Here is a 110,231-nt window from a genome sequence, read left to right as displayed (position 1 = left end):
CGCGGCGTGCTGCTGCACGGCCGGTTCGACATCAGCAGCCCCCTGGAGACGGCCTGGCTGCTCGCCGAGCGCTGGCCGGACGCCACGCTGACGGTCGTCGAGGACTCCGGCCACACCGGCAGCGACACGATGCGGACCCTGATCCGCGAGGCCCTCGACTCGTTCGTCTGACCGGCGTTCAGCGCAGCCGGGCGGCGAAGTCCCGGAACCGGGACACCGCGTCGCCCCGGACCGCGGCGCCGTGGCCGAAGACCGCGACCTGGAAGTCGAGCTCGGCGAGGCGGGCGGCGCTGCGCACCGCAAGGGCCTGGTCGGCGTTGGTCAGCCGCGGCGCCGCCCGGACCCGGCCGAACATCGCGCTCGCCGCATCGCCGGCGAACAGGACCCCGCCGGCGCGGTCGAGCAGGAACGACACGTGTCCCGGCGTGTGCCCGGGCGTGTGCACGGCGGTGATGCCGGGGACCCCGGTCGGGCCGTCCCCGTCGAGGACCAGGTCGACCGGCGCGGGGTCGGCCTTCAGTATCCGCGCCGACAGTCGCGTCATCCAGTGGTGCACGGGCGGCGCCTGCTCGCCGGTGATGACCGGCACGTCCTGCCGGTGCGCGACGACCCGCGCCCCGGTCCGCTGCCGCAGGTCGGCGAGCGAGCCGGTGTGGTCGGGGTGCTGGTGCGTGGTCAGGATGGTGTGCAGGTCGGCGAGGTCGTGCCCGGTCGCCCGGACCGCGAGCGCCAGCCGGCCGGCCCGGCGCGGCAGCCCGGTGTCGATGAGCACCAGGCCGTCGCCGGCCTCGACGAGGTGCGCGTGCACGTAACCGAACCGCAGCTCCCACACGCCGTCCACGATCCGCCGCACGCTGGCCCCTTCCGTCGGCCCCCAGCTTGCGCGACCGCCGGCACCGCCCGCCACGCGACGGTGGAAATTCACTCCGGGCCCCGGATTCCGCCGGGGCCCCGGAGCGCTGGTCAGCCGAGGTAACGGCCCCACGGGCCGGTGATGGCCAGGGTGATGCCGGGGACCTGGATGTTGACGAACAGGACCTTGCCGTCGGGGGAGAACGTCGGGCCGGTGAACTCGGAGTAGGTCGGGGCGCCGTTGGAGGTGCCGTTGCTGAGCATGTTGCGGGCGATGGCGTAGGTCGGGCCGCCGGGGACGGAGCTCAGCACGTGCGAGGCGCGGACGCCGTCCTCGGCGAGGACGAGGGTGCCCCACGGGGTGACCGTGACGTTGTCGGGCCCGTCGAAGGTCATGTCGGCGTACTTCGGCGCCGGGCCCTCGCCCTCGGCGGCGGAGTTGTGCGGGAAGTACGTGACGAGCGTGATGGTCTGGTCGGAGTAGTCGTAGAACCACACCATGCCGTCGTGCTTCGTCGCGTCGGCGGGCAGGTCGTTGGCGCCGAAGGCGAAGCTGTTGACGATGTAGCAGCCCTTGCGGGTGCTCCACACGCCCTCGAACTTCTTGCCCCGGGTGACGGTGCCGTCGGCGAACTGGGTGCGGACCGGCTTGGTGGTCGCGTCGCGGTCCGGCACCTCGAGCCAGGTCACCTTGAACGGGCGGCCGATCTGGGCGGAGGTGAGGTACGCGACGTCGGGCAGGATGCTGCCGTCGTCGAGGCGGATCTGCATCGCCTCGAGCTTGCCGGCGTCGTCGGCCAGCGAGTTGGCGATGCCCGCGCCGAGGCGCTTGCCGTCGGTCGAGCGCCAGCGGTAGAACAGGCCGTTGGGGCTGCTGGCGTCCTCGGACAGGTAGACGTGCTTGAGGTCCGGGTCGACGGCGAGGGCCTCGTGGTCGTACCGGCCGAACGCCTTGATCGCCTTGGGCAGCTGCTTCTTGGACTCGGCCGGGAAGACCTCGAAGACGTAGCCGTGGGCCTTCTCGTAGGTGCCGGTCTGGCCGCCGGCGGTCCAGGTGGCGCCGGCGTTGGCGGTGGTCTCCTCGCAGGTCAGCCAGGTGCCCCACGGGGTCACGCCGCCCGCGCAGTTGCGCAGCGTGCCGGAGATGCCGACCCACTCGCCGGTGCGCCGGCCCTGCCCGTCGGTGGTGATGACCGTGCAGCCGCCCGCGTTCGGGGCGCCCGGGTCGTACACGGTGCCCTCGATGTGCGGCACGCCGTACACGATCGTGTGCGGGTTGAGCTCGTGGTTCTGGATGATCGTGAGCTTGTTGTGGCCGTCGGCGACGACACCCGTGCCGTCGTGGTAACCGGGCGTCTTGCCCTGGTTGCCGGACATCTCCGTGCTGCCCTCGCGGGTGACGATCGTGTAGGAGAAGCCCTCGGGCAGCGCGAGGATGCCGTTCGGGTCGTCCTTCAGCGGCGGGAACGGGCGCCCGCCGGAGGACGGCCGGTGCTCCTCGTGCGCGAGGGCGGGCTCGGCGAGGGTCGGCAGGGCACCGGCGACGGTCAGGCCGACGCCCGCCGCGGCCGTACCACTGAGAACTTGACGGCGAGAAACAGTCACGCTGGCACGCTCCAAAGAAGTCTGCTTGATTCCTTCGCAGCCTCGGAGACGCCGGTGAACCGTGGGGAAATACAAGGCGAACGATGCGCGTCGCCGACCCGCACAGCGTGCGGTCAGTCCCACCAGAAGTGCCAGGCGGGCGCGCCGACGAGGCCCGCCGCGTATCCCTGCAGATCGTCGTCGGCCCATGCGGTGTCGGGGCAGAACGCGACGTGCTCCGCGGCGACCGTCAATGCCTCGTCCACCGTGGACGGTGGCGCGGCGACGCTCAGGAACAGCTCGGCGAAGCCGACCCCGACGACCCGGACCCCGAAGCGCTCCTCCCAGCTGCGCAGGACCGCGCTGATGTGGGCGGTGTCGTCGGTGTGGTTGGCGGGGCCGTCCCAGCCGACGACGGTGAGCGCGTCGGCGCCGCGGCCGGCGGCGACCAGGCCGAGCCGCCACGGCCGGCGAGACGCGACGAGCGCGGCCGCCTCCCGGTCGGCGGTCGCGTCGGCGTCGGCTGGGTCGACGCCCGCCGCGGGTGCCAGCCCCGGCCACGGGCCGCGTTCGTCGCCGGTCTCCGCCCACCACTTCGGCAGCAGCGCCGCCGGGTCGTGGTCCGCGGGGTCGGACATGTCGTCGGGGACGAGCTCGCCCTCGATCCACGGCCGGCACGGGTCGCCGTCGAGGTGCGTCAGCAGCAGGGGCCACAGGCCGGTGGCGGGGTGCGCGGCGCGCAGCTCCTCCCACAGCCCCGGCGGCGGGGACGTCTTGCTCAGCCAGAGCACCGCCGGCTCGTCGTCGTCGAGGTCGGGCCGGATGGTCTTGCCCGGGGGCAGCGGCACGGTGAGGGCCTTGACCCGGGCGGGCAGCGTCAGACGCTTCACGGACACCCGCACGACCGTATCCGATCGGCGCCGGGTGGGACAGCCGCCGGGCGCCGTGTCCATCGACGAACTCGGCCACTCCGGCGGGCCTTCAACGAGGTGCAGCGGTCCCCGGCCGTCCGTGGCGGGCCGCCCGCCGGGTCGGCCGATCCTGTCGCGGGCGGCCCGTCTCGGTCGGCGGGCCGCCCACGGGGTCAGCCGATCACCCTGTCCCGGCCGGCGAGGACGGCGAAGCCGCCCATCACTGCGATCAGTGCGCACATCGTCGCCAAGGGCAACGTCCACGAGCCGCTCGCGTCGCGCAGCGCGCCGATGAGGACGGGGCCGCACGCGGCCAGGAGGTAGCCGACCGACTGCGCCATCCCCGACAGTGCCGCGGCCTGGCGGTGGTCGACGGCACGCAGGCTGAACAGCGACAGGCACAGCACGAGCGACAGGCCCGCACCGAGGCCGGCGCTCACCAGCCACACGACGGACAGGCCGGGCGCGAGCAGCAGCCCGCCCACCCCGAGCAGGATCATCCCGGCGCACAGCAGCGCGACGAGCCGCTGATCGGGCAGGCGGCGCATGAGGTGCGGGGCGGCGAGGTTCGCCACGACCGCGGCGATCAGGTACACGAACAGGTGCCAGCCGGCCGTCGTCGCGCTGACCCCGTGGTCCTGCTCGATGCTCGGCAGCCAGGCGACCATCACGTAGAAGACCAGCGACTGCAGGCCCATGAACAGCGTCACCTGCCAGCCGATCGGGCTGCGCCACGGCGAGCGGTGCGCGGCCGCCGCGCCGGTGCCGCCGTCGGGGCCCGCCGGACGGGTGCGCAGCCGGGGCAGCCAGACCGCGGCGGCGATGACCGTGAGCCCGACCCAGCAGCCGAGCGCGATCCGCCAGCCGGCGTCTGCCTGGCCGGCGATGGGCACGGCGACGCCGGACGCGATGGCCGCGACGATGCTCTGCGTCGCGGAGTAGCCGCCGGACAGCTGCGCGACCCGGTCCGGGAAGTCGCGCTTGACCAGGCTGGGCAGCAGCACGTTGAAGAACGCGATCGCCGCGCCGATGGCGACCGTGCCGGCCCAGATCCCGCCGGCGACCGGCACCGACCGCAGCACGATGCCGGCGGCGAGCACCGCGAGGCCCAGGCCGAGGGTGCGCTCCAGCCCGAGCCGCCGCGCCACCAGCGGCGCGACCGGCGAGAAGCCCGCGAACGCGAGCAGCGGCAGCGCGGTCAGCACACCGGCGGCGGTCGCGGTCAGGCCGAGGTCGGCTCGCACGTCGTCGAGCACCGGCCCGACCGACGTCAGCGCCGCCCGCAGGTTGGTGGCGATCAGCAGGATGCCGACCACGAGCAGCCCGGTGCGGGCCCGCACGGGCGCGAGGGTGGCGGTCACGACGCGCTCCCGCGCAGGATGTCGCGGCCCTCGGCGACCAGCGCGACGCTGCACGCCTCGGCGGCGTCGGGGTCACCGGCCTCGATCGCGTCGACCAGGTGGTGGTGCAGGTCGTGCACGGCGCTGTCGTGGTCCAGCCCGGCGCTGTCACTGATCGTCTGCGTGATGACGGGGCTCAGGTGCTGGTAGAGCTCAGCGAGCAGCGGGTTGCCGCCGGCGATGACGACCGCGCGGTGGAACGCGAAGTCGGCCTCGACGAATCCCGCCAGGTCGCCGGTCCGGGCGGCGTCCCGCCGGTCGAGCAGCTCGCGCAGGTGGGCGACGTCCTCGGCGGTGGCGTGCAGCGCGGCCCGGCGCGACCCGCGGTGCTCCAGCAGCGCCCGCACCTCGAAGGCGTCGTCGGGGTCGGCCTCCGCGACCCGCCGGCCGAGGGACACCTGCAGCTCGCTGTCGGCGCGCACGTAGGTGCCGTCGCCGGGACGCGCTTCGAGGAGTCCGAGGTGTACGAGCGCGCTCAACGCCTCCCGGACGGTGTTGCGACTGACGCCGAGCTGCTCGGTGAGCCGGTGCTCGGGCGGGATCCGGGAGCCGACCGGCCAGTCACCGGCCGCGATCAGCTGCTTGAACTGACCGGCGACCTGCGTGGCGAGGGGCACGGCCCGTTGCGGGCTCGACAGCACTCCGACCTCCAAATGTAGGACATTTGGATGGTAGGACAGATCGAACGTTTACGCGAGCCTGCGGACCACCCACCAGACGGCCAGGCCGAGCGCCGCGGCGGCCAGCCCGGCGAAGATGCCCGACTCGATGAGCTGGAACGTCCAGAAGCGTTCGATCGGCTGGTACGTGTCGGCCCACTCGTACCCGAGACCGCCGAGGCACACGTCGGTCGCGGCACGGTCGGCCTGCGCCGCGCACGCCGCGGGCACCTCCGACAGCGGGCTCAGGACGCCGGCGGCGTTCACGGTGTCGTGCCCCAGCACCCAGTCGCCCTTGCCGGCCCGCGGGTCGGCGGCGCCGAACGCGTACCGGGACCGCAGCGGCGCCATGAAGTGCTCCCGCCACACCCGCACGAGCAGGGTCGTCACCAGGTACGTGACCAGGGTGACCGCCATCGCGGGGACGGTCCGGCGCAGGAGCGCCCCGGCCGCGGCGCCGACGGCGAACGCGAAGACGGCATACGCGATGGGGACGATGCCCCGGAAGTCGAACACGTTGGGGTCGAGCCGGCCGTACATGACGGTGCCCTGCACCCGGATCCGCTCGATCGGCTCGAACCACCACGTCATCAGCTCGGTGAAGGCCGCGGCGACGGCGGCGGCGCCGGCCAGGTGCAGCCCGAGCCGCGCGGCGAGCCACCGGCCGCGCCCGTGCGACTGCGTCCACACCAGGCGGTGCGTGCCCTGCTCCAGCTCCCGGGCGATGAGTGGCCCGCCCCAGAAGACCCCGATGAGCATCGGCACGACGTTGAGCAGTTTGACCGCGGTGGTCACCGCGTCGAACCGCAGGTCGAACGCCTGCACGAGGTCGCCGCAGTCCCCGCCGCCGGCGAGGCACGCGCCGAGCCCGGAGTCGTGCATGAACCCGGTCATCGCCCGCCGCGTCAGCACCGCGAACACGGCGACGGCGGCGAGCAGCAGCGCGGAGGACAGGATGTTGGGCCGGGCCAGCCGCCACGCGAGTCTCGTCATGCCGCCACCGCCGTCATGTAGGCCAGCGCCAGCTCCTCGAGGGAGACCGGTCGCACCGTCCAGACCCGCTCGTCGATCGGCCCGTGGGCGCGCACGATGAGGCTGGCCTGGCGGTCGGTGTAGTCGGCCTGCACGGCGGTGTGCGCCGCGGTCAGCGCCGGTGCCGCGGCCCGCGGGCCGGTGACCATCCGGTGCTGCGCCAGCAGCGTCTCGGTGTCGTCGGCGAGCTGGACGTGCGAGGTGCTCAGCAGCACCAGGAACTCGCAGGTCCGCTCGACGTCGGCGAGCAGGTGCGAGGACAGCACGACGGTCACGCCGGACTCGGCGACCTCCGCCATCAGTGTCCGCAGGAAGTCGCGCCGGGCGATCGGGTCGAGGTCGGCGACCGGCTCGTCGAGCAGCAGCAGCCGGGGCCGCTTGCCCAGCGCGACCGCGAGGGCGAGCTGCGAGCGCTGCCCGCCGGAGAGCCGGCCGACCTTCTGCCCGGGCGGGATGCCGATGCGCTCGATCCGCTCTGTCGCCGCCCGCGGGTCCCAGCCCGGGTTGAGCCAGGCGCCCATGCGCAGCGTCTCGGCGACGGTCAGATTGCGGTACAGCGGCTTGTCCTGCGCGACGAACCCGACCTCGGCGACCGTGCCCGGCGAGCGCGGCGGGCGGCCCAGGATCCGCACCGACCCCTCGGTCGGGCGGAGCAGGCCGACGGCCAGGCTCAGCAGCGTGGTCTTGCCGGCGCCGTTGGGGCCGACGAGGCCGATCACCTGACCGGCGGGCAGCGACAGCGTACAGTCGCGCAGCGCCCACTTCCGCCCGTAGCAGCGGCCGAGCCCCTCAGCTTCCAGTGCGGGTGTCATGCAGTCCCTCCGTGTCGTGCCGCATCACCGCGCGGTACATGGCTTCGATGTCGTCGTCGACCAGCCCGGCCTGCCTGGCCGCGCGCACCCAGTCGGCGAGGCGCTGCTGCAGCTCGGCCTGCTCCGCCTGCTCGGCCCGGTCCTTCGGGCCGAGCGTCGTGCGGACGAACGTGCCGAGCCCCTGCCGGACCACCAGCAGGCCTTCGCGCTCCAGCTCGCGGTAGGCCTTCAGGACCGTGTTGGGGTTGATCGCGAGCTTCGCCACGACCTCTTTCGCGGTCGGCAGCTTGTCCCCGGGCTCCAGCAGCCCCAGCCGCAGCGCGTGCCGCACCTGCTGCGCCAGCTGCAAGTAGGTGGCGACGCCGGACCGGTCGTCGAGCTGGAAGTCGATCACCAGAGCCTCAATCCACTAAGTGCTTAGTACAATGATGGTCGTGGCGGAGCGAAGGTGTCAAGGACGCACGACTGCCCCGGCGCCAACCGGCGCCGGGGCAGTCGCTGAGTGGGGTTACTTGGCCGGCTTGACCGGCTTGGCCGACGGGATCTCCTCGCTGCCGGCCCGGGGGCCCTCCCGCGGCGGGGCCACGGTGGTGCAGGTCAGCGGCGTGTCGATGGGCACCAGGCGCTCGACCGAGCCGGGGGAGCCGCCCGTGACCTCCAGCTGGGCGGGGGATAGGTACCCGATGAACAGCTGCTTGCCGGGCGGCAGGGCCGAGGCGTCGAAGACGAACGTCGCGTCGGCGCCCGGCAGGGGCCGCACGACGTCCGTGACGCCGGGGCCGGTGCCGTGCACCAGCGTCAGGTCGTCGCCCGGGCCGGCGCAGAACTCGCCGACCTTGACGACCACCGGGAAGCCGGCCTGCCGCAGGGCCGCCTCCAGGCCGGCGGGGTCCGCGAACCACTGTTGCTTGGTCCAGGTCACCTGGACCGTGCCGTCGGCCCGGGAGTCGACGGTGTAGGCGACCGTCCGGACGTGCACCTCGCCGGCCGCGTTCACACCGGGTGCCGTGGCCGGGGGTCCCGCCGGGGGGTTGGCGAGGCTCGCCACGCCGAGCGCGACGCCGGCCACCGCCACGGTGCCGGCGGCGACGGTCGCCAGCCGGCGGCGGTTGCGGCGGGCCCGGCCGGTGCTCACGATGTCCTCGACGGGCGTGCCCATCGTGACCGCGTCGAGCGAGCCCCGCAGGGTGTCGAGGACGTCGGTGTCGTGGTCGTTCATGACTGCTCCTGACTGTTCATGACTGCTCCTGGCTGTGGTTGACGACGAGATGGCCGCGCAGCGTCGCGATCGCCCGGGACAGGTGCGCGGTGACGGTGCCCGGGGCCATGCCCAGGGCCTTGGCGGTGGCGGCGGTGTCGAGGTCGAGGAAGACCCGGAACGCGATGACCTCCCGCTGCCGGGGCGGCAGGGCACGCAGCAGCCGCAGCAGCGCCGGGTCGAGGCCGCCGCCGGGCTCGCCGGTGCCGTCGGCGGTGTCCACGGGCCCGTCGCCGAGGTCGACCTCGCGGCGGTGCCGGCGCCACCACGACACCCGCAGGTTGAGCGCGGTGCGCACCACCCAGGCCCGCGGCGCCGGATGCCGCCGCACCTTGTGCCACGACATCCACGCCCGGGTGAACGCCTCGGCCACCAGGTCCTCGGCGACCTGGCGGTCCGCGACGCCGGCGAGCACGGCCCGCAGGCACCGGTCGCGCTCCGACCGGTAGAACTCGGTGAACTCCATGTGCCCCACGCCTCATGAACGCTTCAGGGCCCGGAATCACTTACCCGGGTTTCGCGAGGCCGTCGGTGACGGCGCCGGCGCGGACCGCTCGGCGTCGCCCGGCGCCGGTCGCGGACCAGTTCAGCGCCTGCTGGCCGCCATGAGCAGCTCGACCAGGTCGATGGCGGCCTCGACCGACCAGACGACGCTGAACGCGGCCAGCGCGGCGGGCAGCAGGCTCAGCAGCCCCGCGGCGGGCCAGGTGCGCGGGGTCAGCAGCAGCGACACCCGGCGCGGCACGATGCCCTGGGGGATCGCGACGTGCAGCACCGACCAGCCCGATCCGGCCGGGGTCGCGCCGGCACCGGAGGTCGCCAGCGCGGCCGCGCCGATGGCGTGCGCGACGGTGCGCCGGCTGCCCACCTCGACGGCGGCGTGCTCGTCGGCGGCCCGCTCGAGGAGGTAGTCGACGTGCTTCGCGACCCACCACAGCGCCGGGTGCGCGGCGGCGGCCGTGCCCGCCAGGCGGGCCAGCAGGTGGTGCCGGCCGGCGAGGTGCGCCTGCTCGTGCGCGAGCAGCGCGTCGAACTGCCGGTCGGTCAGCAGCGACCGCATCCCGGTGGTGACCACGACGTAACCGGGCCGGCCGGGGACCGCGAACGCCTTCGCCTCCGCGTCGGGCAGCACGACGAGCGCCGTGCCGTCGCCGGCGGACCGGCCGAGCGCGAGGACGTCGCGGTGGTGGCGCCAGCGGCGGGTTACGGAGACGACGACGGCGGCCAGCAGCGCGACGCTGAGCCACGGCGCCCACGGCTCCGCGGCGGTGTCGGCCATGACGACCGTCGCCGACCAGCCGAACACGCCGGCGACGGCCGGCACCTGGGCGAGCGCCTTCAGCGCGAACAGCAGCAGGTTGACGGTGCTGGCGGCGGCGACCACGGCCGCGGACCAGGCGACGGCACGGGCCGCGCCGGCGGGCGGGAGCCGGTCGGCGAGCAGGCGCACGACGAGCAGGATCAGCGGCGGCACCACGAGCACCGACCACACGAAATGATCGAACATGTGCCTCCCCCCGCGCGGTGAGTCCGTGCCCCTCGCACTCTAACCAGATCGGTCAGCGACGACCGACCACGGCTCGATAGAGTCGTCGCGATGAGTACACCACCGCCTCCGGGAGACCGCCGGCGCCGGCCCGGACAGCTCGAGGCGCAGGTGATCACGGTCCTCGGCGCCGCCGCCGGGCCGCTCACCCCGGGCGAGGTCCGCGACCTGCTCGATCCCGCCGGCGCGCTGTCGTACAGCGCCGTGGTGACCACCCTGACCCGGCTGCACGAGAAGGGCTCCGTCACCAGGCACCGCGACGGCCGGGCGTTCCGCTATGGGGCGCTCCGCGACGCGGCCGGGCTGGTCGCGGAGCGGATGAGCCGCCTGCTCGCCGAGGAGCCCGACCGGGCGACGGTGCTGCGCCGGTTCGTCGGCACCCTCGACGACCGCGACGAGCAGACCCTCCGCGCGCTGCTGCGGGAGCACCCCGAGGCGTGACCTCTGCTAACTTCTACGTCGTGTAGAAGTTCGGCGGGAGGTGCCTGGCATTGGTGCTCGACGACGTGCTGCTCGCCCTGCTGGGCGGCCGTGACAGCAGCGCGTGGGAGCTCATGCGGCGCCACGACGAGATCTTCGGCAGCGCCCGGCGGATGGACATCGTCCGCGTGATGGCGTCGGTGACGCGGCTGGAGCGGGCCGGCTTCCTGCGGGTCGACACCGCCGTCCCGGCCCGCATGGCCAGCAGCAACCGGCGCACCTGCTCGCTCACCGCCGCCGGGCGGCAGCGCCAGCGGACCTGGCTGTGCGCCCTGCCGCCGGACGTCAGCATCGAGGACGTGTACGTGCGGGGCATGCTCGCCGTTGAGTCCGCCGACGAGGCGACCTTCGACATGTTCATCCGCAGTGGGCTCGCCGTCACCCGCGCCCGCATGCACGCGCTCGCCGACGACGTGGCCGGCGCGGCCGCCGTGACCCGCGCGAAGGCGGCGTTCGAGCGGGAGACCGTCCGCGCCCTCGCACTGTGGCTGCACCAGCTGCCCGACCACCGCCTGCCGCGCTCCGTCGCGGGCTGACCTACCTCCGGCCGCCTGGCTGTGGGCCGCCTTGCTCCGGCGGTCGGACCGGTCCGCCGCGGGCTGGCGGGGGGCGGCCGGTGCGGGCCGGGTAACGTCCATCGGGTCGGGCATCCTGCGAACCCCACGGACGGAGCGGCCCATGGCTCGCCATCGTGGCCGGATCGGCCCGTTCCCCAGGTGGACCGTCGCCGTGGCTGCCGTGGTGCTCGTCGCGGCCGGGGCGGCGCTGTGGTTCGTCGCGGCCGGTCGCGGTACACCGGCATCCGACGCACGCACACCCGCTGGTGCCGGCACGCATGCCCCGGTGTCGCCGTCCGCCTCGCCGAGCGGTGACTGTGCCGCCGCGTTGGTCGCCAAGCTCACCCTGGAGCAGCAGGTCGGTCAGCTCCTCATGATCGGCACACCGATCGGGACGCCGCTCAACGCCGTCCAGGCGATTCAGCGGTACCAGTTGGGCGGCATCTTCCTGGCCGGCCGCAGCACGGCGTCGGCGGCGTCGCTGCGCCAGTCGATCGAGCAGCTGCAGGCGGCCGCGGCCAAGTCGGGGCTCGGCCTGCAGATCGGCGTCGACCAGGAGGGCGGGCAGGTCCAGACGCTGAAGGGCGCCGACTTCCCGGCCATCCCGTCCGCGGTCAACCAGGCCAAACAGGACGACGCGACGCTGAAGGCCAACACCGCCGAGTGGGTCGGCCGGCTCAAGGCCATCGGCGTCACCATCGACCTGGCTCCGGTCGCGGACGTCGTCCCGGCCTCCGTCGGCAAGGCCAACCCCCCGATCGGCGGCTTCGACCGCCAGTACGGCGCGACCCCCGAACCCGCCGCCGCCGACGTCGCCACCGTCGTGACCGCGATGCAGGGCGCCGGCGTGCTCGCCACGCTCAAGCACTTCCCGGGCCTCGGCCGCGTCCGCGTCAACACCGACACCTCCACCGGCGCCCGCGACGACGTCACCACCGCCGACGACCCGGCCCTGCAGCCCTTCACCAGCGGCATCGCGGCCGGCTCGGCGGCGGTCATGATCTCCTCGGCGACGTACCCGAAGCTCGACCCGGCCAACATCGCCGCGTTCTCCGAGCCGATCGTCACCGGCCTGCTGCGCCAGAAGCTCGGCTTCGACGGCCTCGTGCTCTCCGACGACCTCGGCGCCGCCACCGCGGTCGCCTCGGTCCCGCTCGGCCAGCGCGCCGTCCGCTTCATCAAGGCCGGCGGCGACATGGCCCTGTCGGTGAAGCTGTCCGACGCCGGCCCGTGGACCGAGGCGCTCGTGACCGCCGCGAAGGGTGACCCCGCGTTCGCCGCCCGGGTGACCGAGTCCGCGACCCGGGTGGTCCGCGCCAAGCTCCGCGCCGGGCTGGCCCGCTGCGGCACCTGAACCGCGGCGGACCCGGCTACAGTCGCGATCATGCCGGCCACCTTCCCCTCGCACGCCGCCGCCGTCCTGCCGCTGAAGCTGTGGCGGCCCGCGTGGTTCGACGGGGTCGCCCTGGTCATCGGCTCGGCCGCGCCCGACCTGCCGTACGCGATGCACTGCCGCCCGCCGTTCACCAAGGGCCACACGTGGTGGGGTGTGCTGGCGTCCGTGCCCGTCACGACCGCGGCGACCCTGCTGGTGCGCCGGGCGGCACCGGAGGTCGCCGCGCACCTGCCGGGCCTCGGCCCGTTCGCCGTCCGTGACTACGGCGCCCTCGCCCGGGCCCGGCACCCGTGGTGGGTCACGGCCGGCTCGGCACTCATCGGCGCCGCCAGCCACGTCGCGTGGGACCACCTGACCCACGACACGGTGACCGGCACCAGGGTCGGTCTGCCGCGCCTGGCCCGGGAGGTGCTGCCGGGGGTGCCGGCGTGGGTGCCGCTGCACCTGGCCTCCAGCGCGGTTGGTGCGGCGGCGTGGCTCGCCATGTCGGCGAGGCTGGGCCGCACCCGCAGGATCGCCGCGTGGCACGGCCCGGCGCCGCACGTCCAGCGGCGACCCGGGGCGTTCTGGGGCACCGCGGCGGCGGTCGGAGCGGCAGGCGCTGCGGCAGCCGCGCTCGCACCGCAGCCCCGCCGCCGGTACGTGCGCTTCCTGCCAGCCGTGCCTCAACCAGCGGTGGTCTCCGCGCGCCTGCTCGGCGTGACCGCCGCCGCCCTCATGACCGCCGCCGCCGTGCACCGCGCGATCACGGCAAGGCGACACCCGGCTGCTGAGGTCTGCTGACCGCCACCGCCGTCACGCCCGGCGGCGCTCAGCACTGCCCCACGCCGAGTGGTGTGCCTGTTCGCCGTGTTCGCTGACCGCCGCCGCTGTCGCCGACCGCCGACCCAGCACAACTGCCCGCCTGGTCTATCCGCTCGGTCTGCCCCTCAATGCGCCCCCGACGCAGAAGACGCAGCCGTGGCGCCGGCGTATCGACCGGGACAGGCTCGCCCTCCACGCGGGCAGTACAGCAGGCTCTGACCGAGCGTGCCACCAGCCGCGAGGGCGTCGAGGTTGGGCGCGTTCGCCGCCACGACGTCGGCCCGGTTGAGCCCGTCCATGCCGACGACGAGAAGCGGCCACCTCGACGGCCGGGCGCTCGCGACGCCGGCCCCCTTGCCTGATCTCCAGTATTCGCCCGAGTTCGCAGGCCGGGACCCGTTGATCGACAGGAGCCTGTGGCTGTCCCGACGACCAGAAGTTCCTGTTGATCTGGCGTCCCGGCATGTGAACAGCGGCGCAACGAAGCGATCTGACCACCGAACGAGCATCGATTTTTGTCCGGCGTTGTTTGTCCGACGGCTGCCGCACTACCGGTCAAAGCGCCCAGAGCTCACGGTCAACTCGGACATCACCAAGGCTCACCATGGCCGGGGCTGCGATGCCGCAGACATCACAGCCCCGTGATAGTCCCGATCATCGGTCTGGAGGACTCATGAGAACAAAGGAAGGGCGACCCGTGCGCACAAGATCCCGAGCGTTGTTCCGAGCGTTGGGCGTCGCGGCCGCAGTACTCACCGTGGCTGGATCGGTGCTGGTGGGAAACCCGGCGTCGGCCGCAACCGGCGGAACGGGTTACAGCTCCTGCGTGAGGACCAGCACCACCAACACGTATTCGACGTACGCGACGGCAGACAATCAGTCCAACCGGGTCTCGGCGACATCCACCAGGGTGGTCCTTGATGTCTACGGCACGGGCAGGACATTCGACTGCGGACCGGGTGGCCGATCCCAAACCGTCCCCTCGCTGAAAGTGCAAACCACGTATGTCGTCGAGGGATCGGACATCAACTGCACCATCGGCGGCGGCACGGATGGGAACGTGACGTTCAGCTGCACGCCGAGCAAGACGTCCGCCACCATCACGGACACCTACACCTGCTCCAACGTCAGCTACTGCCAGATGTCCGACATCGGCGTGGTGTTCACCGCCGCCGGTAGTGGCCGCATTGACAAGATCGACACCACTGTCAAGGTGACCATCAGCGGGCCGTCGGGGCAGTCCAGCGCCACCTCCTACGTCACCGCCTTCAAGCGATGACACGGAAGGGGTTTGCGATGAGCCTGCGCCGGTTCTTCTCGGCGGTGACCGCGACCATTGTGCTCGTCAGTGGTATCGCCGCCTTCTCCCCGGCGGCCAACGCCGCCGATCCCTTTGCCTGCGAGATCCACATCGGAGGCACGTCAGAGTCCTACGAGATCGTCAAGGGATACGGGAGCATCGGATCCGGCTGTGTCGGCTGGACGGTCAACGTCCGCATCCAAAGAAGTCGAGCATGGCCCATTTTGTGGGAGACCATGAAGTCCGCTCGAATTACCGGGCCTGGTTACGACCAGTACGTCTACTACAACTGCGCCGGCACCGGGACCCATGACTTCCGGACAAGCGTCTGGGCCGAGCGGAATAATCCGTGGGGCCAGAAGGAAAAGACATCGGCCGTTCTGTACGAAGTAGTGTGCTAGCCCCGCGCCTTCATTGAGCATGGTTCGGGGACTGCGAAAGTGTCCCCTGACATGGGGCGACAGGACCGGTCGAGGGTCTTGCCCATCCCGCCACAGGGGGCACTTTCAAGGTGAACGCGTCCGAAGATCGTCAGCCCATCGCGGGGCCGCCGCGACCAACCGAGCCCTGACCTGCGGCGACACCGCCCGGCGACCTCGGTGCCCACCATGCCCGGGGAGACCACGTTGACGGTGATGCCGTAGGGCCCAACTCGCCGGCGGACTCGTCAGGGCATCGGCTCCACCCATGGGGTGCGCCAGGCGGGCGGGTCGAACGGATCCGCGAAGTACTGGGTCTCGTGGGTGACCTTGCCGTCACGGAACTCCATGATGCTGACGGTGAACGCCGGTGTCCCGTCGTAGTCGATCACGTACTCGGTGATCCACAGATCCCCGCCGCCGAGAACGCGGCGGATGGTGAAGCCGAGCTTGGCCGGGTGGTGCGAGCGGAGCGCCTGCAGGTTGCGACGGCCATGGATACGCTCGCCTGACTGGGGATAGTCGACCACGACGTCGTCGTGATAGATCTCGTGCTCGGCGTCCTGGTCCCCGGTGGCGGACGCCGCCCAGTGCCGGTCAAGTGCCGCCCGGATCTCCTGATCCCCCATTGACGTCACCTTCGACCATCACGAGTGCCGCGTGAGACGCCGGACCGGCATCTCAGCCCCGTCATCACCACCGTAACCGCGCCGGCACGTCGTCCCGGAACCGTAACCCGGCTCGTGGGGCACAACGCTGTCCAGGATCGCCGGGTGGACGTGGTCGGTGCCATCGAAGCCGCTGCCTGCACCGCCCAGGTTCCGCGCGGAGAAGCCCCGACCGCGCCACTGTCGGCACCGAACACGTCCTCGCGGTCCTCGACATCGCTTCGGTGAGCAAAGCTCGCCTGCCACGTCACCCTCGACTCACCCCGACCACGCCGGTTCCGCCGCGCCCGGAGCCGTGCGTGCGGCCGTCCGGAGCGATCGCGGCGCCGAAGTGCTCTCCGGTCCGCGTCCGCCCTGCCGATTCCTGGGACTTCACGCCGGACCGCGCGATCTGCGGGCCAGGCCCGGCGGATCGGCAGGTGCGTCGGTGCCGGTGGCCCGCCGAGGAACTGCGTCCAGATGTGCTCGCGCCAGTCGGTGATTTTCTGCTCGTCACGTTCCACCGCGCGGCGCGCCGGGCGCTGAGCGCTGAACCCGAGCCGGTGCAGCAGGTTCCACACCGACGACGGATAGCGGTAGACCACCCCGAGCCGGCGGCGGATCACGGTGGCCACCCTGGCCAGGGTCCAGCCACCCGGAACCCACACGCCTGCGGCCCGGCGATGAGCACCTCGACCAGCTCTGCCTGCTGTCCCGGCGAAAGTCACGCCGGGAAACCGGCGGCCGTCGCATCCGTAACGCGTCCACCCCGCCGGTCAGCCACCGCTGCCGCCACCTGAACACCGCCTGCGGCGTCACCCCCAACCGGCGAGCGATCTGCGCCTGCGGCACTTCCCGCTCGAACAACTCCGCAGCGACCAGCCGCCGCCGCTCGGCCTGCTCACGCTCAGCCTTCGCCACCGCGTTCGCCATACCTCAAGAGTCCACCCAACCCGGCCCCAGCCGGATCATGAAACCTCCGCGGTCGGCGCGGTCTAATCGCTTCGTCTGGTTGCCTGGCTCACGCTAAGACGTTGGCCAATGCCACGAGATGCTCCATTTGGGCATTGACGTTGCGCGATCAACCTACAAATCAGAGATCATTTTGTGGGTGGATCGCGCAGCCTCGATGGGACAAAGGGTGCGAGCGCTGACATTGATCAACGTCTGTGAGACGAGGGGCGGGTGGGAGGGGAGGGGAGGGGACGCCAGTTGATCCGGCGGCGCTCAAGTGACCGTGTGGGCGAGGCGCGATCAGGGGTTGTGATGAGGGTGGTGGGTGCGGGGTTGGGCGTTGCGGTGATGGAGGGGCGGCAGTGTGGGCGAGGCGGGACTGCGTGGTGGCGCCGGCGGAGTGGTTGCCGGGAGAGGGGCCAGGCGGGGTCAGGGGCTGAGGCGGTGGGTGAGGGCGGTGTGGCGGCCGCTGCCGACGGTGCGGACCGCGGCGGCGAGAGCGCGGCGTGAGCCGACCAGCACGACGAGGCGCTTGGCGCGGGTGACGGCGGTGTAGAGCAGGTTGCGTTGCAGCATCATCCAGGCGCTCGTGGTCAGCGGGATCACCACGGCGGGGTACTCGGAGCCCTGGGAGCGGTGGATGGTCATCGCGTACGCGTGCTGCAGCTCGTCGAGCTCGTCGAAGTCGTAGTCGATGGACTCGTCCTCGTCGGTGCGGACGGTGAGGGTCTGCTCGTCGGGGTCGAGGGCGGTGACGACGCCGAGGGTGCCGTTGAAGACGCCGGCCTGGCCCTTCTCGTAGTTGTTGCGGATCTGCGTGACCTTGTCGCCGACGCGGAACACCCGGCCGCCGGCGCGGCGCTCCGGCTGCCCGTCGCGGGACGGGGTGAGGCGCTCCTGCAGCAGGGCGTTGAGCGCGCCGGCGCCCGCCGGGCCGCGGTGCATCGGGGCGAGCACCTGCACGTCGCGGCGCGGGTCGAGGCCGAACTTCGCCGGGATCCGGTGGTGCACCACGTCGACGGTGAGCTGCGCCGCAGCCTCGGTGTCGTCGCATGGGAAGAGGAAGAAGTCCCGCATGCCCTGCACGACCGGCGGCAGGCCGGCGTTGATCCGGTGCGCGTTGGTGACGACGCCGGAGTCGGCGGCCTGCCGGAAGACCTGCGTGAGGCGTACCCGCGGGACGGCCTCCGCATCGAGGACGTCGCGCAGCACCGCGCCGGCGCCGACGGACGGCAGCTGGTCGACGTCGCCGACGAGGAGCAGGTGCGCGCCGGGCGGCACCGCCTTGACCAGCTTGTTGGCGAGGATGAGGTCGAGCATGGACACCTCGTCCACGACGAGGAGGTCGACGTCGAGGGGGTTGTCCCGGTCGAAGCTCGCGTCGCCGCCGGGCTGGAGCTTCAGCAGCCGGTGTACGGTCGCGGCGGGCTGCCCGGTCAGCTCGGACAGGCGTTTGGCGGCCCGCCCGGTCGGGGCGACCAGCAGGATCTTCGCCTTCTTCGCGGCGGCGAGCTCGACGACCGACCGGACGGTGAAGCTCTTGCCGCAGCCCGGGCCGCCGGTGAGCACCGCGACCTTCGAGGTGAGCGCCAGCCGGACCGCCTGCTCCTGCTCGGGTGCCAGGTCGGCGCCGGTGCGCGAGCGAAGCCAGGCGAGCGCGCGGGTCCAGTCGATGCCGTGGAAGTGCGGCATCCGGTCGCCCCGCCCCCGCAGCAGGGTCAGCAGCGCGTTGGCCAGGGACTGCTCCGCGCGGTGGAACGGCACCAGGTACACGGCCGGCCCGTCGTTGCCGGGGACCGTCTCGCGCACCACCCCTTCCTCCGTGACGAGCTCGTCGAGGCAGCGGGTGGCGAGGTCCGCGGGCACGTCGAGGATCTTGGTGGCGTCGGCGACCAGCTGCGCGGCGGGCAGGAAGCAGTGCCCGTTGTCGGTGGCCTCGGAGAGGGTGTACTGGAGACCCGCCTTCACCCGCTCCGGGCTGTCGTGCGGGATGCCGACGGCCTGGGCGATCGCGTCGGCGGTCTTGAACCCGATGCCCCACACGTCGGTGGCCAGCCGGTAGGGCTCGGTCTTCACCACGTCGATGGACTTGTCGCCGTACTGCTTGTAGACGCGCACCGCGATCGACGTCGACACGCCGACGCCCTGGAGGAAGACCATCACCTCCTTGATGACCTTCTGCTCCTGCCACGCCGCGGTGATCTTCGCGGTGCGCTTCGGTCCCAGGCCGGGCACCTCGACGAGGCGCTCGGGGTGCTCCTCGATGACGGTGAGCGTGTCGAGGCCGAAGTGCTCGACGATGCGTTCGGCGAACACCGGGCCGATCCCCTTGATGAGCCCGGAGCCGAGGTACCGGCGGATGCCCTGGATCGTGGCGGGCAGCACGGTGGTGTAGGAGACGACCTCGAACTGCCGCCCGTACTGCGGATGTGACGACCACCAGCCCCGCATCCGCAGGCTCTCGCCGGGCTGCGCCCCGAGCAGGGCCCCGACGACGGTCAGCAGGTCGGTGCCGCGCCCGGTGGCGACGCGGGCGACCGTGTAGCCGGTCTCCTCGTTCGCGTACGTGAGCCGCTCGAGGACCGCTTCGAGCACCTGCGGCGCCGGGCGGGAGGCGGCAGGTGGCGGCACGCGCACCATGGTGCCCCGGCCGCCACCGTCCTGGCAATCCGGCTCAGCGGGGCAGGCGGCGCGCCACGTAGACGACGTTCACCGCGTACCGATCGGTGCCGGGCAGCACGCTCGCCGCCGAGTCGACGCCCCGCGCGATCCGGTCGAGCCCGCGCCGCTCGTACCAACCCTGGGTCAGCATCGAGAAGCCGCGCCGCTCCACGGTCTCGAACCCGTGCCTGGCCAGCAACCGGTCGACGTCGTCGTGCGACAGCTCGGCGAACCACCGCTGCCCCCGCAGCCGGTGCGCCCGCAGGTGCCGCAGCGAGTTGGCGTTGCCGTGGTTCTCGATGACGAGCAGCCCGGCGCCGGGGTCGGGCAGGGCCTTGGCCGCGAACGCGAGGGCCCGGTCGCGGACGGTGTCGTCGACGTTGAGCAGCAGCCGGAACATGGTGACGAGCGTGGGTCCGTCCGCCGGTGCGGGCTGCGGCACGGGGCCGTCGGCCGGGATCGCGTGCAGCCGCGCCCGGGTGCCGACCTCGGCGGCCTTGGCGAGCATGTCGGTGGACGTGTCGTAGCCGTGAGCCTCCCGGACGAGTCCGTGCAGGCTGCGGATCGCCCGGCCGGTGCCGCAGGCGAAGTCGTGCTGGACCGGTCGCTGGTCCGGTCGCTGGTTCGGGAACGACCGCCGGACGAGGGCCCGCAGGTACGCCCGCTGCCGCTCGTTGATCCGCGACGCGTAGCTGCCGGGTGCGTAGGTGACGTGCTCGTACTTGTCGACCGCGCCGGTGTGCTGGAACACCCGCGCGTAGTTCGTGTCCAAAGCTGATCCCCGTTCAGTTGTGCCGCCCTACCCAGGCCAACCGCGCCATGACAGATCGGATACGGCTAGCTACGGTCCGCAGTCTTTCGAGACCTACGCTGAGGGTATATACGCGGCGTATACTCTCGGCGTATGGTGATCGGCATGAGCGTTCCCCTCACGCTGCTCGGGCTCCTGGAGCGCGAGCCCAGCCACGGTTATGACCTCAAGCGCGACTACGACACCTTCTTCGGCCGCGGCAAGCCGCTGTCGTTCGGGCAGGTCTACGCGACCCTCGGCCGCCTCGCCCGCGACGGCAAGGTCGTCATCAGCGACGTCGAGCCGGGGGAGGGGCCCGACCGGAAGCGGTACGTCATCACCGACGCCGGCGCCACCGAGGTCGACGCGTGGCTCGCCGAGCCCGTCGAGCCCGAGCCGCACCTGCAGACGGTGCTGTTCGCCAAGGTCGTGCTGTCGCTGATGCTGGGCCGCTCCGCCGAGGACTACCTGGACATGCAGCGCAGCGCCCACCTGCGCCGCATGCAGCAGCTGACCGAGATCAAGCGCGCCGGCAACCTCGTCGACGCGATGCTCGCCGACCACGGCCTGTACCACCTCGAGGCCGACCTGCACTGGATCGAGACGACGGTGGCTCGTCTCGACGCACTCACGAAAGAGGTCCGTCGATGATTGAGGCCAGGGACGTCCGGTTGTCGTTCGGGCAGACGCCGGCGCTGCGCGGCGCCACCCTCACCGTCGAGGAGGGCGAGATCGTCGCCGTGATGGGCCCCAGCGGCTCCGGCAAGTCGACGCTGCTGCACTGCCTCGCCGGCATCCTGGTCCCCGACGAGGGCGAGATCCACTTCGACGGCGCCCGCATCGACCGGCTCGACGAGACCCGCCGCAGCACCCTGCGCCGCGACCGGTTCGGATTCGTGTTCCAGTTCGGCCAGCTCGTGCCGGAGCTGACCGCCGAGGACAATATCGCCCTGCCGCTGCTGCTCGGCGGCGCCCGCCGCGCCGACGCCGTCGCGCAGGCCCGGCCCTGGTTCGCCCGGCTCGGCCTGGACGGCCTCGAGCAGCGCCGCTCCGGCGAGCTGTCCGGCGGCCAGGCGCAGCGCATCGCCCTCGCCCGGGCGCTGGTCGCCAAGCCCCGCGTCCTGTTCGCCGACGAGCCGACGGGCTCCCTCGACTCGCTCACCGGAGAGCAGGTCATGGACCTCATGGTCGACTCCGCCCGGGCGCAGGGCACGACCGTCGTGCTCGTCACCCACGAGGCCCGTGTCGCGGCGTACGCCGACCGCCAGGTCGTCGTCCGCGACGGCCGCGTCCACGCCCTCGCCAGGAGCGCGTCGTGATCCGGTTCGGGCTGCGCCTCACCCTCGCGAGCGGCCGCGAGGCCGCGATCAGGCTCGCCGTCATGGCTGGCGCGGTCGCGCTCGGCGTGTGGCTGCTGCTGAGCACCCTCGCCGGCGTCAACGCGGTCGACGGGCAGGTCACCAGGCTGGCCGCCCTCGGCGCGCACACCCCGTCCGACGGCGGCCCGCTGTGGTGGGCCGAGCGGAACGGCGAGTACCACGACGGGCAGAGCATCACCAGGATCGACGTCGCCGCGCTCGCCGCCGGTGCGCCCGTTCCCCGGGGGCTGCCACGCTTGCCGGGGCCGGGGGAGTACTTCGTCTCGCCGGCTCTCGCCGACCTGATCGACGCGACCCCCGCAGACCAGCTAGGCGACCGTTTCCCGGGCCGCCGGGCGGGGTTCATCGGCGACGCCGCGCTGCCCTCGCCCGACACGCTCAGCATCGTCGTCGGCGGCACCCCGGAGTTCGTCTCGCAGCTGTACGGCGCGCGCCGCGTCAGCGCGTTCCCCACCGATGCGATGGGTGTGCCCGTCGCCGCGCTCGACCTGATCCTGTCCGTCGTCGCCGGCGGGCTGCTCTTCCCGGTGCTCATCTTCATCGGCACCGCGACCCGTCTCAGCGCCGCCCGGCGGGAGCAGCGCTTCGCCGCGATGCGCCTCATCGGCGGCACACCCAGGCAGATCTCCGTCGTCGCCGCCGTCGAGTCGACCGTCGCGGCGCTGCTCGGCACCGCCGCCGGGTTCGCGCTGTACCTCGCGCTGCGCGAGCAGGTCGCCGGGATCCCGTTCACCGGCCTGCCGTTCCAGCCCGACGACGTGACCCTCGGCCCGCTGATGGCCGTGGCGGTCGCGGTCGGTGTGCCCGTCGCCGCCGCGGTCGCCGCCCGGGTGGCGCTGCGCCGGGTCCGCATCTCCCCGCTCGGCGTCGTGCGGCGTGTGACGCCGAAGCCGCCCCGCTGGTTCCGCCTGCTCCCGCTGCTGCTCGGCATCGGCGAGCTCGCGTTCTTCATCGGCCGGGTGCCGGACAGCTCCAACAAGCAGGTCGCGGTCTTCCTGCCCGGGCTGCTGCTCATCATGGTCGGCCTGGTGATCGCCGGGCCGTGGCTGACGATGGTCGGCGCCCGGGTGCTCGCCCGCCGGGCGCAGCGGCCCGCGACCCTCATCGCCGCCCGTCGCCTGAGCGACAACCCGTCGGCGGCCTTCCGGGCGATCAGCGGCGTCGTCATCGGCCTCTTCGTCACCACCACGTCCGTCGGCATCATCCACACCCTGACCGAGGAGCGCGGCCGGCACGTCGACGCGCTCTCCGCCGCCACGCTGGTCACGATGTTCGAACGTGGACCGCAGAGCATCCCAGCGCCGGTCATCGCCTCCCTGATGGCCCAGCCCGGGGTCCGTTCCGTCACGGTCGTGCGGGGCAACCCCGAGCGCGACGGCGACTACGCCGGCTTGGCCCTGTGCGCCGACCTCGCCCGGGCGCCCGAATACGGCCGCTGCGCCGATGGGGCGACGGTCGCCTGGGTCCACGAGGACCTGCTGGGGTGGCGCACCACGCACGGCGCCGGCATCGTCTGGCCGGCGGCACCGTTGACCGAGGCGCAGCTGGCCGAGCTGCCCGTGGAGGCAGTCGTCACCGGCACCGACGGCGCCACGGCCACCCTGGAGCGCGCCCGCACCACGCTGGAGCGCGCGTTCCCCGACCTGCGGATCCAGCCGATCACCGAACGGGACCGCGCCGAGGACCAGAACTCGCAGCTCGCCGGCTTCGAGCAGCTCGCGGCGGTCATCATCTTCGCGAGCCTGCCGATCGCCGGGTGCAGCCTCGCGGTCGCCGTCATCGCCGGTCTCACCGATCGCAAACGGCCCTTCAGCCTGCTGCGGCTCACGGGTGTACCGCTGGCGGTGCTGCGACGGGTCGTCGCCCTGGAGAGCGCGGTGCCGTTGCTGGCCGCCGCCGCCCTCGCGATCGGGGCCGGGCTGCTGGGCGCGCAACTGTTCCTGAAGGCGCAGATGGACTACACGCTGCACCCGCCGTCACCGACCTACGCCGCGATCGTCGCCGGTGCGCTGCTGATGTCCCTGGCCATCATCGCCGCGACGTTCCCGCTGCTGCGGCGCATCACCGGCCCGGAGACCGCCCGGAGCGAGTGAGCCCCTTGTCGCCGCGCCGCCCGCAGGCTGACGGCAGGCGTCGATCTACGATGTCCCGATGGCGTTCTACCTTCCGCTGGGCTCCGGCCGGTTCGCTTCGACAGCACACACGCGGGGGCCGTGGGACGCGGGATCGCAGCACGCCGGGCCGCCGGCGGCGCTGCTCGGCCGGGCGGTGGAGCAGATTGCGCCGCCCGGCATGCGGGTCGCCCGGCTGACCTTCGAGATCGCCAAACCGGTCCCCATCGCGGAACTGTCCGTGGAGGCGCGGATCGTCCGGCAGGGGCGCAGTGTCGCGCTCGTCGAGGCGGCGATCGAGCCGTTCATGCGCTGCACCGCGCTGCTGATCCGCGCGGGGGCGGACGTGGTGCCCGCCGCGGTCCCGCCCCCGACCGTCCACCTCGACGGCGCCACCGTCAAGCCGCTCTACCCGACGACCCACGACGTCGGCTACCACACGGCGATGGACTTCCGCTTCTCCGAGGGCTCGTTCCTGGAACGCGGCCCGGCGACCGCCTGGCTGCGCATGAACGAGTCCCTTGTGGACGGTGAGGAGCCCAGCCCGCTGACCCGCGTCCTGGTCGCCGCCGACTCGGGCAACGGGATCAGCAACGAGCTGGAGCTGCGCAGCTTCCTCTTCGTCAACGCCGACCTGACCGTACATCTGCTGCGGCACCCGATCGGGGAGTGGGTGTGCCTGCGCTCGGCCACCTCCATCGACCCCGCCGGCATCGGCCTCGCCGACACCGCCCTGCACGACCAGCACGGCCCCATCGGCCGATCGGTCCAGAGCCTTTTTGTCGCACCCCGCCGGTAGGGTGATTCTCGTACAGGTGATCGAATATTGGCGTATGGTGATCGCATGGTGGACAGTGGACTCAGTGACCGGCAGCAGCGCGTTCTGACCGTGATCCGCGGCTGGGTCGAGGAGCACGGCTATCCACCCACGGTGCGCGAGATCGGCGCGGCCGTCGGCCTGGTCTCGACGTCGTCGGTGTCGCACCATCTCAAGTCGCTGGAGCGCCTCGGTTATCTGCGCCGCGACGGCCGCTGGCCCCGGGCGATGGACGCCAGGGAGGGCGTGCGCGCTGAGTCGGGCGACGCTCAGTCTGGCGCTGGCTCCGGTGCCGCGGGCGGGGTCGGGCCGGGTGCCGACGGCGACGGCCGCGCTGGGGCGGGCCGTGGTGCCGGTGGCGCTGACGTCCGGCTCGGTCCTTGGGCCGGGCTCGCGGGTGACGTGCGGTTCGGTGCTCGTGGTGATGACGGGGCCAGGGGCCGCCGCAGTGGTAGTGGCGCTGACGTTCGGCTCGGGCCCTGGGCCGGGGTGGCGGATGACCTCCGATCCGGGATCCGGAGCGACAATCGTGCCGAGGGCGGCCAAGTTGACGACGTGACCGACGTCCGGACTGGGAGCCAGATCCGGGCCAGATCCGGCGGGCGGGCCGGTGCCCACGGCGGGTCGGGCACCATCCATCGTGACGCCGGGGTCAGCGTGCCGGTGCTCGGTGCGATCGCCGCCGGTCAGCCGATCCTCGCCGAGGAGCAGGCCGACGACGAGCTGACCCTGCCGTCCTCGCTCGTCGGCCACGGCAGCCTGTTCGCCCTCCGGGTCAAGGGCGACTCGATGATCGAGGCCGCCATCTGCGACGGCGACTTCGTCGTGGTCCGCCGCCAGCCGGTCGCCGACAACGGGGACATCGTCGCCGCGATGATCGACGGCGAGGCCACCGTCAAGGTCTACCGCCGCCGCGACGACGGTCATGTCGACCTCATGCCCCGCAACCCTGCGTACGACATCATCCCGGGCGACGAGGCCACCATCCTCGGCCGCGTCGTCAGCGTGCTGCGCCGCCTCTGACCCCTCCGCCACCGCCGCCGTCCGGCCCGTGTCCGCGGGCCGGCGTCCGCGGCCCGTGCCGGTGGGCGGCGTCGTCCAGGGCGTGTCCTGGCTGGACCGTGTCCGCACGTGTCCGCCGGGACCTGCCGTGGGCCCGCGCCCGCCGACAGTGCCGCGGGTCGTGTCCGCAGGTCGGTGCCGCGCCGCGTTGCCGGGTGGTGTTCCATGCCCCGCCGCCCGCCGCCCGCCGCCCGCCGTCCGCCGTCCGCCGTCCGCCGCGGGTCGTGGGTCGTGGGTCGTGGGTCGTGTTCGCAGGGTCGGTGCCCGGGCCGCGTTGCCAGGCGGTGTTCCTTGCCCGTGTCCGCAGGGTGTGGTCTGGGTTGTGTTCCCGGGCTGCGTCGGCAGACAGTGCTGTCCGGGCGGTGTTCCCGGGCAGTGTCCGCAGGGAGCGCTGTCCGGTTGTGTTCCCGTGGTCGGGTCCGCTGGGCGCTGTCTGGGTTGAGATGTCGGGCGTGTCCGCTGGGGCGTGGGCTGGTGGGCGGCGGTGGTTGTGTGGCGGTGGGGTGGGCAGAAGGGGCGGGTGGAGCTGGAGTTCGGCGAGGCGGGGCTGTCGGGTGTGGTCGACCTGATGGTGCGGGTGGTTGAGGCGGCCGGCGCGGTGGTCATCTTCGTCGGGGCGGTGGTGGCGTTCGCGCGGTTCGTGGTGGTGGCCGTGCGGACTCGGCGGGTCGAGGGGTTCACGCAGGTCAGGCTGGGGCTGGGGAGGTTTCTGGCGTTGGGGCTGGAGTTTCAGCTCGCCGGGGACATCCTGCGGACGGCGATCGCTCCGACGCTGCGGGAGATCGGGGAGCTTGCCGCCGTCGCGGCGATCCGGACGGGGCTGAACTACTTCCTCGGCCGCGAGATCAAGGAGGAGCGGGAGGAACTCGCCCGGGGGAAGGACGCGGCCACGCCGTGATGCGGGTGCTGGTGGAGTACGCGGCGCTGGGGTGCGTCGCGGCGGGGGTGGTTGCGGGGTGGGTGACGTTCGCGCTCGGGCGGGACCTGCGGGGCGCGCTGGGGGTGGCGCTGGACTTCTGGCTCGCGGGCGGGATGCTGCGGCTCTCCGTCGGGACGGACTGGCAGCCGCTCGCGGCCGCGGCGGCGATCCTCGTGGTCCGGAAGCTGCTCGTGGCGTCGGTGGGCCGGTCCCGGGGTCGTTTGCGGAAGTGCAAAGAAGGGTAGCTATAACAGCGTTAACCAGGTATGTCCACGTTTGGAGGGACTCGTGTCGACCGACGCGATCGTTGTGCTCAAAGAGGACCACAAGACCGTCAAGCGGCTCTTCAAGGAGTTCCAGTCGGTGGGGGACGCGGCGAAGCGGCGCAAGGCCGAGATCGTCGGCAAGATCCTGGAGGAGCTGACCGTCCACACGTACCTCGAGAACGAGGTCATGTACCCGGAGGTCCGCAAGCTGCTGCCGGACGTCGAGGACGACGTGCTGGAGTCGTACGAGGAGCATCACGTCGCGGACGTGCTGTGCTTCGAGCTCGCCACGATGAGCCCGGACGACGAGCACTTCGACGCGAAGGTGACGGTGCTCATCGAGAGCGTGACGCACCACATCGACGAGGAGGAGCAGGAGTGGTTCCCGAAGGTCCGGGCGGGCCTCGGTCGCAACCAGCTGCAGGAGATCGGCGCCCGCATGGAGGAGCTTCGGCCCAGCGCGCCGAAGAAGCCGACCCAGCCGAAGGCGCTGAAGAAGGCGCTCGACGCGATGACCGCCTGACGGCGAAGACACCCCCGCGCCCCGCACCGGCCCGAGGTCGGCAGCGGGGCGCGTGCCGTCTCAGGAGGCCGGCACCAAACCTCACGAGGCCGGCACCGAACTTCAGGACGCCGGCATCAGGGCGGGCAACCTCGGCAGGAGCAGCAGCGCGAGCGCGGCGGTGGCGACGGTGACGGTGCTGGCGAGGACGGCCGGCGTGGTGAGGCCGGCGGCCTGGGCGAGCGCCGGGCCGGCGACCGCGCCGATCAGCGTGGCGAGGGCCTCGCCGCTGAGGAAGACGGCGCTCACCCGGCCGAGGACGGCGTTGGGGAGGGTGCGCTGCACCGTGGTCTGTGGCACCGCCCAGGTCATCGAGCCGGAGACGCCGATGCCGACGGCGGCGGGCAGCGCGACGGGCAGGCCGTCGGCGGTGAACAGCGCGAGGAATCCGGCGGCGGTGCAGAGCAGGCTCAGCGCGTACAGGTGCCGCGGCTGGACCCGGTCGACCAGCAGCCTGATGAGCGGGGCGCCGAGCAGGAAGCCGGCCCCGAGCGCCGAGACGACCAGGCCGGCCTGGCGGGGGCCGCCGAGCTCGGTGACGCCGAGCGGGACGAGCAGGGCGCTGAGGGAGCCGTTGGCGAGGGTGAAGAGCGTGCTGACGACCAGCAGCCACCGGGTCATCCGGTCGCCGCGGATGGTGCGCAGGCCGTGCCGCAGCTCCTCGCGGATCGCCGCGACCGTCGTCCGGGATGCCCGCGCGCCGGGGTGGCGGGTGGTGAGGAAGATGGCCACGGCCGAGCACAGGTAGGTGGCGACGTCCGCCCAGATGAGCACGGGGAAGCCGTAGGCCAGGAGCAGGACGGCGCCGAGCGGGGCGCCGACGAGCCGGACGACGCCATCGGTGCCGGCGGTGAGCGCGTTGGCGCTGCTGAGGCGGGTGCCGGTGCCGACGACGGCGGGCGTGTACGCCTGTGCGGCCGGGCGGAACAGGACCGAGCCGGTGCTCTCGGCGGCGAGGGCGGCGTAGACGATCCACACGGTGCCGGGGGAGTCGGCGAGGAGCATCGTGGCGACCGCCGCGGCGCGGACCACGTCGGTGGTGAGCATGACCCGGCGGCGGTCCCAGCGGTCGCTGAGCACCCCGGCGAGCGGCCCGAGCAGCAGCACCGGCAGGTACTCCGCGGCGAGGGTGAGACCGGTGGCCATGAGCGAGCCGGTGATCTGCAGGACGTGCGCGGGGACGGCGACGGTCAGCAGCCAGCTGCCGAGCAGGCTGACGAACCGGCCCGTCCACAGCAGCCTGAAGTCCCGCACCCGCAGCGCCTCGGGCATCCCGGGCAGCTTCGGCATCCGTCGATCCTTGCACGGGCACGGTGTTTCGGCGGACCCGTGCCGGGCATGGGACCCGCATGCGTGTGCTGGCCAGGCTGGAGAACGCCCGTTGGCTCGACCGGATCGGTGACGCCGTCCGGCGGGTCGTGCTCGCCACCGTGGGCAAGGGGCAGGTCGGCGAGGCACTGCACGGGCGGCAGCTGGGGCATCCGGCGCACCCGGCGATGGTGCAGCTCCCGGTCGGCGCGTGGATGAGCGCGGCCGTGCTCGACCTGCTGCCCGGCACCGAGCCCGCCGCGACCGCGCTGCTCGTCGCCGGCACCGCCGGGACGCTGCCGTCGGTCGCGACCGGCGCCGCCGACTTCGGCACCCTGTCGCGGGAGCAGCGCCGGGTCGCGCTGGTGCACGCGGCCGCGAACACCGTCGCGGTCGGCCTGTTCACCGCGTCGATCGTGGCGCGACTGCGCGGCGACCACCGGCGGGGGCGGGCGCTGTCGTTCGCGGGGCTGGGCGTCGCCGGGACGAGCGCGTATCTCGGCGGGCACCTGGCGTTCGCCCAGGCGGCCGGGGTCAACCACGCGGCTGCGGCGTTGCCTCGTGTACCGCGGGACTGGCAAACCGTCGACTCCGTCGACAGCTTCGCGGACCGGAAGGTCGGCACGAGGGCGTTCGGCGACACGACCGTGCTCGTGTACCGGGAGAGCGACCGCTTCAGCGTGATGGTGGGCGAGTGCGCGCACCGGGGCGGCCCGTTGACCGATGGTCGCACCGTCGACGTCGACGGGCAGGTGTGCGTCCAGTGCCCGTGGCACGGCAGCGTGTTCGCGCTCGCCGACGGGCACGCCGTGCACGGGCCGGCGGGCTCCGACCAGGTCCTGCTGCGCACCCGGGTCCGCGGCGGCCTGCTGGAGGCGACCCGGCCGTAAACGGAGGCGGCACTTCGACAGGGGGAGCACGGCATGCGCATCGTCATCGTCGGCGCCACCGGCAACGCCGGGACCGCGCTGCTGCGCCGCCTGCACCAGGACGGCACGCACGACCTCGCCGGCGTGGCCCGCCGGCTGCCGGGGCCGGCTGCTGGCGCACCGTACACCGGCGTCGACTGGTACCAGTGCGACGTCGGCGCGAAGGGCGCCACCCACCGGCTCGAGCCGGTGTTCGCCAACGCCGACGCGGTCGTGCACCTCGCCTGGCAGATCCAGCCGAGCCACGACCGCCAGGTGCTGCGCCGCACCAACGTCGACGGCAGCCGGGCCGTCATCGGCGCCGCCGTCCGGGCGGGCGTGCCGGCGCTCGTCGTCGCCTCGTCCGTCGGCGTCTACGCGCCCGGGCCGAAGGACCGCCTCGTCGGCGAGGACTGGCCGAAGACCGGGGTGGCGGCATCGTCGTACAGCCGGGACAAGGTCGTCGTCGAAGGCATGCTCGACACCGTCGAGCGCACCGACCCGTGGCTGCGGATCGTGCGGGTGCGGCCCGGCCTGATCTTCCAGCGGGACGCCGGCACCGAGATCGCCCGGTACTTCCTCGGCCCGCTCGCACCGACCCGCCTGCTGCGCTTCGGCCGGCTGCCGATCGTGCCGGACAACCCGCGGCTGCGGCTGCAGGCGGTCCACGCCGACGACGTCGCCGACGCGTACGCGCGGGCGCTCACCTCGGACGTGCGCGGCGCGTTCAACCTCGCGACGGACCCGGTCCTGACCCCGCGGGTCGCCGCCGAGCACTTCCACGGCCGGACGGTGCCGGTGCCGGGCGTGCTGCTGCGGGGCGGCGCCGCGCTCTCCTGGTGGCTGCGCCTGCAACCCGTCGACGCGGGCTGGGTGCAGCTGGCGTTGAGCGCGCCGCTGATGTCGAGCGAGCGGGCCACCACCGAGCTCGGCTGGCACCCGTCGGTCGACGCGGTCGCGGCGCTGCGCGAGCTCGTCGACGGCATGGCGGCCAGGGCGCACACGAAGAGCCCGCCGATGTCCGCCGGCCGCCTGCTTCCTGGTCGCACCGGCGGCCTGCTCCGGGGCCGGCTGCCGGGGACCGGCAACCCGTACTGAACCGGCGGGAACCACCGACGGCGACGAGCCGTCAGAACGGCATGAGGAGCAGCAGGCAGGTCATGGGGGCGGTGCTCGGACTTCTGGTGGTGGCGGCGGGCTGCGCCCGGCAGGTGCCGCCGGATCTCGTGGCGGGGGCGCCCGCCACGACGCAAGCAGGGACACCGGCAGGCGACATCGCGGTGCAGGTGCTGCGGCGGTATCTCGGCACGCCGTCGGAGAACTCGTTCCCCGAGCGGGCGTTCCCGACGGTGTACGTCATGGACCACACGTTCGGCGACGCCGCCGACCCGAGCGGGAAGCAGGCCGGCGGCGCGCCGATCCCGGCCGCGACGCAGCAGCGGATCGCCGAGGCGCTGGCGCCGGCGACGAAGGTCGTGTTCGTCGCCGACCGCGAGACCGTGCTCGAGCACAAGGAGAGCTGCGCGCGGGTCAAGGACGACGCGATCCTGATCACGCTGGGCCCGCCGGTCGGGGACGCGCGACGGGTGACGGTCGGCGTCAACGGGTTCGTCGCCTGCCTCGGCGCGACCTGGCTGACCTACGTCGTGCAGTACCAGAGCGGCGACGGCTGGCAGGTCACCGGGACGACCGGGTCGATGTCCATCGCCTGAGGCGCGAGCCGTCAGACGCGGAACTGGCCGGCCAGCGACTGCAGCTCGGAGGCGAGCCGGGCCAGGTCGTGGGTGGCGGTGCGGACATCCGTCACGCCGCGGCTGGTCTCGTTGGCGGCGACGGCGATGCTGCTGATGTTGCTCGCGATGACGCCGGCGCCCTCGGCCGCCTCGGTGATGTTGCGGCCGATCTCGGCGGTGGTGCTGGTCTGCTGCTCGACGGCGGTGGCGATCGTCTGCTGGTAGCTGTTGACCTGGTCGATCACCTCGGCGATCGCGGCGATCGCCGAGGTGGCGTCGGTGACGCCGCCCTGGATGGCCTGGATGCGGCCGGCGATGTCACCGGTCGCCCGCGCCGTCTCCTCCGCGAGGTCCTTGACCTCGGCGGCGACCACGGCGAAGCCCTTGCCCGCCGCGCCCGCGCGGGCCGCCTCGATCGTGGCGTTCAGGGCGAGGAGGTTGGTCTGCTCGGCGATCGCGGTGATGACCTTCAGCACGGCGTTGATCTCGTTGGAGGCGGCGCCGAGCGCGTTGACGGTGCCGGTGGCGGCGCGGGCGGAGTCGACGGCGGTGCTGGAGACACTCGCGGCCTGGCCGGCGTTGCTGGCGATCTCGCGGACCGACATGTTCATCTGCTCCGCGCCGGCCGCGACGGTCTGCACGTTGTGCGACACCTCCTCCGCGGACCCGGCGACGAGGTCGGACTGGGTGCCCGCCTCCACGGCCGCGGCCGCGATCTGCTGGGTCGTCGCGGACAGTTCCTCGGCGCTGGCGGCCACCGCGCGGGAGTGCTCGGAGATTGCGGTGACCACGCCGCGGGTGCGTTCGTTGGCGCGGTTGAGCCCGGTGGCCATCTCGCCGAACTCGTCGCGGCCGCGCACGACGGCCGTGCGGGTGAGGTCGCCGTCGGCCACCGCGGCGAGGACCGACGCGACGGCCCGCAGCGGCGGCAGGATCGACGAGCGCAGCAGCCACAGGCTGGCGGCGGTCAGCGCCAGGGCGAGGGCGCTGATGGTGAGGATCCACCGGCGGGCCGTCGCTCCGGCGTCGTCGAGCCGCTCGTTGCTGCGCCGCGCCTGCGCCCGTGCCTCCGCGACCGCGTCGTCGCCGGCCTTGGCGATCCGGGTGAAGAGGTCGATCTCGGCCCCGAGGATGAGCTTGTCCGCCGCGGCGCGGTCCTGCGCGGTGCCCGACCGGTAGAGCGCGACGATCTGCTGGTCGACCTTCATGAAGTCGGCGAACGTCTGACGCATCAGGGTGATCTGTTCGTTGATGATGGCGTCGGTACGCCACGCGTCGAGCGAACCGAGCTCCCGCTCGAACGCGGCCGCCGAATCCAGGAACGCCTTGCGGCTGCCGGACGAGTCGGTGGCGGCGGCGGGGCCCTCGCGGGCGACGTCGAACGCGTAGGCCGTCTGCCAGCCGTTGAGGTCCGCGCTGCGGAACTTGACCTGCAGCGCCGCGCCGACCGCCCGCTGGGCGTCGGCGGCCGCGGCGGCCTTGTCCCGCTGGCTCAGTGTGACGATGTAGCCGAGCGTGGCGACGCCGAGCACCAGCACCATCGTGACCACGCCGCTGGCGAGGAGCCGCGTTCCCACCCGGATGTCCCGGAACCCACTCACATCACGGCAGATCGGCACCGAACTCCGACACTTCAGACATACCCGTCGGTAACTTCCGGTTCGGACTAGGCTGGCCCGGTCACCGACTCGAAGGGATCACCGCGATGGCGAAGGTCATCTCCACGTTGTTCATCTCGGCCGACGGCGTGGCTGAGATCGACCCCGACTGGCACTTCCCGTACTTCGACGACAACATGGGCCGCTGCGTCGGCGAGGACTACGACACCTCCGACGTGCTGCTGATCGGCCGCGAGACCTACGACAGCTTCGCCGGGGCGTGGCCCGAGCGGGAGGCCGCGGGCGGCGAGGACGCCGGGTTCGCCAAGCAGCTCGGCGACGTGCGCAAGGTGGTCGTGTCGCGGCAGCCGCTGGAGTTCACGTGGCGCAACTCCGAGCTGATCGCCGGCGACCTCGTCGAGGCCGTCACGGCGCTCAAGGCCGACCCCGGCGTCAAGGGCATCCTCATTCCGGGCTCGATCTCGGTGGTGCAGCAGCTGCTCGCCGCCGGTCTGGTCGACGAGGTGCGCCTGCTGGTGCACCCGGTGGCGGCGCGCAAGGGCCGCCGGCTGTTCGACGAGGGTGACGCCCCGTACCACCTGAAGGTGACGGCGACGGAGGTCTTCCCGACGGGCGTGATCCGGGTGATCTACGCGCCCGGCGAGCCGCCGGCGAAGGCCGGCTACGACGACGTCAAGAACCAGGTGCCCGCCAGCGAGTAGCCCCCCGAGCAGCCCCGGGGGCGCCGGTGCCGTCGCGGCGCCGGCGCCCTCGGGTGGCGGCGAGCGTTCGGTGCAAGCCGGGCCGCCACCGGGTCGCGCAGACTGCCCGGCATGAGCGATGACTTCACTCCCGCGCTCGGCCGCCTGGCGCCGACGAGGTTCTACGATCCGGTGGTCGCACTGACCCGCGAGCGACGCTGGCGGTCGTCCGTCGTCATGTACGCGTCGCCCCGGCCCGGCGAGACCGTCGTCGACGTCGGTTGCGGGACCGGCTCCCTCGCGCTGCTCCTCGCCCGCGCCGAGCCCCGCGCCACGATCGTCGGCGTCGACCCCGACCCGTCCGTCCTGGCCGCCGCCGAACGCAAAGCCACCGCCGAACGCAAAGCCGCCGCCGAACGGCCGGGTGCGACAGTGCGGTGGGAGCGAGGGATGGGCGACGGGCTGGTGTCGTTGCTGGGCACCGGATCCGTCGACACGGCCGTGTCCAGTCTCGTGCTCCACCAGTGCCCGGTCCCGGTCAAGCGGGCGATCCTCGCGTCCATGCACGCGGTGCTGCGCCCCGGCGGCCGGCTGGTCGTCGCCGACTACGGGTTGCAGCGCACGAGGCTGATGCGTCTGGCGTTCCGGACCGTACAGCTCGCCGACGGCAGGGCCGACACGCAGCCCAACGCCGACGGCGTCCTGCCCGAGCTGATCGCCGGTGCCGGGTTCGGCGACGTCCGCGAGGCGGAGGTCGTGCCCACGGTCACCGGGTCGATCTCGCTCTACGTCGCGCGCCGCCCCTGACGGGGCACCGGACCGGCGAGGGCGGCGACGGCGACGGCGGGGGTCAGGCCGATCATCTCGCGCATCCGGCGGGTCAGGTGGGCCTGGTCGGTGAAGCCCGCCTCGGCTGCCGCGTCGGCCGGTGACCGGCCCCGCTGCAGCGCCTCCGCCGCCCGCCGCAGCCGCGCCCACCCGCGCCAGCGGGCCAGCGGCATGCCCAGCTGCGCCTGGGCGAGGGCGCGCAGCCGCTGCGGGGAGAGGCCCACCGCGTCGGCCAGGTCGGCCATCGGCGGCGCGTCGCCGCGCAGCGTCTCCATGACCCGCAGCAGCCGCGGGTCGATCCCGCCGGCCGGGCACACGCTCGCCGGGCCGAGATCGCCCTCGCTCATGGCGTGCAGCTCGGCCGCGTGCGCGATGCCTCCACCGTACCGCCGCCGCAACCGACCGGCGAAGACGCACTGCGGCTCGACGAAGAACGTGACGAGGTGCGCCGTCGCGAGCATCCTGTGCCGCACCATCGGGGCCACCACCAGCACCGCACCCCGGTGCTCGGTGCCGTCGGCGTCCACCATCCGCACCTCGCCGCGCGCGGCGATCGCCACCTGAAACGCGGCGTGGCGGTGCGGGGCGCTGTCCGCCGCGGGTCCCCGGTACACCGCGTACCCGTCGCCGACGCTGAACCGTGCGCTGGTGTCCATGCACCGATCCTGCACTGCCGTGCGATGGGACGCGGGGCCGCCAGTGGGTATGCGGGAGGTATGAGCGACGAGAAGACGGACGAGAACGCCACGATGGGCACCACCGGCACGCCCGGCACCGCGGGCGCCGAGGCGATCGACGACCCGGACCGCCCGAACGCGTCGGCCGTGGGGGCGCGCACGACGCTCGGCCCGGGCGGGCAGGCGGACGCGCCGGGGCTGCCGTTCGACCGCAAGCCCGACTCCAGCGACCCGGTCCACTCCGCGCAGACCGCGACCGAACGCGGCGAGGGCGGCAGCTGAGCCGGCGCCCCCTAGAGCCTGACGACGGCCATGTCCCACTGGAAGCCGGCCTCGTCGGACCACGACGCGACGACGGTGCCGCGGGGGACCTTGAACGGGCCGGTGCCGTTGAAGACCATGCCGGCGGTGCCGTCGGCGCAGCACCAGCGCAGGTGGGCGAGCAGCTCGTCGTCGACGCCGGCCTCGGCCAGGGCGGCCTCCCACTCCTCGTCGGCGTCGAACTCGAACTCGAACAGGTCCTCGGGTCCGTCGCCGACCTGGGTGGCGACGCGCATCGCGTCGAAGAGCGTGCCGTCGGAGGCGAGCCGCACGTACGCGACGCGCCAGTCCTCCGCAGGGGGCAGCTGGAGGTCCTTGAGGTCACTGCCCTCCAGCAATCCATCCGCCGATGGAATGTCGAACAGTGAACCGGCCGCGTCGACCCGCAGCGGCCCTTCGTCGTTCATCGCCAGGTGCTGGTGCACCAGGACGGTGTCGCCGCGCAGGGCCGCGGGGTCGAGCCACGCGGGCAGCCGGTCGAGGCCGGTCTCACCGAGGAAGTTGCCCCACGCGAAGGTGGCGTAGGTCGCGTCCTGCGGGTGGTCGGACAGCGGGGCGCCGAGCAGCGCCTCGAACGCGGGGGTGAGCCTGGCACGCCATTCGTCGGACATGCCGGTTGATCTTAGTGAGTGGTCTTCGCCCAGACATCGACGGGCGGCGTCGCGGTCACCGGCTCGGCCGGCATGATGATCCACAGGATCGGGTAGATCAGGATCTGGCTGCCCGGGATCAGCAGCAGGATCAGGATGAACAGCAGCCGCGCCGGCCAGGGGTCGATGCCGAAGCGCCGCCCGAGCCCGGCGCACACGCCGCCGAGCACGCGGCCCTGCGCCGGCCGGACCAGGCCCTGTTGTCGCATCGACTGGTGCACGCTTTCCATCGTCTCGCTCCTTCGTCGCGTGATCGCGTTGTTCCTCAAGCGTGCGCCGCCGGGACCCTGGACGGCATCAGGGATCGGCCCCGGTCGCCCCCTGAGACCCGGCCGTGGGACCGACAAGGGAAGCGGGCGGTGGCAGACTGCCGTCATGGCGGAGATCGTGGAGCTGCTGTCGTCGCCGTCGCACCGGTACGTGGGGCGCCCCGCCGACGGTCCGCTGCCGGCATCCGCCGGTGAGCTGGTCGGCGAGATCCGGATCCGGGCCGGGCTGGGGGTCGTCGGCGACCGGTACTTCGGCAGGCCGGCGCACCGGGAGGCGAGCGTCACCGTCATCGCGCGGGAGTCGCTGCCCGACGGGGCGGGGCTGACGCAGGTGCGGCGCAACATCATGGTCGCCGGGATCGCCGTCGACGAGCTCGTCGGCGCGGAGCTGACCCTCGACAGCGGCGACGGGCCGGTCCGGCTGCGGGTGCGGCGGGCCGCGCACCCGTGCGCCTGGATGGACGCGACCATCGGGCCGGGCGCGTGGAAGGCGTTGCGGGGCAAGGGCGGCGTGCGCTGCGAGCCGCTCGACGACGGGGTCCTGCGGGTCGGCCCGGTGGCCTTCACCGTGTCGCGCTGAGCTCCCGCCGGATCGCGTCGAACAGCGGCGACTCCCGCAGCTGCCGCCAGGGCAGGAAGAGCGGCTCGGGGAGGTCGTCGAGGTCGTGCCAGGCGAGGCTCACGCACTTGTCGGGCTCGAGGATCGCCGGCTCGCCCGCGAGATGGTCGGCGAGCATCCAGACGGTGACGTAGTGCCGGTCCTCGTCGGCGAAGACGTCGTTGGTGACGGCGCCGAACCGGACGTTGGTGATCTGGACGCCGGTCTCCTCGAGGACCTCGCGGACCGCGGTGTCCTCGAACGATTCGCCGAACTCGAGGTGCCCGCCCGGCACCGACCACGTGCCGGCGCCGTGCGCGCCGCGGCGGCGCCCCATGAGGAACCTGCCGCCGCGGCACACGAAGACCGCGATCCCCACCCTGACCACGGCAGGGAGCCTACTCGAGCTCGTCCAGGTCGGCCGGGTCGAGCGTGATGCCGGCGGCGGCGACGTTCTCCTCGAGGTGCGCGAGCCGGGACGTGCCGGGAATCGGCAGCACGACGGGGGAGCGGTGCAGCAGCCAGGCCAGGGCGACCTGCGTCCGGGTCGCGCCGAGCCGCGCGGCGACCCGGCTGACGGCGTCCCCGCTGGTGTCGGAGCCCCTGCTCAGGGGCGCCACCGGCAGCCACGGCAGGAACGCGATGCCGTGCCGCTCGCAGTGCTCCAGCACCGGCTCGGAGGCGCGGTCGGTGAGGTTGTAGCGGTTCTGCACGCTGGCGATCGGCATGATCCGCGACGCCTCGACGAGCTGCTCGACGGTCACCTCCGACAGTCCGACGTGCCGGACCTTCCCCTCGTCGCGCAGCCGCCGCAGCGCCCCGATCTGGTCCGCGAGGGGCACCTTGGGGTCGACGCGGTGGAGCTGGTACAGGTCGATGCGGTCGACCTTCAGTCGCCGCAGGCTCAGCTCGGCCTGCTGGCGCAGGTACTCGGGCCTCCCGAGCGGGATCCACTCCCGGCCGAGGTTGACCTGCCCGCCCTTGGTGGCGACGACGACGCCGTCCCGGTAGGGGCGCAGCGCCTCGGCGACGAGCTCCTCGTTGGCGCCCAGGTCGTAGGAGTCGGCGGTGTCGACGAGCGTGACGCCGAGCTCGACGGCCCGGCGGGCGACGGTCAGGGCGGTCTCCCGTTCCGGTGTCGCGGGCCGGCCGGTGAGCCGCATCGCGCCGAACCCGAGCCGGTGGACCTTCATGTCGCCGCCGATGGCAAAGGTTGTCTCCATGCGGTTCACCCTGCTGCCCGCGACTGGTAAGGACAAGTGAAAGGTTCTTCAGATAATCGCGTAGCATCGCTACGGTGTTGAACCTGGAGCGCCTCCGCGTGCTGCACACCATCTGGACGACCGGCTCGGTCGGCGGGGCCGCCGCCGCGCTGCACGTGACCACGTCGGCCGTGTCGCAGCAGATGGCCCGCCTGGAGCGGGAGGTCGGCCAGCGCCTCGTCGAGCGGCAGGGCCGCGGCATCCGGGTCACCGAGGCCGGCGCCGTCCTCGCCCGCAGCGCCGCCGACGTGCTCAACCTGGTCGAGCGGGTCGAGGCGGGCCTCGCCGAGCACCGCGGCGTCGTCGCCGGGCCGCTCGCCGTCGCCGCGTTCGCGACCGCGGCCCGGGGGCTGCTGCCCGGCGTCCTGGCCGAGCTGACCGGCCGCTTCCCCGACCTGGACGTGTCGCTGTCGGAGCGGGAGCCCGACGCGGCGGTCGCCGCGCTGCGCCGCGGCCACCTGGACGTCGCCGTCGTGCAGGACTGGTCCGACGACGTCCTCGGCGTCCCGGACGGCCTGTCCCGCCGGCATCTGCTGGACGACCCGTTCGACGTGGCGCTGCCCGCCGGGCACCCCCTCGCGGGGCGGTCGGCGGTCGCCGTCACCGACCTGGCCGGCGACGACTGGATCGGCTGGAGCACGGGCCAGATCTGCCATGACTGGCTCGCCGCCACCCTGCGCCGGCACGGCGCCCAGGCCCGGATCCGGCACACCGCGTCGGAGCACTCGACGCAGCTGGCGCTCGTCGCCGCCGGTCTCGGCGCGGCCGTGATCCCGCGGCTCGGCCGCGACCCCGTGCCGGCGGGGGTCCGGCTGGTGCCGATCGACCCCCAGCCGGCCAGGCGGGTGTTCGCCCTGTGGCGGGACAGCGCCGCCGCCCGCCCGGCCGTCGCCGCCGCCGTCGATGTCCTTGCCGCCCACGCCGCGGCCATGGACACGGATCGCTCATGGGTGGCAGGCCATGGGGGCTCCACCTGATCGTCGCCTGGCTCGCCCTGGCGCCGCGCCGGACCGGCCAGGCCTTCAGCCTGCTGGTGTCCGGGGTGGTGTCGATCGTGGTTGGCGGTGGTGCGGGGGCGTACCTCGCCGCGGAGCGTTAGTCTGCCCGCCATGAGAGCGACGGGTCTGGTGGCGGCCGTGGTGAGCGCGGGGTTGTTGGCGTGGCCCGCTCCGGTGCTCGGTGCGGCGCCTCCCGCGGTGGTGCCCTGCCCCTACGCCTCGATCCCCACCATCCCGCCGACGCCGCCGTCACCCGTGCTGGACCCCGCGGCCCAGGCCGTCGGCGGGGACCAGCTCGGCACGACCGGGCTGGCCGTGGCGGCCGGGACGGCGGCGCCGCCGACGCTGTCGGCCATGTCGTGGATCGTCGCCGACCTCGACACCGGCGAGGTCCTCGGCGCGTGCGCGCCGCACCTGCGCCGCCGGCCGGCGAGCGTGCAGAAGCTGCTGCTCGCCGCGACCGCCCTGCCGAAGCTGGACCCCGCGCAGGTCGTCGAGGCGACTGCCGAGGACCTCGACCTGCCCAAGGACAGCTCCGCCGTCGGCATGATCGTGGGCGGGAAGTACCCGGTGTCGACGCTGTGGCTCGGGCTGCTGCTGCAGTCCGGCAACGACACCGCCAACGCCCTCGCCCGCGTCGCCGGTGGGGAGGGCGGGGTGGCCGCCACGATCGACGCGATGAACGCCGAGGCGCGCCGGCTCGGCGCCGACGACACCCACGCCGTCACCCCGTCCGGGCTCGACGCCCCCGACCAGCTCACCAGCGCCTACGACCTGGCCCTCATCGCCCGCGCCGACTTCGCCCGGCCGGACTTCATCACGTACGACACCACCCTCGCCTACCAGTGGCCCGCGCAGCCGCCGAAGGACCCGAAGGGCTTCCAGATCCAGAACGAGAACAAGCTCCTCACCAGCTACCAGGGCGCGATCGGCGGCAAGACCGGCTTCACCGACGAGGCCCGGCACACGTACGTCGGCGCCGCCCAGCGCAACGGGCGGCGGCTCGTCGTCACCGTCATGGGCGCCGAGATCGTGCCCGCCCGCGCGTGGAAGCAGGGCACGATGCTGCTCGACTGGGGGTTCGCCCTGCCGACCGGGACGTCCGTCGGGCACCTCGTCACCCCGGAGGAGGCGGCCAAGCTGCACGCCGCCCCGCCGTCCGCCGCCGCGGCCGCGACGGCGGTCGCCCAGCCCGCGACCGGAAAGACCGGCGGCTACTCGATCTGGCCCACGATCCTCGCCGTCGGCGCGGTGGCGCTGACCGCCGGCGTGGTGGGTGTCGTGATGCTTATCCGGCGCCGCCGCACGGCATAGGATCGGTCATGCCGTTCGCGCCACCGGAGAACAGGATCGGGCTCGGGCTCGCCGCCGTGGGGCGGCCCGGGTACATCAACCTCGGCCGGGAGCGGGATCTGCCCGCGGACCGGTCGGTCGAGGCGCTGCGGGCCCGCAGCCACGAGCTGCTCGACGCCGCGTACGCCGCCGGGGTCCGGTATTTCGACGTGGCCCGCTCCTACGGGCTGGCGGAGGAGTTCCTCGCCGGCTGGCTGCCCGGGAAGGCGGGCGCCGTCGCCGGGTCGAAGTGGGGCTACACGTACACGGCCGGATGGCGGGTCGACGCGCCCGTGCACGAGTCGAAGGACCACTCCGTCGCCACGTTCGACCGGCAGGTCGCCGAGACCCTGGACCTGTTCGGGGACCGGCTCGACCTGTACCAGATCCACTCCGTGACACCGGAGAGCACCGCGCTCACCGACGCCACCCTGCACCGGCGGCTCGCGGACCTCGCCGCCACCGGCGTCACCGTCGGGCTGTCCACCAGCGGGCCGTGCCAGGCCGACGCGATCCGGGCCGCGCTGCGCGTCGAGGTGGGCGGCGAGCCGCTGTTCCGCACCGTGCAGGCGACGTGGAACCCGCTGGAGCCGTCCGCCGGGCCGGCCCTCGCCGAGGCGCACGCGGACGGCCGCACCGTCATCGTCAAGGAGTCCCTGGCGAACGGGCGGCTCGCCGGCTGCGACGCGGCCGCCGTCGCCGCGGCGCTGCGCCAGCCGTGGGCGGGCGTGGTGCTGTCCGGCGCGGCCACGACCGCGCAGCTCGCCGCCAACCTGCGCGCCCTGGACGTCGACGACCCCGACCCGCTCCCGCCCGCCGAGACCCCCGCGGACTACTGGGCCCACCGAGCATCCCTGACATGGTCATGAGGGCGCCCGGGCGGGCGTGACCGGCGCTACCGTGTCGTGATCCAGACGGAGTGCGGCGGCGGGAGTGCATGACGCTCGATGCTGTTGCGCGTGCCGACCATCCGCCTCGCCCGCGCCGCGGGCGCTCTGCTGATCATCGCCGTGCTCGTCGGTGCCGCCCCCGCCGCCGCGGAGCCGGCTCCCGGGCCCGACTGCCCCGAGACCCGGGCGCAGCTCGCCGGGCAGCACATCACCACCACCGAGGGCCTGCCCGACCTCACCTGCGCCGACCTGCACGGCGCCGTCCTCGACGGCCTCGACCTGGGCCAGGAGGACCTGTCCGGCATCGACGCCCACGGCGCCTCGTTCCGCGGCACGGACCTGGTGCAGGCCACGCTGACCGGCGCCAACCTGCGCGGCGCCCGGTTCGACGACGCCGACCTCACCCAGGCGCACCTGGACCGCGTCGACGCCCGTGACGCGTCGTTCGACGACGCCGACCTCGGCCAGGCGCACCTGGATCTCGTCGATGCCCGCGACGCGTCGTTCGCCGGCGCCGACCTCGGCCAGGCCGACCTGCCGAAGGCGGACCTGCGCGGTGCCGACTTCACCGGCGCGTCACTCACCCAGGCGGACCTCGGCGGCGCGGACCTGCGGGGCGCCCGCACGCTCTTCGCCGAGGCGATCCAGGCCGACGCGTCCGACGCGAAGGTGGACATCCTCGACCCGCGCACCTTCCAGGCCGCGCTGCTGGCGATCCTCGTCGGCCTGGTGCTGCTGGTGAAGTCGCTGATCGACATGCTCAGGGGGCTCACGCCGGGCGACAAGCCGCTCAGCCGGGGCCTGAAGCGCCTGGCCGTCTATGCGGTGGCCGGCCTGATGGTCTGGCTCCCCGCCGGGATGATGCTGCCGCTGATGTTCGTCTCGGTCCTGTACCCGTGGCTCGTCGGCGCCCTCCTCGTCTACCTCTCGGGTGCCGTGCGCGGCTACCGTCCCGCCCGGCACAACGCTGCCCCGGACCCGTCGAACCTCAGCATCAACTTCGGGACGGCCCGCTGACGTCGCCCTCCTCGAAGTGGCGGATGAGGTCGCCGACGCTGCGCAGCCAGCCGCGGACGCGGCCGCTCCATTCCTCGCTGCCGAGCAGGACGACGGCCTCACCGCCGAGGAACGACAGGCCGATGAGCCCGGCGACGTCGCCCGGGCGCATCGGCCCGAGCGACCCGAACCGCTGCTCGGCCTCCGTCGACACCTGCACCAGCACGGCGAACCACGCCTCCAGCATCGCGGTCACCCGCGCCGCCACCTGCGGGTCGGACCAGCCGGCCGCGATCATCTCCTGCAGCACCCGCACGTAACCGGAGGCGAGGTCGTCGTCGAGGAAGTCGCACGCCTGCTCGTAGCGCTTCCAGAGGGGGGTCTCGGCGCCGTACATGCGGACCTGACGCGCCACGAGCTGCTGATTCTCATGGTCGAGCAGGGCGAGGATGACGCCCTGCTTCCCGCCGAAGTGGTAGTGGATCTGGCTGAGCGGCACCCCGGCCCGCTCGGCGACCCGGCGGGTGGACAGCGCGGCGTATCCGTCCGCGAGCAGGCACGTCCTCGCCGCCTCGATGATGCGGCCCTGCGTGTTCAAACCGTCCCCAATCGATGCGTGCTTGTTCGGTCGGTCGACCGAATGCTACCTTGCTGATTGTCGGTCGGTCGACCGAACAAGGGAGGTGGCACCATGATTCGCAAGATCTCGGTGGTCGGCTACGGCGCGGCGGCCTACCTGGTCTTCGTCGCCGCGCTGCTCTACGCGATCGGGTTCCTGGCCGGCGTCGGCGTGCCCAAGGGCATCGACGACGGCACCGCCGGCCCGGCCTGGCGGGCGCTGCTCGTCGACTCGGCGCTGCTGACGCTGTTCGCCGTCCAGCACAGCGTCATGGCCCGCCCGTGGTTCAAGCGCTGGTGGACCCGCTTCGTCCCGGCCGCGATCGAGCGCAGCACCTTCGTCCTCGCCTCGACCGCGGTGCTGGTCCTGCTGTTCTGGCAGTGGCAGCCGCTGCCCGCCACCGTCTGGTCCGTCGGCCCGGCCTGGGCCCGCGGCGTCCTCTGGGCGGGCTACGCGCTCGGCTGGGCGATCCTGGTGTTCAGCACGTTCGCCGTCGGCCACTTCGACCTCTTCGGCCTGCGCCAGGTGCTGGCCCGCGCCCGTGACCGGCACTACGCCGAGCCGGGCCTCCGCGAGCCGCTCGTCTACCGGCTCGTCCGGCACCCGCTCATGGTCGGCTTCCTGATCGCGTTCTGGGCGGCGCCGGACCTGAGCGTCGGGCGCCTGGTCTTCGCCCTGGCGTCGACCGGCTACATCATGGTGGGTGTCCGCCTGGAGGAGCGCGACCTGCGCGTCCAGCTCGGCGAACCCTACGAGGACTACCTGCGCCGGGTGCCGCGCTTCGTGCCCCGTCCGGTGCGCTGAGGGAAGGGTACGGGCGATGCGGGCGCGACAGGCCGACGCCGAGGGGTTCGTCGAGCACGACGGCGTCAAGATTCACTATGAGGTGCACGGTGCCGGCGGCCCGACGATCCTGCTGCTGCCGACGTGGACGCTGGTGCACAAGCGGGTCTGGAAGCTGCAGGTGCCGTATCTGGCCCGGCACTTCCGCGTCGTCACGTACGACGGGCCCGGCAACGGGCGGTCCGACCGGCCGGTGACCCCGCGGGCGTACGGGCAGGCGGCGCAGGTCGCCTACGCGCTCGCCGTGCTCGACGCGACCGGCACGGACCAGGCCGTCGTCGTCGGGCTGTCCCGCGCGGTCAACTGGGCGCTGGAACTCGCCGCCGAGCATCCCGGGCGGGTGCACGGCACGGTCGCGATCGGCGCCTCGATCGCGCTCACGCCGCTCTCGCAGGCCCGCGCGGCCTCCGGCGGGCTGGACGACCGGACCGCGCCCGACCTGCCACCGTCGGCGGTGCCCCGGCTCGGCGCCGACCCGGCGAACCACTGGCGCAAGTACAACCGACGGTACTGGCGGTCGCGGTACGAGGACTTCGCCTGGTTCTTCATGGGGCAGTGCTTCAGCGAGCCGCACTCCACGAAGCAGGTCGAGGACGGCGTCGCCTGGGCCCTCGAAACCACCGGGGCCGTGCTCGACGTCGAGAGCCAGGCCGACCGGCCCGGGCGCGAGGAGATCGAGGACTGGTGCGGCCGGCTGCGCGGCCCGGTGCTGGTGCTGCACGGCAGCGACGACCGCGTCGCCCCGCCGGCCCGCGGCGAGGCGCTCGCCGACCTCACCGGCGGCGACCTGGTGGTCATCGACGGCGGCGGCCACATCCCGCTCGCCCGCGACCCCGTCCAGGTCAACCTGCTGGTGCGCGGGTTCGCCGAGCGGTTCCGCCCGGCGGCGCCGGTCCGCCGCGCCTGGGGCCGCTGGCAGTCCCGGCCCCGGCGGGTGCTCTACCTGTCCTCGCCGATCGGTCTCGGTCACGCCCGGCGCGACCTCGCCATCGCCGCGAAGCTGCGCGAGCTGCGGCCCGGCGTCGAGATCGACTGGCTCACCCAGGACCCCGTGACCCGGATGCTCGCCGACGCGGGCGAGCGCGTCCACCCCGCGAGCCGCTTCCTGGTCAACGAGTCCGCGCACGTGGAGAGCGAGTCCGGCGAGCACGACCTGCACTGTTTCGAGGCGCTGCGCAGGATGGACGAGATCCTCGTCGCCAACTTCATGGTGTTCCACGACCTGCTGGAGGCGGAGCGCTACGACCTCGTCGTCGGCGACGAGGCGTGGGACGTCGACCACTTCCTGCACGAGAACCCCGAGCTGAAGCGTTCGGCGTACGCGTGGCTCACCGACTTCGTCGGCTTCCTGCCGATGCCGTCCGGCGGCGAGCGCGAGGCCCTCGTCGCCGCCGACTACAACGCCGAGATGATCGGCCACATCGACCGGTACCCGCGCCTGCGCGACCGGTCCATCTTCGTCGGCGACCCCGACGACGTCATCGACGAGCCGTTCGGGCCCGGGCTGCCCCGCATCAGGGACTGGACCACGGAGCACTACGACTTCGCCGGCTACGTCGCCGGTACGGCGACCGACGAGGAGCGGAGCGCGTTGCGGGCGTCGCTCGGGTACCGGCCCGGCGAGCGGGTCTGCGTGGTCACCGTCGGCGGGTCCGGGGTCGGCGGGCACCTGCTCCGGCTCGTCGCCGCGGCGTTCCCGGAGGCGGCCAGGCGGGTGCCGGGCCTGCGGATGATCCTGGTGGCCGGCCCCCGCATCGACCCGGCCACGGTGGCGGCCCCGCCGGGGCTGGACGTCCTGCCGTACGTGCCGGGGCTGGACCGGCACCTCGCCGCGTGCGACCTGGCGGTGGTGCAGGGCGGGCTCACGACGTGCATGGAGCTGACGGCGGCGGGGCGGCCGTTCATCTACGTGCCGCTGCGCAACCACTTCGAGCAGCAGTTCCACGTCACGCACCGGCTCCGCCGGCACGGCGCCGGGCGGCGGATGGACTACGACACCCTCACCCCCGACTCGCTCGCGGCGGCGATCGCGGAGGAGATCGACCGCCCGGTCGCCTACCGCGCCGTGCCGGCCGACGGCGCCGCCCGCGCCGCCGCCCTGCTCGCCGAGCTCTTCTGACCCGGTGTGCGGCGCCTGTCAGGATGTGCGGATGAATCCTCTGCGCTTGATCGAGACGTCGCCGGGCAAGTACTCGCTGCTGCTGAACGCCGGGAGCACCCAGGTCGACACCGCCGTCGAGTCCCTGGGGCACGAACCGCACGGCTACTTCTGGGAGGCGATCGCGCGGTTGCTGGTGAGCGTCGAGGCGCCGGACCTGGGCGGGCGGTTCTCCTACGACCCGGAGGCCGGCATGTTCTGCGCGTACGGGACCGACCGGGGCGCGCTCGAGGCCCTGTCGAAGCTGCTGACCCCCGTCGTCACGGACGTCGAGCAGGCCAGGAAGGCGGTCGCCCTGGCCGTGGCGAAGGGGGTCGACCTCGACGACTGAAGGCCGGGCGAAAAAGTTCCGGGGCGGATGTCGAAAGCGCGGCGAGCCGTTCGACGCGTCTGTAGCGGCACGGTGAGCGTGCCGGCGACAGAGGAGACCGACATGTCGTTCCAGGCGTACCTCGACAACATCGAGACCAAGACCGGCAAGACCCCGCGGGAGCTGCTCGGGCTTGCAGCGGCGCGGGGGCTGGACACGCCCGGGGTCAAGGCCGGCGCGATCGTCGACTGGCTGAAGGCGGACTTCGACCTCGGGCGCGGCCACGCGATGGCGCTCGTCCACGTGATCAAGAACGGCCCGAAGATCCCCGGCAAGCACGTGGGCACGACCGGCACCCACCGCGACGGCAGCGACACCCTGTGGCTGGACGGCAAGGCCACCCGCCCAGCATGAACCGGCGGACCGGCGAATTCGATCAATCTTCGAGTTGATCAGCGAATCTCGATAGATCCGGCATTGACGGTAGTACAAAGGTCACTGATTGCAATATGGTGGCCTGACGTGTCGCGCACCCCGGCGACCGGGGAAAACGCCGCATTCGTCATTGAAACGCGTCTTCTTGCACATGGTGAAAAGCGCAGATTCGAGCCACCGTCAATCAGCTGCGTCACATCGGAGGAGCCGTGCACCGCGTCCGTCGGATCTTCACATTGTTATCGGCAGCAGGCCTGCTCGCGCCGGCATTCGTCGGCGTGCCCGCCGGCGCGGCCGCCGCGGAGACCGTCACCTCCGGCGCCTACACCGCGGTGATCAGGCGCACGAGCTACGGCGTGCCGCACGTGCTGGCCACCAGCGTCGGCGGCGCCGCGTTCGGGCAGGGCTGGGCCTACGCCGAGGACCGGTTCTGCGACCTCGCCGACCAGGTCGTCAAGGTCCGCAGCGAGCGGTCGCGGTGGTTCGGCCCCGGGCCCGACGGCGCCAACCTGGCGACCGACTTCGCGTACCAGTCGCTGGGCCTCGTCGACCGCGCCCGGGAGCAGCTCACCAGGCTGCAGCCCGAGGAGCGCGACGTGCTCAACGGCTACGTGCGCGGCTTCAACGCGTTCCTGGCCGCCGCCGGCCCCGCCAGGGTGCCCGGCTGGTGCGCCGGCCAGCCGTGGATCGCGCCGATCTCCGCGGTCGACGTCCTCGCGTACCAGCGCGACATCGCGCTGCTGGCCAGCGGCGGCGCGCTGCTCGCCCCGATCGCCTCGGCCACCCCGCCGGGCAGCGCGAGCGCCGCGCTCGCGATCGCGCCGGAGGTCACCACCGACGGGCTGGCCGCGCTGCGGCAGCAGAAGGCCCTGTCCAGCAACGGCTGGGCGCTGGGCGCGGACAAGACCCAGACCGGGCGGGGCATGCTGGTCGGCAACCCGCACTTCCCGTGGGAGGGCGAGCTCAAGTTCTGGGAGTCGCAGCTGACCGTCCCCGGGAGTCTCAACGTGTACGGCGCGAGCCTCGGCGGCATCCCCGGGGTGCAGATCGGCTTCACCGACAAGGTCGCGTGGACGCACACGGTCGCGGAGGGGTCGCGCTTCACCTTCTACTCCGTCGACCTCGTCCCCGGCTCGCCGACCACGTACCTCGTGGACGGGCGGCCCGAGGCGATGACGTCGAAGCAGGTGACGATCCGGGTCAACCAGGGCGGCGCGCTGCAGACCGTCACCCGCACCATGTGGTTCACCCGGTACGGGCCGGTGCTGGACCTGTCGGCGATCGACCCCGCGTTCGGGTGGACGGCGACGACGGCGTACACATACCGCGACGCCAACATCGACAACGACCGGCTGCTGCGGGTGTGGATGAACATGGCCCGCGCCACCGACGTCGCCGGCCTGCGCGCGTCGATCGGCCGCGACCAGGGCATCCCGTGGGTGAACACGGTCGCGACCGACTCTGCCGGCAACGCCTGGTACACCGACTCGTCGCCGACGCCGAACCTGTCCGTGGCGTCGCTGACGGAGATGGCGAACCACCCGCTCGGCGCGCTGAACGGCAGCGACAGCGCCAACGCGTGGGTCGTGCAGCCCGGGGCGCGCTCGCCGGGGCTGATCCCGTTCGCCCAGCAGCCGCAGCTGCAGCGGCGCGACTACGTCTTCAACTCCAACGACAGCCACTGGGTGCCGAACCAGAACGCCTTCCTGACCGGCTTCTCGCCGTTGCAGGGCTCGGAGGGCACGCCGCTGTCGGCGCGGTCGCGGCAGAACCTGCGGCTCATCAACGGCACGGCCCGCTTCGACCTCGCCGGCCTCGGCACCGCCATCCTCTCCGGCGACTCGCTGACGGCCGCGGAGCTCGCCGGGTACACGGTGGCGTCCTGCCGCGCGCAGGGCACCCGGCCCGTGAACGTGGACGGCACGCCGGTCGACATCAGTGCCGGTTGCGCCGCGCTTGCCGCCTGGGACCGGCTGTTCGACCTGCCGAGCCGCGGCGCGGTGCTGTGGCGGGAGACGATCGGCGCGGTCCTTGCCGAGCACCCCGACGCGCTCACGACCGCGGGTCCCCTGTTCGGCGTGGCGTTCAACCCCGCGGACCCCGGCCGCACCCCGCGCGGCGCACCGGCCGACCCGGCGCCGCTGCTGACGGGGCTCGCCCGCGCGATGCTGCGGATGCGCGCCGTCGGCCTGCCGCTGAACGTGCAGCTGCAGTCCGTCCAGTACACCGTGAAGGCCGGCCAGCGGATCCCGGTGCCCGGCTCGACGGAGAACGTCGGCATCGCCAACATGGCGCAGTACGAACCGTTCCCGGGCTCGTCCCGTGAGCCGTTCATGAACCCGGGCACGTTCGCCGAGGGCAGCGACCTCACCGACCGCGGGTACGTCGTGAACTACGGCACCAGCTTCCTGCTGACGCTCGCGTACACGTCCTCCGGCCCGTCGGCGCGCTGCGTCCTCACCTACAGCGAGTCCACCGACCCGAGCTCGCCCAACCACACCGACCAGACGCTGCTGTTCCGCAACAAGCAGCTGCGCGACTGCCGCTACTCGGAGGCGTCGATCGCCGCCGACCCGAAGCTCTCCGTCAGGACAGTGCGGGGGTGATCGCGGCGACCCGGGCCGCCGCCGACCGTCGCAGCCATGCGACCGCGTCGGCGGCGGCCGGGTTCGCGCCGAACGCCGCCGCCAGGGCGACGTACTGCTCCGGCGGCAGCGGCACCCCGTCGCGGCTGGTGATGCGGCGCGGCGACGGTGTGCGTGTCGCCGCTCCGAGTCCATCCGGCAATTCTGCCAGCGCCCCGGGCGAGGAGACGGACCACCTGGAGCTCACCCCGCAGCCGGCGGATCCGTCGGTACGGTGGGAACGGTGACCACAGGAGGACCGGTGATCCTCGGTTTCGACGGCTCCGCGGCCGCACGGCAGGCGGTGCGCGACGCGGCGGCCCTGCTCGGCCCGCAACCGGCGCTCGTCGTCACGGTGTGGGAGGCCGGGCGGCGCTTCGAACCCCTGACGCTGCCCGTGCCGGGCTTCGAGCTCCCACCGGCCGCACTGGACCTGCGCAGCGCCGCCGAGATGGACGAGGCCGCGTACGAGTCGGCGAAGCAGACCGCCCGGCAGGGCGCGCAGCTCGCCCGGGAGGCCGGCTTCACCACCGCCACCGCGCTCGCCGTCGCCGACGACCTGACCCCCGCCGACACCCTGCTGCGCGTGGCCCGGGAGCACGACAGCCCCGGCATCGTGGTCGGCGCGCACGGGCACCGCAAGCTCAGCGAGCTGCTGCTGGGCAGCACCTCCGACACCCTCGTGCACAAGTCCGACCGCCCGGTCGTCGTGGTCCGCGCCCGGGCCAGGGACCATTCCGGCACCCCGGAGACGACCGCTTCGGGCTGACCCGGTCCGGATCACCCGGTGCGGGTGGACGGGTGCCAGACTTGGTGCATGGGTCTGTACACAGTGGCGGAGGCGCGGGCGGCGCTCGGCCGGCTGCGGCCACTGCTCGACGAGCTCGTCGCCGTGCGGGCGGACGCTGCGGAGCTGGCGGCGGCGCTCGCACCCGGCGGCGCCGCGACGGCGCTGGGTGGGCTGCCGGAGTGGAAGGCCAGGTCCGCCAGGTTCGACGAGCTGGTCACCGAGGTGCAGCAGAGCGGGGCGCACCTCAAGGGCGTGGCGCCGCTGCTGCTCGACTTCCCGGCCGAGCTCGACGGCATGCCGGTGCTGCTGTGCTGGCTGGAGGGCGACCGCGACCTCGCCTGGTATCACCGCGCCGACCTCGGCTTCGCCGGCCGCCGCCGGCTCGACTGAGCCAGGTCTACCGGGCCGGGATCGCGCGGTCGGCGACGACCTCGTAGACCATGTCGGTGGTGATGGAGCCGACGCGGGCGAGCTCGGAGGTGATGCGGGCGAGGTCCGGCATGTCGGCGGCGACGATCTCGGCGACGTAGCACGCCTCGCCGGTCACGCGGACGCAGCGCACGATCTGCGGCTCGCGGTCCAGGACGGCGGCGACCTTGTCGTACAGGGCGCCGTGCACCTTCATGCGCACGACCGCGCGCAGCGGCAGGCCGCAGGCGACCGGGTCGACCCTGGCCGTGTAGCCGGTGATGACGCCCCGCTCCTCCAGGCCGCGCAGGCGGGCCCGCGTCGCGGACACGCCCAGGTGGATCGCGGCCGCGAGGGACGTCAGCGACGCGCGGGCGTCCCGCTGCACCGCCGCGAGCAGCTGCCGGTCCACCTCGTCGAGCCCGGGTGCGGTCATCGCGGCAGGCTACCGCAGATCCTGCGGCGAACCGCCCGCGATGCCGCACAAACGGCCTCCACCCGGTGGGTGGCGGGCCGTAGCGTCGAGGTGTGCCTGAAACCTCGTTCGTCTATGTCGACGTGTTCGCCTCGGCCCCGCTCACCGGCGCGCCGCTCACCCTCGTGACCGACGCCGACGGGCTCACCGACCCCCAGATGCGGGCGATCGCCCGCGAGTTCAACCAATCGGAGACCACGTTCGTCCAGTCGCCCACGCGGCCGGGGGCGACGCGGCGGCTGCGGTCCTTCACGCCGACTGGGGAGGAGGTGTACGGCGCCGGCCACAACGCCCTCGGCGCCTGGCTGTGGCTCGCCGGCCCGGGCGGCCTGGACGGCGGTGGCGACTTCACGCAGGAGATCGGCGAGGACGTGCTGCCCGTCCACGTGCGGCACGACGACGGGCGGGTGGTGGTGACCATGGAACAGTCGCCGCCCGTCTTCGGCGCCGTCGTCAGCGACCGGGCCGGGCTGGCCGCCGCCCTCGGGCTGCGCGAGGAGGACCTCGTCGCCGACCGGCCCGCCCAGGTGGTCTCCACCGGCGCGGGGCACCTGCTCGTGCCGGTGCGCGACCGCGCCGCCGTGGACCGGGCCGCGCCCGACGACGCCCGGCTCACCGCCGCGCTTCGGCAGGTCGGGGGTGAGGGCTGCTATCTGTACACCGGCGACACCGTCGACAAGGACGCCACGGCCTACGCGAGATTCTTCAACCCGGCCATGGGCATCGCGGAGGACCCGGCGACCGGGACCGCCGCCGGCCCCCTCGCCGCGCTGCTGGCGGCCGGTGAGCCCGGCGGCCAGGGAGAGGTCACCGTCATCGTCGAGCAGGGGCACTCGATGGGCCGGCCCAGCCGGATCACCGTGACCGTCGCCGGTCCGCGGGTGCGCGTGAGCGGCTCCGGCCTGGTCGTCGCCCGCGGCACCATGACCCTGCCGGAGGCGTCGTGACCCCGGACGACGAGCGGTTCCTGCGCCGGGCGATCGCGATCGCCGTCGAGGCCCGCGCGGCGGGTGAGGCGCCCTTCGGGTCGCTGCTCGTCGCCGGCGGCCGGGTCCTCGCCGAGGAGCACAACACGGTCCTGTCCGACGACGACATCAGCGCCCACCCGGAGCTGAAGCTGGCCCGCTGGGCCGCGCGCCACCTGACCGCCGAGGACGCCGCCGCCACCACGATGTACACCAGCTGCCAGCCCTGCGGCATGTGCACCGGCGGCATCGACCGCTCCGGCCTCGGCCGGGTCGTGTACGCCCTGTCCGCCGGGCAGCTCGACGCGCTGAAGCCCGCCGGCGGCTCTCCGCGGGTCCCTCAGGAGGGGCCGGCCCTGCTCGACGCGGCCCGGGCGGCGGTCGAGGGCTACTACACCGCGTGACCGGGGTGGCCTGGGAGCGGGTGTACGGCTGCGACGGCACCTCCGAGCACGTCCCCGCCCTGCTGGAGGCGTTGACGGCGGCCGAGCCGGCGACCCGTGCCCGGGCCCGGAACGAGCTGTCCGCGCACCTGTACCACCAGGGCACCCGGTGGCAGGCCAGCGCCGTCGTCGTGCCGTTCCTGGTCGCGCTCGCCGACGACCCGGCGACCCCGGACCGGGCCGACCTCCTGTGGATGCTAAGGAAGGTGGCGATCGGCGACCACCGCGACGACGCCCTGCCGTTCGACGCGCGCGCCGCCTACCCGGCGGCGGACGCGGTCACCGACGAGCAGCTGCTGCGGCTCAACCTGTGGCTCACCGGCGACGAGGCCGGTGACGACGAGGCCGGCGACGCGGGAGCCGACCGCTGGGCCCGGGACGCCTACGACGCCCTCGCCGCCCACGCCGGGACCGTCACCGGCTGGGTGGGTGACGCGGATCCGGCGGTCGCGGAGCTGGCCGCCGGGCTCCTGGCGTGGCTCCCGCCCACCCCGTCGGGGGTGGCGGCGCTGCTGGGGACGGCGAGCGCCGCGGCCAACCTGACCCTCGCCCACCTGCCGGTCGACGACCCGGCCGTCGACACGCACCTCCGGGGGCGGCTCGACCATCCGGATCGGCAGGTGGCGCTGACGGCGGCGATCGCGCTGGCGTACCGGCACCGCGCCGCCACCCCGGAGCCCGCCCTGACGATGATCGCCGTCGCCGCCGACCCGGACGGGCCGCTCCCGCCTGACGTGCCCGGCTGGGACGACCGGGCGCTGCGCGGCTTCGTGGCCCTCGCCCTCGCCCGCATCGGCTGGTGACGCCCGGCCCGGCCGTCAGCGGTTGGGTGGGTCGGGCAGCGGGTCGCCCTGGCGGACCAGGCCGCTCTGGTACGCGAGGACCACCAGCTGCGCCCGGTCCCGGACGTTCAGCTTCGTCATCGCCCGGTTGACGTGCGTCTTGGCGGTCAGCGGCGACACGAAGAGGCGCTCGGCGATGTCGTCGTTGGACAGGCCGTGCGCGACGAGGACGAGGACCTCGCGCTCCCGGTCGGTGAGCAGGTCCAGCGCCGGCAGCGCCCCGTCGGCGTCCGGCCGGAGGCTGGTCAGGAAGCGGCTCACCAGCCCGCGGGTCGCCCGCGGCGACAGCAGCTGCTCGCCGCCCGCCACCACCCGGATCGCGTGCAGCAGGTCGGCGGGGGCGACGCCCTTGCCGAGGAACCCGCTGGCGCCCGCCTGCAGCGCGAGGACCACGTTGTCGTCGGTCTCGAACGTGGTGAGCACGAGGATCCGCACGCCGGCCAGGTTGTCGTCGGCGCCGATGCGGCGGGTCGCCTCGAGGCCGTCCATGCGCGGCATGCGGATGTCCATGAGGACGACGTCGGCGCGGGCGGTGCGGGCCAGGTCCACGGCCTCCCGCCCGTCGGCCGCCTCGCCGACGACCTCGAAGCCGGGCTCCGAGTCGATGATCATCTTGAAGCCGGCGCGGATCAGCGCCTGGTCGTCCGCGAGCAGCACCCGGATCGTCACGCGTGCTCCGCCGGCAGGACCGCGTGGATCCGGAACACCATCGTCATGCGTGCTCCGCCGGCAGGACCGCGTGGACCCGGAACACCGAGGCGCCGACCGGGCACGCGGTCACGCTCCCACCGGCGGCCGCGGCGCGCTCGCGCATGCCGAGCAGCCCGTAGCCGGCGCCCTTCTGCGCGGCCGCCCGCATCCGGTTGCTGACCTGGAGGACCACGTCGTCCGGGGTGTACTCGACGAGGAGCTGCGCCGAGCCGTCACCGTAGCGGTGGGCGTTGGTCAGGGCCTCCTGCACGATGCGGTACGCCGCGAGATCCACCATCGCGGGCAGCTCCCGCGCCTCCCCGACCTGCCGGAGCCGCACCGGGAACCCGGTCGTCTCCAGCGTGGCGAGCAGCTCCGGCAGCCGCGCGAGGCCGGGGGCGGGCTCGGTGGTCTCGCGCTCGTCGGCGCCGCGCAGCACCCCGACCACCGACTGGATCTCCTTCAGCACCGTGTCGGACGCCTCGCGGATGTGGTTCAGGACCGGGCCCACCTGGTCCGGCCGGCGCTGCAGGACGTGCGCGGCGGCGCCCGCCTGCACGCTGATGACCGCGATGTGGTGCGCGACGACGTCGTGCAGCTCCCTGGCGATCCGCAGCCGCTCGTCCATGACGCGGCGCCGGGCCTCGTCCTCCTGGGTCTGCTCCGCCCGGCGGGCGCGCTCCTCGACCTCGGCGACGTACGCGCGGTGGGTGCGCGCCGCGTCGCCGACCGCGGCCGCCATGAAGATCCACGCGAAGATGCCGAGCGTCTCGCCCCGCCACCAGTCCTCGGCGGCGACGATGAGGCCCGTCAGGTACACGAACCCGGACGCGGCGAGCGCGCACACCCAGCCCTTGCGACGGTCGGTGTGCGCCGCGATCGAGTACGTGATGACGCCGAGCGCCACGATCAGCCCCGGGTTGCTGACGCCCTGCAGGATCGCGCCGATGGTCGCGGACGTGGCGATGCCGAGCGCCGCCAGGGGCCGCAGCCGGCGGATGAGGACGGCGACGAACGCCACGCCCGCGACGATCACGTCGCCGTTGGTGGCCCGGTCGTCGGCGGCGGCGCGCAGCACGGCGAACGCCAGCACGAGGGCGAGCAGCATGTCCAGCAGCAGTGGCCTGCCCGCCGCGTATCTCCACACCCTGGTGAGCGCGGTCTCGCTGGCGTCCATGCTCTGCACCGTACGCGGCCTTTCGCGACGGCGGCGTCGTCTGGCCGCAGTAGCCACCACCCGGGCGGCTACCACGCCCGTGGTAGCCCGGTGTCTGCGTCGGGACGACGCTTTCCGGGCCGCCGCCCGGGACCGTGGTCGGCATGGCAACCTACCTGTACCGGCTCGGGAAGCTGAGCTTCCGCCGCCGGAAGCTCGTCCTCGTGCTCTGGCTGGCGCTGATCGCGGCCCTCGGCGCCGGCGCGGCGACCCTGTCGGGACCGACGGCCGGCTCGTTCGAGATCCCGGGCACGCAGGCGCAGGAGGCGCAGGACCTGCTCGCGCAGCGCTTTCCGCAGGCCGGGGCGGGCGGCGCGCAGGCGCGGGTGGTGTTCGCCGCGCCGGCCGGCCAGAAGCTCACCGATCCCGGCAACGCCGCCGCCGTCGAGCGGACCGTCACCGCGCTGAAGGCCGGCGGGCGGGTCGCCGGCGTCTCCGACCCGCTGCAAGGGACCGTCAACCAGGCCGGGACCGTCGCCTACGCGCAGGTGACCTACACCGTGCAGCCGATCGGCCTGACGGACGACGACCGGGCGGCGCTCGTGGACGCGACCCGCGCCGGGCGCGACGCGGGCCTGACCGTCGAGATCGGCGGCGACGCCCTGCAGGCGCCGGCGGAGCAGGGCATCGGCGAGGTGATCGGCCTGCTCATCGCCGCGCTCGTCCTGCTGATCACCCTCGGGTCGCTGGTCGCGGCCGGCCTGCCGCTGCTGACCGCGCTGCTCGGCGTGGGCGCCGCGATGGCCGGCATCCAGATCGTGACCGGCTTCGTGGACCTCAGCAGCACCACGCCGACCCTCGCGCTGATGCTCGGCATCGCGGTCGCCATCGACTACGCGCTGTTCATCGTCTCGCGGTTCCGCCACGAGGTCGCGCTCGGCCGGTCGCCCGCCGAGGCGGCGGGGCGGGCCGTGGGCACCGCCGGGTCCGCCGTCACGTTCGCCGGGCTGACGGTCGTCATCGCCCTGGCCGCCCTCGCCGTCGTGAACATCCCGGTCCTGACCCAGATGGGGCTCGCCGCGTCCGGTGCGGTCATCGTCGCGGTGCTCATCGCCCTCACCCTGCTGCCGGCGCTGCTCGGCTTCGCGGGCGACCGGGTGGCCAAGGGCCGCGTCGCCGCCCGCAGGCACGGCAACGGCAACGGCACCATGGGCCGCCGCTGGGCGGCACTCGTCACCCGGCGGCCGGTCCTGACGCTCGTCGCCGCGGTCCTCGGCCTCGGGATCGTCGCCATGCCCGTCCTCGACATGCGCCTCGGCCTGCCCGGCGACAACATGGCCGGCCCCACCACGACCCAGCGCAAGGCCTACGACCTGCTCACCGAGGGCTTCGGCCCCGGCTTCAACGGCCCGCTGCTGGTCGTCGTCGACGCCGCCGCCAGCCCCGACCCGCAGGCCGCCGCGACCGCCGCCGCCGCGCGCATCGCGGAGCTGCCCGGCGTCGTCACCGTCAGCCCGCCGGCGCTCAACCCGGCCGGCGACACGGCGATCCTGCAGGTGATCCCCGCGACCGCGCCCGACGCGGCACAGACCACCGACCTCGTGCACGCCATCCGGGCGATGCCGCCGTCCGGCGGTGCCGCGCTCGCCGTCACCGGCACCACCGCCGTCAACATCGACATCTCGGCGAAGATGGGGTCGGCGCTCGGGCCGTACCTGGCGGTGATCGTGGTGCTCGCGTTCCTGCTGCTGACGCTGCTGTTCCGCTCGGTGCTCGTGCCGCTGAAGGCGATCGTCGGGTTCCTGCTGAGCGTCGCCGCCACGTTCGGCGCCGTCGTCGCCGTGTTCCAGTGGGGCTGGCTCGCCGACCTCATCGGCGTCGAGCAGACCGGCCCGATCGTCAGCCTGCTCCCCGTCATCCTCATCGGGATCGTGTTCGGCCTCGCCATGGACTACGAGGTGTTCCTCGTCAGCCGCATGCGGGAGGAGCACGTGCACGGCGCCGCGCCCAAGGACGCCGTCGTCAACGGGTTCAGCCACGGCGCCCGGGTCGTCACCGCCGCCGCGATCATCATGATCAGCGTGTTCTCCGGCTTCATCCTGTCGCCCGAGGCCATGATCAAGTCGATCGGGTTCGCGCTCGCCGCGGCCATCCTCTTCGACGCGTTCGTGGTGCGGATGACCCTCGTCCCGGCGGTCATGACGCTCCTGGGCCGCCGCGCCTGGGCGCTGCCGCGCTGGCTCGACCGCCTCCTGCCCGACGTCGACGTCGAGGGCACCCGGCTGCACGGCGAGGAGCCGCCGGCGGTCGAGCCGGAGCTCGTCAGCGCTGGAACTGCCGCTCGATGAGGTCGAGCAGCGCCGCGTGGGTCCGCTGATCCGCGGCGGCGACGAGGCCGCCGGCCCCGGTGTGCAGCGGCTGCCCCCGCAGCCCGGTCACCACGCAGCCGGCGGCCTCGCACAGCGCGATCCCGGCCGCGAAGTGGACGCTGTCGCGCAGGTCGCCGTCGGTCACGTACGCCGCCCGCCGGCCCGCGGCGACCCACGCGACGGCGAGGGTGCTCGACACGACCCGCGGCCGGAACAGCTCGCCGAACCCCGGATCCGCGAGGAGCCGCGCCGGGTGGAAGGCGGGACCGTTCGGGAACGGCGGGTCGAGGTTCACGTCGACAAGAGCGGACCGCGGCGTCGGTACGAGGTCCGCCTCCACCCCGTCGCGGCGCACCCGGGCCACCCCGGCGGCCGCCGAGAACGTCTCCCGGGCGAACGGGTCCATGGACACGGCCACGGTGGTGCCCGCGGGCGTGCGCAGCGCCACGTTGACGGCCACGAGCATCGCGCCGGCCGCGTAGTTGAGCGTGCCGCACAGGGGGTCGACGAGCCACGTACGGTCGCCGCCGCCGATGCGGCCGGACTCCTCGCCGTGCACGGCGTCGCCGGGCCGGGCGGCCCGCAGCACCGCCAGGATCGCCCGCTCCGCCTCGATGTCGGCCTCGGTGGCGAAGTCGCCGCCGCCCTTCGCGAACCGGTCCAGGCGGGTCCCGAAGCGCGAACGGACCACCGCCGCGCCCGCTTCGGCGGCGGCGATGGCCAGTTCGAGATCGTCTGTCGTCACGCCCCGACGATAGCCGGGGACTTCTCCTCGATCGGCGTCCTCCCGCGACCGCGCAGGGCGATCCCGGCGGCGCAGAGCACGGTCACCGCGAGGACGCCGGCGGCGAGCAGCGTCCTGCCGTCCGGGTCGAGCAGCGGCTGGCCGCGCAGCGCCTGCCAGGTGAGCAGGGCGATGAGGCCGCCGTACCCGAGCGCCGCCGCCCGCACGAGCCCCCGCGCGACCCGCTGCTCCCCGAGCACCGAGGACAGCCGACCCCGCGCGGCCTGCTGCTCGCCGGGCACCGACGACGGCCGGCGCCGGGCGGCCGCGGCGAGCAGGAGCGCCAGCAGCGGCAGGGCCTGCAGGGCGTGGATGCCGGCGAAGTGCGCGACGCGCAGGTCGCCGCCGGTCGTCGACCAGCCGGTGACGGGCATCGCCGGGCCGCCGTCGGCGACGCCGACGCTGTGCGCGCCGATGATGCCGACCGTCTCGCCCCGGTCCAGGGCCGCGTCCTGCTCGGCGGTCGGCTGCGTCATGAGGAACGCGACCAGCATCCCGGCGAGCGACAGCGTGAAACCGAGCCGGGCCGCGGACTTCAGCACCGGGTCGCCGCCGCGCTGGAAGGCGACCACGATCGCGACGACGAGGCTGGCCGTCCACAGCACCACGACCAGGTTGCCCATGAGCGACCACACGGTCTCGTCGAACGGGGTGGAGTTGTTGAAGTGGCTGGGCCGGCCCCGGACCCCTTGCAGCACGATCAGGGCCATCTCGACGGTGGCGGCGACGGCGACGACCGTCCCGGCCCACCAGCCGGTGCGCCGGCCACGCCGGGCGGCCCGGAGCAGCCACGCCAGGGTCACCGCGTACACACCCATGGAAACGGCGAACTTGAACGGCTTGAGCCAGGTGGGGCTGCCGACGACCAGCCGGTCGTCGACGAAGATCCCGACGAGGGACACGAGGGCGAGGACACCCATCGCCGCCGCGAACCACAGCAGCGGACGGTGCCATCGGACGGGCTGCGGACCGGTCATGGTGGACTCCACGAAGAGGGCTGATGATGCGTCCACGGTCCCAATCCGGGGGTGCCCCGCACATGCCCGCCGACCCCCTCATTCCGCGTCCCGCCTCCCTCAGGCGCCGTGGTGGGGCTGTCCCTACCAACGTCAGGTGAGCGTGCCCGCGACGAAGGCGAACGCGGCCGGGACGACGGTGCTCCAGTACCCGAAGTTGTGCCTGCCGCCGGTGTACGAGCCGGCGACGGGCGCCTCGGGCAGCTGCCGGTGCAGCGCACGGACGTCGGGGTGGAGCGGGTCGTCGCGGCCGCACCAGAGGCCGACGGGCGTCCCGCGCAACCGGTCGCGGCCGGCGAACACGGCGTCCCCGGGCGCGACGGCCGGCGAGAACGCGGCGACCGCGCGCACGAACCCGGGAAACGCCTCGGCGAGCAGCAGCGCCCCGGCCCCGCCCATCGACCAGCCCCACACCGCGATCCGCGTCGTGTCGAACCCCCGCTCGGCGCACCACCGCGGCACCTCGTCGTGCACCATCCGCTGCGGGTCGTCACCCCCCGAAGGCCGCCAGCCGAGGCGGTCACCGGTCGCGCCCGCCAGCACGAACGGCGGCGCGCCCCCTGCGACGGCCGCGGTCAGAAACCGGCCGAGACCCATGGCCGGGAAGTCCCGGACCGTCTTCGACCCGCCGTGCAGGACCAGGCACACGGGCAGCCCGCGCCCGTCGCCGTGCCCGGCGGGCACGCCCGTGTAGACGTCGACGCTCCTGCCCCGCGCGGCCGACACCCGCCGCTCCAGCCGCTCGTCGCCGACGGGCGCGTCTGGCACGACCGGCTTGTCCCCGCCGCCCGCTCCGAGCAGCCGCCCCAGGTCACCGAACCCGACGCGGGCCGCGGACGGCAGCCCGCCACCCGACCGCACGTCGACGAACCGCACCCCACCGGCCGCCACCGCCGCGGCGACGCCGATCCCGGCCACCCCGGCGAGCACAACCCGTCGCCGCATCCGGCCCTCCGTCACTGTCGCCCTGCCGGGTTCAACGACGGACGGGCCGATCAGTGGTAGAAGCCGACGATGCCCTTCTGCTCAGCGGCGGCGCCGGCGGTCCAGGCGGCGACCGCGCGCACCTCGTCCGTCGTGCCGGACTTCAGCGGCTCGGCGGCGGCGGCGACCTCGGCGGCGGTCCAGTAGCCGATGGACGGGAAGTCGTCCGGCGACGGGAAGCTGACCGGCGCGCCGCGGAAGATGAGGTCCGACATGCTGATCGCGGCGCCGGTCGCCTTCATGGCCGGGTCGACCGTACTGTCCAGATAGGACGACGGGCACGGGTAGAACTGCGAGTTGTCCAGGAACCGGCCGGAGAACTCGACCATGTACTTGAAGCCGTAGCCGTACAGGTGGCCGGGCAGTGTCTTGTCGCCGCCCATGACGAGGTGCTCGATCGCGGTGAAGACCGACGGCGCGCCGCGGTCGTTGGAGCAGTCGAGGTCGTCGTTGAGCCGGGCGATGTCGGTGCGGAACCTGCCGCAGATCGCCCGCCGTGCCTGGTTGTCGCCGCTGCCGCACAGGGCGGCCAGCCTGTCGATGTCGACCCGGTAGGCCATCACGCCGTACCCCATGGAATCTCCCTCTGTCCGTTACGTCGTCGGGTCCGGCGAGCGCGGACAAGCGGGAAGCCGGGCGCGGAGCCGCCGGAGACGGGCATGACTCCGGCGACTCCGCTGCACACAGCTTGACAGCAATCGTGGAATGCTGGGGGGCGTGCCGATCATCGGGTTCCTGCACACGGCCGACGTCCACGTCGCGACGTTCCGCACGCTCCTCGCCGGCGCCGCACCCGACGCGCGGGGGCTGCACGTCGTGGACGCGGCGCTGCTGGAGGACGCGCGGGCCGGTGCCGACGTGGGGGAGCGGGTCGCGGCGCGCCTGCGGAGCCTCGCGGCGGACGGCGCGGACGTCATCGTCTGCACCTGCTCCACGATCGGCGGGCTCGCCGAGACCGTCGACGCCGGCGTGCCGGTGCTGCGGGTCGACCGGCCGATGGCCGAGGCGGCGGTCGCCGGGGGAGGCCGGGTCGCGGTCGTCGCCGCGCTCGCCTCGACCCTCGCGCCCACGACCGCCCTGTTGCGCGAGTGCGCGGCGCTGGCCGGTGTGACCGTCGAGATCGTCGAGGCGCCGTGCCTTGACGCGTGGGCGCTGTTCGAGTCGGGGGACCTCGACGCGTACGTCCGACGGGTCGCCGGGCACGTCCGGACCGTCGCCGCGACCGCCGACGTGGTCGTCCTCGCCCAGGCGAGCATGGCCCCGGCCGCCGACCTCGTGCCGGACCTGCCGGTGCTCAGCAGCCCCAGGACCGCCGTCGCCCGCGCCGTCGCCGTCACCCCGACCTGACCTCCGGGGAAGATCCGCCGGGCGTATACCGTGGACGGGTGACGGCAGAGCGACCCGCCCGGCGGGCACCACAGGCACACACGGGCCGGGTGGTCCGCACCGAGCGGCTCACCCCGAACATGCACCGCGTCGTGCTCGGTGGCGAGGGTCTCGACAGGTTCGACGCCGGGCAGTACACCGACCACTACGTGAAGCTGATGTTCCCGCCCGCGGGCGTCGTCTACCCGAGCCCGTTCGACCTCGCCGCGATCCGCGAGCAACTGCCCCGCGAGCAGTGGCCCGTCACCCGCACGTACACGGTGCGCGACTGGGACCCAGTGACGCGCCAGTTGACCCTGGACTTCGTCATCCACGGCGACACCGGTCTCGCCGCCCAGTGGGCGGTCGCCGCCCACCCCGGCGACGAGGTGTCCTTCGGCGGCCCCGGCGGCAAGTACGCGCCCGACCCGGCCGCCGGCTGGCACCTCCTCGCCGGCGACGAGAGCGCCCTGCCGGCCATCGCCGCGGCCCTGGAGCGCCTTGCCCCGGACGCCGTCGTGGAGGCGTTCGTCGAGGTCGCCGACGCCCGCGAGGAGCAGAAGATCCCCGGCGTCACCTGGCTGCGCCGCGGCGACCGGCCCGTCGGCGCGGCGCTCGTCGAGGCCGTCACGGCCGCCGAGTGGCGCGGCGACGACGTGCACGCGTTCGTCCACGGCGAGGCCGGCTTCGTCAAGGAGCTCCGCCGCTACCTGCGCCTCGACCGCCGGGTGCCCATGGAGCGGCTGTCGATCTCCGGGTACTGGCGCCTCGGCCACGACGAGGACGGCTGGCAGGCCTCCAAGCGCGACTGGAACACCCAGGTCGAGGCGGAGCAGGAAGGCGACCGGCAGCAGTGACCCTGCTGCTGAAGCTGCTGCTCGCCCCGCTCCTCGTCGTCGCCTCGTCCCTCGCCGGCCGCCGCTGGGGCGCCCCCGTCGCTGGCACCCTGGTCGCGCTGCCGATCGTCGCCGGCCCGATCCTGCTCGTCACCTGCCTCGAGCAGGGCCCCCGGTTCGGGGCCCGGGCCGCGTCGTCGGCGCTGCTCGGCCTGGTGTCCCTCGCGGCGTTCACGGTCGTCTTCGCCTGGTGCTCGCGGCGGACCGGCTGGGTCGGCTCCCTCGCCGCCGCATGGCTCGCGACGCTCGCCCTGGACCTGGCCCTCGCCCGCCTGACCGTTCCTCCGTTCGCGGGTTTCGCCATCGTGCTGGCGGCGGCCTGGCTCGCCCTCCGCGTCTTCCCGGCGGCCCCGGCCTCGTCCGCGGAGCAGTCGCCGTCCTGGCCCTGGTGGGACCTGCCGGGGCGGGCCCTCGCGACCGCGGCCCTGGTCGTCACCGTCACCACCGCCGCCGACACGGTCGGCCCGTCGTTCACCGGCGTCCTCGCCCCGTTCCCGATCGCCACCAGCGTCGTCGCCGCCTTCGTCCTCGCCCAGCAGGGCACCGACGGCGCGGTCCAGACCCTGCGCGGCGTCCCCCGCGGCCTGCTCGGCTTCGCCGTCTTCTGCCTGCTCGTCGCCGTCCTCGTCGAGCACCTCGGCACCCCGGCCACGTTCGCCGTCGCGCTCGCCGCGACCCTGGCGGTGCAGCTCGCCTGGCGATGGGCCCTGTCCCGCCGCGCCGAGCCCGCCCTGGCTTCGGGCTGACATGCTCTCCGCCCGCGCCAAGCGGTTCCTGGCCGAGCACGCCACCCGGCACCCTCCGATGCCGGAAGGGGCGATCCGGGCCGCCGCGGGGGACCTGCCCGGCGACGCCGTCGAGGCGCTCGTGCGGTTCGAGGCGAGCTACGGCGGCCTGTGGTACCGGGTCATCGGCGGCAACCCGATGGAGCACGGCCTCGACGGCGAGGTCGAGGTCCACGACACACCTCTGGGCCCCGCGTTCACCGGCATCCTGGACGGCGCCTGGACCTGGCCCGTCGACGTGCTCCTCGACGGCCGCACCGCGCTGGACCTGGGGAGCTGGCCGTTCCGCGTCATCGACCGCTCCGTCGAGCAGCGCATCGAGAAGCACGCGCTGCTGGTCGAGGTCAAGGGATGGCCGCACCGCACGTACACCTGCCGGACGCCGCCACGCGTCGCACCGGTCGCGGACGAGCGGCTGCTGCCGCCCGCGGTGCCCGAGGCGAGCGGCCCGGCCGACCTGTGGTGGCGCGACGACGACACCGCCGTCGAGGCGACCCTGCACGCCTGGGGCGGCGGGCAGGACCTGTGGACGGTCCGGCACTTCGGCCGGGTGCTGCACCTGGCGCACCACGCGGACCCCATCGTCTACGCGGCGATGGGCCACGAGACGGTCCCCGCCACCTGGTGCATCCTGTGCTCCGAACCCGTCGCTCCGGAACGGATGTGCCCGCCGCCGCCGGCCTCGCCTCAAACCTCCGGCGGCAGGCTCAGGAGGCGCGCAGGCGGGTGACGAAGCCGATCCGGCCCCCGCGGGGATCCGCTCGGCGGTGACGACCCGCCGGCCCGGCCGCTGCCCGTGTCGCGCAGCGCTTCGGTGCACGACACCAGCTCCAGCGGCTGGATCAGCTCCGGGGCGGCGACGAACGTGCCACCGCCCCGGTAGGCGCGCAGGCGGCCCTCACGGCCGTCGTGAGGGCCCCGCGGGCAGGGATTACGCGATGCGCAGGTCGTCGATCGCCCAGTACCAGTTGTTGTTGGCGTCGTAGTAGCGGAACTTGACGACCATCCGGGTCGCCCCGGCCGGGACCGTCACGGGCAGCGACTCGACCTTCGCCCGCGCGTCGGCGCTGTAGCGCTTGACGAGCACGTCGGCGCCGCCGTTGAACGACACGAGGACGTCGGCCTTCTGGGCGCCCTCCTGCCGGTAGTGCGTCACGTAGTTGAGCCGGACCGTGCTGCCGGCGGTCACGGTGTAGGACGGGGACAGCAGCGTCGAGTCGAAGCTGGTGCCGCCGGCCTTGTCGTTGAACTCGTCGGAGTCGGCGACGGCGAAGACGCCGCGGGTGCGCAGCGCGTTCTCCCGCTCCTGGCCGCTCTGCGCCCGGCTCCAGAACTCGTCGGTGGTGAAGCTCCAGCCGCGCCACTCGGTGACCCCGCCGGACGGCATGCGGCTGCGGTCGACCGACCAGCCCGCGGGCGCGGTCGGCGTCCAGCCCTTGAGCGTCGCCGGGATGCCGGTCTCGTCGACCCGCGTCTGCAGTGACGGCGCGAGGGTGTCGAACGCGTCGGTGGACCGCACGGAGACGGGCTTGCCGTCCAGGGCGGCGCTCACGCCGAAGTGGCCGAGCGCGGTCGAGGCGACGTCGGCGAGGCGGGTGTCGACCGGCCGCGCGCCGGCCGCGACGCCGGTGCCCTTGGCGAGGACGAACGTGCGGCGCTCGTCGATGCCGCAGCCGCCGTGGCCGCCGCCGGGGTTCGCGTGGCCGTGGTCGGTGGTGACGACGACCAGCCAGTCCTCGCCGCTGTACGTGGGGCGCGCCGCGATCGCCGCGAGCAGCTGGCCGAGCTGCTGGTCCTGCTTCTCGATCGCGGTCCGGTACGCGGTGCCGGTGCCGCTGGCGTGCGCGACGACGTCGGTGTTGCCCAGGTAGACGAAGGACGCGTCAGGGTTCTCGTTGCGCAGCCGGTTGACCGCGTCGGAGGTGATCTTCGCGTCGGCGCTGACGTAGCCCTCGGCGTCGCCGTCGAACGTGACGCGGGTGTCGATCGCGGTGCCGAACGTGCCCTGCGTGTGCAGCACCGCCCAGTCGACCGCCGAGTAGGTGCGGTAGGCCGGGTTCGCGCTCTCCAGGCGGGTGAGGAAGTCCGGGTAGGTCCCGTACTGCTTGCCGGCGAACGTGTTGTCCTTCACGCCGTGCTTGTCGGGGAACACGCCGGTCGCGATCGTCGACCAGCCGGGCCCGCTGGAGGAGGCGGCGACGCCCGGGCAGTACACGAGGCTCTCGCCGAGGGTGCCGCCGGCGGCGAGGGCGTCGAGGTTGGGCGCGTTCGCGGCCACGACGGCCGCCCAGTTGAGCCCGTCCATGCCGACCACCAGCAGCTTCTTGACGGGCGCGGCCGCGTGCGCGGGCGTTGCGGTGGTGACGAGCGCGGCGCCGGTGAGCGCCAGGCCGGTGGCGAGGGCGCCGGCCACGATCGATCGTTGCATCGAAAACCTCCGAGTCGGGGTCGCGTCGCAACGCATCGAAATCAATCAGGATGAACAGCGTCCCCCCGCAAGGCGGGCTCCTGGATAACAGGTCCGGACCAATTCGCGTTTTCGGCAGGTGTACGAGCTGCCGCCACGCCGGCCGCTTCGCCGGATGCGACGGGGAGCGGCTCCGCGGGCCGCGGCGGAGCCGTCGCGGTCGCGGGATTCGGCTTGGTGGGGGTCGCGTTCGCGGCGTGCGGCTTGTCGGGGGTCGCGGTCGCGGGGTGCGGCTTCGCGGGGCGCAGCAGGGCTGTCGCGGTCGCTGGGTGCGGCTTCGCGGGGCGCAGGAGGGCTGTCGCGGTCGCGGCGGCGGTGAGGTACAGCAGGGCCTGGCCGTTCAGCAGCGGCACGACGCCGAGCCGGTCGGCGAGCAGGCCGGCGGCGAGCATGCCGGCGCCGCTGCTGCCCTCGAAGACCGCGCCGAACACCCCGAACACCTTGCCCCGGGCGCCGTCGGGGGTCTCCTGCTGCAACAGGCTCACCAGCCCGGTGATCATGACGACGCCGGGCGCGCCGACCAGGATGAACAGCGCGACGTACACCGGCAGGGCCGTCGTCACGAGCGGCCCGTTCCACACCGCCAGCGACAGCAGCCCGAAGGCGCCGGCGCCGGCGGCGATCAGCGTGCCGGGCGCCGGCGAGCGGCGGGCCACGGCGAGCAGCAGGCCCAGCGTGATCGCGCCGATCGCCTGGACCCCGCGCAGCAGGCCGGTCTCGGCCGCGCCGCCGCCCAGCTCGCGGGCGACCCACACGACGAACAGCACGACGAAGACGCCCTGCGCGGTGCCGCAGAGCGCGGCGACCCCCAGCGCGGACCAGACCCGGCGCCCGCCGAGGCCGCCGCCACCCGGGGTTTGCGGATCCGCGGCCTCGCGTGCCCCGCCGGCGACGCCCGCGATCAGCAGGCCGGCCGCGAGGAACGTGACCAGGTCCACCGCCACGATCACGGGCAATCCGCTGACCGCCAGGAGCAGGCCGCCCAGCGGGCCGCCCACCAGCCGGCCCGCGTTCTGGCCGAAGCCGAGCAGGGCGTTGGCCGGCACCAGCTCCGCGGCGGGGATCAGGGTCGGCAGCAGCGCGTTCCTGGCCGGGCCGAACACCGCGAGCGCGGCCGCCTCGACGGCGATCACCGCGTAGAGGATCGGCAGGTCGCCCCGGTCGTGGACGAACAGGAGCGGCAGCAGCGCGGCCGCCTGGACCGTCACGACCGTGACCAGCAGCCGGCGGCGGTCCCACCGGTCGGCGAGGTGCCCGGCGACGGGGCCGAGCAGGACCGCGGGTGCCAGCTCGATCAGGAACGCGAACGACGTCTGCAGGGACGAGCCGGTCAGCTGGTACACGAGAATCGGCAGCGCGACCAGCAGCAGCCAGTCGCCCGAGTCGGAGATCAGGCCGGCGAGCCAGAGCCGCCGGAAGTCACGGTGTCGCAGCGGCCGCATCGGGCCCCTCCTCGTCGTCGCGCATGAGCGGAAAGCCGTGGAAGCCCAGGTGGGCCATCTGGGCGCCGTCCGGGTCGTCGTCGCGGGTCGCGGCGATGAACGGGCGGATCAGCGCGTCGATCTGGTCGCCGAGGACCCGCAGCTCGTCCGGGGTGACCTTCAGCGTGTAGAGCCCGTAGTGGTCGGCATCCCGCCACCGTGCCGGGGCGTTGTCGCGGCGGGCCAGCCAGTCGCGCACGAGGCGCTGGTCGCGCTGGACGCTGAGGGCGGCGATGGTGGCCGCCTGCCGGCCCTCCGGGGAGTCCGCGTCGGCGTCCGGCTGCACGGAGAAGCCGGTGACCAGGGCCCGCCAGGGCCGCTCGCGTCCGTCCCGCTCGCTCGTGTCGTCCGGCGCGACGAGGCCCGCCTTGGCGAGGGTGCGCAGGTGGTAGCTGCAGTTGGACGGGGTGTCGCCGACCGCCCGCGCGCACTGCGACGCCGTCGCCGGGCCGGTGGCGATGAGGTGGCTCAGCAGCTCGTAGCGCACCGGGTGGGCCAGGGTCCGCAGCTCCTCCGGCTCGCTGAGCGTCCGCCGCGCTTCTCTGCCCACCGTGTCCTCCAACTCCTTCAACTCTGAAAGTGACTTTCAGAATGCCACAGGTCGACGCGATGTGAAAGAGTCTTTCAGACCTCAGATCCAGCCGGTCTCGGTCGCGATGCGTATCGCGTCGACGCGGTTGCGGGCGTGCAGCTTCGTCGCGGCGGACATCAGGAGGTCACGGACCGTGCCGACCGACAGCACGAGCGTCGCGGCGACGGCGGGCGGCAGCGGCGGCACTGCACCGGGCGCGTCGAGCCGGACGCCGGCGGTCATGAGCACCGGACTCGGCGTCATGGACTTCGTGCTGTTCCTCCTCCTGACCGTCCTGCTCTGCGGCTGGCTCGACCAGTCGCCGACCACGGAACGTCCGGCCGCCGGCTCGAAGACCCGCGTCGCGATGATGGCCCCGAAACTTCGCCCCTGGCGCCGACAAATCAGGCCCGAAGCTGGCCGCATCTGCGAGCAGGCTGTGCCGTAGCGGGCAGGGATGCCCGAAGCCGACGACCGAGGAGTGCGTGCGATGGGCAACGAGATCACCCCGTTCCGGATCCACGTCGACGAGGCGGAGCTGGACGACCTGCGCCGGCGGCTCGCCGGGGTCCGCTGGCCGGCGCAGGTGCCGGGGGTGGGCTGGGAGCGGGGCGTGCCGGTCGAGCACCTGCGGGAGCTCGTGGACCAGTGGACGAAGTTCGACTGGCGCGCGGTCGAGGAGCAGATCAACCGGCACCCGCAGTACACCACCCGCATCGACGACCAGGACATCCACTTCCTGCACGTCAGGTCACCTCACGACGGCGCGCTGCCGGTGCTGCTGGCGCACGGCTGGCCCGGTTCGTTCGCCGAGTTCCTCCAGGTCATCGAGCCGCTGACCAACCCCGCCGACCCGGCCGACGCGTTTCACCTGGTGATTCCGTCGCACCCCAACTTCGGCTTCACCGGGCCGGCCGGGGCCGGCTGGGACGCCCGGCGGATCGCTACCGCGTACGCGGAGCTGATGGCCCGGCTCGGCTACGACCGTTACGGCGCGCAGGGCGGCGACTTCGGCGCGTTCATCGCCCCCGACCTCGGCCGCGTCGCACCCGAGCACGTCGTCGGCGTGCACGTCAACGCCGCGACGGCCGGCTTCATCCCGTTCGGCGGCCTGCCCGAGGGCACCGTGCTCACCGACGCCGAGCAGGCGCGCCTCGACCGGATGCAGCGCTTCCTCGACTCCGGGAACGGCTACTTCCAGATCCAGGCCAGCAAGCCGCACACGCTCGGCTTCGGCCTCGCCGACTCACCCGTCGGGCAGCTCGCCTGGATCGGCGAGAAGTTCCACGACTGGGCCCACCCGGCCGGCTCGATCGACGCCGAGCACGTGCTGACCCACGCGACCCTCTACTGGCTCACCAACACCGGTGCGTCGTCGGCGCAGATGTACTACGAGTCGATGCACACCCACAACTGGCCGACCCCTTCCACGGTGCCGACCGGCGTGGCGAACTTCGCCGAGGACATCGCGATCCGCCAGTTCGCGTCGCAGCTGAACAACATCACCCACTGGGCCGAGTACGACCGCGGCGGCCACTTCGCGGCCCTCGAAGTGCCCGACCTGTTCGTCGACGAGGTCCGCGCCTTCTTCCGCACCGTGCGCTGACCGGGCCCGCGGCTGCCCTAGCTGCGGCCGCCCCGGCCGCTGTCGCCCCGGTCCCGCCGTCCGAATCGCTGCCATTGCCGCGGGCAGTCAATTCAGGCGCCTCGTCGCGGGACCGGGTCGACACCGATCACGCCCCCCCACTGTCCACAGTGGAGAACAGGTGCTCGTGGCGACGGGCTCGCCGCTGAGTCTGCCTGCCGCCTCAGCCGCGCACGTTGACCACCGGCACGGTGTCCAGCGTGATGCCGAACGTGTCGCGGTACACCGCCAGCACCTCGGCATCGTCCTCCAGAACGCGCTCCGTCCGTCCACCACCGCCACCGTGATCACCATTCCCGCCGACGGGAGCGGTCGTGGTGATCAGGGTGCGCCCACTGAGCGTGACCCGGCCGGTGTCCGTCACGACCGAGCAGGTCAGCTGCCGCGTGAAGTGCGACGCCGGCGACGTCCGGTGCCACCAGCTCAGCGGCGTGAAGTCGCTCAGCTCGTACGGCCGCTGATCCAGCAGGTACTCCCACCCTCCGTCACCGCGGACCGCCAGGTCAGGCCCGTCGGGCAGCACCTCGAAGACGCCCGCCGGGTCGGCCTGCGGACCGGCGACGTCCATTCGCAACGGGTGCTGGGCGAACCTGCCGAACCCGACATCCACCAGATACGGCGCGTCCAGCTGCACCCGCAGCGCCATGTGATCCAACGGCACCCCGAACCGCTCACCCGTCCACACCCGGCACGAGTGCAACGTCACCTCGTACCCGAGCGACGCCAGCAACGCCGCGAACGCACCGTTGAGCTCGTAGCAGAACCCGCCGCGCCGCCGGTCGACGACCTTCGCGACGAGCGCGGCGGGCTCCAGCACGATCTCTTCTCCGAGGTGCACGCTCAGGTTCTCGAACGGCACCGCCATCAGGTGCGCCCGCTGCAACACCCGCAGCGCGGCCAGGTCGGCGACGGCTGGCCGTGCCACGCCGATCCTCTGCAGGTAGGAGTCCATCGCGCCAGCCTACGTCGCCGTCACGCCACCCTGATCCGCCACAGCGCGAGCGCGGCGAGCAGGAGCGCCGCCGTCACGTACAGCAGCGACTCCAGCCACTGGAAGCGCCAGTAGCGTTCACCAGGGTGATAGGCGACCTCGACATGCAGGTCCAGGGCGGCGAGGCACTGCGCCATGACGTCGAACTGCCCCGACAGGCAGCCGTTGTACCGATCGAGCCCGACCACCTCGCCGTCCGCGGTCAGCAGCCGGCTGTTCGACACGATCCAGGTGTTCGGCGCGCTGAGCCCCTCGACGTCCGCGTCCTGACCGAGGAAGCTCAGGTTTCGGATGGCCTCCGCGGACATGACCTGCGACCCGTGCACCGGTGCCGCGAGGTGCGGCCGTGCCCCGATCGGCATCGCGATCTGCACCGCCGCGAACAGCAGCGCCGTCAACGCCATCGCCGGCACCGTGCGCCGCAGTAGCAGCCCGCACAGCGCACCCAGCATGACGCCGCAGCAGGTGTACGCGACCGGCACCAGGTTGCGCGTGCCGAACATGACCGCGTCGAACCGATCCGCGGCGACCGCGTCGTAGGGACTCGACGCCCACGTCAACAGCAGGCTGAACACCCCGGTCACCGCCGCCGCCGCGACGCACACCACGCCCAGGCGCACGACCAGCCAACGGCGACGGGTCACACTCTGGTTCCAGACGAGCCGATGCGTGCCCGACTCCAATTCCCGGGCGACGAGCGGCGCCCCCCAGAACATGCCGAGCAACGCAGGCGTCACGACCAGCAACGCGTCCACGAGATACAGCCGTCCCTCGAACCGCGACTGAAACTCCCGCAACGCCGATCCACACGCATCCCCGCACCCCGCGACAGCGTCGTGATGCCCGTCGCGGATCTGCACCCCGAGCACGATCAGATACACGGCGAGCACTGCGACCGCACCCCCCGTCACCAGCAGCTGCGCACGCAGCTGCCGCCACGCGAGCCACGTCATCGCGCACCGCCGTGCGGATCGGTGGGACGGAGCTGTCGCTCTGCGAGCCGCGTCATTTGCGCACGGCCCTGCGGGTCGGTGGGACGGAGCTGTCGGTCTGCGAGCCGCGTCAATTGGGCACCGCCGTGCGGGTCGGTGGGACGGAGCTGTCGGTCTGCGAGCCGCGTCAATTGGGCACCGCCGTGCGGGTCGGTGGGACGGAGCTGTCGCTCTGCGAGCCGCGTCATTTGCGCACGGCCCTGCGGGTCGGTGGGACGGAGCTGTCGCTCTGCGAGCCGCGTCATTTGCGCACGGCCCTGCGGGTCGGTGGGACGGAGCTGTCGCTCTGCGAGCCGCGTCAATTGGGCACCGCCCTGCGGATCGGCGAGACAGAGCTGCCACCCTGCGAGCCGCGTCATCGCGCACCGTCCCGCAGGTAGGCGAGCACGAGCTCCTCCAGCCGCACAGGCCCCGCGGCCGATGCTCCCTCTGCTCGCGCGCCGTGGAGACCATCACCGGCGGGCAGCGGTCCACGCACGACCGCGCCATGCACCACGTCAGCGCCCGGCGGTGGTGCAGGCGCCCTGTGGTGAGCGTCCAGGAGCGCGGTGACATCGCCCGCCAACTGCACCCTGCCGCCCGCGAGGACGATCAGGTGGTCGCAGACCCGCTCGACGTCCGACAGCAGGTGCGACGACAAGATCGCGGTCGCACCGAGCTCCGTCACCGACTCGATCAGCGTCCGCAGGAACCCCTCCCTCGCGAGCGGGTCGAGCGCCGCGACGGGCTCGTCGAGGATGAGCAGCTCAGGTCGCTTCGCGGCCGCGACGGTCAACGCCAGCTGGGCCCGCTGCCCGCCGGACAGACGGCCAGCGCGCTGCTTCGGGTCGAGGCCGAGCGCCCCCACGCGCCGCTGCGCGAACGCGGCGTCCCAGCCCGGGTTGAGACGCGCCCCGAGGCGCAGATGCTCGGCGACGGTCAAGGTCGCATAGACAGGCGTGTCCTGGGCGACGAACCCGACCCGGTCCAGCCGCGTCCCGGGCCGAGCCCCGAGCACCTGGACGGCCCCCGACGTGGGCGCGATCAGCCCGCAGGCCAGCTGCAACAGCGTCGACTTGCCGGCGCCATTTGGCCCGACGAGCCCGACGACCCGCCCCGGCGGCACCCGCAGCGTGCAGTCGGCGAGGGCGGTCCGTCGCCCGTAGCGTCGCGTGAGGCCCTCGGTCTCCAGGGCCGGCGGTGGTGCTGAAGTGAACATGCGCCAATCGTCGTCACGCCGCGGCGGCGGCACATCAGTCCGAGGACGGGTCCGCAGAACCCTACTTTTGACCGGTACGGCCCGCCCGTGACACTCCTAGGCTGGTCCCGTGAAGCTCGCGGGGAACATCGGTCTCGCCGCCGCGCTCGCCATCGTGGTGGCCGGCACGGCGGTTGCCATCGCGGCCAGTTGGGGCGGCGCATACTTCCTGCCAGGCGCGCTCGCCGGCACGCTGGCCGGCGTCGCTGCGCTGCTGCGGCACCGTGGCAGGCTGCGGGCGGCGGTGGCCGGCCTGACGGTCGCGGCCGTTGCCGTGTCCGCCGCGCCGATCGCCGGGCTGCCCGCGGAGCCAGGTCCCGCCGTGTCCCTGGCGCTCGCGGTGCTGGTGGGCTCCGTGACCCGCGTTGGGCCGTTGCGGGTCGCTGCCTGGATCGCCGCGGCGAGTCTCGCCGTCATCGCCGTGGGCGCGTTCGCCCACCCCGGGGAGTCCGGCGCGTTCGCAGTGACCATGTTCGGCGCGCTCGCGTGGGCCGCCGGCCTGCTCATCGGGGTCGGGCTGCGACTGCTCGACGCGCGCCGGCTCGCGGCCGTGGATGCGGTCCGCCGCGACGAACGGCTCACCATCGCCCGGGAGCTGCACGACGTCGTCGCCCACTACGTCACGGGCATCGTCGTGCAGGCCCAGGCGGCACAGTTGATGGCCCGACGGGACCCGGTGAAGGCGGGGAAGACGTTCGTCGACATCGAGGCCGCCGGCGCCGAGGCGCTCGCCGCGGTCCGCCGGGTGGTCGGAGTGCTCCGCGACGATGCAGGCGACGGAGCGGGCGGCTGGGACGTGTCGGCGGGGCAGGAGCGGATCGCCGACCTCGTCTGGCGGTTCGAGCGGACCGGTCCACCGGTCCACCTCGAGCTGCCGGCGGACGAGGATCAGTGGCCGGTCGAGGTGGCCGGCGCGGTCCACCGGGTCGTGCAGGAATCACTGACCAACGTGGCCCGTCACGCCGCCCGCGCGCGCTCGGTCACCGTCGCACTGTCCGAGTCAGAAGGGACGGTGATGGTCCGCGTCGCCGACGACGGCGAGGGCGCCCCACCACCGGTCCACAGTGGATACGGAATCGTCGGCATGCGTGAGCGGGTCGAGGCCCTCGGCGGCACGCTCTCCGCGGGTCCTGCTCCCGGCGGGGGATGGCAGGTGCAGGGCACCCTCCCGCTGCCCGGCCATGCAGTGGCATTGCTGCACAGGCCGTCGCCCGCGTCATCGTCAGGACCGCCGTCGTCCGGATCGTCGTCCGTGTCATCGTCAGGGTCGCCGTCGTCCGGATCGTCGTCCGTGTCATCGTCAGGGTCGGCGTCGTCTGGGACGTCGTCCGCGTCGCCGCCAGGATTGCCATCGCCTGGAGCGCCGTCTGGGTCGTCGCCGGGCGCGCCGGCGGGTGAGTCGTCAGGGTTGTCTGAGCGGCCTGTTGAGTCGTCAGGTGTCGTGCCGCCAGGGTCGTTGGGTGAGTCGCCGTCCGGGCCGTCGGTTGGGTCGTCCGACGGGTTGTCGTCCGGGCCGTCGGGTGGGGCGTCGCCGGGTTCGTTGCCAGGGTCACGATGACGATTCGGGTGTTGATCGCTGACGATCAGGCGTTGATCCGGAGCGGCCTGCGGTTCATCCTTGAGGACCAGCCGGATATCGAAGTCATTGCGGAGGCCGCTGATGGGCTCACCGCGATTGACGTGGCTCGTCGGTTGCGGCCTGATGTGTCGCTTGTGGACGTTCGGATGCCTGGTGCCGATGGACTGGAGGTGACCAGGGCGCTTGCCGGGCCGGGCGTCGCGGACCCGTTGCGGGTCATTGTGGTGACCACGTTTGACATCGACGAGTACGTGTACGGGGCCCTGCGTGGTGGAGCTACCGGGTTCCTGCTGAAGGATGCCGGGCCGGCGTTGCTTGTTGAGGCGGTTCGGGCGGCGCATGCCGGTGATGCGCTCATCTCGCCGTCGGTGACGGTGCGGCTGTTGCGGCGGATGGCGGTGCCGGCGGCGACGGGCAGCGCGAAGCCGTTGACGGATCGGGAGACGGATGTGGTGCGTTCGATCGCCCGCGGGCGCACGAATCTGGAGGTCGCCAGTGAGCTGTTCATCTCGCTGAGCACCGTCAAGAGTCACGTGTCAGGAATCCAGTCCAAGCTGGGCCTGCGCAACCGGGTCGAGATCGCTGCTTGGGCGTGGGAGCACGGCGTCGTCACCGGTTCCGGAGGAGGCTGAGAGGTCGACGGTGGCTGATCGGCAGACGAGGCAGCGCGCACCGCGACGGGCGGTGATGGACTGGCAGGCGGCGGCGTGCGTGCCGACGGAGGTGACGGACTGGCAGGCAGCGGCGTGCGTGCCGATGGTGATGATGGGGCGGCGGTGGGCGCCGTTGGATGTGGGCGTGGGCGGGGCAGTTCCGTGGTGACGGTGGCGGATCGGCGGGCGGCGAGGGGGTGGCGTGCGTGTGGAAGGGCAGTGACGGACCAGCAGGCAGGGGCGTGGGCGCCGAGGGGGGCGTGGTCAGCGGTCGGCGATGACGAGGCGGTAGCCGCCGTCGAAGTCGGGTTGTGACAGGAGGTGGTGGTAGCGGGTGTGCCAGGTGCCGGAGGTGAGGTCGGCGGCGAGGCGGTTGAGGCCCGGTTGCAGGGTGACGGGGTCGATCTGGGACAGCATGGACATGCCGGCGCGGACGAGGGGGTTCAAGTAGGCGTCGGGGCGGCGCCAGAAGGCCACGCCGAAGCCGTCGCTGCAGTCGTGGGGGACGTGGACCGGTTCGATGCGGGTGCCGCCGAGGAGGGCGGCGAGGTGCGCGGGTGGGACGGCGCGGGTGTCGTCGAGGGCGGCGGCTTCGGGCAGGTAGTCCTTGACGAGCCAGAACTCGCGGGTCACGGACTGGTCCCAGGTGAGGATGACGACGCGGCGGCGGGCGGTGCGGCGCAGCTCGGCGAGGCCGGTGGTGAGGTCGGTCCAGTGGTGCACGGTGAGCACGGCCATGACGGCGTCGACGGCGTTGTCGGCGACGGGGAGCGCCTCCGCGCGTGCCTGGACGACGGGGGCGGAGCCGGGTGGGCGTTGGTCGATCATGACCTGGCTGGGTTCCACGGCGAGGACGGTCTGCGGCGGCTCGTAGGCGCCGGTGCCCGCGCCCACGTTCAGCACCGACTGGGCATCGCCGAGGGCGGCGGCGATGCGGGCGCCGATGCGGGGGTCGGGGCGGCGGGTCGCGGTGTACGTGGTGCCGATGCTGTCGTAGACCGTCATCTCCGCAGTATGCAAGACGTGCGGGTGGCCGACTGCCGGCGAAGTGCGGCGGGACGTCAGGAACGGCCGTCGGTAGGATCGGCTGCCGTGTCGACGGTGCGGCGGGCTGAGGTGCTCATCGTGCTGTCCGCAGTGCGGGACGTCGAGGGGTTCGAGCTGGAGCTTGCCGCCCGTACGCTCGCCGCGGGCTGGGGTGGTGACGTCCGGCAGTTGCTGGAGGCGACCGCTGGCATCGTGGCGTTGCGGGAAGGTGCTGACGGCGTCGATCCGGTCACGCTCGCGGGGCGGTTTCCGCAGCTCGGGTACCTCCTTGCCGTCGAGCGGGCGCTGGCGGAGCGGGGCGTTGGTGTGCTGTGCCGGGAGGTGGAGCAGCCGCCGCTCGACCTGCGTGGGCAGCTGGTGATCGACCTGGCCAGGGCGGTCGGGGCGCACCCGATGGCACGTGGGTTCGTCGTCGAGTGGAGCAGCGGGCGCGGCTGGTCGACGGTGATCGACACGCTGCCGCAGGAAGACCGGGGAACAGCGCAGCGGTGTTGGCACTGGTTCGACGGGGTGCTGCCCGAGCCGGAAGAGGTGGCGGAACGGATCGTACGGCACCTTGACGGGGATCTGGCGGTGCCGGGGCGGGAAGCGTGGCGGTACAGCGGACGGCAGCTGCTCGACGGGCTCGGCGCGTATCCGGTAACGGCAGGGGTCGACGGGGTGCCGACCGTGTGCCGCAGCGACGCCGAATGGCGGCTGGAGCATTTCGGGCGGCGGTTGCTCTGGTACGAGCCGCCGCCCCTCCCACGCGTCGGCGACGAGCTCCAGGTCCCGGGGGTGCCGGGCGAGCGGCGGACCGTGGTGGCGGTGCTGCCGCAGCGGGCTGGTGACGAGGACCTGTACTGGGTGCGGCTCGCGGGGCATGACTTCCCGATCAGCTGGGACGCCGTCTGGCAGTACGTGACGGATTGAAGTTGCACCAGTACTGAGCGTTAGCGGCGTCTTGGGTTGGAAAGGGGTACGTGAGACAACGCCGCCAACATTGGAGGTCAATGCCATGCGTGCCGCACTCATCCGGCTCTGTGCCCTGCCCGCCGCCGTCGCGCTCGCCGCCACCGGGGCCGCGGCCCCGGCGTCCGCCGCGGGGGGACGGGTCTCGGCGCAGGACCGGGCGTTCGTCGCGGAGGCCGGGCACGGGGGCGCGTTCGAGGTCGCCGCCGGCCGGATGGCCGCGCAGCAGGCGCACGACAAGGGGGTGCGCGCCTTCGGCAACCGGATGGTCGCGGACCATACGAAGGCGGGCGCGGAGCTGACCGCGCTGGGGAAGGAGCTGGGCCTGGAGGTGCCGGACGCGCCGAGCGAGGAGCAGGACGCGATCCTGACGCTGTTCGGGACGACGACCGGGCCGGTGTTCGACTGCTCGTACGCGCCGGTCGAGTACTTCGACCACGTGGCGGCGATCGGGGCGTTCGAGAAGGAGGCGGACCAGGGGCGCAACGCGAAGCTGAAGACGTTCGCGCGGAAGGCGCTGCCGCTGCTGCGCGAGCACCAGACGATGATCGCCGACACGCTCGCCGACGTCCGGTGTACCGCGCCCGTGCCGCTGCCGACGCCCATCCCGATCCCCGGCGACTGAGGCCCGGATCAGCGGGCGACTGCGGCGCGGATTTGAGCGCGGCTGCGGCGCGGATCTGAGTGTGACTGCGGCGGAATCAGAGGCTGAAGTAGGCGCCAGGGGAGACGCCGAACGCCTGGCGGAACGCGGCGATGAACGCGCTCGGCGAGCGGTAGCCGACCCGTCGCGCCACCACCGCGACCGGCGTGCCGGTGGCGAGCAGGGACAGGGCCGCGCGGAGCCGGACGTTGGTGCGCCAGCGGCCGAAGCTCATCCCCGTGCCGTCGGTGAACAGCCGCGCCAGGGTCCGGGCGCTCGCGCCGGCGTGCCGGGCCCAGCCGTCGAGGTCGCGCCCGTCGGAAGGGCGGGCGGCGACCGCCTCGGCGACCAGGAGCGCCCGCGGGTCGGCGGGCATCGGCACGTCGATCGTCGCGACCCCGGCCGGCTGGAGGAGATCCAGCAGCACCGCCTCCGCCCGCCGCCGCGCGGCCGCAGAGGACCGCACAGGCCCAGCGAAAGCGGCATCCAAAGCAGAAGCCGAAGCGGCAGCAGGAAGTGGCGGGAACGTCGCGAGGTGCGCGGCCAGCTCCCGCAGCAACGGCGTGACCACGACGACGGTCGGGGTGTGGAAGCCGCGCGGGGCCCGGTCCACGTAGACGGCCCGGGCCACCGCCGGCCCACCTTCCAGGGCGTGCGGCGTGCCCGCCGGGATCCACAGCGCCCGCGTCGCCGGCAGCACCCAGACCCCGCCGGGCGCGGTGACGCTGACGACGCCCTTCGCCGCCCACGTCAGCTGGTGCGTCGCGTGGCGGTGCACGGGGAACCTGGTGCCCGCCGTGAGCTGGAAGTCCCGCGCGACGATCACCGGATGGCCGGAACTCGACATCGGTTGGCAGTGTAGCGGCGGGCGGCCATCGTACCGTCGCAACCATGAACGGCATCCACAACGTCCTGTGCCGCTCCGCCCGCTGGGGCAGGACCGTCGAGCGCCGGCTGCTGCCGTGGGCGCTCAACGGTGTCCCCCTGCGCGGCCGGGTGCTGGAGATCGGGCCGGGGTTCGGCGCGACGACCCGCGTCCTGGCGCGTGCCTGTGCGGACCTGACCGCCGTGGAGATCGACCCGCGGCACGTGGCGCGGCTGCGGGCGACGTTCGGCAACGTCGTGCGGGGCGACGGGACGGACCTGCCGTTCCCGGACGGCAGCTTCGACACCGTGGTGTGCTTCACGATGCTGCACCACGTGCCGTCGCGTGAGCTGCAGGACCGGCTGTTCGCCGAGGCGTGCCGGGTGCTGACGGCGGGCGGTGTGTTCGCCGGCAGCGACAGCCTCGTGAGCCGTCGCTTCCGGCTGCTGCACCTCGGCGACGTCATGGTGCCCGTCGACCCCGCGACCCTCCCGGAAAGGCTGCGCCGGGCCGGTTTTCCCGACCCGGCCGTCAGCACCGGCGGCCCCTCCCTGCGATTCCGTGCCGCGAAGCACCCATGAATCCAACAGTCAGAGGCGTTGCCACAGGGCCGGCACGTTCGGCGGCTCCCAGCCGGGCTGCGCGGTGTGCCCCTGCAGGCAGCGGTACGCCACCCCGGCGTAGGTGACCTGGGCGCCGGCGGCGTACACCTGACCGGCGGCCCACGTGCCACCAGGGGTCGACGGAGGCGTGGTGGGAGGCGTGGTCGGCGGGGTGGTCGGCGGCACGCCCGGCACGTCCAGCACGAAGTCGAACGTCGCCTCCCGGCCGCCGCTGACGGACCGGACGGTCATCAGCAGCCGCGGGTCGTAGAGGCTGTCGGTCGAGTTGCGCGGCTCGCCCGGGAAGTACAGCTGCGTGGTGAGGATCGGCTGGCCGGGCGCCTGCACCTTCACGTGGATGTGCCGCGTCCGTCCCGGGTAAAGCCCCGGCACGATCGTGGTGAGGCTGAACGCCCCCTGCCCGTTGGTGTACTGGTGGCCGCGCAGCCGGTATCCCGCGTTGTCGTACGCGCCGGCGTTGTCCGCCTGCCAGAAATCCAACAACGCGTTGGCGACGGGGCTGCACGACGTACCGAAGACGTAGCCGGACACCGTGAGCCGGGTGCCGGGCAGGCCGGTCGCGATTGCGGTCCGCTGCGGCGAGTTGGGCTTGAAGTAGGGGCCTTCCATCTGCGGCGGCGTCTCGTCGTCGCCGTCGTCGCACATCGGCGTCGGTGCCAGGCTCACCTGGTCGGTGTCCCGGGCGAGCGCGGGCACCCCCGCGAGCAGGATCGGCACCGGCGCGGCGACGAGCGCGGCGCGCAGCAGCTGCTTGCGGGTCAGAGCGGGTCCGCCCGGACGGTTCTCGTCCAGGGCGGCGTCGTCGTCGTGCTGGCCTGTCATTGCCGGCTCCTCGGTTCGCTGGTCGGCCCGCTCGTAACGGGCCCGACCGCGACACTAGGCAAGGCAATCGGCACTGGTCGATGGACGTAACACCGCGATCATGGTGCATTTGCAGCAGCGAACGGCGGCGTGCGGGCGGCGGCACCGCCGACGGCACCCTCGTCCAGCTGTGGGAGTGCAACGGCAGCGCCGCGCAGGTGTGGTCGGCGCGCTGAGCACCAAGCGCAACGGCCCGCCCGACGAGGGCGGGCCGTTGCGCTCAAAACCATCAGGCGCCGAGCGTGACGTGGAAGAGCTTCTCGTTGCTGTTGTTCGGGATGCTGTCCTTGTCGCCGGTGGTGCTGGTGGTCAGCCACAGGCCGCCGTCCGGCGCCGGTTCGACGGTGCGGAGCCGGCCGTACGCGCCGTTGAAGTACGCCTGCACGTTCGTCAGCGAGGTGCCGCTGATGACCGCGCGGTACATGCGGGTGCCGCGCTCGCAGGCGATGTACAGCACGTCACGGACGATCGCGATGCCGGAGCAGGAGCCCTCCGCCGTCGGGTACGTGCGCTTCGGCGCGATGAACCCGGCGGTGCCGCACGTGCCGCTGGTGCCCTCGCACGCCGGCCAGCCGTAGTTGCCGCCCTTCTGGATGAGGTTGGTCTCGTCCATGATCGCGTTGCCGAACTCCTGCTCCCACAGCCGTCCCTGCGAGTCGAACGCGAGCCCCTGGGGGTTGCGGTGCCCGTAGCTCCAGACGTAGTTGCCGAACGGGTTGTCCGACGGCACGGTGCCGTCCGGGTTGAGCCGCAGCACCTTGCCGTTGAGGCTGTTGAGGTTCTGCGCGTTGTCGCCGTTCTGCGCGTCGCCGGTGCTGGCGTAGAGCTTGCCGTCGGGGCCGAACCGCAGCCGGCCGCCGTCGTGGAACTTGTTGCGCAGGATGCCGCTGAGCAGGACCTGCTCGCTGCCGGTGTTCAGGGTGCCGTTCTCGTACCTGATCCGCACGATCCGGTTGTCCGACGGCGAGGTGTGCATGATGTACAGCCAGTGGTCGCTCGCGTGGTTGGCCGAGATCGCGAGTCCGAGCAGGCCGCCCTCGCCGTCGGTGTTCTGCACGTTCGGCACCGTGCCGATGCTGTTCTTCGCGCCGGTGGCGGGGTTGAGGTGGACGATGTCGTGCGCGTCGCGCCGGGTGTAGAGGATCGTGCCGTCCGGCAGCGTGACGAGGCCCCACGGGATGTCGGTGTCGGTGCCGATCTGCGTGACGGCGCAGACCGAGCCGCCGCACGCGGCGCCCGTGGTGACGGTGGCGGTGTTGCTGCGAGGCGACACGTTGCCCTGCGCGTCGCGGGCGACGACCTGGTAGGCGTAGGCCCGGTTGGCGGCCAGGGCGCTGTCGATGAACGTGGTCGCGGGGGTGGTGGTGCCGGTCCCCGTGATCGTGCCGACCTTCGCGTTGTCGCGGTAGACGTCGTACGCGCGGACCTGGATGTTGTCGGTGGCGGCGGTCCACCGCAGGGTCACGGTCGTGCCGGACGCGGATCCGGTGAGCCCGGTCGGCGCGGTCGGCGGCGTGGTGTCGGCCTGGCACTGCGGCGGCGTGATCGGCACCGTGGTGCTGGCCTGCGAGACGTTGCCGGCGGCGTCGCGGGCGTTGACGTACAGGCCCCAGGTGACCCCGGGCACGACGGTGAGGTCGGTGGACAGCGTGGTCACCGACTTCATCAGCTGGCCGTCGTGGAAGACGTCGTAGAACGCGACGCCCACGTTGTCGGTGGACGCGTTCCAGGAGAACGTGACGGCGTCGCAGACGAGGTTGCTGACCCGGGGGTTGCCGGGCACCGTCGGCGGCTGCGAGTCACCGGCCGCGGTCGTCCACCGCTGGTTGCTCTGCCCGTTGCAGGTCCACAGGGCGACCGGCGTGCTGTTGGCGGTGGCGGCGCCGGTCACGTCGAGGCACAGGCCCGACTCGACGCCGGTGATGGTGCCGTTGGTGTTGATCCGCCACTTCTGGTTGGCGCCGCCGTTGCAGGTGTAGATCTGCGCGGTCGCCGGGGCGGTGGTGTCGTGCCCGGCGACGTCCAGGCACTTGGGGGAGTCGTACACCCGCAGCTCCCCGGCGGCGGTGAAGGTCCACGCCTGGTTGGCCTGGCCGTTGCAGTCGTAGATGTTGACGAGGGCCTTGTCCGCCTGCGACTGGCCGACGACGTCGAGGCAGCGGCCGGAGGCGGCGCTGACGACGGTCGAGCCGGTCGCCGCCTCGGCCGGTGCCCGGACCGCGACGGTGACGACGGTGATCACGCCCGCGGCGGCGATCCCCGCCGCCAGCAGCCGTTTCGGGATGCGCATCATGCCTCCAATGCATTGATCAGTGCAAAGTGCGACAACTCCGATCGAAGAGCAAAAATAGGCGTGTGTCAACGTTGTCAGTACAGCTCGGGGCAGCATTTAAGGCGTATTTCAGGCCCCCCTCAAGTGGGCCTTCCGTGGACCCGGACGGCCGCCGGCCGATACCGTCGACATCATGGCCACCTACTCGGGACCCGCGACGCTGGTCCTCACCACCGGGGCGCGGGTCACCGGCATGGCGTCGCTGAACACCAACAACCGCGGCGCACCCGGCGGCTGGAGCGGCACGTTCCGCCCCAATGAGGTCAGCACGGAGGTGCGCGACGCGACCGGCGGGCAGATCGAGCTGCCGTACGAGCAGGTCGGCACGGTCGCCGTCACCGGCGTGCGGCGCCTCCTGGCGACCCAGGTGCTGATGTCGCTGACCGGCAGCGGGCCGGCCCCGTTCTGATCAGAAGCGGTCAGGCGCCCATCAGGTCGTTGAATCGGGTGGTGAACCCGACCTCGTCGGGGCGCTGCGTGTCGCGACGCTCCGCCGCCCGCCGCACGAGGATCTCGACCTCGTCGGTGGCGAGGACCGCCATGGTCTCGTCCAGGTAGTCCCGCAGCGGCATCGCCCGGGGATCGGTCAGGTTCACGTCCATGAGGTGGGTCTGCGTGTAGGGCGGCGCGATCTCCAGCACCGACACCGGGGTGTCGCGCAGGCGGTACCGCAGCGACAGCGTGTAGGAGTGCAGGGCCGCCTTCGTCGCCGAGTACAGCGTCGAGGAGGCGAGTGGCGCGTAGCCGAGCATCGAGCTGACGTTGACGATGGTCGCCGACGGCAGCGACCGCAGGTGCGTGACGAACGCCGAGTTGAGCCGGATCGGGCCGAGCAGGTTCGTGGCGACGATCGCGGTCAGCGCCGCGTCGTCGATCGGCTCGGCCGGGTCGTCGCCGAACATGATGCCGGCGTTGTTGACCACCACGTTGAGGTCCGGATACGTGGCGATCAGCTGCGGCACGACGACGGCGATCGACGCCGGGTCCGACACGTCGAGCCGCACCCACCGCATGCCGGGGTTGGCGGCGGCGACCTCCTCCAGGGCGGCGACGCGCCGGCCGGCGACGATGACCGTGTTGCCGCGCCGGTGCAGCTCCTCCGCGAGCCCACGGCCGATGCCGCTGCCGCCGCCGGTGATGAGGACGGTGTTGCCGGTGAGCTTCATGCGACTCCGTTCGCGTGCTTGCGCACGTACGCCTCGAAGGTGGTGGGCGGGCGGCCGAGCAGCCAGGTGAGCACGTTGGGGTTGCCGACGAAGTCGTGGCTGCTGTACCGCTCGGTGATGGAGCGCAGCACCCGCAGCTGGTGGGTCACCTCGCGCGGGTCCGCGTCGCCGACCCAAGCCTTCAGGTAGGTGTCGGCGTCGATCCGGCGCACCTCGACGGGCCGCCCGAGGACCCGGGAGATGATCTCGCCGAGCTCGTGCGCGGTGTACCGGCCGGGCCCGGCCAGCTCATAGGTGGCGCCGTAGTGGCGCGCACCGTCGGCGAGGACGGTGCGCGCCACGTCGGTGACGTCGTCGAGGTCCACCATGGACTGGCGGCGCTCCAGGGACCACGACAGCTCGAACACGCCGCGGGAGAAGACGGGCTTGAGCTTCAGCGGCAGCATGTAGTTGGCCGGCTGGAGGATGGTGAACTCCAGCCCCGAGGACAGCAGGTGCTCCTCGACGTCGCGCTTGATCTCGTGCTGGACGAGGTCGGTGGTGATGGCGTGCAGCACCGAGCTGAAGACGAAGTGCCGCACGCCGGCGGCGCGGGCCGCGTCGACGACGGTGCGGCCCATCTCGCGTTCCCGCGGGTGCAGGGTCGGGCCGATGTGGTAGACCTGCTGCGCGCCGTGCACGGCCCGGGCCGCGACGGCCGGGTCGCTGACGTCGCCGACGACCACGTCCGGCACCCCCATCTGGTGCAGTCGCCGGGCCGACTCGACGCTCCGCACGCACGCGCGGACCGGCAGCTTCGCGTCGAGCAGCTTGGGAATCAGCAGCCGCCCCTGGTTGCCGTTGGCGGCGGTGACCACGATCATGTCGTTGCCTTTCCGTCAGGGGGCGGTCAGCGGACCCGCGTGCCGCCGATCCACACGCCGCGGATGTCGCGGGTCGCGGCGATGTCGGCGGACGGGTCGCCGCCGACGAGCAGCAGGTCGGCGCGGCGGCCGGGGGCGATCACGCCGCGGTCGGCCAGGCCGAAGGTGTCCGCGGCGGCCGACGTGGCGCCGCGCAGCGCCTCGGCCGGGGTGAGGCCGGCGTCCACCAGCCGCCGCAGCTCCTCGTGGATCGACTCGCCGTAGGGCACCTGGCAGGGCGTCTTGACGTTGTCGTTGCTGTCGGTGCCGACGAGCACCGTCATGCCCGCCTTCCGGAACGTCGACACGGTCGCGGTGGCATGCTCGTACCGCATCCGCATCCCCGGCATCAGGGTGCCCAGCACCCGCATGATGAGCTTGCCGCCGATGTTGCGCACGACGCCGTCCATCATGGTCAGCGTCGGCACGATGACGACCCGGCGCCGGGCGAGCAGCGCCTCGAACGCGGCGTCCAGCTCGCTGGTCAGCGCCGTGTGCGTGACGATGTCGGCGCCGGCCCGGACGGCGACGGTGAGCGTGTCGGCGCTGACCACGTGCGCGATGGTCAGCAGCCCGGTGGCGTGCGCCGCCTCCACGACAGCGGCGACGGTCTCGGGGCTCAGCGCCTTCGTGCCGGGGATCTTCGGGTCCTCGACCGCGATCTTGATGTAGTCGGCGCCCTCGGCGACCCGGTCCGCGACGAACCGGGTCGCGTCCTGCGGCCCCGTCACGGTGCTGGACGGCCCGAACCCCATGTGCTTCACGAAGTGCGAGCCGGGCGCGTTGGCGAGGTTGCCGGCGATGCGGACGTCCGGCAGGCCCGGCAGGCCCTTGAGCCTGCCGGGGATGCCCGCGTCCCAGCACCCCATGTCGAGCGCGGTGGTGACGCCCCACCGGGCGGCCGCCTCCAGGTGCGCGACCTCGGTGACGTGGACGTGCGTGTCGATGAGCCCGGGCAGCAGCGCGGCCCCCCGGGCGTCGATCGTTTCCGCGGCCGCCGTGCCCGGTGGTGCGATGAGACCGTTCGCGATCACGACCGTGGCGGGGTCCCCCAGGCGTGACCCGTCGAACACCCGGGCGTTCAGCAGAGCAGTGCTCAACTGGGGTCCTTGGCCACGCTGACCTCCAGGGCGAACGCGAGCTGGCTCAGCTGCAGGGCCGCGCCGGCGTTGTGGAAGTCGACGCAGTGCCCGGCGTTGCGCACGAGCCGCCCGTCGACGACCGGTGCGGACGTGAACGACGCGGCGTAGTCGGCGGCCTGGGCGGCGTCGGTGATCCACAGCGCGTCGAACTCGCCCTGCCGGGCGTGCACGGGCACGGTGACCTGGGCGTTGACCTCGCGTACCCGGGAGATCCAGCCGTTGTTGATGTCGATCAGCTCGGCCCGCGGCACGGACGTGTCGGAGCTGTGGCTCAGCTCGGGCATCGTCGTGTCGTGCGTCCAGGCCGGGCCGAACATGACGCTGTCCTTCATCGGGCCGGGCAGGTCGATCATCAGGATGTCGGGCAGCGCGTCGAACGCCATCCGCGGGCCGTCGGGCACCTGCAGCAGGCAGCCGGAGACCGCGATGCCGAGCAGCGGCCAGCTCGGCTGCCCGGCGGCGATGGCGGTGGTGACGGCGCCGCCGATGGAGTGGCCGATGACGAACACGCCGGCGTGGCCCTCGCCGTGCCGCTGCCACAGCTCGCCGATGACCCGGTCGAGGGCCTTCGCGTTGGCGAGGATGATCGACTCGCCGGGCTCCACGTGGGTGCTGCCGAGGTAGCCCGGGCGGTCGAGGGCGATGACCGGGATCCCGAGCGCGGCGGCCCGCTCCAGCAGCGAGTACCCGGGGATGTCGAAGTACTCGGAGGTGTACGTGCCGCCGTGGATCGCGATGACGAGCGGCACCTGCGCGGCCGCGGCCGGCGTCTGCGGGGTGTTCCGGCGGCCCGTGACCGTCAGGCCGTCGGCGCTGGTGTGGGTGAAGGGAGTGGCGGTGGGTGTCATGGTTGGTGTCTCCATTCTCCGCGGATCGCCTCGTCGACGATCCGCTCGGCCTCGGCGTCCGGGACCGGACGGCCGATCCATGCGATGTGCTGGTCGGGGCGCACCAGCACCAGTCGTCCGCTGAAGAACGCGTCCAGTCCGAGCGAGGGGTCGTCGAGCACGGCCAGGGGGATGCCGTGCCGCTCGGCGTGGCGGATGAACACGGCGGCGTGCCAGGCCGGGCCGATGATGGTGAGCTCGGGCCCGAGCCGGTCGAACAGGGACTGCCCGTCGGGCAGCCAGGTGTGGGGGAGCCGGTTGCCCGGGGCGGCCACCGGCAGGTAGTCGGATCCGTTGGTGGTCTGCACGTCGGCGTACTCGGTGTAGCCGACGCCGAGCACCAGGCCGTCGCTGTGGAACTCGGTGCGCTTCGCCGCCTGGATGACCGCGGCGGCCTCCTCGGTGGTGCCACCGCTGGTCAGGCCGGCCGCGGCGGAGAGGACCGCCGGCCCGCTCTTGCCGTTCTCCGCGGCGGCCGCGACGAACCGCTGCGCGACCGGGCGGCGCTCGGCCTCGTAGCTGTCCAGAAGCGCCTCCGGCGCCCACCCGTTGATGACGGCGGCGAGCTTCCAGCCGAGGTTGACCGCGTCGCCGATGCCGGTGTTGTACCCGTGGCCGCCCCACGGCGGGTTCTGGTGCGCGGCGTCGCCGGCGACGAACAGCCGCCCGCGGCGGAACCTGTCGGCGATCAGCGTCCGTGCCCACCACGGGTCGGTCGCGATCACCTTGATCGGCAGCTCCCGGCCGAGCAGCCGGTGCACGAGCGCGGTGGCGTCGACCTCGCCGGTGTGGTCGTCGTCCTCGTCCTCGTCCGGGCGGACCGTGGCGATCGCCCACCAGGTGCCGTCGAGGTCGAGGCGGCCGACGAGCCCGGGTGCGGCGGCGTCGAGCACCCAGTACTGGACGGCGTTGCCGTGCGGGATCAGGTCGCCGAGCTCGGCGCACTCGAACGTGATGCTGACGTTCGGGCGGGGGAGGCTGGACCCCTCGTACACCGCGCCCATCGCGGTGCGGACGGCGCTGCGCGGCCCGTCGGCGCCGACGACGTAGTCGGCCTCGACGGTCGACGTGGTGCCGTCCGCGTCCTCGATCGTCACGACCACTGTGCTGCCGCGCTCGTCGAACGCGACGGCCCGCCGGCCCAGCAGGAGCGTCGCGTGGCTCTCCGGGCGGCCGAGGGCGTCGCGCATCGCCTGCTCGACGATCGGCTGCGCCACCTGCTGGCCCGGCTCGGCAGCGACGTCGGTGCCGGCGAGGGCGAGCCCGAGCGTGCCGGTCAGCCTGGTCACCTCGCGGCCGGTGACCGACATGCAGAAGACGATGTCCTTGGACCACTCGACGTGCAGCGGGGCGCGCTGCCGGACGGTGTCGGCGAGGCCCCACCGGCGGAACAGCTCCATCGTGCGCGCCGACGTCGTTTTCGCGCGGGGGCGCAGGTAGGAGACGTGTTCCCGCGGCTCGACGACCACCGACGCGACGCCGTGATGGTCCAGCTCCATCGCCGTGGCCAGCCCGACCGGCCCGCCGCCGACGACCAGCACGCTGGTCCTCAGGTGCCCGCTCATGCGTTCACGGGGGAGGAGACGGCCAGCTCCTGGAGGTAGTCCTCCACGGTGCGGGGTGCGCGGCCGAGGACCCGTTCGACGTCGGGCGTCACGAACTCCGACTGCCCATCGCGGAACAGCTGGTACATCTCCTGGAAGTGCTCGGCCTCCCACAGCGCGGTGCCCCGCTCCAGCAGCGAGGCGCGCACGTCGGCAGGGGTGATGTCGACGGTCTCGGCGCCGAGCAGGCCGGCGATCTCGCGGTACGTGACCGCACGCCCGCCGGTGAGCACGACGGTCTGCCCGGTCCAGCGGTCCTCGGTGAGCAGCTCCGCGCAGACGTCGCCGACGTCGCGGGTGTCGACCAGGCTGATGCCGGCGTCGCCGATGGCGTTGGGGATGCGCCCGGTCGCGCGCACGGCCGGCATCATGATGGTGCCGATCAGCGTCTGCATGTAGCCGTTGGGGCGCACGATCGTGAACGGCTGCCCGCTGTTGACGAGCACCTGCTCGATCTCCCAGTGCTGGCGGCAGGTGTACGGGCCGTCGGGGTTGATCGCGGTGCTGGTGCCGGACAGCTTGACGATCCGCACCGGCAGGCGGCGCAGCGCGCGGATGATGCGCAGCTGAAGGTCGGCCATGTCGTGGTCGTGGCCGCTGAGCAGGAAGACCGCGTCGACGCCGGCGGCGGCGGTCACGACCGTGTCGTCGTCGCCGGGGTCGCCCTCGACGACCTGGCAGCCGGGCGGCAGGACCGTGGCGGCGCGGGCGGCGTCGCGGGTGAGGACGCGCACGACGTCGTCGCCGCGGCGCAGCAGGGCCCTGGCGACGTGCGGGCCGACGTTGCCGGTCGCGCCGATGAGCAGGACGGCCATCAGTCGAACACCGTTACCTTCGCGTCGGCCGGGATGTCGTCGTTGACCCGGTCGGTGTCGTCCGCGCGGCGCCACAGCTCGTAGCCGTTCTCCCGGCAGATCTTGCCGTCGCGCATCTGGAAGGCGTGGATCAGCCGCATGCTGCACCGGGTCCCGGGCGGGAACGGGCAGTTGCGGAACCCGTCGGTCTTCACCGTGATCTCGAAGATGCTGTCGTCGAACACCCACTCCTCGGTCGCGAACCGGTAGAGGTTGGTGATCCTGTGGACGTGCATGGCGTCGAAGATCTTCAGGTATTCGGCCTTGACCTCGGCCTTGTCCTTGAGCAGGAGGCCGCGGGCGGGGACCTCCCAGATGATGTCGTCGGTGTAGACCGCGATGGCGAGGTCGATGCCCTCGGGGTTCTCGTTGTGGAAGTGCTGGTCCACGGTCGCGTTGTTCCGGGCGATGATCGCCTCGCGGATCAGCTCGGGGGACCCGGCGTCCATCTCTACAGACATGGGGCAACTCCATCCTGTGGCGGCGCTAGGATATACGTTTGACTCCAGACGTTCGCACACGATCCGTTCTCGCACAACCAGCGTAGGCGGAGTTCCTCGCATCGCGTGGCCAGTGCTGCAGCTTCCGCCGTTCGGGCGAGATCCGGAAGGTCTTGTGCTGGCTCCGGCAGCGTGTCAGGCTAGAAAATATATTCTAGCGTCCGCCCCCTGCTGGGCGCGTGCACTCCTTTGCAAGAAACGGAGCCACCCATGTCTGCCCAGACCGAGGCCGAGAAGCGGGAAGCGATCATCGCGTTGAACAACGCGACCGTGGACGAGCACTTCCACAACGAGAACCCGGAGAGCATCGACCAGGCGATCGCGGTCTACACCGACGACATCGTCTGGGAGGTCCCCGCCCGCGGCCTCGTCCACCGGGACAAGGAGACGGTCAAGGCCGAGTACCTGCAGATCTTCGCGGCGATGCGCGTCCACAAGATCACCAACCTGCACCGGTTCGCGACCGAGGAGTGGGTCTTCGACGACAGCATCTTCGAGCTGACGATCACGCAGGAAGGCTTCCGCAACTGTCCGTTCCCGCCCGGGACCCGGTGCAGCATGAGGCTGATCCACGCGTTCCAGATGCGCGACGGCAAGATCTGCCGGGAGAACGGCTACGAGATCTGGCGCCGCGCGGACGACACCGACCGCGTCAACGACGACATCCACGCCGACGCCGTCGTCACGGTGTTCGACTGATGCGGCTCGCCAACGTCGCCGGCCGCCTCGTCAGCCAGGAGGGCGCCGACCTGGTCGACGTCGCGTCCGCCAGCGGCGGCCGGTTCGGCCCCGACCCGCACGACGTCCTCGACCACTGGGACGAGTTCCTGGCCTGGGCCGACACCCGCCCGCCGGCCGGTCCGCCGCTGCCCCCGCCGCCGGACGCGGGCCCGCCGGTGCCGCGGCCGTCGCAGGTGTTCGGCGTCGGGCTCAACTACGCCGACCACGCCGGCGAGTCCGGCATGGTGCTGCCGTCGCAGCCGATGGTCTTCCCCAAGTTCAGCTCCTGCATCACCGGCCCCGGCGCCGTCGACCTGCCGTCTTCGACGGTGGACTGGGAGGTGGAGCTGGTCGTGGTGATCGGCCGCCCCGCCCGGCACGTCGCCGAGGCGGACGCATGGTCGTACATCGCCGGACTGACGATCGGGCAGGACCTCAGCGACCGGACGCTGCAGTTCGCCGGCGGCACGCCGCCGCAGTTCGGCCTGGGCAAGTCGCTGCCCGGCTTCGGGCCCATCGGCCCGTGGCTGGTGACCCCCGGCGAGCTCGGCGACCCCGACGACCTGGAGATCGGCTGCCGCCGCAACGGCGACGAGGTCCAGCACTCGCGCACCAGGCACCTCATCTTCACCGTACCCGCGCTGGTGGCGTTCCTGTCGTCGCACCTGCCGCTGCGCCCCGGCGACCTCATCTTCACCGGGACCCCGGCCGGCGTCGGCTTCGGCCGCGACCCGGCCGTCTACCTGCGCCCCGGCGACGAACTCGTCAGCACCATCGAGGGCCTCGGCTCGCTCGTCACCCGCGTCACCGGGAGCGCCTCGTGACCGCCGGCTGCACACCCTGCGAGATGGAGGCCCTCGAGGACGCCGCGGTGGTCTTCCGCGACGACCTCTGGGCGTGCGAGGTGCTCGACGGCTTCGACGTCCCCGGCTGGTTCGTGCTGCGGGTCCGCCGCCACGCCCTGCGGATCGGCGGCCTGAGCGACGCGGAACTGGCCACGTACGGCCGCCGCGCCCGCGACCTCTCCGCCGCCGTCAGCGAGGTGACCGGCGCCCCGGCCACCTACCTGCTCACCTTCGGCGAGGCGAACCCGCACTTCCACACCCTCGTCGCCGCCCGCGGCGACGAGGTCCCGCCGGAGCGCCGGCTGGGGGGCATCATGCAGCAGCGCACCGACCGGCTGGACCGACCCGCCGCGCTGGCCCTCGTCCCGGCGATGGCTGAGGCGTACGCACGGCACGCGGCCCGCTAAACACCACGAAGACCGCCGGCCGGGGCGCCCCGCGCGCCGCAGCGACGCCCTGGCCGGCCCTCGGACCCGATGCACGGACGTGTCCCGTCCGGGGTCGGGTCCTTTGCCGTCCCTGCGGTGTCAGGAGGTTGGGGGAAGAGCGGCCATCCACTCGAGGCAGGCGAGCTCGTGCTCGGCGAGGTGCTCGTTGACGGCGAGCTTCAGCTCGGCGGGGGAGCCGGTGCGGGCGGCGTCGATCAGGAGGCGGTGGGCGATCTCCCGGCGGCGGCGCTCCTCGCGGTCGATCTGGTAGGTCTCGTAGACGACGCGGGTGTAGCGGTCGCAGGCGTGCCACAGCTGCTCCAGCAGGCGCAGGTCCCACTCGGTGAGGGCGGGGCGGAGCAGCGCGAGGTGGAACTGCTTGTGGATCTCCCAGGACTCGTCGGCGTCGAGCTCGTAGTGGGTGAACGCCTTGAGCAGGCGCTCGGCCTCGTCCAGGTCGGCGGGGGTCAGGCCGATGCAGGCGCGGGCGGCCAGGTCGCACTCGATGAGCTTGCGCAGCCGGTAGATCGAGCGGAGCTCGTCGCGGTCGAGCGGGTTGACGATCGCGCTGCGGCCGGGGCGCAGGGTGATGAGCCCCTGGGTCTCCAGGCGCCGGAGGGCCTCGCGGACGGGGATGTGGCTCACCCCGAGCTGCACGCTCAGGTCGGCGATCGAGAAGCTCGAGCCGGCCTTCAGTGTGCCGTTGAGGACGCCGCGCCTGATCTCGGCGGTCACCCGGTCCACGGCGGAGTTCGGCCCGGCGACGGACCGCAGTCCGACCCGGCCGGCTGACTTCTCGAGCGACGCCTCAGACACCACGAATATACGGTAGCGCATCCGCGTGCGTTTCGGTGTGTTGCCTGGATCGCCTTGCCACGCAGGGGAGTCGTACACCTGCGACGGCGACTACAGGAGACTCTTGCGTCTATCATATATTCCAACCTACTGTGGCATCATGACCAGCATCCTCCACACACCGGTGGTGCCCGTGACGGATCAGGCCGAGCCCGACGCCCTGCAGCAGGTCCAGGACCGGGTGCTGTGGCTGTCCACGGCCATGGTCCACCATGCCAACCGGGTCCGGCCCAACCCGAGCGGGCTCAAGGTCGGCGGGCACCAGGCGTCGTGCGCGTCGATGGTGTCGATCATGACGTCGCTGTGGTTCGAGCAGCTGCGGCCGGGAGACCGGGTGTCGGTCAAGCCGCACGCGTCGCCGGTCCTGCACGCCGTCAACTACCTGCTCGGCGAGCTGGACGAGTCCTACCTGCCACGGCTGCGGGAGTTCGGCGGGCTGCAGTCCTACCCGAGCCGCGCGAAGGACCCCGACCCCGTCGACTACTCGACCGGCTCGGTCGGCATCGGCGCGACCGCACCGATCTGGGGCGCGATCGCCAGGCGGTTCGTCGACGCGCAGACCGACGCGAGGACCGGCGGCGGCCGGCAGTACTCACTCGTCGGCGACGCCGAGCTCGACGAGGGCGCCGTGTGGGAGGCGATGCTCGACGCGTCCGTCGCAGAGCTCGGCGAGGTCGTCTGGATCGTCGACCTCAACCGGCAGTCCCTGGACCGGGTCGTGCCGCACATCGCCGCCGGCCGGCTGGAGCAGATGTTCGCCGCCGCCGGCTGGCAGGTCATCACGGTGAAGTTCGGCCGGCTCCTGGAAGAGCTGTTCACCCGGCCGGGCGGCGCGGAGCTCAAGCGCCGGATCATCGACATGCCCAACCCGGAGTACCAGCGGCTGCTGCGCTGCGGCGCCGACGAGCTGCGGGCCCGGCTCCCCGGGACCGACCCGAAGGTCGCCGCGCTGGTCGCGGACCTCGACGACGACACCCTGACGAAGGCGATCCGCAACCTCGGCGGCCACGACCTCGACGCGCTGCGAGCCGCCTTCGCGCAGATCGACGACACCCGCCCGACGGTCGTCATCGCGTACACCATCAAGGGCTACGGCCTGCCCACCCAGGGCCACCCGCAGAACCACTCCTCGCTGCTGACCGTCGAGCAGTACGAGCAGCTCGCCGCCGGCCTGGGCATGGACGCCGGTCGGCCGTGGGTGCGGTTCGCCGCCGACTCCGCCGCGGGCAGGCTGTGCCGCGACACGGCGGACCGGCTGCGGCGCGAGACCCCGGCGGCCGTGGCGCCGCCCGCCATCCCCACCGATATCGGCCGGACGCCGTCCGGCACGTCCACCACGCAGGCCGCGCTCGGCCGGGCGCTGCTCGACCTGACCCGCGAGGCGCCCGAGGCGGCCCGCCGGGTGGTCACCGTCAGCCCCGACGTCAGCTCCAGCACCAACCTCGCCGGCTGGCTCAACAAGGTCGGCGTGTGGTCGCCGACGGAGCGGCACAACTGGTTCGCCGACGACAGCGAGACCACCATGCACTGGCGGGAGCGCCCCACCGGCCAGCACATGGAGCTGGGCATCGCCGAGGTCAACCTGGTGGGTCTCATCGGCGAGCTCGGCGCCACCTGGAGCCGCTGGGGCCAGCCCCTGTTCCCGATCGGGGTGCTGTACGACCCGTTCGTCGAGCGGGCCCTCGAACCCTGGTCCTACGGCATCTACGCCGGCGGCCAGTCGATCCTCGTCGGCACCCCGTCCGGGGTGAGCCTCGCGGCCGAGGGCGGCGCGCACCAGTCGATCAAGACGCCGTCGATCGGCCTGGAGCAGCCCGGCTGCGTCAGCTTCGAGCCGGCGTTCGCGATCGAGGTCGAGTGGACGCTGTTCGACGCGATCTCCCGCCTCGGCCGGCCCGACGGCAGCTCCTCCTACCTGCGGCTGTCGACCCGCCCGGTCAACCAGGCCCTGGCCGCGGTCCCCACCGACCCGGCCGCCCGCGAGCGGCGCCGCCGCCAGGTCCTGGCCGGGGCGTACACGCTGCGCGCCGCGACGGGAGCGACCCCGGCGGTCACGCTCGTCGGGATGGGCGCGATGGTCACCGAGACCCTGGCGGCCGCGGACCGGCTCGCTGGCCTCGGCGTCGACGCCGAGGTCATCTGCGTGACCAGCCCCGGCCGCCTGTTCGAGGCGGTCCAGGCGCGCCGCGGGCAGGGCGACGGGCCGTCGTGGATCCTCGACCAGGTGTTTCCCGAGCACCGGGCCGCGCCGATGGTGACGGTCCTCGACGGGCACCCGCACACACTCGCGTTCCTGGCCACGGTCAACCGGGTGCGGACGCTGTCGCTGGGCGTGTCACGGTTCGGCCAGGCCGGCGGCCTGGAGGACGTCTACCGCTACCACGGCATCGACACGGACTCCGTCGTCCGGGCCGCGCTGGACCTGACCGGCTGAGCGGTCAGTGCCGGTGCACGGCGTCCGGGTGCCTCGGGTCGCCGGGGTGCTCGTAACCGGGCGACAACCGCACCAGCGCGGCGCAACGCTCCTCGAGCCACCGCGCGAACCGCCGCTCGGCGTCCTCCGCGCCGAGCCGGGCGGCGAGCGCGTCACGCACCTGCGCGAAATCCAACGGGAAGAGGTCCCGGTTGCGGTCGTAGTACGCCGCCGTATCCGCCTCGGTGGCGGGCACCGGCGGCGCCACGACCGCGCGGAGCGACCGTGCGAGGGGATGGGCCGCGACGACCGCCGCGGTCACGCCGCCGGACCGCAAGGCCTCCGCGAGCGTCACCTGCCGGGGCGCGTCGCCGGAGGCCGCTGTCAGCCCGAGCGCGTGCGCCTCGTGGGCGACGACCGCCTCCACGGTCAGCACCTGCACCAGCCAGCGGCGGAGGTTGCGGCCCTCCGCGGTGGCCGGGTCGGGGAGCCGCGCCGCGTAAGGCCCCTGGCGCATCGCCGCGAGCCGCGCGTCGACCGCGGCGACGTCGAGCGGCCTGCCGGCCACCCAGGCGACGGCGGTCATGGCAGCACCGTGACGGTGACCGGCGCCGTGTAGTGCAGCTCGCCGGCGTGGGCGACCTTGCACAGCGCCCACCAGGTGCCCGGGTCATGCCCGTCCGGGACCGTGACCGGGATCCGCAGCGTCGTCCGCCCACTCAGGTCCACCCGGCGCGAGGGTGCCGGGAACACGTCCCAGGTGTGCCACGGGCTGATGAGCTGCACGTCGACGACGATCGGCCCGGCGGCGTCGGTTTCGAGCGAGAGCTCCAGCTGGCTGGACTGCCCGGGGCGCAGTCGCAACGGGCCGGGGTCGCTCCAGGCGGCCGTCACGGTTTCGGGTCCGTCGACGCCGACGAGCAGCCGCACGAAGTCCTCGACACCGTGCGAGGTGCTGGCGCGCAGCCAGTACACCCCCTGCCGAATATCCAACGGAGGATGGATTACGACCTGGTGCCGGACGAATTCGCCCGGCGGAAGGTCGAACGCGAACCCGCCCGGCTCCGCCCCGAACCCCGGCGGCACCTCGAGCGAGACGGTGCCGGCAGCGCGGTCGCGGGCCAGATCCGACGCCACGGTCACCGTCACGGCCACCGCCCCGCCGCCGCTCACGACATCAGTGGCGGGTGTGACGGCAGCAGCCAGCGCATCGGAAGCCGCCGACGTGACAGGAGCTGCGGACATGGCGGGCACGGCGAGGGTTGCCGGAGGTGCCGGCGCTTCGGGCGTTGTGGGAATTGCGGTCGCGTCGAAAGTCGCGGGCACGGCGCGCATGGCGGGAGATGTCGGAGTCGCGGGAGTTGCGGCTGTGTCAGGCGCGTCGGGTGCGGCGGCCGCCTCAGGCACGTGGGGCGGGGCGGTTGTGGTGGGCGCGTCGGGTGCGGCGGCCGCGTCAGGCACGTGCGGCGGGGCGGTTGTGGTGGGCGCGTCAGGCACGTGGGGCGGGGCGGTTGTGGTGGGCGCGTCAGGCACGTGGGGCGGGGCGGTTGTGGTGGGCGCGTCGGGTGCGGCGGCCGCCTCAGGCACGTGCGGCGGGGCGGTTGTGGTGGGCGGGGCGGTCGGCGTGGGGGTGATGGTGGCGACGGGTGGGTCGAGGTGGACTGTCACCGGGAGGTTGCCGGTCGGGGCTGGGCCGGTGTTGTGCAGCCAGTACTTCGCGTAGGCGGGGGCGGCCGGCGCCGGGGCCGGGGCGATGGGGTCTGTGTCGGCCGTGAACTGCGCGATGCTTGCACCGTCCAGCGACAGCAGCACCGCGCCGTCGCGCACGGGCAGCGGGGCGGCGGGTGATTCCAGGAGGTTGGTCGAGTGGGCGGCCGCCACCGGGGTCCACAGGGCGAGCCGGACGTCGGTGGGGGAGCCGGACGCCTCGTAGAGGCGCACCGTGACGTTGTTGACCGTGGCTGGGGGGATTCCAATGGCGAGTGGATTTCCTGAAGGCTTGAGCGCGGTGACGACGATGTCGCCGGCGGATGAGACGGTCAGGTAGCTTGCGGACTCCGCGGAGGAGCCGGGGACCACGCGGGCGTGCAGTGGGTGGTTCACCTCGTGGCCGTGCCGCACCAGGGCGGTGGCCCGCCAGTCGCCGGGGCCGGCGACAAGGGCGGCGTCGAAGGTGTGGGTCCAGTGCTGCTGCTGGAATGTCGAGCCGTCGGGGGCGGTGCGGCGCGGCGGGTCGATCCACACCCCGGACGGCCAGCCGGTGCAGGAGCGCAGCAGCGACAGGTGCAGCGCGCCGGTGGTGTCGACGGCGAAGCCGGGGATGCCGCGGTTGACGATGGCGACGGTCCGGTCGTCGAGATCGGGGTCGGGCATGACGGTCAACGGCTGCGTCACCGGCACGGTCCCGGTGGCGGCGAGGTCGTCGCACAGCGCCTCGACCGCGCCGGCGCCGATGACGATGAGCACCGGCAGGTCCAGGACGCCGGTGAGGTCCGCGTTGGGCACCCACACGTCCGTCAGCGGCCGAGCCGCGGGCACCAGCACCCGGGCGCGGCCCGCGGCGGCGAGCTGCCGGTCGACCTCGCCGGCGTACGAGGGGTCCGCGGCGGCGAGGACGGCCTCCGTGAACGCGGTCCGGCCGACGCTGATCCGCACGTCCGGCAGGTTGGAGTCGACGGCGAGCCGCCCGTAGCGCGGGCCGCCGGGCCGGGACGTCGTGGCGGTGACCCCGCGCCGCACCAGCGCGACGGCGAGGTCCCGCACGTCCTGCGCGGCAACGATCTCGGCGATCCCGATCGCTCTGGTGTGCCGGCGTACGCCGGACAGGTCGTGCACGTCGACGCGGGCGGTGCTGGAGACGGCGAACCAGTGCTGCGCCGGGTTGTCGAGGGTCCACGGCGCCTGCCCGCTGTCGACCTCGACGAGCCCGAAGCCGCGGCCGACGACGGCGTTGCCGACCTCGCTGACGGGCAGCCCGCCGGGGACGTCCACCGGCCAGCACAGCCGGACGAGGTGGTCCTCGCCGGTGAAGTCGTCGACCCGGGTGGCGAGGCCGAGGCGCTCGTCGCCGTGCCAGAGGGTCAGGGTCTGCGTGAACCGCAGCGGGCCGGCCGCGCCGGTGACGGTGATCCGCTCGCCGAGCGGGCCGTGCTCGACCAGGACGCCGGTGGCGGGCTCCCGGGCGGAGCCGTGGGTGGCGGGGCCCTTCGGCAGCAGGTGCCAGGGCCCTTCGTGGAAGCGGGGGTGGGCGGAGTACTCGTCGTAGACGAGCAGCTCGTTGCCGACCCGGCCGGGCCGCAGCAGCTCGCGGCCGGTGCGCAGGTCGACGAGGCTCGACACGCAGCCGCCGCGGGCCGGGTCGACCGTGAGGCGGTAGACGTCGTTGGCGATGACCGGCTCGCCCCCGGTCGCAGTCCAGCCGAAGGCCGGGGCGGGGGCCGGGGCGGAGGAGAGCGCCAGGGGGAAGGCGCGGTAGCCCAGCGACGGCACCTCGGTGGCGCGGAAGACCACGTCGACCGAGGCGACGGTGCCGTCCTCGTGGTGGCGCGGGTGCTCCAGCTGGACGGGCAGGTCGCCGACCGTGAGGCCGGTCGTGCCGGGGCGGGGCAGGTCGACGCGGACCCGGACCAGGTCGGTGCGGGGCCAGGCCGACGGGTTGAAGACGACCACGGACCGGTCCGGCCCTCCGCCGGGTCGCGGGCCGAGCCGGTCCAGCGCCCCGTCCAGCACGGACCCCGCCAGGTCGTGCGCCTCCCGCCAGCCGGTCAGCAGGTCCAGGTACACCTGGTCGGACTCGCTGCCGGTGATGGCGTCGTGGTGGGCGCCGTACACGAGCTGCCGCCACGCCTTGTCGACCTCGGCGTGCGGGAACTGCGCGCCGTGCAGCGCGGCGGCGACGGTCGCGAAGAGCTCCGCGTCGACCAGCAGCGCCTCGACGTGCCGCTGCGCCTGCTTGGTGTCGATGAACGACACGTCCTTGCCGGTGTAGACCGGGTTCATGTCGCGGGTCTGCGGCGCGGCCGGGACACCGTCGGCGGCCAGCTGCGCGCGGACCGCGGCGAAGAACTCGCGGGGCAGCCCGCACACGAAGCGGGGCCAGGCGTAGCGGGAATTCCACTCGCGATGGATTTCCGTCACCCACTTCGCCGGTGGCGTGTAGTCGGTGCCGACGGGCAGCAGCACGTTGCGGGTCGCGGCGACCTTCTTCAGCAGCAGGAACAGCTCGTAGACGCTCTGCTGCGCGCCGGCGAGGGTCGGCTGGGCGTCGATGTGCCAGCCGGCCGAGTAGTGCGCGGGCATGTAGTGGGTCAGCACGCCGCGCCCCGAAGGGGAGATCCACTCGAACTCGGAGCTGAACTGCATCGCCGACGGGTCGCCCCAGCCGTCGCGCGGCTCGTACGTCCACAGCATCGGGCCCCACTGGTGGAACGGGCCGCGCGCCCACGACGACGAGTCGAGGCCGGCGTCGGCGACGAGCCCGGGGAACTGCGGGTCGTGCCCGAAGACGTCGAGCTGCCAGGCGGTGCGGGGGTCGCCGCCGATGACGTCGCGCTGGAAGCCGATGCCGTGCACCAGGTTGCGGATCGTCGACTCGGCGGAGGTGAGGTTGGTGTTGGGCTCGTTGTAGGTGCCGCCCATGAGCTCGAGGCGGCCCTCGGCGAGCAGGGTCCGCAGGTACCGGCGGTCCTCGGGGTGACTGTCCCAGTAGGGCTTCAGGTAGTCGAGCTCGGCGAGGACGAACTTGTAGTCCGGGTCGCGGCGGGCGGTCTCCAGGTGCAGCCGGACCAGGTCGAAGCCGGTGTGCTGGAACGCGGCCCGGAACTCGGTGCCGAGGCGGCCCTCGCGGTCCCACGTCGCCGTGTAGGCCGCCTGGGTGTTCCACCAGACCGGGTCGTAGTGGAAGTGCGGGACCATCCACACCGTCCATCCCGGCTCGGCGACGACGAGGGAGGCCTCGACCGTGTGCCCACCGGTGGCGGTCACCCGGATCGGCACCGTCGCGCCGGGCGGCGCGGTACACGAGACGCCGACCTCGACCAGAGGTCCACTGTGGACGTCGGCGTGGCCCGCGACGCCGTCGCCGGTGATGTCCAGCCGTCCCGGCCAGTCCTCGACCTCGACGCGGACGACCTGCAGCGGGCCGGTGAGAAACAGTTCGGTGCCGGTGACGCCGACGATGCGCATGTGCTGGTTCAGCCTTTCACCGCGGAGCAAGTGCCTGGACGTGAATGGTGCCGCCACCGCGGACGGCACGCCGGTCATCATCTACGACTGCCACACGGGCGCCAACCAGCAGTGGAGCGTCAACGCCGACGGCACCGTCGTCAGTGTCGCGTCCGGCAAGTGCCTCGACGCGACCGCGCACGGCACGGCCAACGGCACCCCGCTGGCCATCTGGACCTGCAACGGCGGCGCCAACCAGCGCTGGTACCGCACCTGAGACCCCGGCCCGCCCGGGCGCCGCACCGGGCGGGCCGGCTCCTCCCCAGGAGGCACGTGTACTGCAAGTTCGGGGTCACTCCCGGTTGAGCTCCCGGAACCGGCCGGGGGTGACGCCGACCTCGCGGCGGAAGAAGCGGCAGAAGTACGCGGGGTCGGCGAACCCGACGGCGTGCGCGACCTGCGCGACGCTCAGCCCGGTCCGGGCCAGCAGCCGCCGCGCCTCCAGGGCCTGGGCGCGGCGGATCAGCCGGCCGGGCGGCTCGCCGGTTGACGCCTTCACCGCCTCCGTCAGGTGGCTGGTGGAGACGCCGAGCCGCGCCGCGTAGGCCCGCACGGTCGGCGCGATCCCCGTGTCGTGGGTGAGCAGCCGGCCGAACCGCTCCGCCACGCCCGGCGCCGGATCCGCGGGCCTCGGCGCGCCGAGGCGCAGCGCGCGGACGACGAGCACGTGCAGCAGCGCGGCCAGGACGGTGGTGAAGCCCGGCCGGCGTTCGGTGTACTCGAGCGCCATCGCGGCCAGCAGCGACTCGAGGCCGGCCGCGTCGCCGGGGGCGGGTCGCAGCCCGGGCGCGGCCGACAGGGCCGTCAGGGCGCGGCGGTCCTCCGGGTGCTGGTGCAGCGCGTCGTCGGCGAAGACGATCACCCAGCCGTCGAGCCCGCAGACGTCCCGCCAGTGGTGCACCTGCCCGGGTGCGACCGCGAAGAGCTGCGGCGGCCGCAGGCGGTGCGCGGCGAGGTCCACGACGTGCGCGCCGGTGCCGCGGGTGACGTAGACGATCTCGTGGAAGCTGTGCCGGTGCGGGAAGCCGGCCCGCGCCATCGGCCCGAACCAGTCGAACGAGCCGATCGCGAACGGCAGCGGCGCCGGGTCCGGCACGTCCAGCTCGTGCCTCGGCAGCACGTCCTCCACCTTTCTGTAAAGAATCCTCAAAGTAACGCGCTCATGTACCGCGGTCAATGCCGATGCTTGACGGCCGTTCCTAGGATCGCGCCCATGCATGCGTTGCGAGTGATCCTCGCCTTCTCCTTGGCGTTCTCCATGGCCGCCTGCTCGTCCAAGCCGAAGCGCACGAAGAACAGGTCGTCGGACCACTCGAACGCCGGCGTCACCGGCACCAGCCCGACGCGCCGCGCCAGCAGCACGCCCAGCGGCACGGCGTTCCTGACCGCGCTCGGCCGGATCGAGGCGGGCGACGCCACCCGCAAGGTGGTGCGGTTCTCCGACACCACCGCGCTCAACGGTCTCGGCGCGGAGTGGAAGGCCCTCGCCGGCTACGGCACCCACAGCGCGAGCCCCGGCGAGGGCTACGGCATCAACCACACCACGGCCACCTACGCCGTCACCGCCGGCACCGGCCCGATCGTCACCGTGCTCGCCGGCGGCCAGGACCCGGCCACGGTGCAGGCGGCGCTGACGGCGAAGGGCTGGACCGCCGACGGCGACCGCCTGATCGCGCCGAAGCAGTCCGCCGACCGGGCCGCCGGCGTCTACCCGGTGGTCCGCGCCATCGGCTCCGACGTCCTCATCGGCAGCGCCGGCGCGACGCTGGACGTCGTCAGCGCGGCGAGGTCCCTCGCCGGCGATCCGGTGCCGCGCTCCCTCGCCGACTGCCTCGGCGGCGTCGTGGTCGCCCATTACGCCAGCACCGCGACCGGTGCCGTCGCCGTCGGCACGCTCCGCCCGTCGTCGGACGCGAAGATCCACGCCGTGGTGTGCTCCGCCGCGGCGTCCCCGGCCGCCGCTGAGCAGTCGGCCGCCGCGCAGCGCACCGCGTACGGCAGCGGCACCGCCCCGCTCGCGAACGCCACCGTCACCGTGACCGGATCGGTCGTCCGCGTGGACGGCGTCGTCACCGGCCCGAAGGTCGTCCTGGACGCCTTCACGCGGAGTGCCCTGCCGGGTCTGTAGCTCAGCCGACCATGCTGTCGAGCACCGCACGCAGGAACGCGGTGCGGTCGGCGGGAGGGCCCCACGAGTCCTCGACCCGGCACAGCAGCAGCACCCGCGCCGGGACGCCGTGCCGCGCGTACGCGACGAGCTTGTGGTGTCCGTCGAGGATCACCCCGACGAAGAACCGCTCGGGGTGGTCCATCCGCACGTCGCGGTCCTCCACCCACGCGGTGACCACGGCGGTGGGCCGTTCACCAGCGGCGATCCTTGCCGTGTGTGCCGCCACGGTACGCGGATCGACGGCCGCGAGGTCCTGGGACGGCAGCACCACGGCGAACGTCGGCCGCACCCCGGGCACCGTCGTGCGCAGCTGGAGATGGCCGGTGCCGGGCCAGTCGACCTCCGGCACGTCGAAGGGCTCCTCGTCGACGCGCAGCTCGTGGCGCCGCAGGCACCAGGACGCGGCCGGGTCGTTGACCAGCTCCAGGTCCAGGTCGGCGAGCGCGGCCAGGTAGTGCCCGGAGCGCAGCCCCGTCAGCAGCGGCGCCACCGCGTCCAGCACGTCCCGGTCCAGCGCGGTCACGTCGCCGAGCCGCTTCCGCACCAGCTGCGACAGCGCCGCCGCGGGCCGCTCCGGCCACCCGATGAGGTGCAGCGTGGTCTCGCACGTGCCGCAGTCGGAGCCCACCCCGTACAGTGGCGACCCGCCGACGAGGAGCGACTTGAACCAGCGCGGCCAGGTCGAGCCGGGTGGCGTCGGGTCGTAGTCGATGCCGACGACGCCGCGCCCGTCGGCGACCACGAGCCTCGCCCGGTCGTCGCCGAGCGGCTCGACGTCCTCCACCCGCGGCCGGGCCTCCGTCGCCGGCGTCCAGGCGGCCCACGCCATGCGCACGGCGTGCGGCCAGGCGTCGCGGTCGAGGGGGAGCACCGGGTCGTGGCCGGTCAGCCGGACCAGCGCGTGGTGCAGTCCGAACAGCGCCTCCCCTGGCGCCTCACCCACCCGTTCCCGCAGCGGCCCGATCGCCGCGGGGTCGCCGCGTTGCTCGACGGTCACGACGAGCCGGTCGTGCTCGAGCCCGGTGAGCCGCGGCAGCCGCGCCAGCAGCGAGGCGAGATCGTCCGTCACCCGCGCAGTCAAGCACGGCGCGGTGAGTACGGTGGGATCGTGACGGCGCCGGTGACGACCGTGCTGCTGGTGTTCGGGCGAGGGGTCGCGACCGCCGGCGGGGAATGGGTGCTCACCCCGGCGGGTGCCGCCAGGGTCGACGCCGCGATCGGCTACGTCTCGGCGCACCGGGACGCGTTCGACGCCGCGGCGGCGCCGCTGGTCGTGTTCAGCGGCGGGTGGGCGGAGGCGGCCGAGGGCGCGCCGCGACCGCCGGAGGGCTGCCGGGAGGGTGACCTGATGGTGGCCCGGGCGCGGGCCGCCGGGCTCGACCGCCACGCGGCGCTGCGGACCGAGTGCCGGTCGCGGAGCACCCTGGAGAACCTGCTGCACACGGTCGAGGACGGCCTGCTCGCCGGGCACGAGTTCGGCCCCGGGCACCCGCTCGGGCTGGTCTCGCACGCGTGGCACCTGCCGCGGATCCGGTTCCTCGCCCGCAAGGTGCTGCGGCTGCGTGGTGCGGCGCTGCTCGACGTGCCCGCGACCGGCGGCGAGCCGGCGTCGCGGCGGGAGCGGGCGCTGCACGTCGCGTCGCGGCTCTGGTTCCTGGGCGTCGCCGACCCCGCCGGGCTGCTGCGCCGCGAGCGCGCGGTGGTGGCGGCATTGCGCCGCCGCCCGGCTGGGTAACAGGCATCCGTGATGTTTCTGCTGCCGGTGTACGAGCCGGGCCACGGCCTCGTCAGCACCGTCATCGCGCTGTCCGGGGCGCGGCCGGGGGCGCACGTCGTCGTGGTCGACGACGGCAGCGGACCGGCCGCCGCGGGCCTCCTGCACCGCGCCCGGGAGCTGGGCTGCACGGTGCTGCGACACGGGACGAACCGCGGCAAGGGCGCGGCGCTGAAGACCGGCTTCCGGCACATCGCCGCGGCGCACCCCGGCCAGGCGGTCGTCTGCGCCGACCCCGACGGTCAGCACCTCCTGGAGGACATCCTCCGGGTCGCCGAGCACGTGGAGGTCGGCGGCCAGATGGTGCTCGGCGTGCGCCGCTTCGAGGGCCGGGTGCCGCTGCGCAGCCGCTTCGGCAACGCCGTCACCCGCGTGTTGTTCCGCGCCGCGACCGGCCGCGGCGTCCGGGACACGCAGACCGGGCTGCGCGGCTACCCGGCGGACCTGCTGCACTGGCTGTGCGGGATCCCGGGCGAACGGTTCGAGTACGAGATGAACGTCCTGCTGCACGCCGCGCGTGCCGGCCGGCAGATCAACGAGACGGTCATCGCCACCACGTACATCGGCGACAACGGCACCTCGCACTTCGGTTCGCTGTCCGACTCGGCCCGCGTCTACCGCCCGCTGCTGCGTCACGCGCTGTCATGGAGGGGTGCGCGTAGCCGGCCGGTTACGCGATGAGGGATCATGGAGGCATGGAACCGACCACTGGCCGCCGCCCGACCCAGAAGACCGCAGTGAGCGAGGGCGAGGCTGGGTGGGTGCCGATCGCGGAGCTGACCGAGCTGGCGCGGGCGCTGCTGGGTGAGCGGCCGAGCGGTCGCGACGTCGTGCCCCTGGCGGTCGCGGAGCGGATCAGCCGGCTCGCGGCGCAGTGGGCGTCGGCCGGGTTCACCGCCGCGACCGTGCGCCCGTGGGTGGACCTGCAGCCGGCCGCGGCCGCCGTGCTGGCCAAGGCCGGTGCGACGCCGGAGGCCCTCGACCGGCAGGTCGTCACCGTGTCCGGCGCCGCCATGACCCTGTGGCGGGCGGTCTGCTCCGGCGCGGTGTCCGCCGCCGACGCCGCCGCCGCACTGCGACCCGCCGGCGGTGCGCCCGCGCCCGCCCCCGCTCCCAGCGCCGCCCCTGCCCCCGTCGGCGTCGAGGCGCCGGCGCGGGCGAAGATCGCTCCGGCGCTGTTCTCCCACCCCGCGACGGAGACGGTGCACGACACGGCCGAACAGCGCCGCCGGTCCGCTCCACCGGCGACGCCGTTCAGTGCGTGAGCCGTCTCAGCGCGGTGCGTGAGCCGGCTCAGCGCGGGTCTCAGCCGGTGTACGCGGCGAAGATGCGGCTGAACTCGTAGGGCTGCTGCGGGATGTTGGTGCACATGTAGAGCGCGCCGGTGCACGCGTTGCGGTCGCGGGTGGTCTCCCAGAACGACAGCATGCCCAGGTGGTTGGCCTGCGCGAACGCCACCAGCTGCCGAGCGTCGGCCTGGTCGTAGGTGCCGCCGTCGTCGTTCTTGCCCAGCATCGGCGTCACGCCGACCATCCGCCACAGCTGCGCGTCGGTCTTCGCCGGGTACAGGGTCTTGAGCTGCGCGAACGTCGACTGCGCCGCCTGCACGGCGAAGTTGCCGTAGTCGCCGCTGCTGCGCTGGTAGTCCATCGCCATGACGTTGACCAGGTCGAGGTTCACCCCGGCGTCGCGGGCGGAGCGGACCACGGCCACGCCGTCGGCGGTGAGGCCCTCCGGCAGGACCGGCAGGGTCAGGGAGATCTTCAGGTTGGGCCGGGCGGCCTGCAGCAGCGCGAGGGCCTGCGACCGGCGCGCGACCGTGGTCGGGTCGGCCACCGCCGCGCCCTCGATGTCCAGGTCGATGTAGTTGAGCTGGTACGCGTCGACGACGGCCTGGTACTCCGCCGCGACGGCCGCGGGAGTGCCGCAGGCCTGGGCGAGCTCGATGCCGCTCGCACCGCCGAAGGAGATCTTGACGTCGCCGCCGCGGGCGCGGATCGCGTCGATCTGGTCCTTCGCCCACGCGGCCCTCGGGTCGTACGCGTTGAACCACGACGCCTTGCAGCCGGCGCTGTTGACGAACGCGAGGGTGAAGCTCTTCAGGTTGCCGGCGGTCGCCATGTCGGGGAGTGACGGGGTCGGCCACGCGCCCATGTCGACGTACGGTGCGACGGGCACCGCGGTGCCGCCGCCACCACCACCCGCGGTGGTGCTGACGCTGACCTGGTTGCTCGCGGCGGAGGTGTTGCCCGCGGCGTCGCGCGCCTTGACCGTGAACGTGTAGGCCGTCGACGCCGACAGCCCGCCGACCGTGCCGCTGGTGCCGGTGACGGTGGTGGCCAGGGTGCCGCCGCGGTAGATGTCGTACGCGGTGACGCCGACGTTGTCGGTCGAGGCGTTCCAGGCCAGGCTGACGCTGGACGAGGTGGCACCGGTGCCGCGCAGGCTCGCCGGGGCGGTCGGCGCCTGCGTGTCGGCCACGCCGGCGCAGCTGGCGCCGTTGAGCTTGCAGTTGGCGGGCTTGCCGCCGCCGGAGACGAGGAACCCGAAGCTGGTCGACGCGCCCGGCGCGAGCGTGCCGTTGTAGGTCCGGTTCGTCGCGGTGACGTGGGTGCCGGCCTGGCCGGCCAGGGTGTCCCAGTAGCTGCCGAGCGTGGTCCCGGCCGGCAGGTCGAACTCGACCTTCCACGACGTGACGGTCGCCGCGGAGCCGTTCGCGATCGTGTACTTCGCCTGGTAGCCGGAGCCCCAGTCGGAGTCGTACGTGAGGGTGGCGGTCAGCGAGCCGGCCGCTTCCGCGGTCCCGGCGAGGACGGCCGTGCCGCCCGCCGCCAGGATCGTCGCGGCGGCGACCAGCACCAGCCGGTGTCGTAGCGCCATCTATGCCTCCAGCGTTGGTCTGATTGATGCCCAACGATAAAGAAAGTTAACTAAAAGTCAATGGGTCGTTCCCGGCGCTCGATCTTTGCTTCGCGAGCCCCCGGATCGGAGGAGGATGGGTGTCGCGCCGCCGAAGCTGGGTAGCGCTTCCTTGTCACGCGTCCCGCGTCACGCCTGGTTCGGATTCGCCGCGCGAACTTGCTGGTTTGTCACGCTTTGTTCGGATTCGTCACGCCTGGTTCGGTTTGCCGAGGGAGGGCCCATGTTCAACCCGCTGGAGCACCCGGGACTGCCGGTAGGCCGCCAGGGCCGGCACTGGCACGAGCTCGACGTCGAGGCGACCCAACTGCGCTCCGCCGAGCCCGGCGCGAGCGGCCGGGTCGACGAGATGGAAGCCCTCCAGGCGGCCGCCGCCCTGTTCAACCGCCGTGCCGCCCTGCGCTGCCCCGACCTGGAGTCCCAGCGTGCCGTGCAGCGCCTCGGCCTGGCCGCCACGGCCCGCCACGACACGCTCGCCGCGCTGCACCCGTTCGCCGGGGCCGCCCTGTCCCCGGGTGGCGACCAGAGCCTCTGGGCCCAGCTGGTCGTCCAGGAGTGCGCCGCCTGCGCCATGTACCACACGTTCCTGGAGCAGGAGACCGACCGCCGGCTGCGCCAGCTGTGGGAGCTGCACCTGCAGATGGAGCTCGCCGCCCTCCACACCGCCGGCGACCTGCTCCGCCTGCACGAGGACCGTGACCCGCAGGAGCTGATGGCCGCGATGCCGGCCGCCGGCGTGGCCGACCTGCCGGCGATGCTCACCGAGCACCAGTCCCGGATCGACGAGCAGTTCGACAGGACCGCGGCCGCCGCGGGGGAGGACCGCTACACCGCGTTCGGCGAGCTCGCCTGGATGATCGCCGTCCACGAGACGATCGAGGAGGAGATCGTCCACCCGCTCACCCGGCACCTCGACCCCCCGGACCACCTCGCCGACCACCTGCTCGACGAGGAGCGCCGGATCAGCGAGGCCCTCGCCGACGTCTCCATCAGCCTCGGCGACGTCGACGGCCTGGCCGCCGTCCACGCCATGCTGCTGGCCCACACCCGGCGCGAGTCGACCGAGGAGTTCCCGCTGCTGCGCGCTGGCATCCCCGCCGCAGAGCTCGCCGACCTGGCCACCGCCGCCTGGGCCGCCGAGTCCCAGGCCTGTGCCGGCGCGACCGCGCGCCCGGGCATGCCGCAGGCCTCCGACCTCGTCCGCGACGTCCTGCGACCCACCGCCCAGCAGCTGCCCGTGTGACCGCCGGCCAGCACGGGTCCGGCACGGTTCGGGAGCGCGCCTGATGGGTACTGTCCTGCTCGGGGGACGAATTGGCAGGCCACGAGTTGGCAGGCCACGAGACGGGCGTAAGGACGCGGTAACCGATGACACGCGACCGGATACGCTCTGTGACTCGGGAGTTCACCGGCGATGGCCTACGCCGCGTCCGGGAGCTCGTCGAGCAGACCGCCCGCCTCGCCGGCGTCTCCGCGTCCAACGTGCGCGATCTGGTGATCGCGGTCAGTGAGCTCGCCGCCAACGCGATCCGCCACGGCGGCGGCAGCGGGCGGATCGTCATCGAGCAGACGGATGAGGGCGTGCGGGTCGAGGTCAGCGACCACGGGCCGGGCCTGCCGGAGTTCGTGTCGCGGGAGCTGCCGGCGCCCGAGGAGATCAACGGCCGCGGCCTGTGGATGGTCCGGAACCTGTGCCGGGACCTGCACATCACCAGCACCGCCCGCGGGGTCACGGTCCGGCTGTTCATGCCCCGTGCAGGGCGCACCGCTTGAGGCTTTCGCCGCCACTGTACTGACGGAGCGCGCCAAACCTTCACTGGGTGGTTCAACGATACGGTTGAAGTCATGACTGACGCTGCCACCCCGGAGGCGATCGCCGGCCGGATCCTCGCCCTGCCCGGCGTCGAGCTGCTGCTCGCGACGCAGGAGTCGGGGGCGCCGGAGACGAGCTGGGGCGACCGGTTCTTCTACGTCGGCCCGGACCGCAGGATGCCGTTCGCGACGATCGTCGGGCGGGACACCCCCGGCTGGGACGAGGCGTCGCGGCTGGACCGGCCGGGCGTGTTCCGGGTCAACGTGCACGCCGGGCGCGAGGCGTTCGAGGCGCACCTCGGCTACCCGCCCGCGGAGCTGCCCGAGCGGCAGGCGGGCATCGACTTCGCCGGGCTCGACGAGATCCTGCCGCACCCCGCATACGGGCGGCAGGGCTGGGTCTGCGTGCTCAACCCCGGCGCCCGTACCGCCGCCGACCTCGACGACCTGATCGCCGTGGCGCACCGGCACGCCACCGAGGCCGACCTGCGCCGCCGGCCGGGAACGCCGGGCTGAGCGGGGCGTGAGCCGCTTTGCGTCGATTCGATTGCCTTCGTGGTGGGCGGGGTAACGGGAAGCTCCGACCCGATCAGGATGGAGTTCAGCGATGGCGCTCAACGACGACGACATCACCACCACCCCGCCCGGCCCGGGCCCCGAGGGACCCGCCGACGGCGGTGCCGTGCCGGCCGCGCACGACGGCGGCGCGGACGGTGGCGCGACCATGGACGAGGGCACCGCCGACGGCGGGGCGAACATCGAGGCCGAGGACGGCGGCGCCGACGGCGGTGCCGATGAGGGCCCCAACGACGGCGGCGCTGACGCGCGCGCCACGGACGGCGGCGCGGACGGCGGCGCGAGCGAATGACCGCAGACAGCGGCGGCGCCGGTCAGAAGGTGAGGTCAGCGCTGCGCCGATGCGTCCCGATCCCTGCCGACGACTTCGCCGAGCGGCACTGGGACCGCGCGCCGCTGCTGTCGCGCCGGGCCGATGACTACACCGACCTGCTCGACCTCGACGACGTCGACGAGCTGCTGAGCCGCCGGGCGTTGCGCACACCGTTCGTGCGGATGGCCCGGCAGGGCAAGGTGATCCCCGCCGCGCGGTACACCGGCGGCGGCGGACCAGGAGCCGAGGTCGGCGACCAGATCCTGGACGAGCGGGTCTTCGAGCAGCTCGCCGGCGGCGCGACGCTGGTGCTGCAGGGCCTGCACCGGCTGTGGCCGCCGCTGGTCGACCTGGCCGGTGACCTGGGCCGGGAGCTGGGCGTGCCGGTGCAGGTGAACGCGTACCTGACGCCGCCTGGCAACCAGGGCTTCGCCACGCACTACGACACGCACGCGGTCTTCGTGCTGCAGGTCGCGGGCACCAAACGGTGGCGGGTGCACCCGCCGGTGGTCCCCGACCCCGTCGAGCGGCAGCCGTGGGGCGGCCGTGCCGAGGAGGTCGCCGCCGTCGCCGCGGGCGAGCCGCACCTGGACGCGGTCCTGGAGCCGGGCGACTCGCTGTACCTGCCGCGAGGCTGGCTGCACGCCGCCGGTGCGCTCGACGACTGGTCGCTGCACCTGACGATCGGCCTGCGCGCGCCGACCCGGCTCAGCGTCGTGGAGGCGCTGCTGGACCTCGCCGCGGACGCGCCGGCGCTGCGGGCGGGGCTGCCGATGGGCGCCGACCCGGGCGACGGGTCGGCGATCGCCCCGTTGCTCGCCGACACTGTGAAGGCGCTGCACGAGTGGCTCGACACGCTGCGCCCCGACGACGTCGCCGACCGGTGCCGCCGCGGCCGCGGTACTGGGGCCCGGCCGGCGCCGCTGAGGCCGGTCGCGCAGGCGGCGGCGCTCGGGCGGCTGGCCGCGGGCGACCGGGTCCGGCTG

At 73.3% G+C, this 110,231-nt stretch carries 118 protein-coding genes and 4 pseudogenes (1 of these 122 running past the window's edge); 65 read left to right on the top strand and 57 right to left on the bottom strand.

What is annotated here, in order from left to right; all coding sequences use genetic code 11:
* On the top strand, positions 1–171 hold the end of the coding sequence (gene pip, locus ABD332_RS45375) for a prolyl aminopeptidase (RefSeq protein ID WP_425552394.1). It extends 786 nt beyond the left edge of the window; only the last 171 of its 957 coding nucleotides appear in the window; the start codon falls outside the window, past its left edge; its stop codon occupies positions 169–171.
* A gap of 7 nt (positions 172–178) precedes the next feature.
* Here pip and ABD332_RS45370 read toward each other — a convergent pair whose 3' ends face one another.
* The 11 genes from ABD332_RS45370 to ABD332_RS45320 all read right to left on the bottom strand — a co-directional run bounded on the left by ABD332_RS45370 (position 179) and on the right by ABD332_RS45320 (position 10,015).
* Complete coding sequence (locus ABD332_RS45370) at positions 179–853, bottom strand: MBL fold metallo-hydrolase (RefSeq protein WP_344510685.1); 675 nt, start codon at positions 851–853, stop codon at positions 179–181.
* A gap of 110 nt (positions 854–963) precedes the next feature.
* Entirely contained in the window at positions 964–2,457 is a 1,494-nt protein-coding gene (locus tag ABD332_RS45365; protein WP_344510683.1) for an alkaline phosphatase PhoX, read from the bottom strand.
* A 113-nt stretch (positions 2,458–2,570) separates the two neighbouring features.
* On the bottom strand, positions 2,571–3,332 hold the full coding sequence (locus ABD332_RS45360) for a DUF4253 domain-containing protein (RefSeq protein WP_344510681.1): 762 nt from the start codon (positions 3,330–3,332) through the stop codon (positions 2,571–2,573).
* A gap of 188 nt (positions 3,333–3,520) precedes the next feature.
* Positions 3,521–4,708 carry an MFS transporter gene (locus tag ABD332_RS45355; RefSeq protein ID WP_344510679.1) on the bottom strand — a complete coding sequence of 396 codons (1,188 nt, stop codon included), beginning with the start codon at positions 4,706–4,708 and terminating at the stop codon, positions 3,521–3,523.
* Complete coding sequence (locus ABD332_RS45350) at positions 4,705–5,388, bottom strand: FadR/GntR family transcriptional regulator (RefSeq protein WP_344510678.1); 684 nt, start codon at positions 5,386–5,388, stop codon at positions 4,705–4,707. The genes ABD332_RS45355 and ABD332_RS45350 overlap by 4 nt, the downstream gene beginning before the upstream one ends.
* Before the next feature lie 48 nt (positions 5,389–5,436).
* A complete protein-coding gene (locus ABD332_RS45345; protein ID WP_344510676.1) occupies positions 5,437–6,399 on the bottom strand; it encodes a hypothetical protein in 963 nt (320 codons plus the stop codon).
* Entirely contained in the window at positions 6,396–7,250 is an 855-nt protein-coding gene (locus tag ABD332_RS45340) for an ABC transporter ATP-binding protein (RefSeq protein WP_344510674.1), read from the bottom strand. Before ABD332_RS45340 ends, ABD332_RS45345 begins: the two co-directional genes overlap by 4 nt.
* Positions 7,228–7,644, bottom strand: a complete 417-nt coding sequence (locus ABD332_RS45335) for a GntR family transcriptional regulator (protein ID WP_344510672.1) — start codon at positions 7,642–7,644, stop codon at positions 7,228–7,230. The genes ABD332_RS45340 and ABD332_RS45335 overlap by 23 nt, the downstream gene beginning before the upstream one ends.
* Positions 7,645–7,758: 114 nt before the next feature.
* Positions 7,759–8,469 carry a hypothetical protein gene (locus ABD332_RS45330; protein WP_344510669.1) on the bottom strand — a complete coding sequence of 237 codons (711 nt, stop codon included), beginning with the start codon at positions 8,467–8,469 and terminating at the stop codon, positions 7,759–7,761.
* Between the two features lie 16 nt (positions 8,470–8,485).
* Positions 8,486–8,974 (bottom strand): sigma factor-like helix-turn-helix DNA-binding protein, encoded by a 489-nt coding sequence (locus tag ABD332_RS45325; protein WP_344510667.1) that lies wholly within the window; start codon positions 8,972–8,974, stop codon positions 8,486–8,488.
* Between the two features lie 120 nt (positions 8,975–9,094).
* A complete protein-coding gene (locus ABD332_RS45320; RefSeq protein WP_344510665.1) occupies positions 9,095–10,015 on the bottom strand; it encodes a M56 family metallopeptidase in 921 nt (306 codons plus the stop codon).
* A gap of 90 nt (positions 10,016–10,105) precedes the next feature.
* Here ABD332_RS45320 and ABD332_RS45315 point away from each other — a divergent pair, with 90 nt between their 5' ends.
* The 6 genes from ABD332_RS45315 to ABD332_RS45290 all read left to right on the top strand — a co-directional run bounded on the left by ABD332_RS45315 (position 10,106) and on the right by ABD332_RS45290 (position 14,992).
* A complete protein-coding gene (locus ABD332_RS45315) occupies positions 10,106–10,495 on the top strand; it encodes a BlaI/MecI/CopY family transcriptional regulator (RefSeq protein WP_344510663.1) in 390 nt (129 codons plus the stop codon).
* Between the two features lie 53 nt (positions 10,496–10,548).
* On the top strand, positions 10,549–11,070 hold the full coding sequence (locus tag ABD332_RS45310; RefSeq protein ID WP_344510661.1) for a PadR family transcriptional regulator: 522 nt from the start codon (positions 10,549–10,551) through the stop codon (positions 11,068–11,070).
* Between the two features lie 142 nt (positions 11,071–11,212).
* The gene (locus ABD332_RS45305) at positions 11,213–12,445 is read left to right on the top strand and encodes a glycoside hydrolase family 3 N-terminal domain-containing protein (RefSeq protein WP_344510659.1); all 1,233 of its coding nucleotides are present in this window, start codon (positions 11,213–11,215) and stop codon (positions 12,443–12,445) included.
* A 30-nt stretch (positions 12,446–12,475) separates the two neighbouring features.
* Entirely contained in the window at positions 12,476–13,270 is a 795-nt protein-coding gene (locus ABD332_RS45300; protein WP_344510657.1) for a DUF4184 family protein, read from the top strand.
* A gap of 847 nt (positions 13,271–14,117) precedes the next feature.
* On the top strand, positions 14,118–14,570 hold the full coding sequence (locus tag ABD332_RS45295) for a hypothetical protein (RefSeq protein WP_344510656.1): 453 nt from the start codon (positions 14,118–14,120) through the stop codon (positions 14,568–14,570).
* A 17-nt stretch (positions 14,571–14,587) separates the two neighbouring features.
* A complete protein-coding gene (locus tag ABD332_RS45290) occupies positions 14,588–14,992 on the top strand; it encodes a hypothetical protein (RefSeq protein ID WP_344510655.1) in 405 nt (134 codons plus the stop codon).
* 266 nt (positions 14,993–15,258) lie between these two features.
* Here ABD332_RS45290 and ABD332_RS45285 read toward each other — a convergent pair whose 3' ends face one another.
* The 5 genes and pseudogenes from ABD332_RS45285 to ABD332_RS45275 form a co-directional block, all read right to left on the bottom strand.
* Positions 15,259–15,639: a nuclear transport factor 2 family protein gene (locus tag ABD332_RS45285; protein WP_344510654.1), complete on the bottom strand. Its 381-nt coding sequence runs from the start codon at positions 15,637–15,639 to the stop codon at positions 15,259–15,261.
* A gap of 5 nt (positions 15,640–15,644) precedes the next feature.
* Positions 15,645–16,325 carry a helix-turn-helix domain-containing protein gene (locus ABD332_RS60250; RefSeq protein WP_425552392.1) on the bottom strand — a complete coding sequence of 227 codons (681 nt, stop codon included), beginning with the start codon at positions 16,323–16,325 and terminating at the stop codon, positions 15,645–15,647.
* A gap of 73 nt (positions 16,326–16,398) precedes the next feature.
* Positions 16,399–16,590, bottom strand: a pseudogene (locus ABD332_RS60245) (helix-turn-helix domain-containing protein); the annotation flags it as partial.
* A gap of 450 nt (positions 16,591–17,040) precedes the next feature.
* Entirely contained in the window at positions 17,041–19,242 is a 2,202-nt protein-coding gene (gene recD2, locus ABD332_RS45280) for an SF1B family DNA helicase RecD2 (protein WP_344510653.1), read from the bottom strand.
* 43 nt (positions 19,243–19,285) lie between these two features.
* A complete protein-coding gene (locus tag ABD332_RS45275; RefSeq protein WP_344510651.1) occupies positions 19,286–20,044 on the bottom strand; it encodes a methyltransferase domain-containing protein in 759 nt (252 codons plus the stop codon).
* Between the two features lie 144 nt (positions 20,045–20,188).
* On the opposite strand from ABD332_RS45275, the gene ABD332_RS45270 reads away from it, so the two are divergent.
* From ABD332_RS45270 to ABD332_RS45230, 9 genes and pseudogenes are all read left to right on the top strand, one after another.
* Positions 20,189–20,713: a PadR family transcriptional regulator gene (locus ABD332_RS45270; protein ID WP_344510649.1), complete on the top strand. Its 525-nt coding sequence runs from the start codon at positions 20,189–20,191 to the stop codon at positions 20,711–20,713.
* Complete coding sequence (locus ABD332_RS45265) at positions 20,710–21,381, top strand: ABC transporter ATP-binding protein (protein WP_344510647.1); 672 nt, start codon at positions 20,710–20,712, stop codon at positions 21,379–21,381. The genes ABD332_RS45270 and ABD332_RS45265 overlap by 4 nt, the downstream gene beginning before the upstream one ends.
* A complete protein-coding gene (locus ABD332_RS45260) occupies positions 21,378–23,534 on the top strand; it encodes an FtsX-like permease family protein (RefSeq protein ID WP_344510646.1) in 2,157 nt (718 codons plus the stop codon). Before ABD332_RS45265 ends, ABD332_RS45260 begins: the two co-directional genes overlap by 4 nt.
* A 58-nt stretch (positions 23,535–23,592) precedes the next feature.
* Positions 23,593–24,351: a thioesterase family protein gene (locus ABD332_RS45255; protein WP_344510645.1), complete on the top strand. Its 759-nt coding sequence runs from the start codon at positions 23,593–23,595 to the stop codon at positions 24,349–24,351.
* A 45-nt stretch (positions 24,352–24,396) separates the two neighbouring features.
* A pseudogene (locus tag ABD332_RS45250) lies at positions 24,397–24,609 on the top strand (LexA family protein); the annotation flags it as partial.
* 399 nt (positions 24,610–25,008) lie between these two features.
* A pseudogene (gene lexA, locus ABD332_RS45245) lies at positions 25,009–25,392 on the top strand (transcriptional repressor LexA); the annotation flags it as partial.
* A gap of 559 nt (positions 25,393–25,951) precedes the next feature.
* Positions 25,952–26,329: a DUF1622 domain-containing protein gene (locus ABD332_RS45240; RefSeq protein ID WP_425552393.1), complete on the top strand. Its 378-nt coding sequence runs from the start codon at positions 25,952–25,954 to the stop codon at positions 26,327–26,329.
* Positions 26,326–26,595, top strand: a complete 270-nt coding sequence (locus ABD332_RS45235) for a hypothetical protein (protein WP_344510644.1) — start codon at positions 26,326–26,328, stop codon at positions 26,593–26,595. The genes ABD332_RS45240 and ABD332_RS45235 overlap by 4 nt, the downstream gene beginning before the upstream one ends.
* 43 nt (positions 26,596–26,638) lie before the next feature.
* Positions 26,639–27,139: a hemerythrin domain-containing protein gene (locus ABD332_RS45230; protein ID WP_344510642.1), complete on the top strand. Its 501-nt coding sequence runs from the start codon at positions 26,639–26,641 to the stop codon at positions 27,137–27,139.
* 102 nt (positions 27,140–27,241) lie between these two features.
* Here the strand turns inward: ABD332_RS45230 and ABD332_RS45225 are convergent, their stop codons facing one another.
* On the bottom strand, positions 27,242–28,468 hold the full coding sequence (locus tag ABD332_RS45225; RefSeq protein WP_344510640.1) for an MFS transporter: 1,227 nt from the start codon (positions 28,466–28,468) through the stop codon (positions 27,242–27,244).
* A gap of 59 nt (positions 28,469–28,527) precedes the next feature.
* Here ABD332_RS45225 and ABD332_RS45220 point away from each other — a divergent pair, with 59 nt between their 5' ends.
* Genes ABD332_RS45220 through ABD332_RS45210 form a run of 3 tightly spaced genes read left to right on the top strand, consistent with a single transcriptional unit; the run spans position 28,528 to position 31,106 of the window.
* Positions 28,528–29,376: a Rieske (2Fe-2S) protein gene (locus tag ABD332_RS45220; protein ID WP_344510638.1), complete on the top strand. Its 849-nt coding sequence runs from the start codon at positions 28,528–28,530 to the stop codon at positions 29,374–29,376.
* Between the two features lie 33 nt (positions 29,377–29,409).
* Positions 29,410–30,492, top strand: a complete 1,083-nt coding sequence (locus ABD332_RS45215; RefSeq protein WP_344510636.1) for an NAD-dependent epimerase/dehydratase family protein — start codon at positions 29,410–29,412, stop codon at positions 30,490–30,492.
* Between the two features lie 41 nt (positions 30,493–30,533).
* The gene (locus ABD332_RS45210; protein ID WP_344510633.1) at positions 30,534–31,106 is read left to right on the top strand and encodes a hypothetical protein; all 573 of its coding nucleotides are present in this window, start codon (positions 30,534–30,536) and stop codon (positions 31,104–31,106) included.
* An 11-nt stretch (positions 31,107–31,117) separates the two neighbouring features.
* Here ABD332_RS45210 and ABD332_RS45205 read toward each other — a convergent pair whose 3' ends face one another.
* Complete coding sequence (locus ABD332_RS45205) at positions 31,118–32,704, bottom strand: methyl-accepting chemotaxis protein (RefSeq protein ID WP_344510631.1); 1,587 nt, start codon at positions 32,702–32,704, stop codon at positions 31,118–31,120.
* Positions 32,705–32,832: 128 nt separating this feature from the next.
* On the opposite strand from ABD332_RS45205, the gene ABD332_RS45200 reads away from it, so the two are divergent.
* Positions 32,833–33,447 carry a dihydrofolate reductase family protein gene (locus ABD332_RS45200; RefSeq protein ID WP_344510629.1) on the top strand — a complete coding sequence of 205 codons (615 nt, stop codon included), beginning with the start codon at positions 32,833–32,835 and terminating at the stop codon, positions 33,445–33,447.
* Between the two features lie 111 nt (positions 33,448–33,558).
* Positions 33,559–34,233, top strand: a complete 675-nt coding sequence (locus ABD332_RS45195; protein WP_344510627.1) for a class I SAM-dependent methyltransferase — start codon at positions 33,559–33,561, stop codon at positions 34,231–34,233.
* Here ABD332_RS45195 and ABD332_RS45190 read toward each other — a convergent pair.
* Complete coding sequence (locus ABD332_RS45190; protein ID WP_344510625.1) at positions 34,212–34,910, bottom strand: helix-turn-helix domain-containing protein; 699 nt, start codon at positions 34,908–34,910, stop codon at positions 34,212–34,214. The two genes, ABD332_RS45195 and ABD332_RS45190, sit on opposite strands and share 22 nt — an antisense overlap.
* A gap of 60 nt (positions 34,911–34,970) precedes the next feature.
* Between ABD332_RS45190 and ABD332_RS45185 the strand changes: the two genes are divergently transcribed.
* Entirely contained in the window at positions 34,971–35,213 is a 243-nt protein-coding gene (locus ABD332_RS45185; RefSeq protein ID WP_344510623.1) for a hypothetical protein, read from the top strand.
* 11 nt (positions 35,214–35,224) lie between these two features.
* Here the strand turns inward: ABD332_RS45185 and ABD332_RS45180 are convergent, their stop codons facing one another.
* Together ABD332_RS45180 and ABD332_RS45175 are read right to left on the bottom strand one after the other, a co-directional pair.
* Positions 35,225–35,863, bottom strand: coding sequence for a hypothetical protein (locus ABD332_RS45180; protein ID WP_344510621.1), 639 nt, complete (start codon positions 35,861–35,863; stop codon positions 35,225–35,227).
* A gap of 11 nt (positions 35,864–35,874) precedes the next feature.
* The gene (locus ABD332_RS45175) at positions 35,875–36,132 is read right to left on the bottom strand and encodes a PspC domain-containing protein (protein ID WP_344510619.1); all 258 of its coding nucleotides are present in this window, start codon (positions 36,130–36,132) and stop codon (positions 35,875–35,877) included.
* 145 nt (positions 36,133–36,277) lie between these two features.
* On the opposite strand from ABD332_RS45175, the gene ABD332_RS45170 reads away from it, so the two are divergent.
* Positions 36,278–36,751: a molybdenum cofactor biosysynthesis protein gene (locus ABD332_RS45170; protein ID WP_344510617.1), complete on the top strand. Its 474-nt coding sequence runs from the start codon at positions 36,278–36,280 to the stop codon at positions 36,749–36,751.
* On the opposite strand, the gene ABD332_RS45165 is transcribed toward ABD332_RS45170, so the two are convergent.
* Positions 36,735–37,157, bottom strand: a complete 423-nt coding sequence (locus ABD332_RS45165) for a nucleotide triphosphate diphosphatase NUDT15 (RefSeq protein ID WP_344510615.1) — start codon at positions 37,155–37,157, stop codon at positions 36,735–36,737. The genes ABD332_RS45170 and ABD332_RS45165 overlap by 17 nt on opposite strands.
* Before the next feature lie 10 nt (positions 37,158–37,167).
* Positions 37,168–37,992, bottom strand: coding sequence for an aldo/keto reductase (locus tag ABD332_RS45160; RefSeq protein WP_344510613.1), 825 nt, complete (start codon positions 37,990–37,992; stop codon positions 37,168–37,170).
* A gap of 74 nt (positions 37,993–38,066) precedes the next feature.
* Between ABD332_RS45160 and ABD332_RS45155 the strand changes: the two genes are divergently transcribed.
* The 5 genes from ABD332_RS45155 to ABD332_RS45135 all read left to right on the top strand — a co-directional run bounded on the left by ABD332_RS45155 (position 38,067) and on the right by ABD332_RS45135 (position 42,268).
* Positions 38,067–39,008: a LysR substrate-binding domain-containing protein gene (locus tag ABD332_RS45155; protein WP_344510611.1), complete on the top strand. Its 942-nt coding sequence runs from the start codon at positions 38,067–38,069 to the stop codon at positions 39,006–39,008.
* Positions 38,978–39,130: a hypothetical protein gene (locus ABD332_RS45150; RefSeq protein ID WP_344510610.1), complete on the top strand. Its 153-nt coding sequence runs from the start codon at positions 38,978–38,980 to the stop codon at positions 39,128–39,130. The genes ABD332_RS45155 and ABD332_RS45150 overlap by 31 nt, the downstream gene beginning before the upstream one ends.
* Positions 39,131–39,140: 10 nt before the next feature.
* On the top strand, positions 39,141–40,343 hold the full coding sequence (locus tag ABD332_RS45145; RefSeq protein WP_344510608.1) for a D-alanyl-D-alanine carboxypeptidase family protein: 1,203 nt from the start codon (positions 39,141–39,143) through the stop codon (positions 40,341–40,343).
* Between the two features lie 8 nt (positions 40,344–40,351).
* Positions 40,352–41,230, top strand: coding sequence for an aldo/keto reductase (locus ABD332_RS45140; RefSeq protein ID WP_344510606.1), 879 nt, complete (start codon positions 40,352–40,354; stop codon positions 41,228–41,230).
* A gap of 90 nt (positions 41,231–41,320) precedes the next feature.
* On the top strand, positions 41,321–42,268 hold the full coding sequence (locus tag ABD332_RS45135; RefSeq protein ID WP_344510604.1) for a pentapeptide repeat-containing protein: 948 nt from the start codon (positions 41,321–41,323) through the stop codon (positions 42,266–42,268).
* Here ABD332_RS45135 and ABD332_RS45130 read toward each other — a convergent pair.
* Positions 42,246–42,845, bottom strand: coding sequence for a TetR/AcrR family transcriptional regulator (locus ABD332_RS45130; RefSeq protein WP_344510602.1), 600 nt, complete (start codon positions 42,843–42,845; stop codon positions 42,246–42,248). The genes ABD332_RS45135 and ABD332_RS45130 overlap by 23 nt on opposite strands.
* Positions 42,846–42,938: 93 nt before the next feature.
* On the opposite strand from ABD332_RS45130, the gene mddA reads away from it, so the two are divergent.
* The 5 genes from mddA to ABD332_RS45105 all read left to right on the top strand — a co-directional run bounded on the left by mddA (position 42,939) and on the right by ABD332_RS45105 (position 49,218).
* Positions 42,939–43,670: a methanethiol S-methyltransferase gene (mddA, locus tag ABD332_RS45125; RefSeq protein ID WP_344510600.1), complete on the top strand. Its 732-nt coding sequence runs from the start codon at positions 42,939–42,941 to the stop codon at positions 43,668–43,670.
* Positions 43,671–43,686: 16 nt separating this feature from the next.
* On the top strand, positions 43,687–45,828 hold the full coding sequence (locus tag ABD332_RS45120) for an alpha/beta fold hydrolase (RefSeq protein WP_344510599.1): 2,142 nt from the start codon (positions 43,687–43,689) through the stop codon (positions 45,826–45,828).
* Between the two features lie 31 nt (positions 45,829–45,859).
* Positions 45,860–46,198 carry an Imm51 family immunity protein gene (locus tag ABD332_RS45115; protein WP_344510597.1) on the top strand — a complete coding sequence of 113 codons (339 nt, stop codon included), beginning with the start codon at positions 45,860–45,862 and terminating at the stop codon, positions 46,196–46,198.
* Positions 46,199–46,300: 102 nt separating this feature from the next.
* Positions 46,301–46,591: a DUF4287 domain-containing protein gene (locus ABD332_RS45110; protein ID WP_344510595.1), complete on the top strand. Its 291-nt coding sequence runs from the start codon at positions 46,301–46,303 to the stop codon at positions 46,589–46,591.
* 230 nt (positions 46,592–46,821) lie between these two features.
* Positions 46,822–49,218: a penicillin acylase family protein gene (locus tag ABD332_RS45105; protein WP_344510593.1), complete on the top strand. Its 2,397-nt coding sequence runs from the start codon at positions 46,822–46,824 to the stop codon at positions 49,216–49,218.
* Here ABD332_RS45105 and ABD332_RS45100 read toward each other — a convergent pair.
* Positions 49,199–49,399, bottom strand: a complete 201-nt coding sequence (locus ABD332_RS45100) for a hypothetical protein (RefSeq protein WP_344510591.1) — start codon at positions 49,397–49,399, stop codon at positions 49,199–49,201. The two genes, ABD332_RS45105 and ABD332_RS45100, sit on opposite strands and share 20 nt — an antisense overlap.
* A gap of 81 nt (positions 49,400–49,480) precedes the next feature.
* Here ABD332_RS45100 and ABD332_RS45095 point away from each other — a divergent pair, with 81 nt between their 5' ends.
* On the top strand, positions 49,481–50,005 hold the full coding sequence (locus ABD332_RS45095; protein WP_344510589.1) for a universal stress protein: 525 nt from the start codon (positions 49,481–49,483) through the stop codon (positions 50,003–50,005).
* A 48-nt stretch (positions 50,006–50,053) separates the two neighbouring features.
* A complete protein-coding gene (locus tag ABD332_RS45090; protein WP_344510587.1) occupies positions 50,054–50,416 on the top strand; it encodes a DUF2203 domain-containing protein in 363 nt (120 codons plus the stop codon).
* Positions 50,417–50,423: 7 nt separating this feature from the next.
* Here ABD332_RS45090 and ABD332_RS45085 read toward each other — a convergent pair whose 3' ends face one another.
* Positions 50,424–50,870, bottom strand: a complete 447-nt coding sequence (locus tag ABD332_RS45085) for an Lrp/AsnC family transcriptional regulator (RefSeq protein ID WP_344510585.1) — start codon at positions 50,868–50,870, stop codon at positions 50,424–50,426.
* A 92-nt stretch (positions 50,871–50,962) separates the two neighbouring features.
* On the opposite strand from ABD332_RS45085, the gene ABD332_RS45080 reads away from it, so the two are divergent.
* Genes ABD332_RS45080 through ABD332_RS45070 form a run of 3 tightly spaced genes read left to right on the top strand, consistent with a single transcriptional unit; the run spans position 50,963 to position 53,120 of the window.
* Positions 50,963–51,856, top strand: coding sequence for a PhzF family phenazine biosynthesis protein (locus ABD332_RS45080; RefSeq protein WP_344510583.1), 894 nt, complete (start codon positions 50,963–50,965; stop codon positions 51,854–51,856).
* Positions 51,853–52,278 carry a nucleoside deaminase gene (locus ABD332_RS45075; RefSeq protein WP_344510581.1) on the top strand — a complete coding sequence of 142 codons (426 nt, stop codon included), beginning with the start codon at positions 51,853–51,855 and terminating at the stop codon, positions 52,276–52,278. Before ABD332_RS45080 ends, ABD332_RS45075 begins: the two co-directional genes overlap by 4 nt.
* Positions 52,275–53,120 carry a hypothetical protein gene (locus tag ABD332_RS45070; RefSeq protein ID WP_344510579.1) on the top strand — a complete coding sequence of 282 codons (846 nt, stop codon included), beginning with the start codon at positions 52,275–52,277 and terminating at the stop codon, positions 53,118–53,120. The genes ABD332_RS45075 and ABD332_RS45070 overlap by 4 nt, the downstream gene beginning before the upstream one ends.
* Positions 53,121–53,135: 15 nt before the next feature.
* On the opposite strand, the gene ABD332_RS45065 is transcribed toward ABD332_RS45070, so the two are convergent.
* Positions 53,136–53,828 (bottom strand): response regulator, encoded by a 693-nt coding sequence (locus tag ABD332_RS45065; protein WP_344510577.1) that lies wholly within the window; start codon positions 53,826–53,828, stop codon positions 53,136–53,138.
* A 43-nt stretch (positions 53,829–53,871) separates the two neighbouring features.
* The gene (locus tag ABD332_RS45060; RefSeq protein ID WP_344510575.1) at positions 53,872–55,026 is read right to left on the bottom strand and encodes a sensor histidine kinase; all 1,155 of its coding nucleotides are present in this window, start codon (positions 55,024–55,026) and stop codon (positions 53,872–53,874) included.
* A gap of 143 nt (positions 55,027–55,169) precedes the next feature.
* On the opposite strand from ABD332_RS45060, the gene ABD332_RS45055 reads away from it, so the two are divergent.
* Complete coding sequence (locus tag ABD332_RS45055; RefSeq protein ID WP_344510573.1) at positions 55,170–57,353, top strand: MMPL family transporter; 2,184 nt, start codon at positions 55,170–55,172, stop codon at positions 57,351–57,353.
* Here the strand turns inward: ABD332_RS45055 and ABD332_RS45050 are convergent.
* The 4 genes from ABD332_RS45050 to ABD332_RS45035 all read right to left on the bottom strand — a co-directional run bounded on the left by ABD332_RS45050 (position 57,328) and on the right by ABD332_RS45035 (position 60,733).
* A complete protein-coding gene (locus ABD332_RS45050; RefSeq protein ID WP_344510571.1) occupies positions 57,328–58,119 on the bottom strand; it encodes an inositol monophosphatase family protein in 792 nt (263 codons plus the stop codon). The genes ABD332_RS45055 and ABD332_RS45050 overlap by 26 nt on opposite strands.
* Positions 58,116–59,135 carry a hypothetical protein gene (locus ABD332_RS45045; protein WP_344510569.1) on the bottom strand — a complete coding sequence of 340 codons (1,020 nt, stop codon included), beginning with the start codon at positions 59,133–59,135 and terminating at the stop codon, positions 58,116–58,118. The genes ABD332_RS45050 and ABD332_RS45045 overlap by 4 nt, the downstream gene beginning before the upstream one ends.
* A 132-nt stretch (positions 59,136–59,267) precedes the next feature.
* Positions 59,268–60,119: an alpha/beta hydrolase gene (locus ABD332_RS45040; RefSeq protein ID WP_344510567.1), complete on the bottom strand. Its 852-nt coding sequence runs from the start codon at positions 60,117–60,119 to the stop codon at positions 59,268–59,270.
* A 50-nt stretch (positions 60,120–60,169) separates the two neighbouring features.
* A complete protein-coding gene (locus tag ABD332_RS45035) occupies positions 60,170–60,733 on the bottom strand; it encodes a DUF7691 family protein (protein WP_344510565.1) in 564 nt (187 codons plus the stop codon).
* A gap of 142 nt (positions 60,734–60,875) precedes the next feature.
* Between ABD332_RS45035 and ABD332_RS45030 the strand changes: the two genes are divergently transcribed.
* The 4 genes from ABD332_RS45030 to ABD332_RS45015 are packed head-to-tail and all read left to right on the top strand — an operon-like array spanning position 60,876 to position 63,934.
* Complete coding sequence (locus ABD332_RS45030) at positions 60,876–61,505, top strand: aspartate/glutamate racemase family protein (RefSeq protein WP_344510563.1); 630 nt, start codon at positions 60,876–60,878, stop codon at positions 61,503–61,505.
* A gap of 38 nt (positions 61,506–61,543) precedes the next feature.
* A complete protein-coding gene (locus ABD332_RS45025; RefSeq protein WP_344510561.1) occupies positions 61,544–62,380 on the top strand; it encodes a siderophore-interacting protein in 837 nt (278 codons plus the stop codon).
* Positions 62,377–63,165 (top strand): hypothetical protein, encoded by a 789-nt coding sequence (locus ABD332_RS45020; RefSeq protein WP_344510559.1) that lies wholly within the window; start codon positions 62,377–62,379, stop codon positions 63,163–63,165. The genes ABD332_RS45025 and ABD332_RS45020 overlap by 4 nt, the downstream gene beginning before the upstream one ends.
* A 1-nt stretch (position 63,166) precedes the next feature.
* On the top strand, positions 63,167–63,934 hold the full coding sequence (locus ABD332_RS45015) for a hypothetical protein (RefSeq protein ID WP_344510557.1): 768 nt from the start codon (positions 63,167–63,169) through the stop codon (positions 63,932–63,934).
* On the opposite strand, the pseudogene ABD332_RS45010 reads toward ABD332_RS45015, so the two are convergent.
* The 5 genes and pseudogenes from ABD332_RS45010 to ABD332_RS44990 all read right to left on the bottom strand — a co-directional run.
* A pseudogene (locus ABD332_RS45010) lies at positions 63,935–64,104 on the bottom strand (GntR family transcriptional regulator); the annotation flags it as partial.
* 31 nt (positions 64,105–64,135) lie between these two features.
* On the bottom strand, positions 64,136–65,632 hold the full coding sequence (locus tag ABD332_RS45005; protein WP_344510555.1) for an alkaline phosphatase family protein: 1,497 nt from the start codon (positions 65,630–65,632) through the stop codon (positions 64,136–64,138).
* A 41-nt stretch (positions 65,633–65,673) separates the two neighbouring features.
* Entirely contained in the window at positions 65,674–67,113 is a 1,440-nt protein-coding gene (locus ABD332_RS45000) for an MFS transporter (protein ID WP_344510553.1), read from the bottom strand.
* Positions 67,091–67,702, bottom strand: a complete 612-nt coding sequence (locus ABD332_RS44995; RefSeq protein ID WP_344510551.1) for an ArsR/SmtB family transcription factor — start codon at positions 67,700–67,702, stop codon at positions 67,091–67,093. The genes ABD332_RS45000 and ABD332_RS44995 overlap by 23 nt, the downstream gene beginning before the upstream one ends.
* Positions 67,703–67,783: 81 nt before the next feature.
* Complete coding sequence (locus ABD332_RS44990; protein ID WP_344510549.1) at positions 67,784–67,987, bottom strand: helix-turn-helix domain-containing protein; 204 nt, start codon at positions 67,985–67,987, stop codon at positions 67,784–67,786.
* Here ABD332_RS44990 and ABD332_RS44985 point away from each other — a divergent pair.
* Both ABD332_RS44985 and ABD332_RS44980 read left to right on the top strand, forming a co-directional pair.
* On the top strand, positions 67,986–68,171 hold the full coding sequence (locus ABD332_RS44985; protein ID WP_344510547.1) for a hypothetical protein: 186 nt from the start codon (positions 67,986–67,988) through the stop codon (positions 68,169–68,171). The genes ABD332_RS44990 and ABD332_RS44985 overlap by 2 nt on opposite strands.
* A gap of 42 nt (positions 68,172–68,213) precedes the next feature.
* On the top strand, positions 68,214–69,329 hold the full coding sequence (locus ABD332_RS44980) for an epoxide hydrolase family protein (RefSeq protein ID WP_344510545.1): 1,116 nt from the start codon (positions 68,214–68,216) through the stop codon (positions 69,327–69,329).
* A gap of 202 nt (positions 69,330–69,531) precedes the next feature.
* On the opposite strand, the gene ABD332_RS44975 is transcribed toward ABD332_RS44980, so the two are convergent.
* From ABD332_RS44975 to ABD332_RS44965, 3 genes are all read right to left on the bottom strand, one after another.
* A complete protein-coding gene (locus ABD332_RS44975) occupies positions 69,532–70,320 on the bottom strand; it encodes an arylamine N-acetyltransferase family protein (RefSeq protein ID WP_344510543.1) in 789 nt (262 codons plus the stop codon).
* Between the two features lie 20 nt (positions 70,321–70,340).
* Positions 70,341–71,312: an ABC transporter permease subunit gene (locus ABD332_RS44970; protein WP_344510541.1), complete on the bottom strand. Its 972-nt coding sequence runs from the start codon at positions 71,310–71,312 to the stop codon at positions 70,341–70,343.
* Positions 71,313–71,706: 394 nt separating this feature from the next.
* Complete coding sequence (locus ABD332_RS44965) at positions 71,707–72,549, bottom strand: ABC transporter ATP-binding protein (RefSeq protein WP_344510539.1); 843 nt, start codon at positions 72,547–72,549, stop codon at positions 71,707–71,709.
* A gap of 109 nt (positions 72,550–72,658) precedes the next feature.
* Here ABD332_RS44965 and ABD332_RS44960 point away from each other — a divergent pair, with 109 nt between their 5' ends.
* Complete coding sequence (locus tag ABD332_RS44960) at positions 72,659–74,146, top strand: sensor histidine kinase (protein ID WP_344510537.1); 1,488 nt, start codon at positions 72,659–72,661, stop codon at positions 74,144–74,146.
* Positions 74,143–74,799, top strand: a complete 657-nt coding sequence (locus ABD332_RS44955) for a response regulator (RefSeq protein ID WP_344510535.1) — start codon at positions 74,143–74,145, stop codon at positions 74,797–74,799. The genes ABD332_RS44960 and ABD332_RS44955 overlap by 4 nt, the downstream gene beginning before the upstream one ends.
* Before the next feature lie 285 nt (positions 74,800–75,084).
* On the opposite strand, the gene ABD332_RS44950 is transcribed toward ABD332_RS44955, so the two are convergent.
* Complete coding sequence (locus ABD332_RS44950; protein WP_344510533.1) at positions 75,085–75,825, bottom strand: class I SAM-dependent methyltransferase; 741 nt, start codon at positions 75,823–75,825, stop codon at positions 75,085–75,087.
* Positions 75,826–75,912: 87 nt separating this feature from the next.
* Between ABD332_RS44950 and ABD332_RS44945 the strand changes: the two genes are divergently transcribed.
* Together ABD332_RS44945 and ABD332_RS44940 are read left to right on the top strand one after the other, a co-directional pair.
* A complete protein-coding gene (locus ABD332_RS44945; RefSeq protein ID WP_344510531.1) occupies positions 75,913–76,779 on the top strand; it encodes a DUF6292 family protein in 867 nt (288 codons plus the stop codon).
* An 85-nt stretch (positions 76,780–76,864) separates the two neighbouring features.
* Positions 76,865–77,443: a DUF4142 domain-containing protein gene (locus tag ABD332_RS44940; RefSeq protein WP_344510529.1), complete on the top strand. Its 579-nt coding sequence runs from the start codon at positions 76,865–76,867 to the stop codon at positions 77,441–77,443.
* 76 nt (positions 77,444–77,519) lie between these two features.
* Here ABD332_RS44940 and ABD332_RS44935 read toward each other — a convergent pair whose 3' ends face one another.
* The gene (locus ABD332_RS44935; protein WP_344510527.1) at positions 77,520–78,308 is read right to left on the bottom strand and encodes an AraC family transcriptional regulator; all 789 of its coding nucleotides are present in this window, start codon (positions 78,306–78,308) and stop codon (positions 77,520–77,522) included.
* Positions 78,309–78,352: 44 nt separating this feature from the next.
* Here ABD332_RS44935 and ABD332_RS44930 point away from each other — a divergent pair, with 44 nt between their 5' ends.
* Positions 78,353–78,907: a class I SAM-dependent methyltransferase gene (locus tag ABD332_RS44930; protein WP_344510525.1), complete on the top strand. Its 555-nt coding sequence runs from the start codon at positions 78,353–78,355 to the stop codon at positions 78,905–78,907.
* A gap of 9 nt (positions 78,908–78,916) precedes the next feature.
* Here ABD332_RS44930 and ABD332_RS44925 read toward each other — a convergent pair whose 3' ends face one another.
* Together ABD332_RS44925 and ABD332_RS44920 are read right to left on the bottom strand one after the other, a co-directional pair.
* Positions 78,917–79,771 carry a dioxygenase family protein gene (locus ABD332_RS44925; RefSeq protein ID WP_344510523.1) on the bottom strand — a complete coding sequence of 285 codons (855 nt, stop codon included), beginning with the start codon at positions 79,769–79,771 and terminating at the stop codon, positions 78,917–78,919.
* Between the two features lie 268 nt (positions 79,772–80,039).
* On the bottom strand, positions 80,040–82,103 hold the full coding sequence (locus ABD332_RS44920) for a PQQ-dependent sugar dehydrogenase (RefSeq protein ID WP_344510521.1): 2,064 nt from the start codon (positions 82,101–82,103) through the stop codon (positions 80,040–80,042).
* A 172-nt stretch (positions 82,104–82,275) separates the two neighbouring features.
* Between ABD332_RS44920 and ABD332_RS44915 the strand changes: the two genes are divergently transcribed.
* Positions 82,276–82,551, top strand: coding sequence for a hypothetical protein (locus ABD332_RS44915; protein ID WP_344510519.1), 276 nt, complete (start codon positions 82,276–82,278; stop codon positions 82,549–82,551).
* A gap of 10 nt (positions 82,552–82,561) precedes the next feature.
* Here the strand turns inward: ABD332_RS44915 and ABD332_RS44910 are convergent, their stop codons facing one another.
* From ABD332_RS44910 to ABD332_RS44880, 7 genes are read right to left on the bottom strand one after another with little or no spacing between them, the layout of a single operon-like run.
* Complete coding sequence (locus ABD332_RS44910) at positions 82,562–83,308, bottom strand: SDR family oxidoreductase (protein WP_344510518.1); 747 nt, start codon at positions 83,306–83,308, stop codon at positions 82,562–82,564.
* Positions 83,305–84,171, bottom strand: coding sequence for an NmrA family NAD(P)-binding protein (locus ABD332_RS44905; RefSeq protein WP_344510517.1), 867 nt, complete (start codon positions 84,169–84,171; stop codon positions 83,305–83,307). Before ABD332_RS44905 ends, ABD332_RS44910 begins: the two co-directional genes overlap by 4 nt.
* 26 nt (positions 84,172–84,197) lie before the next feature.
* Positions 84,198–85,310, bottom strand: a complete 1,113-nt coding sequence (locus ABD332_RS44900; protein WP_344510516.1) for an amidohydrolase family protein — start codon at positions 85,308–85,310, stop codon at positions 84,198–84,200.
* On the bottom strand, positions 85,307–86,200 hold the full coding sequence (locus ABD332_RS44895) for an alpha/beta hydrolase (protein WP_344510514.1): 894 nt from the start codon (positions 86,198–86,200) through the stop codon (positions 85,307–85,309). Before ABD332_RS44895 ends, ABD332_RS44900 begins: the two co-directional genes overlap by 4 nt.
* On the bottom strand, positions 86,197–87,804 hold the full coding sequence (locus tag ABD332_RS44890) for an FAD-dependent monooxygenase (protein WP_344510512.1): 1,608 nt from the start codon (positions 87,802–87,804) through the stop codon (positions 86,197–86,199). Before ABD332_RS44890 ends, ABD332_RS44895 begins: the two co-directional genes overlap by 4 nt.
* The gene (locus ABD332_RS44885) at positions 87,801–88,658 is read right to left on the bottom strand and encodes an NAD(P)H-binding protein (RefSeq protein ID WP_344510510.1); all 858 of its coding nucleotides are present in this window, start codon (positions 88,656–88,658) and stop codon (positions 87,801–87,803) included. Before ABD332_RS44885 ends, ABD332_RS44890 begins: the two co-directional genes overlap by 4 nt.
* Positions 88,658–89,158, bottom strand: coding sequence for a nuclear transport factor 2 family protein (locus ABD332_RS44880; RefSeq protein ID WP_344510508.1), 501 nt, complete (start codon positions 89,156–89,158; stop codon positions 88,658–88,660). The genes ABD332_RS44885 and ABD332_RS44880 overlap by 1 nt, the downstream gene beginning before the upstream one ends.
* Positions 89,159–89,407: 249 nt before the next feature.
* Here ABD332_RS44880 and ABD332_RS44875 point away from each other — a divergent pair, with 249 nt between their 5' ends.
* The 3 genes from ABD332_RS44875 to ABD332_RS44865 are packed head-to-tail and all read left to right on the top strand — an operon-like array spanning position 89,408 to position 91,169.
* On the top strand, positions 89,408–89,896 hold the full coding sequence (locus tag ABD332_RS44875) for a nuclear transport factor 2 family protein (RefSeq protein WP_344510506.1): 489 nt from the start codon (positions 89,408–89,410) through the stop codon (positions 89,894–89,896).
* Positions 89,896–90,741: a fumarylacetoacetate hydrolase family protein gene (locus ABD332_RS44870; protein WP_344510504.1), complete on the top strand. Its 846-nt coding sequence runs from the start codon at positions 89,896–89,898 to the stop codon at positions 90,739–90,741. The genes ABD332_RS44875 and ABD332_RS44870 overlap by 1 nt, the downstream gene beginning before the upstream one ends.
* Before the next feature lie 23 nt (positions 90,742–90,764).
* Positions 90,765–91,169 carry a hypothetical protein gene (locus tag ABD332_RS44865; protein WP_344510502.1) on the top strand — a complete coding sequence of 135 codons (405 nt, stop codon included), beginning with the start codon at positions 90,765–90,767 and terminating at the stop codon, positions 91,167–91,169.
* A 120-nt stretch (positions 91,170–91,289) separates the two neighbouring features.
* Here ABD332_RS44865 and ABD332_RS44860 read toward each other — a convergent pair whose 3' ends face one another.
* Complete coding sequence (locus ABD332_RS44860; RefSeq protein ID WP_344510500.1) at positions 91,290–92,009, bottom strand: GntR family transcriptional regulator; 720 nt, start codon at positions 92,007–92,009, stop codon at positions 91,290–91,292.
* A gap of 136 nt (positions 92,010–92,145) precedes the next feature.
* Between ABD332_RS44860 and ABD332_RS44855 the strand changes: the two genes are divergently transcribed.
* Entirely contained in the window at positions 92,146–94,479 is a 2,334-nt protein-coding gene (locus ABD332_RS44855; RefSeq protein ID WP_344510498.1) for a transketolase-like TK C-terminal-containing protein, read from the top strand.
* A 4-nt stretch (positions 94,480–94,483) separates the two neighbouring features.
* Here ABD332_RS44855 and ABD332_RS44850 read toward each other — a convergent pair whose 3' ends face one another.
* Entirely contained in the window at positions 94,484–95,044 is a 561-nt protein-coding gene (locus tag ABD332_RS44850; RefSeq protein WP_344510496.1) for a DUF7158 domain-containing protein, read from the bottom strand.
* Positions 95,041–99,642: a glycoside hydrolase family 38 N-terminal domain-containing protein gene (locus tag ABD332_RS44845; protein ID WP_344510494.1), complete on the bottom strand. Its 4,602-nt coding sequence runs from the start codon at positions 99,640–99,642 to the stop codon at positions 95,041–95,043. The genes ABD332_RS44850 and ABD332_RS44845 overlap by 4 nt, the downstream gene beginning before the upstream one ends.
* Between ABD332_RS44845 and ABD332_RS44840 the strand changes: the two genes are divergently transcribed.
* Entirely contained in the window at positions 99,545–99,898 is a 354-nt protein-coding gene (locus tag ABD332_RS44840; RefSeq protein ID WP_344510492.1) for an RICIN domain-containing protein, read from the top strand. The genes ABD332_RS44845 and ABD332_RS44840 overlap by 98 nt on opposite strands.
* Positions 99,899–99,973: 75 nt before the next feature.
* Here the strand turns inward: ABD332_RS44840 and ABD332_RS44835 are convergent, their stop codons facing one another.
* On the bottom strand, positions 99,974–100,801 hold the full coding sequence (locus tag ABD332_RS44835; protein WP_344510490.1) for a helix-turn-helix domain-containing protein: 828 nt from the start codon (positions 100,799–100,801) through the stop codon (positions 99,974–99,976).
* A 93-nt stretch (positions 100,802–100,894) separates the two neighbouring features.
* On the opposite strand from ABD332_RS44835, the gene ABD332_RS44830 reads away from it, so the two are divergent.
* Positions 100,895–101,809, top strand: coding sequence for a hypothetical protein (locus ABD332_RS44830; protein ID WP_344510488.1), 915 nt, complete (start codon positions 100,895–100,897; stop codon positions 101,807–101,809).
* A gap of 1 nt (position 101,810) precedes the next feature.
* Here the strand turns inward: ABD332_RS44830 and ABD332_RS44825 are convergent, their stop codons facing one another.
* The gene (locus ABD332_RS44825) at positions 101,811–102,920 is read right to left on the bottom strand and encodes a hypothetical protein (protein WP_344510486.1); all 1,110 of its coding nucleotides are present in this window, start codon (positions 102,918–102,920) and stop codon (positions 101,811–101,813) included.
* Between the two features lie 39 nt (positions 102,921–102,959).
* Here ABD332_RS44825 and ABD332_RS44820 point away from each other — a divergent pair, with 39 nt between their 5' ends.
* From ABD332_RS44820 to ABD332_RS44810, 3 genes are read left to right on the top strand one after another with little or no spacing between them, the layout of a single operon-like run.
* Positions 102,960–103,586 carry a YdcF family protein gene (locus tag ABD332_RS44820; RefSeq protein ID WP_344510484.1) on the top strand — a complete coding sequence of 209 codons (627 nt, stop codon included), beginning with the start codon at positions 102,960–102,962 and terminating at the stop codon, positions 103,584–103,586.
* Between the two features lie 12 nt (positions 103,587–103,598).
* The gene (locus tag ABD332_RS44815) at positions 103,599–104,306 is read left to right on the top strand and encodes a glycosyltransferase family 2 protein (protein ID WP_344510791.1); all 708 of its coding nucleotides are present in this window, start codon (positions 103,599–103,601) and stop codon (positions 104,304–104,306) included.
* 14 nt (positions 104,307–104,320) lie between these two features.
* Positions 104,321–104,890, top strand: coding sequence for a hypothetical protein (locus ABD332_RS44810; protein ID WP_344510482.1), 570 nt, complete (start codon positions 104,321–104,323; stop codon positions 104,888–104,890).
* Between the two features lie 40 nt (positions 104,891–104,930).
* Here ABD332_RS44810 and ABD332_RS44805 read toward each other — a convergent pair whose 3' ends face one another.
* Complete coding sequence (locus ABD332_RS44805) at positions 104,931–106,505, bottom strand: cellulose binding domain-containing protein (RefSeq protein WP_344510481.1); 1,575 nt, start codon at positions 106,503–106,505, stop codon at positions 104,931–104,933.
* Positions 106,506–106,767: 262 nt separating this feature from the next.
* Here ABD332_RS44805 and ABD332_RS44800 point away from each other — a divergent pair, with 262 nt between their 5' ends.
* The 5 genes from ABD332_RS44800 to ABD332_RS44780 form a co-directional block, all read left to right on the top strand.
* Entirely contained in the window at positions 106,768–107,787 is a 1,020-nt protein-coding gene (locus ABD332_RS44800; protein WP_344510479.1) for a hypothetical protein, read from the top strand.
* Between the two features lie 149 nt (positions 107,788–107,936).
* Positions 107,937–108,317, top strand: a complete 381-nt coding sequence (locus ABD332_RS44795) for an ATP-binding protein (RefSeq protein WP_344510477.1) — start codon at positions 107,937–107,939, stop codon at positions 108,315–108,317.
* A 72-nt stretch (positions 108,318–108,389) separates the two neighbouring features.
* Positions 108,390–108,872 carry a DUF6194 family protein gene (locus tag ABD332_RS44790; protein ID WP_344510475.1) on the top strand — a complete coding sequence of 161 codons (483 nt, stop codon included), beginning with the start codon at positions 108,390–108,392 and terminating at the stop codon, positions 108,870–108,872.
* Positions 108,873–108,963: 91 nt separating this feature from the next.
* Positions 108,964–109,224, top strand: coding sequence for a hypothetical protein (locus ABD332_RS44785; protein WP_344510473.1), 261 nt, complete (start codon positions 108,964–108,966; stop codon positions 109,222–109,224).
* Positions 109,221–110,231, top strand: a 1,011-nt coding sequence (locus ABD332_RS44780) for a cupin domain-containing protein (RefSeq protein WP_344510471.1), incomplete at its 3' end; no start/stop codon positions are given. The genes ABD332_RS44785 and ABD332_RS44780, both read left to right, overlap by 4 nt.

The sequence above is a fragment of the Dactylosporangium maewongense genome (genome assembly GCF_039531485.1).
GTDB classification, from domain to species: Bacteria; Actinomycetota; Actinomycetes; order Mycobacteriales; family Micromonosporaceae; genus Dactylosporangium; species Dactylosporangium maewongense.
The sequence above is the reverse complement of the archived record's forward strand: the minus strand, read 5'-3'. Positions and strand labels throughout refer to the sequence as shown.

Bases quoted from the DNA above. Each gene is read 5' to 3' on its own strand.
- ABD332_RS45345 (WP_344510676.1), bottom strand. From the start codon at position 6,399: ATGACGAGACTCGCGTGGCGGCTGGCCCGGCCCAACATCCTGTCCTCC.
- ABD332_RS45340 (WP_344510674.1), bottom strand. From the start codon at position 7,250: ATGACACCCGCACTGGAAGCTGAGGGGCTCGGCCGCTGCTACGGGCGG.
- ABD332_RS45330 (WP_344510669.1), bottom strand. From the start codon at position 8,469: ATGAACGACCACGACACCGACGTCCTCGACACCCTGCGGGGCTCGCTC.
- ABD332_RS45325 (WP_344510667.1), bottom strand. From the start codon at position 8,974: ATGGAGTTCACCGAGTTCTACCGGTCGGAGCGCGACCGGTGCCTGCGG.
- ABD332_RS45320 (WP_344510665.1), bottom strand. From the start codon at position 10,015: ATGTTCGATCATTTCGTGTGGTCGGTGCTCGTGGTGCCGCCGCTGATC.
- ABD332_RS45315 (WP_344510663.1), top strand. From the start codon at position 10,106: ATGAGTACACCACCGCCTCCGGGAGACCGCCGGCGCCGGCCCGGACAG.
- ABD332_RS45305 (WP_344510659.1), top strand. From the start codon at position 11,213: ATGGCTCGCCATCGTGGCCGGATCGGCCCGTTCCCCAGGTGGACCGTC.
- ABD332_RS45300 (WP_344510657.1), top strand. From the start codon at position 12,476: ATGCCGGCCACCTTCCCCTCGCACGCCGCCGCCGTCCTGCCGCTGAAG.
- ABD332_RS45290 (WP_344510655.1), top strand. From the start codon at position 14,588: ATGAGCCTGCGCCGGTTCTTCTCGGCGGTGACCGCGACCATTGTGCTC.
- ABD332_RS45285 (WP_344510654.1), bottom strand. From the start codon at position 15,639: ATGGGGGATCAGGAGATCCGGGCGGCACTTGACCGGCACTGGGCGGCG.
- ABD332_RS45270 (WP_344510649.1), top strand. From the start codon at position 20,189: ATGAGCGTTCCCCTCACGCTGCTCGGGCTCCTGGAGCGCGAGCCCAGC.
- ABD332_RS45265 (WP_344510647.1), top strand. From the start codon at position 20,710: ATGATTGAGGCCAGGGACGTCCGGTTGTCGTTCGGGCAGACGCCGGCG.
- ABD332_RS45255 (WP_344510645.1), top strand. From the start codon at position 23,593: ATGGCGTTCTACCTTCCGCTGGGCTCCGGCCGGTTCGCTTCGACAGCA.
- ABD332_RS45225 (WP_344510640.1), bottom strand. From the start codon at position 28,468: ATGCCGAAGCTGCCCGGGATGCCCGAGGCGCTGCGGGTGCGGGACTTC.
- ABD332_RS45220 (WP_344510638.1), top strand. From the start codon at position 28,528: ATGCGTGTGCTGGCCAGGCTGGAGAACGCCCGTTGGCTCGACCGGATC.
- ABD332_RS45215 (WP_344510636.1), top strand. From the start codon at position 29,410: ATGCGCATCGTCATCGTCGGCGCCACCGGCAACGCCGGGACCGCGCTG.
- ABD332_RS45210 (WP_344510633.1), top strand. From the start codon at position 30,534: ATGAGGAGCAGCAGGCAGGTCATGGGGGCGGTGCTCGGACTTCTGGTG.
- ABD332_RS45200 (WP_344510629.1), top strand. From the start codon at position 32,833: ATGGCGAAGGTCATCTCCACGTTGTTCATCTCGGCCGACGGCGTGGCT.
- ABD332_RS45195 (WP_344510627.1), top strand. From the start codon at position 33,559: ATGAGCGATGACTTCACTCCCGCGCTCGGCCGCCTGGCGCCGACGAGG.
- ABD332_RS45190 (WP_344510625.1), bottom strand. From the start codon at position 34,910: ATGGACACCAGCGCACGGTTCAGCGTCGGCGACGGGTACGCGGTGTAC.
- ABD332_RS45185 (WP_344510623.1), top strand. From the start codon at position 34,971: ATGAGCGACGAGAAGACGGACGAGAACGCCACGATGGGCACCACCGGC.
- ABD332_RS45180 (WP_344510621.1), bottom strand. From the start codon at position 35,863: ATGTCCGACGAATGGCGTGCCAGGCTCACCCCCGCGTTCGAGGCGCTG.
- ABD332_RS45175 (WP_344510619.1), bottom strand. From the start codon at position 36,132: ATGGAAAGCGTGCACCAGTCGATGCGACAACAGGGCCTGGTCCGGCCG.
- ABD332_RS45170 (WP_344510617.1), top strand. From the start codon at position 36,278: ATGGCGGAGATCGTGGAGCTGCTGTCGTCGCCGTCGCACCGGTACGTG.
- ABD332_RS45160 (WP_344510613.1), bottom strand. From the start codon at position 37,992: ATGGAGACAACCTTTGCCATCGGCGGCGACATGAAGGTCCACCGGCTC.
- ABD332_RS45150 (WP_344510610.1), top strand. From the start codon at position 38,978: ATGGGTGGCAGGCCATGGGGGCTCCACCTGATCGTCGCCTGGCTCGCC.
- ABD332_RS45145 (WP_344510608.1), top strand. From the start codon at position 39,141: ATGAGAGCGACGGGTCTGGTGGCGGCCGTGGTGAGCGCGGGGTTGTTG.
- ABD332_RS45140 (WP_344510606.1), top strand. From the start codon at position 40,352: ATGCCGTTCGCGCCACCGGAGAACAGGATCGGGCTCGGGCTCGCCGCC.
- mddA (WP_344510600.1), top strand. From the start codon at position 42,939: ATGATTCGCAAGATCTCGGTGGTCGGCTACGGCGCGGCGGCCTACCTG.
- ABD332_RS45120 (WP_344510599.1), top strand. From the start codon at position 43,687: ATGCGGGCGCGACAGGCCGACGCCGAGGGGTTCGTCGAGCACGACGGC.
- ABD332_RS45115 (WP_344510597.1), top strand. From the start codon at position 45,860: ATGAATCCTCTGCGCTTGATCGAGACGTCGCCGGGCAAGTACTCGCTG.
- ABD332_RS45110 (WP_344510595.1), top strand. From the start codon at position 46,301: ATGTCGTTCCAGGCGTACCTCGACAACATCGAGACCAAGACCGGCAAG.
- ABD332_RS45090 (WP_344510587.1), top strand. From the start codon at position 50,054: ATGGGTCTGTACACAGTGGCGGAGGCGCGGGCGGCGCTCGGCCGGCTG.
- ABD332_RS45085 (WP_344510585.1), bottom strand. From the start codon at position 50,870: ATGACCGCACCCGGGCTCGACGAGGTGGACCGGCAGCTGCTCGCGGCG.
- ABD332_RS45060 (WP_344510575.1), bottom strand. From the start codon at position 55,026: ATGGACGCCAGCGAGACCGCGCTCACCAGGGTGTGGAGATACGCGGCG.
- ABD332_RS45055 (WP_344510573.1), top strand. From the start codon at position 55,170: ATGGCAACCTACCTGTACCGGCTCGGGAAGCTGAGCTTCCGCCGCCGG.
- ABD332_RS45045 (WP_344510569.1), bottom strand. From the start codon at position 59,135: ATGACCGGTCCGCAGCCCGTCCGATGGCACCGTCCGCTGCTGTGGTTC.
- ABD332_RS45040 (WP_344510567.1), bottom strand. From the start codon at position 60,119: ATGCGGCGACGGGTTGTGCTCGCCGGGGTGGCCGGGATCGGCGTCGCC.
- ABD332_RS45035 (WP_344510565.1), bottom strand. From the start codon at position 60,733: ATGGGGTACGGCGTGATGGCCTACCGGGTCGACATCGACAGGCTGGCC.
- ABD332_RS45015 (WP_344510557.1), top strand. From the start codon at position 63,167: ATGCTCTCCGCCCGCGCCAAGCGGTTCCTGGCCGAGCACGCCACCCGG.
- ABD332_RS45005 (WP_344510555.1), bottom strand. From the start codon at position 65,632: ATGCAACGATCGATCGTGGCCGGCGCCCTCGCCACCGGCCTGGCGCTC.
- ABD332_RS45000 (WP_344510553.1), bottom strand. From the start codon at position 67,113: ATGCGGCCGCTGCGACACCGTGACTTCCGGCGGCTCTGGCTCGCCGGC.
- ABD332_RS44985 (WP_344510547.1), top strand. From the start codon at position 67,986: ATGGACTTCGTGCTGTTCCTCCTCCTGACCGTCCTGCTCTGCGGCTGG.
- ABD332_RS44990 (WP_344510549.1), bottom strand. From the start codon at position 67,987: ATGACGCCGAGTCCGGTGCTCATGACCGCCGGCGTCCGGCTCGACGCG.
- ABD332_RS44980 (WP_344510545.1), top strand. From the start codon at position 68,214: ATGGGCAACGAGATCACCCCGTTCCGGATCCACGTCGACGAGGCGGAG.
- ABD332_RS44975 (WP_344510543.1), bottom strand. From the start codon at position 70,320: ATGGACTCCTACCTGCAGAGGATCGGCGTGGCACGGCCAGCCGTCGCC.
- ABD332_RS44970 (WP_344510541.1), bottom strand. From the start codon at position 71,312: ATGACGTGGCTCGCGTGGCGGCAGCTGCGTGCGCAGCTGCTGGTGACG.
- ABD332_RS44965 (WP_344510539.1), bottom strand. From the start codon at position 72,549: ATGTTCACTTCAGCACCACCGCCGGCCCTGGAGACCGAGGGCCTCACG.
- ABD332_RS44955 (WP_344510535.1), top strand. From the start codon at position 74,143: ATGACGATTCGGGTGTTGATCGCTGACGATCAGGCGTTGATCCGGAGC.
- ABD332_RS44950 (WP_344510533.1), bottom strand. From the start codon at position 75,825: ATGACGGTCTACGACAGCATCGGCACCACGTACACCGCGACCCGCCGC.
- ABD332_RS44940 (WP_344510529.1), top strand. From the start codon at position 76,865: ATGCGTGCCGCACTCATCCGGCTCTGTGCCCTGCCCGCCGCCGTCGCG.
- ABD332_RS44935 (WP_344510527.1), bottom strand. From the start codon at position 78,308: ATGTCGAGTTCCGGCCATCCGGTGATCGTCGCGCGGGACTTCCAGCTC.
- ABD332_RS44930 (WP_344510525.1), top strand. From the start codon at position 78,353: ATGAACGGCATCCACAACGTCCTGTGCCGCTCCGCCCGCTGGGGCAGG.
- ABD332_RS44925 (WP_344510523.1), bottom strand. From the start codon at position 79,771: ATGACAGGCCAGCACGACGACGACGCCGCCCTGGACGAGAACCGTCCG.
- ABD332_RS44920 (WP_344510521.1), bottom strand. From the start codon at position 82,103: ATGATGCGCATCCCGAAACGGCTGCTGGCGGCGGGGATCGCCGCCGCG.
- ABD332_RS44915 (WP_344510519.1), top strand. From the start codon at position 82,276: ATGGCCACCTACTCGGGACCCGCGACGCTGGTCCTCACCACCGGGGCG.
- ABD332_RS44910 (WP_344510518.1), bottom strand. From the start codon at position 83,308: ATGAAGCTCACCGGCAACACCGTCCTCATCACCGGCGGCGGCAGCGGC.
- ABD332_RS44905 (WP_344510517.1), bottom strand. From the start codon at position 84,171: ATGATCGTGGTCACCGCCGCCAACGGCAACCAGGGGCGGCTGCTGATT.
- ABD332_RS44895 (WP_344510514.1), bottom strand. From the start codon at position 86,200: ATGACACCCACCGCCACTCCCTTCACCCACACCAGCGCCGACGGCCTG.
- ABD332_RS44890 (WP_344510512.1), bottom strand. From the start codon at position 87,804: ATGAGCGGGCACCTGAGGACCAGCGTGCTGGTCGTCGGCGGCGGGCCG.
- ABD332_RS44885 (WP_344510510.1), bottom strand. From the start codon at position 88,658: ATGGCCGTCCTGCTCATCGGCGCGACCGGCAACGTCGGCCCGCACGTC.
- ABD332_RS44880 (WP_344510508.1), bottom strand. From the start codon at position 89,158: ATGTCTGTAGAGATGGACGCCGGGTCCCCCGAGCTGATCCGCGAGGCG.
- ABD332_RS44875 (WP_344510506.1), top strand. From the start codon at position 89,408: ATGTCTGCCCAGACCGAGGCCGAGAAGCGGGAAGCGATCATCGCGTTG.
- ABD332_RS44870 (WP_344510504.1), top strand. From the start codon at position 89,896: ATGCGGCTCGCCAACGTCGCCGGCCGCCTCGTCAGCCAGGAGGGCGCC.
- ABD332_RS44865 (WP_344510502.1), top strand. From the start codon at position 90,765: ATGGAGGCCCTCGAGGACGCCGCGGTGGTCTTCCGCGACGACCTCTGG.
- ABD332_RS44855 (WP_344510498.1), top strand. From the start codon at position 92,146: ATGACCAGCATCCTCCACACACCGGTGGTGCCCGTGACGGATCAGGCC.
- ABD332_RS44850 (WP_344510496.1), bottom strand. From the start codon at position 95,044: ATGACCGCCGTCGCCTGGGTGGCCGGCAGGCCGCTCGACGTCGCCGCG.
- ABD332_RS44840 (WP_344510492.1), top strand. From the start codon at position 99,545: ATGTCCAGCCGTCCCGGCCAGTCCTCGACCTCGACGCGGACGACCTGC.
- ABD332_RS44845 (WP_344510494.1), bottom strand. From the start codon at position 99,642: ATGCGCATCGTCGGCGTCACCGGCACCGAACTGTTTCTCACCGGCCCG.
- ABD332_RS44830 (WP_344510488.1), top strand. From the start codon at position 100,895: ATGCATGCGTTGCGAGTGATCCTCGCCTTCTCCTTGGCGTTCTCCATG.
- ABD332_RS44815 (WP_344510791.1), top strand. From the start codon at position 103,599: ATGTTTCTGCTGCCGGTGTACGAGCCGGGCCACGGCCTCGTCAGCACC.
- ABD332_RS44810 (WP_344510482.1), top strand. From the start codon at position 104,321: ATGGAACCGACCACTGGCCGCCGCCCGACCCAGAAGACCGCAGTGAGC.
- ABD332_RS44805 (WP_344510481.1), bottom strand. From the start codon at position 106,505: ATGGCGCTACGACACCGGCTGGTGCTGGTCGCCGCCGCGACGATCCTG.
- ABD332_RS44800 (WP_344510479.1), top strand. From the start codon at position 106,768: ATGTTCAACCCGCTGGAGCACCCGGGACTGCCGGTAGGCCGCCAGGGC.
- ABD332_RS44790 (WP_344510475.1), top strand. From the start codon at position 108,390: ATGACTGACGCTGCCACCCCGGAGGCGATCGCCGGCCGGATCCTCGCC.
- ABD332_RS44785 (WP_344510473.1), top strand. From the start codon at position 108,964: ATGGCGCTCAACGACGACGACATCACCACCACCCCGCCCGGCCCGGGC.